The following is a 113077-nucleotide window of genomic DNA, read 5'->3' as shown; positions in this document are numbered from 1 at the left end:
GCCGGCCATGATGCAATACGCGATCCTGCGTGCCGTCGATGCGGTACCGGAGGCGACGATGCCGGTGGTGGGTGAGGGATTGCTCGTCGACATCGAGCCTGCCGGCGTGCGCCAGATCGATCTTTCCATCTTGAGCCCGCTGCTTCCCGAGGAGCGCTGGCAGCACGAGGCGCTGCCGGCCTCGTTGCTGCAGACGGCGGCGCACGCGATCGGGATGGCGTCGACCCGGTATGGCGAGTACCGGATGACCGAGAGCGCGCTTCGGGCGTCCGCGCCGATGCCGACCTTCGCCCTGCATGTCGATCTCTGCCTGCCGACCGGGACTGTCGTCAGGGCACCCTTTGCCGGCCGACCCGAATGGCATGACGGGCGGATGGTCCTGAACGGTGGGGCGGTCGTTCTCCATCTCTCCGGTCTCGAACCGTCCGAGGATACGGAAGAGACGGTTGCTGCCGGCACGCCGATCGGCACGGTGGTCGAGGCCGGCCATGGGCTTGGCCTGATCCGGGTGCAGCTCTGCCGCGAACCGGGACTGAACCCGCCGCTGTTTGTCCCGGCCCATCAGGCGGATGCGTGGCGCATGCTCTGCCCGTCACCATCAGGCATCCTCGGTTTCGACTGCGATGCGCCGAGACCGCATTCGACCGACCTGCTTGACCGCCGCAAGCGGCACTTCGCCAGGCAGCAGAAAAACTACTATCGCAATCCACCGCAGATCGAACGCGGCTGGAAGGAACATCTGTTCGACGTCGAGGGCAGGGCCTATCTCGACATGGTCAACAACGTCACCATCCTCGGCCACGGACATCCGCGGCTGGCGGCAGCGGTCGGCCGGCAATGGTCGCTGCTCAATACGAATTCGCGTTTCCATTATGCTTCGGTCGCCGAGTTTTCCGCGCGGCTTGCAGCACTCGCGCCCGATGGCCTCGACACGGTGTTCCTGGTCAACAGCGGCTCGGAAGCGAACGATCTCGCCTTGCGGCTCGCCTGGGCCTTTTCCGGCCAGCGCAACATCGTCAGTCTGCTCGAGGCCTATCACGGCTGGACGGTGGCGAGCGACGCGGTCTCGACCTCGATCGCTGACAACCCGCAGGCGCTTGAGACCCGCCCTGACTGGGTGCATGCCGTGGTGGCGCCAAACACCTATCGAGGCCCGTTCCGCGGCGCCGGCACGACCGACAATTACGTCCGGTCGGTTGCGACCAAGCTGCGCGAACTGGAGGACGGGGGGCAAGGCCTTGCCGGCTTCATCTGTGAGCCGGTCTATGGCAACGCCGGCGGCATTCCCTTGCCGAAAGGCTATCTCGACGCCGTCTATGCCATGGTTCGCCAGCGCGGTGGTGTCTGCATCGCAGACGAGGTGCAGGTCGGTTACGGCAGGCTCGGGGACTATTTCTGGGGTTTCGAGGAACAGGGCGTCGTGCCCGATATCATCACCATCGCCAAGGGCATGGGCAACGGCCATCCGCTCGGCGCCGTCATCACGCGGCGTGAGATTGCCGACGCCCTGGAGAAGGAAGGTTATTTCTTCTCGTCATCAGGCGGCAGTCCGGTGAGTTCCATCGTCGGTCAGACGGTGCTCGATCTTCTCGAAGAGGAGAAATTGCAGGACAACGCGCGCGTCGTCGGCGGCTACCTCAAGACGAGGCTCGAAGCGCTGGAGCAGCGGTTTCCGCTGGTCGGCGCCGTGCACGGCATGGGGCTTTATCTCGGTGTCGAGTTCGTCCGCGATCGCGAAACGCTGGAGCCCGCGACAGAAGAGACCGCGGCCATCTGCGATCGCCTTCTTGAGTTTGGCGTCATCATGCAGCCGACCGGCGACCACCTGAACGTCTTGAAGATCAAGCCGCCGCTCTGCCTCAGCCGGGAAAGCGCCGACTTTTTTGCCGACATGCTCACGCGTGTTCTTGACGAGGGTTGGTAGACGCGGGTCCCACCGACGGCAGACGCCGGTAGGACTGCCTCACCAGCCGGCGAATTCTGAAAGCACCGCGTCTGAAACCCGGCCGGCTACGACATCGCCAAAGGCGCGGTCGAGAATGTCGAGCGCCTGGTCGATGTCCGCGTCCGAGATCGTCAGCGGCGGGGTCATCTCCAAAACGTTCGAATTCATGCCGACATAATAGACGACGAGGCCGAGCTCATAGGCGCGGTAGATCAGCTTGGCCGTTTCTCTTGCTGCCGGTGAACGGCTGTCGCGGTCGGCAATCAGCTCCACGCCGCAGGCAAGGCCGCGTCCGCGCACATCGCCGATCAGCGTGTGACGCCCGGAAAGCTGCCGCAGGCCCTGGCGCAAACGTTCGCCCTTTCGGTGGGCAGCTTCGGCCAGTCCCTCGCGCTCGATGGTTTCGAGCACGGCAAGGCCGGCAGCTGTCGACACCGGGTTGCCATGTAGCGTCTGCATCGCAAAGGCCGTGGCGCAATCCATGATCTCGGCCGGGCCGATCGCTGCCGAAAGCGGCAGGCCGCCGCCGAGCCCTTTGCCGACCGTCAGGATATCGGGCACAAAATCCTCATGCTCGAAGCAGTGCATCCTGCCGCTGCGGCCGAGCCCGACCTTGACTTCGTCGCAGACGACGAGGATGCCGTGCCGTTGGCAGAGATCGGCAAATTTTTCGAAGAACCCCATCGGCGGCACGATCAGCCCGCCGTCGGACTGGATCGGCTCGATGAAGGCGCAGCCGATCCGCTCCGGCGGTGCCGAGGTCGCAAACTGCTGTTTCAGGAGGTCGAGGATTGCCTCGCCTGTAACGTCGCCTTGATAAGGCCGGTAGGGATCGGGGTAGGGCAGCAGGATCAGCCCCTCCGCCTTGGTCGCACCCGCCTGGACGCTGTGGCCGGAAAAGGCCATCGAGCCGGTGGTGCAGCCGTGATAGGCGCCAATGAAAGAGATGACGCCGGTGCGGCCGGTGGTTTTGGCGATCGCCCGGAAGACTGCTTCGTTGGCGTCGGAGCCGGAATGGCCGAACCACACCTTGTTGCGTCCCTTGCCGGGGAAAAGGCCGAGCAGTTTTTCCGCAAGGGCGGTCGCCGGTGCGTTGGCGGCGGAGAGAACGCTTGCGCCCGCCGGGTTGGCAACAGCCCGCGACACGGCCTCGACCAGGGCGGGATGGCCATAACCAAGGCTTGCAGCTCCCCAGGCGCCGGAAAGGTCGATCAGCTCGCGGCCGTTCTCCTCGACGAGACGTACACCCTTGCCGCCGGCGATGGCGAGCGGAAAGAAGCGCAGCTTCTGCAGGTTGGCAATCGCGTGTCCGTCCCTGGCGTAAAGGCCTTCGGTCACGGGCGGCACTCCCTGAGGCTCGTCTGGAGACAACGGGTCAGCCGCTCACCCCACGCCTTTACGCCCGCGTCGGTATCGATCAGGTCATGCCTGACTTCGATCAGCACGCCCGGCAGCTGGCGCGCGTCGGCATGCACCGGCACCGTATAATCCTCGTCCGGGTGGATGTTGTAGGGCTCGTTGTCGCCGATCGTCAGTTGCTCTTCCGAACTCAGGTCCCGGATCAGCGACTGCGCGAAAGCCTCGGCATCGCGATAGAGAATGCCCGCCTGCCACGGGCGCTGATTGCCGAAATAGACGGGGGTGAAACTGTGCACGCCAACGACAAACGGCCGTTCACCCCTTGTCTGCAGTAGATCAAGGCGCCGGGAAACGGCATCGGCGAAGGGCCTGAACAGCGTATCGATCCGCTGCTGTCGCTCCATCTCGCTCAGATCCCGGTTGGCCGGGATCTCCGTCGTTTCGCTCACTTCCGGAATGAAGGACGGCGCCGAAAGCGGACGGTTGCAGTCGATCACCAACCTTGAATAGTTGGTGAAGAACAACGGCGCGTCGAGGCTGAGGCTTAGATGCTGGGCGAGTGCCAAGGCCCCGATGTCCCAGGCGATATGGCGCTGGCGCTCGTGTTCGGGCAATCCCATGTCACCGAGTGCACGCGGCATGCGGTTGGACGCATGCTCGCACAAAAGCAGGAACGGCGATTTGCCGTCCGGGTTAAACACCGCATAGGGCGGCGGCTCGTCGATCGCCAGAAGCGGCTGGCGGGCGTCGTGCCTGCCGCGTCGGTCGTCGGGGCTCTTGATGGCCGTTGTCGAAGTCATGGGAGCCTATCCGTATCAGTAGACGGCCGCGTAGCGGGCGCAGAGTTCGTCGGGGGAGAGGCCGTCGACGATCTCGATTTCCTTGCGCTTCATCGCGACGTAGCAACCGAGGAAGTCCTTGGCGAACCAGCCGGTCACCACCTTGTCTTCGGCAAGCGTTTCGAGCGCTTCCGGCAGGCTTGCAGGCAGGCGGCGGATGCCGAGCTTCTTCTGGTCCGCGTCGGAAAAATCGGACGGGTCCGAGTTGATCAGCGGCGGCTGTTCGAGGCCAGCCCGGATACCTTCGAGGCCGGCCTTGAGCAGGACGGCCAGCGACAGATGCGGGCTCGCGCAGGCGTCGGCGGCGCGGTACTCCATGTTGAACTGCTTGGCCGGATTGCTGCCGGGCAGATCCAGCGTCGGGCAGATGCGGAGCGTCGCCTCGCGGTTCTTTTCGCCAAGGCAGGTATAGGCAGCGCTCCAATGGTGCGGAACGAGCCGCATGTAGGAGAGCACCGACGGGGCGGTGAAGGCGGTCAGCGCCGGGAGGTGGCGGATAACGCCGGCGGCGAAAGACCCGGCGACCTTCGACAGGCGACCCGGGCGCGACGCGTCGAAGGTGACAGGATTGCCGTCAAGATCGGTGAAGCTGACATGTAGGTGCACGCCGTTGCCCACGCCGTTGGCGCTCGTCTTCGGTGCGAAGCTTGCGTTCCAGCCGAAGAGGGCGGCCACTTCCTTGGTGATGGCGCGGATCGTGGCGCCACGGTCGGCAGCGGTCAGCGCATCCGCCGGGCGGCAGGTGATCTCGAACTGGTCCTTGCCATATTCGGGCAGGAACATTTCCGGCTCGGCGCCCGCCTCCTGCAGTGCCGTCATCAACAGCGGGCCGAAGGGTTCGGCACGGCGTTGCGCGCGCAGGCCGAAGGACGGCGCGTCGGGCCAGTCGACGCCGAGAAGCTGGAACTCCTGCTCGACGGCGGAGATGACTTTCAGCCCGGCCTCGCGCTCGAATTCCTCAAGCGTGCGCTTGAGCAAGCTGCGAACGCAGCACTCCCACGGGTCGCCTTTGAGGTCGGTGATATCGGAGTGATAGAAATGCAGCGGGGTGACGTCGGGCAGGCAGGTGACGCGCGCCTTGCTGGCGGGGTCGGCCATCAGCCTGAGGTCGCCGGCCGAGCCCCAGGGATTGTTTTCGGCGATCTGGTCGAAGGGTGTCAGCGCCAGATTGGCAGGCACCCAGCCGACGCCCTTGCGCAGATAGTCGTCGATCTGTGCAGCGGCAAAGCTGCGGCCGCGGGTGATGCCGGCGATGTCGGTGGTGACGAAGGTCGCGAGTTCCGTCAGTGCGGAATGAGCCTTGCCGTTGTTGGTCTCGGTCATGAATTCCCCTCTTGTCTCAAGATCTTCGGCAGCGGCTCAGGCTTGGCGCAGGCCCTGAAGGCGGTTGACGACGGTGTCGGTATCGGTGGTCCAGCAGTAGCCGGAATAGGCGCGAAGGGCGCCTTCGTGGCGCTCGGGGCTGTAGGTCGCACAGGCGTCGCTGACGACGGTGACGAGATAGCCGCGGTCGGCGGCGTCGCGCACCGCCATGTCGACGCACTGGTCGGTGATGACGCCGGCGATGATCAGATAGCGGGTGTTGAGGTTGCGCAGGATGTAGTCGATGTTGGTCGAGTTGAAGACGCCGGAAGAGGTTTTCGGCAGCACGATCTCGTTGTCGACAGGCGCCAGTTCGGGAATGACCTGGCCCTCGGGCGAGCCCTTCGGCACATGCATGTCGGAAAGCTTGTGGTCGAGCGAGCGGTCGCGGCCGTCAAGCGTCAGGCTCTCGATGATGGTGTGCAGCACTTCGCAGCCGGAACTGCGGGCCGCCTCGAGGATGCGGACCTGGTTGGGGATCACCGTCTGGCGCAGCCGCTTGTGATAGTAGCTGTCGGCGTCCTGCGGGTGGGTCGGATCGAGATTGGGTTCGCACCAGATGCGCTGCATGTCGACGAACAGCACGGACGTGCGGCCGCGCTCGTAGTCGCTGTCGCGCCTCAGCATGTCGTCACCGACCTTCACTGTAACGGCACTCATTCGGATTCTCCTCGGTTGTGGTCCTGGCCTTTCGGCAGATAGTCAGCGGCCGTCGTCGACGTTCGGGTTGAGAGCGTCTTCGGTGATGGCGTAGCCGCGGCGCAGCTCCTCCATCTTCTCGATGCGGGCGCGCGATTGGGTGGCGAGACGGGCCGTCAGCGCGGCGATCAGCGCTTCCGTCTGGGCGATCGCCGGCACCATCGTGTCGTAGGGCGAGACCGTATCGACCGGCGCCGTCAGCGTGACGGTGGCGAATTCGGCGATCGGCGAAAGCCACCGGTCGGTGAACAGCACGATCCGTGCGCCTTGTGCGGCCGCCTGCTTGGCGAAGCGAATGGTGTCGTTCTGGTAGCGGCGGTAATCGTAGACGAACAGCACGTCGCGTTTGCCGAGATCGACGAGCTGGTCGACCTGGTCGGCCTGGCTGCCGTTGATCCAGCGGGTGTCGCCGCGCAGCTGCTTCATATGCGACCAGAGCAGGCCGGCGAGAAAACCGCTGAACCGACCGCCGAGGCAATGCGCTCGTGCGCTCGTGTCTGCCGCCGCATCGACCGCCGCCTCGAAATCCTCCGACGGCAGCATCTGCATCGAAGCTTCGAGCGCATGGATGCTGGCGCGCAGGAAGTACTGGTAGAAGTTCTCCTGTTCCAGCGACGGCCGCCGCTCGTCGAGCATCGACAGCGGCGAACTCATGCGTTCCTGCACTTCGCCGAGCAGCGCCTTCTGAAACTCCGGATAGCCCTCGAAGCCAAGCTTGTTGGCGAAGCGCACCACGGTCGGATTGCTGACCCCCGCCGACGAAGCCAGATAGGCAACGGTATTCAATCCCGCTGCCGGATAGTTCGACAGGAGCTGCCGCACGATCTTCAGTTCCGATCGTGTGAAAGTAATAGCCCCGTCTGTCAGTCGATCCCGGATTGCCACGATTTCCGCCTCCCAAAAATGATGGCTTGAACCCCGATTTCTAATTTTTGTTACATAATTGCTAGCAGAGAATGTTTTTTGAAACAAGATTGACATTTGATCGCGATGGGATAACTTTCATTACGGGAACTGGCCCGAGCCAAAAACAAAGGCGGGCCGACAATTCGGGGGAATGCAGATGGTCCGCGTCAGGCGAGAAACCGTCGTCGGTATCCTTTTAACGTCGTTGCCGCTGCTGGTGGCCGCTGCCGTCGCTTCGCTGGTTTTTCCGGGGAGCGGTGAGCGCCTCGTGACGCTGTTCATGATCAACGTGATCGCAGTGCTCGGCATCGGCATGTATGCTGGCAATTCGGGCATCGTTTCCTTCGGCCATGTCGGCTTCATGGCGATCGGCGCCTATGCGTCCGGCCTTCTCACCATCAACCCGATCGTCCAGAAGACGGCGCTGCCGCACCTGCCGGAATGGCTCGCCGGCATCGGCATGTCGTTCCTGCCGGCGCTTGCCGTGGCGCTGGTGGTCGTGGCGCTAGTCGCGGTGCTGATCGGAATACCCGTCGCGCGCCTTGCCGGTTCATCGGCTTCGATCGCGACGCTCGGCTTTCTCGTGATCGTCCATGTCGTGTTGGTCGCCTCGACCGATATCACCCGCGGCAGCCAGACCTTCTTCGGCATCCCGCGCGCGGTCAATCTGTGGGTGGCGTTGCCTTTTGCGGTGGCCGCCATCGCCATCGCCCGTCTCTACCGGGATTCGAGCGCGGGGCTGAAGTTGAGGGCCTCACGTGAGGACGAGATCGCCTCGACCGCCGTCGGCGTCAATGTCAGGCTTCATCGGTTTGTCGGCTGGGTCCTCGGCGCCATTCTGGCAGGGGCGGCGGGCGCGTTGCTGGCGCATTTCCTCGGCGCCTTCTCGCCCAAGGACTTCTATTTCAACCTGACCTTCGTGCTGCTCGCCATGCTGATCCTCGGTGGCGTCACCACCGTTTCGGGTGCGGTCGGCGGAACGGCCGTGATCATGCTGATCGTCGAGCTTCTGCGCAAACTCGAAGGCGGTGTCGACCTCGGCTTCGTCACGCTTCCGACCGTCTTCGGTCTCACGGATATCGGCATCGGCGTTGCGATCCTGGTGGTGATGTATCGGCTCCAGGACGGGATCTTCGGGGTCCGCGAGCTGGATGAGCGTCTTGCCTGGTTGAAGCGCTTTGCCGCAAAGCCTGCGACAGCCTCCGACAGCGCGCAAAAAATTGCTCCGGTCCCACCGGGCGGAACACTCAAGGTCGAAAATCTCGGCAAGAAATTCGCCGGACTTGTGGCGCTGGAAAACGCCAATTTCGAGATCAAGCCGGGTCTCGTGACCGGTCTCATCGGCCCGAATGGGGCCGGCAAGTCGACGCTGATCAACAGCGTCTCCGGCGTCGTTCCGCCGTCGAGTGGCCGCGTGCTGATCGACGGCAAAGATATCGCATCGCTGTCGGTTCACGCGGTTCCTGTCGCCGGCCTCGCGCGCACCTTCCAGAACATCCGCCTGTTCAAGAACCTGACCGTGCTCGAAAACGTCACGGTGGCGGCGAGTGCTTTGAAGGGCAATGGCGAGGACCCGATGGAAAGCGCCCGGCTGGTGCTTTCAGAGGTTGGGCTCGACGGCTTTTCCGACCAGCTTGCCGGAACACTTTCCTATGGCGCGCAACGCCGTCTCGAGATCGCCCGCGCACTGGCCTTGAGGCCGCGCTACCTGCTGCTCGACGAGCCGGCGGCCGGCATGAACCCTGCCGAAACGCAGGAACTGATGCACGTGCTCGACCGCATCCGCACGAAGTACCGCCTCGGCCTGCTCGTCGTCGAGCATGACCTGAAGCTGATCATGCGGCTCTGCGATATCGTCGTCGTCCTCAACAAGGGCCAGCAGATCGCCATCGGCACACCGGCGGAGATCCAGGCCAACCCGGCTGTGATCGAAGCCTATATCGGCCGTCGCCGTTCGTCAGCGCAGGCGCAGCATGAGGTTGTCGAGGCCACCGGTCTCCGGCCGGGCACAGGCAGCCTTCACAATCCAGCTTGATCAGCAAACGAAATCAGAAAGAGGGAGCTTACCGATGAAATCGAATCTCAGGGCACTGTGCCTCACCACCATCCTTAGCGGCTTCGCGCTGTCGCCGCTGCCGGCATTTGCCGAAGATTTGGTCATCGGTCTTGCCACCGCCCAAACCGGCGGCCTTGCTCCCTATGACCAGCCGTCGCTGAAGGGCCTGGAAATGGCCGTCGAGGAAATCAACGCGGCTGGCGGCGCTGCCGGCAAGTTCCCGATCAAGCTGGTGGCCAAGGACACGCGCTCGGACGCTGCCCAGACGGCACTGGTGGCGCAGGAACTGGTTGATCAGGGCGTCAAGATCATGATCACGCCTTGCGATGCCGATCCGTCGATCGCCGCCGGCCAGGTGACGCAGGCGGCGCAAATCCCTGCCTTCTCGTTCTGTGCGACCACCCCGACCATGCCGCTTGCTGTCGGCGACTACATGTTCGGCAACTATCCCGCCGACAACGTCCAGGCCGCAGTGCTCGCAGCCTACGCCGTCGAGAAGGGCTACAAGAAGGCTTACATCCTCAAGTCTCCCGATAGCGCCTATACGCTGAAGCTTCCGGAATATTTCGGCGAAGCCTTCAAGGCCAAGGGCGGCGAGCTTCTGGGCGAAGGCACCTTCAGCATGGGCCAGCAGGATTTCGGCGCCGAAGTCACCAAGATCAAGGCGATGAATCCGGCACCCGACGTCATCATGACGGCTGCCTACGAGCCCGATTTTCCGGCCTTCATCCGCCAGCTGCGCGGCGCCGGCGTCACCATTCCGATCCTCGGCAGCGACGGCATCGATTCGCCGACGACATTCGGACTTGGCGCCACCGTCGACGGCGTGGTCTTCACCACGGCCGGGTTTGCCAGTGAGGGCAGCCCGCTCGCCGACTTCAACGTGAAGTACAAGGAGAAGTTCGGTCAGGTGCCGGATACGGTCTACATTGCCAACGGCTACGACCTCGGCAAGGTCATCGACGCTGCCGTGACCGAAGCCAACAGCATCGACCCGGTCGCCATCCGCAACGCCATCGCCTCGCTCGAAAACGTCCAGGGTGTCACCGGCCCGATCAGCTACGCCGGCACGCAAGGCATGCCATTGCGTTCGGTCTCGCTGGTTCGCATCGGAGGTGGCAACCGCGAGCTGATCAGCCAGGGCGTTCCCGCCGCGGCCGACATTCCGGCCCCCTGAGCCGCCACCACTTGCGATCTTCGGCGTCGCGCCGGAGATCGTTCGGCCGCCTGCAGGGCCGTCTCGCAATCCATGGCAAGGACTTTGCCCCGATGATGCACAGTGAAATTCCCGCTCAGAAGCCCCTGCTCGAAGTGAGCGGCCTCAAGGTTGCCTATGGTGCCGTCGAGGCGCTGAAGGGGGTCGATCTCACCGTCAACAAAGGGCAGATCGTCACGCTGCTCGGCGCCAACGGCGCCGGCAAGAGCTCGACGCTGAATGCGCTGATGGGCCTGGCGGCAAAGAAGGCGGGGCGGGTGTCGTTCAATGGCCAGGACATTTCCGGCCTGCCGCCGGAACAGATCGTCAGGCTCGGCATGACGCTGACGCCGGAAGGCCGGCGCATCTTTCCAAGCCTGACGGTGGACGAACACCTGCTGCTTGGCGGCGCCATGCACAAGGCGCGCGGGGTGATATCCGACGTGCGCGAGGACATGCTGTCGCGTTTCCCGATCCTGAAAGAACGTCTTAGCCAGAAAGCCGGTTCGCTGTCCGGTGGCGAGCAGCAGATGCTGGCGATCGCCCGTTCGATGATGTCGTCGCCCGACCTTTTGCTGCTCGACGAGCCTTCGCTCGGGCTGGCGCCGCAGGTGGTCGACCTGATCTTCGACCTGATCGCCGGTCTGCGCCAGAAGGGCCTGACGATCCTGCTCGTCGAGCAGAACGTAGCACTTTCGCTCGAAATCGCCGACGCGGGCTATGTCATGGCGAACGGGCGCATCGTGCTCTCCGGCACTGCCGCCGAACTTCGCAATTCAACTGAAATCCAGGGTGCCTATCTCGGCGCTTGAGGCCGGGGGCAAAGAGGTCACAACGATGGACATGTTCCTGCAGCAGCTGGTCAACGCGCTGAGCCTCGGCGGCACCTATGCGCTTCTCGCGCTTGGGCTCGCGGTCGTCTTCTCGATCATGGGGCTGATCAATTTCGCCCATGGCGAACTGATGACGGCGGCGGGCTACGGGCTGTGCTTCGCCCTTCTGCTGGGCGTGCCCTTTCCGCTCGCCATCTTCGGCGCGCTGATGATCGCGGTGGCGCTTGCCATGTTGATGGAGCGCATCGCCTTTCGGCCGGTGCGGGGCGCGAGCGGCACGACGCTGCTTCTCACCAGCTTTGCCGTCAGCGCCATCCTGCGCGTCATCTTCCAGAACTTCATTTCGGCGCGGCCGAAGCCGGTGCCGATGCCGGAGAGCTTTTCCGGGACGATCGAGATCGGTGGCCTTCACCTCGGCCTGATCCAAGGCACATCGATCCTGGTCACGGTCATCATGCTCGTCGGGCTCAACCTCTTCCTGCGCACCACCGTTCTCGGCCGGGCGATGCGTGCGGCTTCGGAGGATTTCGCCATCGTCCGGCTGATGGGTATTCGCGCCAATGCCGTGGTTGCGACCGCCTTTGCCATTTCGGGACTGCTCGCGGGCGTCGCGGGCATTCTCTGGGTGGCGCAGCGCGGCAGCGTCGATCCGCTGATGGGCTTCCTGCCGGTCTTGAAGGCCTTCATCGCCGCGATCATTGGCGGGCTCGGCAGCCTCTCCGGCGCCGTTGCCGGCGGCTTCCTGCTCGGCTTCATCGAGGTGTTCCTGCAGGCCTATCTGCCGGAAAGCCTGCTCAGCTACCGCGATGCCTTCACCATCCTGCTCGTCATCGGCGTGCTTCTCTTCGCGCCGCAGGGGCTGCTTGCGCGCAAGACGATCGTCAAACTCTGAAGGGTTGCGCCCCACCTGTCGGTTGACCAGAAAAAACGCTCCGGCGTCGGAAATGTCAGACGGTGACAGATCCTGCTGTTTGACGAAAGGGGCATCCCCACGCCCTCTTTCCGGCCTTGTGCCGGAATCCAGCGATCCGACGTCGGTCGGGTCAGAGGACTTTTCAGCCCAAGGACTTGGGCTGGCTGGATCCCTGTGACAGGCACAGGGATGAGGGAAGTCTTCGCTGGTGTCGGGATTTCCCGATCTGCTATGACGAGGCCTGACTTGTCGACTGTCCGCTGTCCATCATCGCCGTACGTTTTGTCGGAACCTCCAGATCCCCCTTGGGAAAGCTGCCACAAGCGGCGTTGCGCAACGCCTCGCTCCGAGCAGACAGACAGAATGCAACCGCCCCTTGTCAAACGCCAGAAGCGAAAAACGCCGCGGTGAGGGCCGCGGCGCATGGTTGGTTGGTCTATTTATTGGCGCAATTCCGGAGGGAAGACCTTCTCCGGATTTGCCTGCGATCAGCGCGCCGGCGGCGCGTACATCAGGCCGCCCTGGCTCCACAGCTTGTTGAGGCCGCGGTCGATCTTGAGCGCACTGTCCTTGCCCAGGTGCTTTTCGAAGACCTCGCCATAGTTGCCGACGGCGGAGATCGCCTGGAAGGCCCATGTCGGGCCGAGGCCCAGCGCCTTGCCGGCTTCGTTGTCGATGCCCAGGAACCGCTTCTGGCCGACCGTGCCGCTTTCCTGCATCTTGGCCGCGTTCTCCTTGGTGATACCAAGTTCTTCGGCCTCGATCATCGCGAACAATGTCCAGCGAACGACCTTGAACCACTGCTCGTCGCCCTGGCGCACGGCCGGTCCGAGCGGCTCCTTGGAGATGACTTCCGGCAACACGACGAAGCGGTCCGGGTCGTTCAGCGTCAGGCGCTGGGCGTAGAGCGCCGAGGCGTCGGTCGAATAGACGTCGCAGCGCGCCGTGTTGAAGGCCTGGATCGTCTGGTCGGGCTTTTCGAAAGCGATGACCTGGTACTGGATGTTGTTGGAGCTGAAGTAGTCGGCCATGTTCTGCTCGGTGGTCGTGCCGGTTTCCGTGCAGACGGAGGCGCCCGAGAGTTCCTTGACGCTCTTCACGCCGAGGTCGTTGCGCACCATGAAGGCCTGGCCGTCATAGTAGTTGACGCCGACGAAGCTCATGCCGAGATCGCTGTCGCGCGACAGCGTCCAGGTGGTCTGGCGCGAAAGCAGATCGACTTCGCCCGACTGCAGCGCGGTGAAGCGCTCCTTGGTCGAGAGCGGCACGTATTTCACCTTGTCCGGGTTGCCGAGCGTGGCCGCAGCGACCGCGCGGCAGAAGTCGATGTCGAAGCCGCTCCACTCGCCCTTGTCGTTCGGCGCGGAAAAGCCGAGCACGCCCTGGCTGACGCCGCAGCGAAGTTCGCCGCGTTCCTTGACGACATCAAGCGTGGCGGCGCTGGCTGCCGTTCCGGCGAGAAACGCCGCACTCGCAAGTGCTAGAATTCCAAGTTTCATTGTCCTGTTCTCCTCTTGTTATGCAGTTTTAAAGGCACGCGTCTTCGCTGCCGGGGCACGTGCGCGTCCCGGCCAACTGGCTATCGTTTCGGCGGTATCGAGCCCGGTCTTAACCGAGCTTCCTGCTCACATCCGCAAAGGTCTCTTCGAGGACGGCGAGCAGATGATCGGCGTCGCGTTTCGAGAAGATCATCGGCGGACGCATCTTCAAGACGTTGTCATGTGGCCCTTCGGTGCCCATCAACACGCCGCGCTGGCGGGCGCCGTTGGAAACGGCCCGGGCAAATTCGGTGGCGGGTGCCTTGGTATTGCGGTCGCTGACCAGTTCGATGCCAAGGAACAGCCCCATGCCGCGGACGTCGCCGATCACCTCGTAACGCGCCTGCATCGCCCGGAAGGAGCCGATGAGGTAGTTGCCGATAGCAAGTGCGTTGCCGCGCAGGTCCTGCCCCTCGATGACGTCGAGCACGGCAAGGCCGACGGCGCAGGAAACCGGGTTTCCGCCGAAGGTGTTGAAGTACTCCATGCCGTTGTTGAAGCTGTCGGTGACCTCGCGGGTGGTGACGACGGCGGCCAGCGGATGGCCGTCGCCGATCGGCTTGCCCATGGTGACGATGTCGGGAACGATCCCTTGAGTCTCGAACGCCCACCAGTGGCTGCCGACACGGCCGAAGCCGACCTGAACCTCATCGGCGACGCAGACGCCGCCGGCTTCGCGCACCAGGCGATAGACTTCCTTCAAGTAGCCTTCGGGCAGGAACACCTGGCCGGCAACGCTCGGGATCGATTCCGCGATGAAGAAGCCGAGGCCTTCGCCCTTTGCCTGCATGGCCGCGATCTGCTCTGCGACGCTTTCGGCAAAGCGCTTGCCGTGTTCTTCTGCCGGCCAATCGGCGGGCGCGCGATAGCTGTCGGGAACGGCAGCGACATGGACATGCGGTTTCGGGCCCTTGCCGCCTTTGCGACGGAATTTGTAGGGGCTGATGTCGATCAGCTCCTGCGTGGTGCCGTGATAGGACCAGTCGAGCGTGATGGCGTTTTCACGGCCCGTATGCGCGCGCATCATGCGCAGCGCCAGGCTGTTTGCCTCCGAGCCGCTGTTGACGAAACCGGCGACTGTCAGTTCTTTCGGCAGCGTCGCGGTCAGCCGTTCCGCATAGGCGACAATATTGTCGTGCAGATAGCGCGTGTTGGTGTTGAGGATCGCCGCCTGCTTCGTCATCGCCTCGACGACCGCGGGATGGGCGTGGCCGATGTGGCAGACATTGTTGAAGCAGTCGAGATAGGCGCGGCCACTGTCGTCGATCAGCCAGACGCCTTCGCCGCGCACGAACTTGATCGGCTTTTCGTAGGAGATCGACAGGTTCGGCAGCAGCAGTTCCTTGCGCAGCTTGACGATCTCGTCATGCGCACGACCGCTCTTTGCGTAAAACTCCTCGGCAATGCCGGCGAAGGTGCGCGCATCGGGGAAGAGCTCGGCCCAGACGTCGAGATATTGCGGTTCGCCGACGCCGAGGATTTCGGTCGCCGAAAGGTTTGCGTCGATGGAAAGCTGCAAATGCAGGTGCGGCGCCCAGCCGCCGTTTTCCATCGGAGCACCCATTTCGCCGACGAGCGCACCGGCTTCGAGCCGGTCGCCAGCCTTGATCCGGCCCATTGTCTCGTGCGCCAGATGACCCCAGAGCGACACGAAGGGCGGGCAGCCCTCGGGTTCGTGGCGAAGCGCAATCAGGCAGCCGTAACCAAGCGGGTCCGCCTCGATCTCGACGCTGACGACGGTGGCGGCGATCGGTGTGAACACCTTGGTGCCGGCTGCCATGAACAGGTCGAGCCCGAGATGGCAGGTGCGGCGGGTGTTCTCGACCAGCCGTGAGACGAACATTTCGCCGGCATAGACGGTGCGCGCCTCACCCCAGGGGCCGATGCCGAGATCGACGCCGTTTTCGCGGCAATAGTCTTCCCAGATCGCCTGGGCCTCATCCGGCTGTTCACCGGCGGATTTCACCGTCATCGGATGATCAGGGTCGCCGTAGGGCACGAGCGCTGCTGGGTAGGTCGCGGCCGGGCGTTCGAGCAGCGGCGCGAGCGCCTTGCGGTTTTCGCTAATCCAGGCGGTAACGCCGCGCGTTCCCGGAGCTGCCTCGAAGCCGCAGGCCTTGCGCAGGATCGCGGTGGCAAAGCGCGGGTTCATCCGGTCGAGTTTGCGCAAGAGCGTCCAGGCTGGCCTTTCGCTGATGGCAAGGTAAGGATTGTCGGTCGTGTGGGCGCGGCGCGAGGCCGAGATCGTCACCGAGGTGACGAGCCGCATGGCGATGAGGTCGAAGAGAAGATCGACTTCCTCTTCGAGCAGCGGATATTCCGCGTGGAAGCCGCGGGCGATGGCGGCGGTGGCGCCGATCGGGTCGGGATGGTCGAGACCGGCATAGGCGGCGGCAATGGCGACTTCGGCAATGACGGGCGCATAGAGTGCGTCGCCGAAATCGATCAGCCCGGAGATGCGGTCATGATCTGATTTGTCGACCAGTACGTTCCAGTCGTTGGCGTCGTTGTGGATGACAGCCGACCGCAGTGTCGCCAGCCTCGGCTCCACCGACTTTGCAAAGCGGACAAGGAAACGCTCCAGCAATGCGCGGTCATCCGGCTCGGTTACATGGTTCAGCCTGTCCCTGGAACGGCCGGCCTTGCGAATGTCCCAGTCGAGGTCGCGCAACGCACCCGGATGCATGAAGCCTTTCAGCGAGGCGTCGAAGCGGCCGAGCATCTGGCCGAGCGACTGGAGCGCACTGGTGCTGCGGCCGGTTTCGGCGAGCGGGTTGCCCGAGACCCAGCTGACGAGGCGCAGCCTGTGGCTGACGCCGTGCTGGCTGGTGGTTCCGGCAAGGCTGGTGCCGGCCAATGTCGGCTTGATGTGCGGCACCGGCAATTCGGCGGCAAAGGTTCCGACATGGCTGAGCAGCGCCGTCTGGAAGTCGCTCTCGACCTCGGGCTCGGCGGCATTGACGACCTTCAGGATATAGGTGGCGCCGTCGGCGGCCTCGACCTTGAAGTTCTGGTCGCGTTCGCTGGCCAGCAGCGACAGCGTGCCGGAAAGGCCGTAATGCTGCTTCAGCAGTGCTGACGCAGCGTCGATAGAAAAGTCTGGTGTCGTCTTCAGCATGTCGTTCATGGGAACCCTCGTCTTGAGAGGCAGAGTTGCACGAGCGGCCGACGCATGCATCCGGCATTATGCCGGTTGCACCGACATTATGTTTATAATAACCGTCATCTTGTCGGCGCGCTCGGAGGCGGAAATCATGCAGGACATCGACGCGATCGACCGGACGATCCTCAGCATCCTGTCGCGGGAGGCGCGCATCCCGATGAAGTCGCTGGCGGGCAGGATCGGGCTTTCCCGAAGTGCGACGACGGAGCGCGTCACCCGCCTGGAAAAGGCGGGCATCATTCGCGGCTACCGCGCCGATATCGGCCAGCTGGAGGAGGGGCAGATCCAGGCCTTCCTGCTCGTCACGCTGCAGCGTACGCCGTCGATCGGCGTGCTTGACCGGCTCGCCGGCTTTTCTTCCGTGCGCAAGGTTTCCTCCGTCAGCGGCCAGCTCGATCTGGTCGTCGAGGTCGAGGTCGGCTCCATCAACGCGCTGAATGAACTGCGCAACGAAGTGGCGACCATGGACAACGTCGAGGATCTGACGACGTCGATCGTGCTCAGGCGGGATATCGAGCGTAGCTGATATTCCCGGGGATATCGAAAGAACCTGAGGCGTATCACCCCTCGCTCAGCATCTCCGCCTCGCCGGAGAAGCGCTCGACCAACGTACGGCGCACGCGGCCGATGTCGCGCAACGGCGGCTCGCCGAAGTGGCGGGCATATTCGCGACTGAATTGCGACTGGCTCTCGTAGCCGACCTGATGGCCGGCATCTCCGGCATCGAGACTTTCTTCCAGCATCAGCCGCCGCGCCTCCTGCAGCCGCAACTGCTTCTGGTACTGCAGCGGGCTCATTGCGGTGATCGCCTTGAAATGGTGGTGCAGCGACGAAACGCTCATCGAGACCCGGCTCGCTAGGTCGTCGATGCGCAGCGGCCGGGAATAGTGCTCCTTCAGCCAGGCGACGGCGCGGCCGACCTGATGCGGCTGGCTTTCGACTGTTGCCATCTGGCGAAGCCGGTGGCCGTGCGGGCCGGTCACCAGGCGATACAGAATTTCCTGCTCGACCAGCGGCAGCAGTGCGGGAATATCGTCGGGCCGGTCGAGTAGCCGCAAGAGCCTGAGTGCTGCATCTTCGAGGTCAGGTGTGATCTTGCTGACCGTCATGCCGCGCGGCGAGGCGGAGGCCGGCATATGCCCCTGCGCCAGAAAGTCGAGCAATGCCGGAATCTTGGCCGTATCGATCTGGAAGGCGAAGCTGAGATAAGGCTCGTCGGCCGAAGCCTTGCAGACCTGCGACAACACCGGCAGGTCGATCGACGTCAGCAGATAATCGGAAGCGCCATAGATCAGCGTCTCGTCGCCGAGTACCACGCGCTTGGCGCCCTGGACGATGATCGCAAGGCTCGGCTTGTAGGCCGCGCAATTGACGGGTGCGTCGCCGGAATGGCGATGAATGCTCAAACCTGGGATTGCGGTCTGGTGGTCGCCGTCCTTCCCGGTGATCCGGGCAATGACGTCGATCATGTCCTGTCTGGCAGTCTGTCGCGTGGCTGTCATATTCTGTGGTCTTTCCAGCGGCTTAGCATTGTGTGCGGCAATGCTCAGATAAGGCTTCGAAGCGCTATTGCCATCATATATTTTTCATTCTTGCAGGATCGGGCAAAAACTTTGCAGGATCGCGATAACGCTTTTGCCGATCGCGAACGCATAGTCCCTGCCTGCGATCTGCCGGTAACGCTCCGGTCATTTCGCATCTCCCAAAATTGAAGGACAGACTGATGGCCATTGCAAGAGGATATGCGGCGACCGACGCGTCGAAACCGCTGACGCCCTTCACCTTCGAACGTCGCGAGCCGCGCGACAACGACGTGGTGATCGACATCAAATATTGCGGCGTCTGCCACTCCGACATTCACCAGGCACGCAACGAATGGGGCAACTCGGCCTTCCCGATGGTCCCCGGCCACGAGATCGTCGGCATCGTCACCGCCGTCGGCTCCAAGGTCACCAAATTCAAGGTGGGTGACCGCGCCGGCGTCGGCTGCTTCGTCGATTCGTGCACCACCTGCGCGACACGCGACGTCGATCTGGAGCATTACATGCCAGGTCTGGTGGTGACCTATAACGGCGTCGAGGCCGACGGCAAGACAGCGACGCAGGGTGGCTACTCCGACAGCATCGTCGTCAAGGAAGGCTATGTCCTGTCGATCCCGGAAAACCTGCCGCTCGACGCGGCGGCACCGCTTTTGTGTGCCGGCATCACGCTCTATTCGCCGCTTCGTCACTGGAAGGCCGGTCCCGGCAAGAAGGTCGCGATCGTCGGCATGGGCGGTCTCGGCCATATGGGCGTCAAGATCGCCCACGCCATGGGCGCGGAGGTGACGGTGCTCAGCCAAAGCCTGTCGAAGAAGGAAGACGGGCTGAAGCTCGGTGCCGACCACTACTTCGCCACCAACGATCCGGAAACCTTCAAGACGCTTCAGGGCCAGTTCGACCTGATCATCTGCACGGTCGCAGCCGAGATCGACTGGAACGCCTATCTCAACCTGTTGAAGGTCGACGGCGATTTCGTGCTGGTCGGTATTCCGGAAAATGCCGTGCCGGTCCATGCCTTCGCGCTGGTTCCGGCCCGCCGCAGCATTTCCGGCTCGATGATCGGTTCGATCAAGGAAACCCAGGAAATGCTCGACTTCTGCGGCGCCCACAACATCGTCTCGGAGATCGAAACGATCAAGATCCAGGAGATCAACGAAGCCTACGAGCGTGTCGTCAAGAGCGACGTCCGCTACCGCTTCGTCATCGACATGGCGTCGCTCGACGCGGCGTAAGCGCGGGTTCAGGGGTGCCGTACTAAAGTGCTTGCCCCGGGATCCCATCGGCTCCCGGGGTCATTCTTATTTGGTCTCAGACGAGCGGCAGTGGCCCGTCGTTCTTGATCTCTTCCATGACAGCATAGGTGCGGGTTTCCTTGACGCCCGGCAGCGTCCACAGCACCTGGCCAAGGAAATTGCGGTAGGCCGCCATGTCCTCGAAGCGGGTCTTGACGAGATAGTCGAAGCCGCCGGCGACCATGTGACATTCGAGAACCGCCGGCGCCTGCTTGATCGCGATCGCGAACTGATCGAACACGTCGGGCGTCGTCTTGTCGAGCATGACCTCGATGAAGACGAGCAGGCCGAAGCCGAGCTTCTGCGGATCGAGACGGGCGCCGAAGCCCGAAACATACCCTTCCTTCAACAGCCGGCGCAGTCTTTCGCTTGTTGCCGTCGGTGACAGGCCGATGCGATCGGCAAGCTCCAGATTGGTGATCCGGCCATCCGCCTGCAGGATGTTGAGAATTCTACGGTCTATCTTGTCGATCTGATGCATCGTGCCGCCTCCCGCTCGCGCCTCAGGCGGCAAGTCGCGTTTCCGCGAGTTTCACCCAATAGGAAATCCCGTGCGGGATCGCTTCGTCGTTGAAGTCATAGCCCGGGTGGTGCAGCCCGGCGGTGTCGCCGTTGCCCATGAAAATGAAGGCCCCCGGGCGGGCGAGCAGCATGTAGGAGAAATCCTCGCCGCCCATCATCGGATCGAGCGACGGCCTGATATTGCCTTCGCCGGCAATTTCCGCCGCTGCCTTCAGCGCGTAGCCCGTCTCGTCCTCATGGTTGACGGTCACCGGATAGTTGCGGCTGTACCAGACATCGACGGTTGCGCCATAGACGTCGGCGATGCCTTCGGCGATCAGCCGGATGCGGGTCTCGCCGATATCGCGCACTTCGGGCTTCAGGGTGCGCACGGTGCCGCCGAGCACCGCCTCCTCCGGGATGACGTTGTGGGCAAAGCCGGCGTTGAATTTGGTGACCGAGACCACGACGGAAGCGAGCGGATCGACCGTTCTCGACGCGATTGTCTGCAATGCAGTGACGATCTGCGTGCCGATGACGATCGGGTCGATCGTCTTGTGCGGCTGGGCCGCATGGCCGCCACGGCCCTTGATGGTGATGGTGAACTCGTCGGTCGAGGCCATGATCGCGCCGACGCGGCTGCCGAAATGCCCGACGGGCATGCCAGGCATATTGTGCATGCCGTAGACTTCGGCGATGTCGAAGCGCTCCATCATGCCGTCCTTGACCATCTCGTTGCCGCCGCCGCCGCCTTCTTCTGCCGGCTGGAAGATGACCGCGACGCTGCCAGCGAAGTTGCGGGTCTCGGCCAGATATTTGGCCGCGCCGAGCAGCATGGCGGTGTGGCCGTCATGGCCGCAGGCGTGCATCTTGCCGGAAGTTTCCGACGCCCAGGACTTGCCTGATGTCTCGGTGATCGGCAGCGCATCCATGTCGGCGCGCAGGCCGATGGTGCGGCCAGCACCGAGATTGCCCTTGATCAGGCCGACGACGCCGGTCCGACCAAGGCCGGTCACGATTTCGTCAACGCCGAACTCCTTCAGTTTCATTTCGACGAAGGCTGCCGTATTTTCCACCGCGAACAGGAGCTCGGGGTTCTTGTGCAGATGACGCCGCCATTCGGTGACTTCGTTTTGCAGTTCGGCGGCGCGGTTGAGAATCGGCATGAGTTGAGTCCTGTCGGTCTGTTCGATCACATCTATCTGCGGTGGATTGGCGCAGCAGCCAACGAATGGGCTTTGCCATCTCCTCGCCATATAGGCTAAATAGCCGGACGAGACGAGGCAACAGCGGAATTTCGAGGACTATGGTGGTGACAGCAGGATTTTTCATGCGAGGCAAGGCAAGAGCAGTGGGTATCGTGGCCGGTGCCTGCGCGAGCCTTCTCATGGCTATGCCGGCGGTTGCCAATCCGCGGCTCGTCGTCGACGTCAATACGTTGAAGGTTTACGAGCATCAGGACATCTTCCAGAAATGGTATCCGGCGTCGCTGACCAAGCTGATGACGGCCTATACCACCTTCCGGGCGATCAAGTCGGGACAGTTGGCGCTGACAAGCCCTGTGGTGATGACCAAGAACGCCGCTTCGGAGCCGCCGAGCAAGATGTTCTACAAGCCCGGCCAGGCGATGACGCTCGACAGCGCGCTGAAGATGATGCTGGTGAAGTCGGCGAACGACGTGGCCGTGGCGATCGCCGAAACCGTTGGCGGTTCCGAGCCCGCCTTCATCGACAGGATGAATTCCGAAGCGCGCCGCATCGGCATGACGTCGTCGCATTTCATCAATGCCAACGGCCTGCCGGGGCCCGGCCAGTACACCACCGCGCGCGACCTTGCCGTGCTGGCGATCACGCTGAAGCGCGAGTTTCCCGAATACGCGTCCTATTTCTCGCTGGAAGGGTTCACCACCGGCAAGAAGGACTATGCGAACTACAACATGCTGATCGGCCGGTTCGAAGGCGCTGACGGCATGAAGACCGGTTTCATCTGCGCGTCCGGTTTCAACCAGGTCTCCTCGGCGACGCGTGATGGCCGCAGCGTCGTTTCCGTCGTGCTTGGCGAAGACAGCCTCGGCGCCCGTGCCGACGAATCCGCGCGCCTGCTGCAGACGGCGCTGACGACATCGGGAACAGCCAAGCCGTCGCTGGTACAGATCGCGCCTTATGGTGAAACGCGCGACCTGGTTGCCGATGTCAGCAAGCAGATCTGCTCGAAAGCGGCAGCCAAGGTGCGCAGCGAAGGGCGTGACGAAGCCGGGCGGCAGAAGCTGCTCTCGCCGTTCATCCACGAGATCGGCCGTCCGCTGAAGCTGGCCTTTGCCGGCCTCATCCCCGGCAGCGGCGACAAGCTGGCCAAGGTGGGCGCCGATCCGGCTGGCCAGGGCGATGTCGCCAATGTGCCGATCCCGGTGCCGCGGCCGAGCCTCTGATCGGAGTTTCCAATGGTTAGCCCACTGCCGGCCGTGCCGGTTTCGATCCTGACCGGTTTTCTCGGTGCGGGCAAAACGACGCTGCTGAACCGGCTTCTGAAGGACCCGGATCTCTCGGATACGGCCGTCATCATCAACGAATTCGGCGATGTCTCCATCGACCACCTGTTGGTGGAAGCCTCAAGCGACGGCGTCATCGAGCTTTCCGACGGCTGCCTGTGCTGCACGGTGCGCGGCGAGCTGGTGGATACGCTTGCCGACCTCATGGACCGGATGCAGACCGGCCGGATCAAGCCGCTGAAGCGCGTCGTCATCGAGACGACCGGACTTGCCGACCCGGCGCCGGTGCTGCAATCGGTGATCGGCAACCCGGTGATTGCCCAGAGTTTTCGTCTCGATGGCGTGGTGACTGTGGTGGATGCGGTCAACGGGCTGCAGACGCTTGCCAACCACGAGGAAGCTCTGAAGCAGGTCGCGGTCGCCGATCGCATCGTCATCAGCAAGGCGGACCTTGCCGACCAGGCACAATTGGACGAGTTACGGTTGCGACTGCGGGCGCTCAATCCGCGCGCGCCGTTCATTGATGGCGACAGTCCCGAAGCAGGGCGGGGCGCGCTCTTTGCCTGCGGCCTTTACGACCCGGCGTCGAAGATCGCCGATGTCGGCCGCTGGCTGCAGGACGAAGCCGATCATGGGCATCATCTCCACGATCAGCATCATCATGACGGCGACCACGGCCACCATCGCGATCATGATCACCACCACCACCACCACCACCACCATCATCACGATGCGACGCGCCACGGGGCGGACATCCGTTCGTTCAGCATCGTGCATGACAGGCCGATCGAGCCGATGGCGCTCGACATGTTCATCGATCTATTGCGCTCGGCCCATGGCGAGAAGCTGTTGCGGATGAAGGCGATTGTCGCAGTCTCCGACAATCCGGAGCGGCCGTTGGTCCTGCATGGCGTGCAGAATGTCTTTCACACGCCGGAGCGGCTGTCCGTCTGGCCGGATCCGGCTGATCGGCGCACGCGTATGGTGCTGATCACCAAGGGGTTGAGCGAAGCATTCGTGCGCGACCTTTTCGATGCCTTTACGGGCAAGCCACGCATTGATCGTCCCGACGCGCAGGCGCTTTCCGATAATCCTCTCGTGGTGCCTGGAATGAAATTCTAGAATTGTTTGCGTGACGCCGGCCGTCTTTTGCTGCAAATGGCGCGGGAAACGGTTAAAATCTGTAGTACTTTCGGGTGATGTTTCAGCAGGCGCATAAACATTTTTGGGCTAATATTTTGGCTTTACTTCTAACTTGCCGAAACCGCTCTGAGAATGGCGATGTTTGTGCCATGGACGCGTGGATTCACCAATCAACACGCGGTGTCAGATCTATAACTGCCTGTAAAGATTGAAGTCAACGAACCTTTGTCCGGTTTTTCCCATACGGTGCTTGTCGGCCTCTTAAATCAAAAAGGGCGAGTATTTGCGCGGTATTGTCGATGTTTAGTCCGCGGCTTTCGCCACGTCGGACCGATATTTCTGTGCTTGCCAAATTAACTAGAAGTTAGTGTCTTCTTTAAAACACTGATCTGATGAACTAGCATGTTTGTTGCGGAGGGAGAGCAACGACCATGTCGATATCAGTTGCATTTGTTGACGACCATCCGATCCTCCTGGAAGGACTGGTCAGCTTATATTCTGGAAAAAGTGACCTCGAGATCGTCGCGAAGGGCGAAAACGCGGTCGATGCTTTGAAAATAGTTGAAGAATTTTCACCTGAAGTTCTCGTGCTCGATTTGAGCATGCCCGGCGATGCCATTGCGGCTATCGAGCTGGTTACGCAAAAATACAAAGACACGCGGATCATCGTCTTCACCGCAAATTCAAGCATTGAAACCGCGATACAAGTCCTGAACTACGGGGTCTCTGGCTATGTGCTGAAGGGCAGCAGCGCCAGCGACCTGCACGAGGCCATACGCACGGTCTATGACGGTGAAACGTTCATCACGGCGGGGTTCGCGACCAAGGTCATCATGGCCATGAAGACAGCGGAAATCCGTCGGCGATCCCAGGCACAACGACGCCTGAGCCTGCGCGAAGAGCAGATCGTTCGCCATCTCATGCGTGGTAGCACCAACCGCGAAATAGCGGCCTGCCTCGATATCAGCGAAAAGACCGTCAAGCATTACATGACGGTGTTGATGCAGAAACTCGACGTCAGGAACCGTGTGGAAGTGGTGCTGGCGGCGCAGCGCCTGGATGTGTTGCCGGACGGCTCTGCCGAACGCAGCGCATCACGGCGCATCAACTAGCGCATGTCGCGCAAAGCGGTTTTGCGGTGACGACATGCTCTAGTGACGATCGAACGAGCCGCCGCTGTGATCGAGTGGCAGAACCGCTGTTACCACCGTTCCGCTCGCCCGGCGGATGGTACGCATGCGACCGCCAAATGCGCGAATGCGGCGCTTCTGCGTGATGGTGCCGAGCCCTGTGCGGCCGGTGCTGCGCACGGACACAGTCGTCGATGGTGCGGTGCCCACATCGGCCACGGTGATGAAGAGGCGGTTATGGCGCGTGCCGTAGCGCAGGTGCTGGCGGTTGCCCGGCGCATGTCGCTCGCTGTTCATCAGGGCTTCCTGGATGAAACGATAGACGCAGATGTTGAGGTGTGGATCGACCGTCTGCGAGGCGATCAGTCCGACAACATCGATCTCGCGGCCGATGACATCCACGTGCCGCCTTACCGCAAGCTGGATCGTGTCGCTGAGCGACATGTCGTCGAGCTCCGGCAGCACGAGATCGGTCGAAATGTTCCTCAGCTCCTCAAGTGCCGTCGTAACCGTACTGACCAGCTTGTCGATATCCTGCCGCCTTACCGGATCCGCTGACTGGCCGCCGATCGGTTGCGTGGCCATATCGCTCAGCCTCAGCTTCAGCAAGGTCAACAGCTGGACCGGACCATCGTGCAGATCCGTACCGATCTGGTCGAGGATCATCTCATTGAGCTTGCCGGCCTCGAGCCGCGCCGTTTCCGCAGCCCCACGCAGCCGTCGGTTCTGGTTGGAGAGTTCCAGCGCGCGTCGCAGGCTGTGGCGGATGGCGGCGTGTTGGCGATCGATGAGCAGGCTGCCGCTACGAACGATCAGGAAGAGGAGCGCCAGCATCGGGACCGAGACGAGAAGCACGATGCTGATCGTCTCCCGCCAGGCCGTCGACAGTTCGCCCACCAGGAAATCGGGGCGCTCGTAGAATTCACCGACCAACAGCACCTTGCCGGCTTCGTTTCGCACGAGCGGGGCGTAGACCTCGATGTACATGCCGCGCTGCTCGTCACCGGTGTATTCGTGTTTCTCGATCATCGTACGCGAAACGACGATCTCGCCCGCCAAGGCGCGCTGTAGCTCTTCGAAGACAACCTCCTCGTCGATCTCCTTGCCCGAAGTCGAATACATCAGGCTTCCGTCTGGCCCCCAGATCTTCAGCTCGTGGACATGCTGGCCGAGCGCGCTGGTGCCCAGCAGCTGCTTGAGTTTGTCTTCGACGAATGGCGGCAGCACGCCGCGTTTGATGTCCTCCTCGGAGATCAGCGGCGCAACAAATGTCTGGAGATAGGCAGCGCCGAGCGAGCCGACGCTATTGAAGACGGTCTTTTCCAGACGGTTCGTCGTCCAGACCGCGAGTGCGATCATCAACGCCACAACGACGAAGGAGGCAATGATGATGAACTGCACCTCAAGCCGCAGTCGCTGGAATGTCGACAGCAGGTTTCTCAAGGTTGCTGCCTGGCGCAGGTTCAGCAGGAAGGTTTGCTTGGCGGTTTCTGTGTCGTTCCCAACGGAGTCCATGAAATTTGCCCGATCACCTGCTAGTGTTTTTATGTTCCCTGTTCTTTAAAAATGCGACCGCCAATTCCGGCATCACAGGCAAAAAACGCGATAAATCGGATTTCGCACGCTGGTTGTCAGTTTGGCAGACATTCACTCTGTACGATCCTGCAAAATCTAGCGGCGACTAAGGTCCGACTCTAGGGGACCTTAGTCGGTGGTCGAACGGGCCTTTGGTCGCGAAAATCACACGACGTTATTCGTCGCGCTGACGACGGCTTCGCTGCGCGTCCAATTCTTCCACCATGGTCTCACCTGATCACCGGGGGTGGCGATAGCACCGTTCCGCTCGAGAATGACGATCCGTTGCTCATAGGGGTGGCTGGCCAGTTCGCAACCGCGGACGATATTCCGATCCATTTTGCGCTTCATCGCCCTCATCCGCTCCACTGAGGACCGCGACGACGATTGCCCTATCAACACGGCCACGCCTTTCGTCAAGGAAACCCGACCCACGGGCGCATGCGTCGCATCAGTCGCGAACGCATTACACAAGGGACGCGGTGCGGACGGTTCAAGACCAAGGACGCTGCTGTTTGGCTTCAAGCGCCCTTGCGGATCAGAAAGCGATAACCGCCGTCGGCCGGCGAGGCCGCTTCGAGGCTGTGGCCGTCTTCCCGGCAGAAATGCGGGATATCGATCACCGCCATCGGATCGGTCGTCTCGATCTCGAGCAGCGCGCCTGCAGCCATGGAGGCGATGCGTTTGCGCGCCTTCAAAACGGGAAGGGGGCACTTAAGCCCCCTGAGGTCGTAAATCGTCTTCTCTTCGCCAGGCATCAATTGCCCCAGATCTTCCAGAACGGCCGCTTCTTCGGTGGCTGCTCCACGGCAACAGGCGCTTCGGCTGCAGGCTCGACGGCGCCTTCGGCATTTGCCGATGCCACGGCGGTCGTCTCGGGCTGAACCTTTTGCTGGGCTCCAGCCGACCGTGTCTGCTTTGCCGCTGTGCCTGCCGGTTGTGTCTGCGGCTGAACGGCAGCCTGTTGCTCCGGAGCTTCGGCGACGGGTGCCGGTGCCTGTTCTGCGGGTTCGCTCCTGGAGAACAGGCTCCAGAAGGATTTCTTGGCCGGCTGCTCGACGGCTGCCTGCAGCACGGGCTGGGGGATCGGGTTGGCGGCCGGAACCGGCACATGGGTGCCACCCTGTGTCGCCTTTTCCAGTTCCTTCTTCTGGATCTCGACAGCCAGCTTGGTTTCTTCGGCTTCCTTCTGCGCGGCTAGCTTCTTTTCGAGGTCGCTTGCCTTCATCAGCTTGCCGGCATCGATCGAATTGCCGGTCGGCGCGTAGGCAAGCTCGCGGCCGGTGCGCTGCTTGGCGACGATCGCCTTGCGCTCGGCCTCGCTCGGCTCATACCAGACCATGCCGTCATACTTCTTCATGGCCTTGTCGTAGTCGAGCTTATAGCCCTTTTCGAAAGTCGACATGGCCATCTGCAAGGCAGGTGGGGTCGACATCGCCGGGCACGTGCCGCCCGGGTTGAAGGCGGCGCTGCCCTGCTGGTTGAAGACGTATTTCTTCTCGCAGACATTGATTTCCGGAGGACGCTTGGTGACTTCGAACTGATCGTAGCCGACCTTCAACATGTTCCAGAAATCGATGTTGGGATTGTTGCGATGACGCGCCATGTTCTCGGCGGTCATGCGGAAAGGAAATGCCTGCAGCTGGACGCTCTGCTGTCCGCCCTTGAAGGCGTCGCGCGCCATGGCGAAAATCTCGATCATCTGCTCGTCGGTCATCGAGTAGCAGCCGGATGACGAACAGGCGCCGTGGATCATCAGATGCGTACCCTGACGGCCGTTGGCGCGGTCATAGGTGTTGGGGTAGCCGGTGTTGATCGCCAGATAGTATTTCGAGTTGGGATTCAGCTGCTGCGGGAACAGCGGATAGAAGCCCTCCGGCGCCTGACGGTCGCCTTCTTTCACCTTCGGACCAAGTTTGCCCGACCAGGCGCAAATCTTGTAGCTCTTCAAGAGCTGGAAGCGGTTGGACGTGTTGGCCTTCCAGACTTCGAGCGTGCCTTCTTCCTTGAAGATGCGCAGCGCGATCGGGGATGTCTTCTGCATCCCGAGCTCGCTCATCTTGGCGCTCATCTTGCTCGAGAGCTGATATTCGGTCTTGTTCTTGACAGTCGAAAGATCGACCGTCGCCGTATCCAGGGCATCGTTGGTGCAGCCGGCAAGCAGCGCGGCGACAGCGGCGGTGGCTACAAGGTTTCTCAAGCGCATCGGCGAAAGCCCGTTCAAACCAAAATTCGTCAGTGAGAGCCGCGTTCGCAGAAGGGCCCTTAGGGAATCAGTAAGCCATTATACTTCACGAATTCTTAACCCTGCAGGGCACGCTGCGCACGCCGTTGTTCATGACCGTACGAATATGGCCAAGATTTGGCCACAGTCCGATTTGTGGTTGCGAATTTTCGGCGAACAATCGCGTCGGATCAGAGGTTCCGGCCGATATTCAGGTACTTCTGTCGGCGATCGGTGCGCAATTCGTCGCCGTTGCGTCCGGACAATTCCTTCAGAGCGTCGGCAATCACCGTTCCGGTGCGGGCGATCACCGATTGCGGATCGCGGTGCGCGCCACCGACAGGCTCGGGAATGATGCCGTCGATCACGCCGAGCGCCTTCAGGTCCTCTGAGGTGATCTTCATGTTGCTGGCGGCTTCCTTGGCGCGGGTCGAATCGCGCCAGAGGATCGAGGCTGCGCCTTCCGGCGAGATGACGCTGTAGATCGCATGCTCGAGCATATAGACGCGGTTGCCGGTGGCGATCGCGATTGCGCCGCCGGAGCCGCCTTCGCCGATGACGACGGTGACGATCGGCACGCGCACGTTCAGGCACATTTCCGTCGAGCGGGCGATGGCTTCCGCCTGGCCGCGTTCTTCCGCGCCGACGCCGGGATAGGCACCGGCGGTGTCGATCAGCGTGATCAGCGGCAGGCCGAAGCGGTCGGCCATTTCCATGACCCGGATCGCCTTGCGGTAGCCTTCAGGGCGCGGGCTGCCGAAGTTGTGCTTGATGCGCGACTTGGTATCGCTGCCTTTTTCCTGACCGAGGACGGCGACAGGCATGCCGCGAAAACGCGCAAGCCCGGCCTGGATGGCCTCGTCATTGCCATAGTTGCGGTCGCCGGCAAGCGACGTGAACTCGGTGAACAGTTCCGAGGCGTAATCGAGGAAATGCGGACGCGAGGGGTGGCGGGCGACCTGGGTCTTCTGCCACGGCGTCAGCTTCGAATAGATCTCGGCCATCGCATCGCGGACCCGTGTCTCGAGCCGTTCGACCTCATCCGAAGTGTTCACACTCTCGTCTTCGCCAGCGAGCTTCTTCAGTTCGAGAATCTTGCCTTCGAGGTCGGAGATAGGTTTTTCGAAATCGAGATAGTTGTGCATGAGATGCGTTTCCGATCGTTTTGCCACAAGGATCTGCCGGCCGAAACCAGCCTGCCCGGCGGTCCTAATCCTGTTTTTTCGCCTGTTTGGCAAGAGGGTGATGGTTTTGCACGAGGTCGTGCAGCCGTTCTTCCAGAACATGTGTATAGATTTGTGTCGTCGAAATGTCCGAGTGACCCAACAGTTCCTGGACGGCACGAAGGTCGGCGCCGTTGGCAAGCAGGTGGCTGGCGAAGGCATGACGCAGCACATGCGGCGAGATCGTCGCCACGCGGATGCCGGCACGCGCCGCCAGTGATTTCAGGTCGCGGGCAAAGACCTGGCGGGGGAGAAAACCTGCCTTTGCCGTTGACGGAAACAGCCACGGGCTTTCGCGCTCGCCCCTGTCGGCTTTTGCCGTTTCTTCTTCGAGGGCTGCCCCATAAAGACGCATCGCGCGGATCGCGGCCTGGGAGAGCGGCACCAGCCGCTCCTTGTTGCCCTTGCCACGGACGACGAGAAAGCGCCCGTTCTGGGCGAGCACGCTTGCGGGCAGCGACACCAGTTCGCTGACACGCATGCCGGTGGCATAAAGAAGCTCCATCAAAGCGTGCATGCGCAGCTTGGAAAGCCGCTCCGGTCCGCCTGCCGTCGCCTCGGCTTCGGTCTCGGCCCGGCCGATCAGTCGTGACACGTCGTCGATGCTCAGCGTCTTCGGCAGGCTTCTACCCTTTTTGGGCGCATCGAGTATGCCTGTCGGGTCGTCGGTGCGCAGGCCTTCTGCATAGAGGAATTTGTAGAACTGCCTGAGCGCCGACAGCCTGCGCGCCTGCGAGGACGGCTTGAAGCCTTGGCCCGCCAGATGGGCGAGATAATGCCGGAGATCGTCGGTCGCCGCACTCGTCAGCCCCGTTCCGCGGCCGCGCATGTGGGACAAGGCGTCTTCCAGATCGCGCTCGTAGGATTGCAGCGTATTGACGGCGGCGCCGCGTTCGGCGCTCATCATTTCGAGGAAGGCCTCGACGTGTGCCGCGGAAAGATCGCTCATTGTGTCTTGTTGACCCGTTCGGATGGGATCTTCACGGTCACGTTGCGCTCGACCGGCTCGACGAAGGTGACGAGCGCGATCATCGTGCCGTAGATCAGCCCGGCGATGACGCCGCAGAAGAACAGGAACCGGAAGAGGGTGGGCATTTCAGTTTCCTCCGCAGGATCCCTTAAACCGGAACGAATTTAAGGATAAAATCATGCAGCCGTTGAATGTGCTGGGGCAACCGTGTGCGCGCTGGACCGGACGCGCCGCACTTTGGTAGATGCCCGATCTATATGAACGCCCCTTTCGCCAAGTTCAAGAAGCATGCACGGACGCGCGCGACGGCTTGACGCTCCACCCCGATTTGTCGATACCGGAAGGGAATGGGGAATAAGAAGTCCAATGAACGACGTGATCGAACCGGTTTCCGCGACGCTTGCCGAACGGGCGAAGCTTGCGCTCGGTAAACGCAATCTCGTTTTCATCGGCCTGATGGGCGCCGGAAAATCCGCGATCGGCCGGTTGGCGGCGCAGGCGCTCGGCATTCCCTTCGTCGATTCCGACCACGAGATCGAGCGCGTCTCGCGCATGACGATCAGCGATCTCTTTGCCCGCTACGGCGAGGACGAATTTCGGGCGCTGGAAGCACGTGTGTTGAAACGCCTGCTGCGCACCGGCCCCCGTGTCGTTTCCACCGGCGGCGGCGCCTATATCAACGAGCGATCGCGCCGCCAGATCAAGCGCGGCGGCTTGACGATCTGGCTCAATGCCGAATTGGACGTGCTCTGGGAGCGGGTCAACAAGCGCGACACACGTCCTCTGTTGAAGACCGAGAACCCCAAGCAGACGCTCGAAAACCTGATGCGCGCCCGCTACCCGATCTACGCCGAAGCCGATCTGACGGTGATGTCGCGCGATGTGAGCAAGGAGACGATGGTGGAGGACGTTCTCACCGCCGTCATAGATTTCCGGAAAGTGCCAAATGATGAATAGCCATGTGATGCCTGCTGCCGAGCGCAAGGTTCGCGTCGATCTCGGTGATCGTTCCTATGACATTCTGATCGGTCCGGGGCTGATCGCTGCTGCCGGCAACGAGATCGCCTCGCGCCTCAAGGGGCGCAAGGTGGCCGTCATCACCGACGAAAACGTCGGTCCGCGCTATCTCGAACCGCTGATGGCGAGCCTGAAGCAGAGAGACATCGAAGCCGTGTCGCTGGTGTTGCCGGCGGGCGAAAAGACCAAGAGTTTCGAGCATCTCATTCCCGCCTGCGAAGCCATACTCGGTGCACGGATCGAGCGCAACGACGCGGTGATCGCGCTTGGCGGCGGTGTCATCGGCGACCTGACCGGCTTTGCGGCCGGTATCGTGCGTCGCGGCTCGCGCTTCATCCAGATCCCGACATCGCTGCTGGCGCAGGTCGATTCCTCGGTCGGCGGCAAGACCGGTATCAATTCGCCGCACGGCAAGAACCTGATCGGCGTTTTCCACCAGCCGGATCTGGTGCTTGCCGACACGGATGTGCTCGACACGCTGAGCCCGCGCGAATTCCGCGCCGGCTATGCCGAGGTTGCGAAATACGGGCTGATCGACAAGCCGGACTTCTTCGCCTGGCTGGAGAAAAACTGGCAGGCGGTGTTTTCCGGCGGGGCTGCGCGCATCGAGGCAATCGCAGTGAGCTGCCAGGCCAAGGCCGATGTCGTGGCGGCGGACGAGCGCGAGAACGGTTTGCGTGCACTGCTCAACCTCGGCCACACCTTCGGCCACGCGCTGGAAGCCGCCACCGAATACGACAGCGCCCGCCTGGTGCATGGCGAGGGCGTGGCGATCGGCATGGTGCTGGCGCATCAATTCTCGACGCGCATGAACCTTGCGAGCGCCGATGATGCGAGCCGGGTCGAAACGCACTTGAGAGCCGTCGGCCTGCCGACGCGCATGACCGAAATCCCCGGTAGCCTGCCGCCGGCTGAAAAGCTGATGGACGCGATTGCCCAGGACAAGAAGGTCAAGGGCGGCAAGCTCACCTTCATCCTGACCCGGGGCATCGGCCAGTCCTTCGTCGCCGACGATGTGCCGGCCTCCGAGGTCCTGAGCTTCCTGAGGGAAAAGCACCCGCAATGACCGGCGAAGCATTCCTGGCATTTCTCGGCGAATACTGGCTGTCGATTGCCGCGGTCTTCTGCCTGCTATTGTTTTCCGCTTTCTTTTCGGGCTCCGAAACGGCTCTGACTGCGGCTTCGCGCTCGCGCATGCATTCGCTTGAGAACAATGGCGACGAGCGGGCGGGTATCGTCAATCGCCTGATCGAGCGCCGCGATCGGCTGATCGGCGCGCTTTTGATCGGCAACAACCTCGTCAACATTCTCGCCTCGTCCTTGACGACGAGCCTGTTGATCGGCCTGCTCGGCAATTCGGGCGTGGCGATCGCCACGGTCGTCATGACCGTGCTGTTGGTAATTTTTTCCGAAGTGCTGCCGAAGAGTTGGGCGATTGCGTCGCCGGATCGCTTTGCACTTGCCGTCGCGCCGCTGGTTCGCCCCTTCGTCGCCGTGGCCGGGCCGCTGTCGAGCCTTGTCAACGGCATCGTGCGGCGCATCCTGTTTCTCTTCGGCGTCAACCTTTCGTCCGACATGTCGATGCTTTCGGCGCATGACGAGCTGCGCGGCGCAGTCGACCTGCTGCACCGCGAAGGCTCGGTCATCAAGGCCGACCGGGATCGGCTCGGCGGCGTGCTCGATCTCGGGGAACTCGAGATTTCCGACATCATGATCCACCGCACCAATATGCGGGCGATCAACGCCGACGATCCGCCTGAAATCTGCGTGCGCGATATCCTGCAGAGCCCGTTCACGCGCCTGCCGCTGTGGCGGAGCTCCACCGACAACATCATCGGGGTGGTGCATTCGAAAGATCTGCTGCGCGCGCTTGCCGAGCCGGATGTCGAGCCGGAAAACCTCGACATCGTCAAGATCGCGCAGAAACCCTGGTTCGTCCCCGACACGACCAACCTCAAGGACCAGCTCAACGCCTTCCTGCGCCGCAAGCTGCATCTTGCTATCGTCGTCGACGAATACGGTCAGGTTCAGGGACTGGTGACGCTGGAGGATATTCTGGAGGAGATCGTCGGTGATATCGCCGACGAGCACGATCTCGATATCCAGGGTGTTCGCCAGGAGGCAGACGGGTCCATCGTGGTCGACGGCTCGGTGCCGATCCGTGACCTCAACCGTGCGCTCGACTGGTCACTGCCGGATGAGGAAGCGACGACGGTCGCCGGTTTGGTGATCCACGAGTCGAAAAGCATCCCGGAGGAGCGCCAGGCCTTCACCTTCCATGGCAAGCGCTTCATCGTGATGAAGCGGGTGAAGAACCGGATCACGAAACTCAGGATCCGCCCGGCCGAGGACCAGACGCCGATCGGCTGATGCCTACCAGCGCGTCGGCTCACCGGGGGCTGCAGGCTCGACGGCCAGCGCGTGCAGGCCGGCGTCGAGTTCGGGCTTCAACAGGTCGTTGATGGCGCGATGGCGCGCCACTCGGCTCATGCCGGCAAAGGCGTCGGCAACGATGCGGACCCGCATGTGGGTTTCGCCGCCGCCGTCGAAATCAGGTTGATGACCCGCATGCAGGTGGCTCTCGTTGATCACGGCCAGCCGTTCGGGGTGGAAGGCTTCGGTCAATTTCTGTTCGATCGTGTCCCGCAGCGACATTCTTCCGTCCCATTTCCTTGGTTGCTGGATGCCCTTATGTTGGTCGGGTCCGGCAGCGCGGCCTAGGCGGCGCAAAATGCCCGCACAAAGCCAGCAACATTCCGCTTTGTCAATTCTTGTTGTGGCCCCGGCCAACCCCCATAATGAGCGCCATGAGACTCGATTCAAAATACTTCGATCGCATTCGGACACGGCGCAAGGTCGAGCCGCGCGCAGAGCCGGCCGCCCCCACCTGTCAGTGGGACGGCTGCGACAAGAAGGGCGTTCATCGCGCACCCGTCGGCCGCAACGCCGAGGGGCAGTATTTCATGTTCTGCTTCGAGCATGTGAAGGAATACAACAAGGGCTACAACTACTTCTCCGGTCTGTCCGACAGCGAAGTCGCGCGCTATCAGAAGGAAGCGGTGACCGGGCATCGTCCGACTTGGACGGTCGGCGTCAACAAGAATGCCAAGAATAGTCCGACCCAATCGCAGACCCGTTCGGGCTCTGCCGGGGCGCAGGCGCGCATGCGCGATCCCTTCGGGTTCGTCAGTGAGGCAAAAGCGCGCGCCGGCCGTCCTGAGCCGCGCCAGCGCAAGCTGAAGACGCTCGAAGCCAAGGCCTATGAAACGCTCGGCCTTAGCGCTTCGGCGACAGCCAGCGATATCAAGGCGGCCTACAAGGATCTGGTCAAGAAACACCACCCTGATGCCAATGGCGGGGACAGGGGATCGGAGGAGCGTTTTCGCGCAGTAATTCAAGCCTACCAATTGTTAAAACAGGCTGGTTTCTGCTAACAACGCGGATTATTACAGAAGCACTTTTGCAGGCGAATGCGCGGGTGCCGTCCGGTGGCCGCTCTGGAGACATGATGAGCAAGATTGACCTCGACATTTCCAACCTTCCCGACACAACCGTCTCGGTTCGGGACGTTTTCGGCATTGACACGGATTTGCGCGTTCCCGCCTACTCGAAGGCCGACGCCTACGTGCCGGATCTCGATCCGGACTACCTCTTCGACCGCGAAACCACGCTCGCCATTCTCGCAGGCTTTGCCCATAACCGACGCGTGATGGTCTCGGGTTATCACGGAACCGGTAAGTCCACCCACATCGAGCAGGTCGCAGCGCGCCTCAACTGGCCGTGCGTGCGCGTCAACCTCGACAGCCATGTCAGCCGTATCGACCTCGTCGGCAAGGACGCGATCGTCGTCAAGGACGGCCTGCAGGTCACCGAGTTCAAGGACGGCATCCTTCCCTGGGCCTACCAGCACAACGTCGCGCTCGTCTTCGACGAATACGATGCCGGCCGCCCGGACGTGATGTTCGTCATTCAGCGCGTGCTGGAATCCTCCGGCCGCCTGACGCTGCTCGACCAGAGCCGCGTCATTCGTCCGCACCCGGCATTCCGCCTGTTTGCAACCGCCAACACGGTCGGTCTCGGCGATACCACCGGCCTCTACCATGGCACGCAGCAGATCAACCAGGCGCAGATGGACCGTTGGTCGATCGTGACGACGCTCAACTACCTGCCGCATGACAAGGAAGTCGATATCGTCGCCGCCAAGGTCAAGGGCTTTACCGCCGACAAGGGCCGCGAGACGGTATCGAAGATGGTGCGCGTTGCCGATCTTACCCGCGCCGCCTTCATCAATGGCGACCTGTCGACGGTCATGAGCCCGCGTACGGTCATCACCTGGGCCGAGAACGCCTATATCTTCGGCGATATCGCCTTTGCCTTCCGCGTGACCTTCCTCAACAAGTGCGACGAGCTGGAGCGGGCGCTTGTCGCCGAGCATTATCAGCGCGCTTTCGGCATCGAGCTGAAGGAAAGCGCTGCCAACATCGTGCTTGAAGCCACCGCCTGATCCATCGTCCGTCTTTCCCCGGGAAAGGCGGACTTGTGACCCTGTGGCAAACTCGATGATGCCCCACCAGGCATCATCGCATCTGGCTGAAGAAGGAACTGTCGTGAGCTCGAACTCCAAGGCAAAGCCGACCACGCGCGAAAATGCAGCCGAACCGTTCAAGCGGGCGCTTTCCGGCTGCATCCGATCGATCGCGGGCGATGCCGAGGTCGAGGTGGCTTTTGCCAACGAGCGACCGGGCATAACAGGCGAACGCATCCGTCTGCCCGAAATCTCCAAGCGGCCGACGCGGCAGGAACTTGCCGTGACGCGCGGTCTCGGCGACAGCATGGCGCTGCGCAAGGCCTGTCATGACGCACGCGTCCACGCGACGATGTCGCCGCAGGGCGCCGACGCGCGGGTGATCTTCGATGCCGTCGAGCAAGCTCGTGTCGAGGCGATCGGCTCGCTGCGCATGGAAGGCGTTGCCAAGAACCTGAGCTCGATGCTCGAAGAGAAATATTCCAAGGCCAATTTCGGCGCGATCAGCAAGCAGGCCGATGCACCGCTCGGCGAGGCTGTTGCTTTGCTGGTGCGCGAGAAGCTGACCGGCGAGAAGCCGCCGGCATCCGCCGGTAAGGTGCTCGATCTCTGGCGCGACTTCATCGAGGAGAAGGCTGCCGGCGACATCAAGAATCTGTCGTCGACGCTCAACGACCAGCAGGCTTTCGCCCGCGTCGTGCGCGATATGCTGACATCGATGGATGTTGCCGAGAAATACGGCGACGACGACATCGAGCCGGACGAGCAGGAAAGCGAGACCGACGAGGATCAGCCGCGCAGCCAGGAGCAGGACGAAAACGCCAGCGACGAGGAAGCCGGCGACGATGCGGCCCCTGCCGACGAAAACCAGGCTGCTGAAGAGCAGATGGAAGAAGGCGAGATGGACGGCGCGGAGATCTCCGACGACGACCTGCAGGACGAGGGTGACGAGGACAGCGAGACGCCCGGCGAGGTCAAGCGCCCGAACCAGCCGTTTGCCGACTTCAACGAGAAAGTCGACTACACCGTCTTCACCCGCGAGTTCGACGAGACCATCGCCTCGGAAGAGCTCTGCGACGAGGCGGAACTCGACCGGCTGCGCGCGTTCCTCGACAAGCAGCTCTCGCACCTTCAAGGTGCCGTCGGGCGGCTTGCAAACCGGCTACAGCGCCGCCTGATGGCGCAGCAGAACCGCTCTTGGGAGTTCGACCTGGAAGAGGGCTATCTCGACACTGCGCGCCTGCAGCGCATCGTCATCGATCCGATGCAGCCGCTGTCGTTCAAGCGCGAGAAGGATACCAATTTCCGCGATACGGTCGTGACCCTCCTGATCGACAATTCCGGCTCCATGCGCGGCCGGCCGATCACGGTTGCCGCGACCTGCGCCGACATCCTTGCGCGCACGCTGGAGCGCTGCGGCGTCAAGGTCGAGATCCTTGGCTTTACCACCAAGGCGTGGAAGGGCGGGCAATCGCGTGAGAAGTGGCTGGCCGGTGGCAAGCCACAATCGCCGGGCCGCCTCAACGATCTGCGCCATATCATCTACAAGTCGGCCGATGCGCCGTGGCGGCGTGCACGCCGCAATCTCGGCCTGATGATGCGCGAGGGCTTGCTCAAGGAAAACATCGACGGCGAGGCGCTGATCTGGGCGCATGAGCGCCTGATGGCGCGGCGCGAGCAGCGCCGCATCCTGATGATGATTTCCGATGGCGCGCCGGTCGACGACTCGACGCTGTCGGTCAATCCGGGCAACTATCTCGAACGGCACCTGCGTGCCGTGATCGAGCAGATCGAGACGCGCTCGCCGGTCGAGCTTTTGGCAATCGGCATCGGTCACGACGTAACGCGCTATTATCGCCGCGCCGTGACCATCGTCGATGCGGATGAACTGGCCGGCGCGATGACCGAGCAGCTCGCCGATCTGTTCGAAGACGAAAGCATGCGCCGCCGTCCGGGGCGCATGCGCCGCGCTAGCTAATCTTTCGCGAAACCGGGGCGACCGTCTGTCGCCCCGTTCATCCCCTAGGCCGCTGCCGCGGTTGCCATCTCCTCCCCGCCTATTCTGCCCGCCCGAAGGAACTCCCCCAGATGCTTGGCCGCGGTCTCCTCGTTCTTTCCCTGTTGGCCTCGACCGGCGTGGCTTTGGCCGCCGGCGGCAGCGAGACGCTGCCCATTCGCAGCCGGCAGATAGACCCATTCAAGGTCGGCTCCAACCAGACGCGGTTCGGTCAGCTGGAATTCATCGGCGGCCTGGAGATGACGTCTTCCAATGCGCTGTTCGGCGCCGTATCCGCGATCCGATTCCGGCCGGATGGCACCTCCTTCGTCGCCGTCATGGATACGGGGCATTGGCTCGAAGGGGCGGTGATCCGTGATGCGAACGGCAGGCTTTCCGGTCTCACGGACCTGACGGCAACACCGATGGCGGACAGGAGCGGCGCGGTCGGGCTGGAGAAATGGAAGGTGGATTCCGAAGGTCTGGCACTGCGCGAGGGCGAGGTGATCGTCAGCTACGAGCAGGCCCACCGCATCGATATCTACCCGGATCCGGGTTTCTCGACTTCGGGGCCGGTCGGCAGCATGCCGCTGCCATTTCCAACAACCGAGCTGCGCAACAATGGCGGGCTTGAGACCGTGGCGATTTCGCCGAAGGATGGCCCGCTCGGCGGCGCTGCCGTCACCGTGTCCGAGCGCAGCGTCGACAAGGCGGACAATCTTCTGGCAGGCATTCTCGATGGCCCGATGAAGGGCGCCTTTGCCGTTACCCGTACCGATCCCTACGCCGTTACCGACGGCGCTTTCCTGCCCGATGGCGACCTTCTGCTGCTGGAACGTCGGTTCAACTTCGCCTCCGGTCTCGGCATGCGCATCCGCCGCATTCCGGGAGCCAGCATTCGGCCTGGCGCCGTGGTCGACGGCGACGTCATTCTCGAAGCCGACATGGGCTATCAGATCGACAACATGGAGGGCCTCGACGTGGTCGCTGGCGCCAGTGGCGATGTCCGCGTCATCGTCATCTCCGATGACAACCACTCGATCCTCGAGCGCAATCTGATGCTGGAATTCCGCCTGATCAAATGAAAACGGGGCCATTCGGCCCCGTCATCAATCACTTGTTCTGCTGCTGCATGTTTCCTGAAATCGTATTCGATTTAAGGATCAAAACATGCAGCAATTCAAAGTGCTACAGCGACCTTTGCGCGTCTATAAGACGCGCGGCGCTGTAGTATCAGGCTGTCGCCTTGCCTGATGGCATCGGCTTGATCACGCTCATCAGCGCGCCGTAGGGCAAAAGCATGATGATGCCGCAGAGGATCTTCACCGTCAGGTCGCCGAGCGCCCAGGAGATCCAGCGCGGAGCCTCGGTCGCAAGGATGCCGAGCAGCGGTGCTGTCTCCAGCGCAAAGCTGTCATTCGGCCCAAAGAACACGAAGAACGGCGCAAAGGCGAAGGAGAAGAACATGGCCGTGTCGAGCGCCGAGCCGATCAGCGAGCCTGCCAGCGGCGCATGCCACCAGCTCTGGCGGCGGAGCTTGTTGAACACGGAGATATCAAGCAGCTGGCCGAACAGGAAGGCGGAGCCGGAAGCGATGGCGATGCGCGGCGTCGCTGCGAAGAAGGACAGAACGATCGCCACGAGGAAGCCGACAACGACGACACGACGCGCAATGCGCGGGCCGAAATGGCGGTTGGTCAGGTCGGTGACGAGGAACGCGAAGGGATAGCTGAAGGCACCCCAGGTCAGGAGGTCGCCGAGCTGCATGCCGGCGATCGAGCCCGGCAGCGGATACTGAACGAGGAAGTTTGAGGCCACGACCACCAAGGTCATGAACGCGACATAGATGAAGAACGTGCGGTTGATCAGCATTTTTTTATCCTGGGAGATGCCACCAGTTGAGCGGAAGCCAGGCTTGAACGCCGGGCCGATGAAAATCTGCAAATTAAACACGAGAAAAAGGCTTGCCGGATAAACCCGCAAGCCTTTTTAAAGTCGTGTCGAAGACAGACGCTGGCGCTGATTAAGCGGCAGCGGCTTCAGCGTTCTTCTTGACGATCTGACGGCGCAGCAGGCGAGCGCGCATGCTCAGCTCGTTCTCGTCGGCCTTCACGAGGAAAGCGTCAAGACCACCGCGGTGTTCAACCGAGCGGAGAGCCGCTGCGGAAACGCGCAGGCGGAAGCGCTGGCCGAGAGCATCGGAAATCAGCGTGACGTTGCACAGGTTCGGAAGGAACTTGCGCTTGGTCTTGTTGTTGGCGTGGCTGACATTGTTGCCCGACTGGACGCCCTTGCCGGTCAATTCGCAACTACGGGACATGGTACACCTATTCTCTTTATCGCCGCCGGACGATGCGGTAGCGGGCCCAGAGCCCAGGCCGCGTTCCTGTTGGCCATTATTGGAAAGTTGCGGTTCTATAGTCAGAGACAGCCCGCCCGTCAAGCCAAACCTCTTGCATTCTCGGAAAACCGCCGTTTCTCCCGGCTGTTTCTGCATCAGGCAAGCTCGATCGCGGCCACAATAATGCTTCACGCGAGTCATTCCAAGCTGATTTACGATGCGCTATCTGTTGTCCTGCGGATGCAGCAGAGGTCCATGATGCGGTAGCGTTCCGGCCGCCGGATCTGTCGGAAAAGGCGTAGAAAAGCCGTAAACGACCTGCATTCCAAGGCATGGCGACGGCATTCGAGTAATGGATCTCTCAGGGCATGAAGTTGCGCATCGGTTCTCGCGCGGTAGCGCTGTTGTCAGTGGCAATGTTTTCCACAGCATCGCTTGCTGCAGATATCGAACATCAGACGGATTACAGCATCTCGCTTGCCGGTTTGCCGCTCGCGAGAGCGTCGTTCCATACGGCGCTTGTAAAGAATCGCTACACGATATCAGGAACGCTGCATTCGGCCGGCCTCGTCGACATTTTCAGCCGGACTTCGGGGCAGACCCGTGTTTCCGGCGTCATCGGCCGCGACTATCTGCGCGCAAACGAATATTCGATGTCCTATCGCAGCGGCAAGAAGGGCCGGGCGATCAGCGTCACCTACAGCAACGGCAACGTCGTGCATGCCAGCATGAATCCGAAGCGCACGCCGCTGCCGAAGAACTGGGTGCCGGTGACCTCGCGCGACATGCGCAACGTGCTCGATCCCTTGTCCGGCCTTATCATTCCCGGTAATGCCCGCGTCTGCCCCAATACCCTTCCGATCTTCGACGGCGAATCGCGTCTCGACATCAAGCTGTCGGCGAGGGGGACCAGGCCGTTCAAGACCAAGGGATTCGAAGGCGAGGTGATCGTCTGCGGCATCCGCTTTGTTCCGAAGGCGGGCTACAAGAAGGGGCGCGAAGACGTCGAATATCTCAGGCAGCTGCAGACCATGGAAATCTGGTTTGCCAAATCTGATGTCGTCGATGTCTATGCGCCCGTCTATGTGCGCATCCCGACCAAGCTTGGCCCCGTGACGGTTTCCGCGACGCGATTCGGCGGTTGATCCACCGAATGGTGGAGATTATCACTAACATTTCACGCCGAGTACTAACATTTCGCGCCGAGTCGTGATTTTATCCGCGCCGGTTTCCGCTACAGCGCAGCGCGTCAAACGTGACGTGCTGCGCTGTAGCGCTTGAAGCTTGCTGCATAATTTTCTCCTTAAATCGATTCCGATCTAAGGAATTATGCAGTTGGAGGCTGCACGAGGGGATAAGACATGAAATTCAAGGCAACGTTGATCGGTGCAACCGCCATTTTGATGTGGTCGCTCCTGGCGCTGTTTACCGCTGCATCCGGCAAGATGCCGCCGTTCCAGTTGTCAGCCATCTGTTTCCTCATCGGCAGCATTCCGGGGGTCGTCGTTCTCGCGCTGAAGCCGGAGCGGCTGGCGCTGTTGAAGCAGCCGGCGAAGGTCTGGATCACCGGCATCGCCGGTCTTTTCGGTTATCACTTTCTCTACTTTACCGCACTTCGCAACGCGCCGGCTGTCGAAGCCGGTCTGATCGCCTATCTCTGGCCGCTGCTGATCGTCGTCGGCTCTGCCCTATTGCCGGGCGAGCGGCTGCGCTGGTACCACGTTGCCGGCGCTTTTGCCGGCCTGATGGGAACGATCATGATCATCGCCCGCAACGGTATCGCCTTTGACGACGCCTATCTGATGGGGTACGGCGCAGCCCTGCTGTGCGCCTTCACCTGGTCCGGTTATTCGCTGCTGACGCGCCGCTTCGAGGCGGTCTCGACCGACGTCGTCACCGGCTTCTGCCTGGCGACATCGCTTCTCTCGTTCGTCTGCCATCTTGGTCTCGAGACGACCGTCTGGCCGGAAACGACGTTCGAGTGGCTGGCGGTTGCGGGCCTCGGCCTGCTGCCGGTCGGTGCCGCCTTCTATGCCTGGGACTTCGGCGTCAAGAACGGCAATATCCAGCTGCTCGGCGTTGCCAGCTACGCCGCACCGGTTCTGTCGACGCTGATCCTCATCCTGTTCGGTTTTGCCGAGCCGTCATGGCGTATCGCCGCCGCATGCCTTTTCGTGACGGGCGGCGCGGTGCTGGCGGCCAAGGACATGATCTTTCGTAAGGCGCGCACGGCGGTGCAGCCGGCAGAGTAACCTTCCGGGCGGAAAACCGCTTCACACTTTTCCTGAAAATGCTCTATTTCTCAGGCGGCGCCCAGTCGGGGGCCGCCATCTCGAAGACTGAGAAATCGAAGCCCGGCGCCACCGTGCAGCCGACAAGCGTCCAGTCGCCGAGCGAGACGGCGGATTGCCACCAGTTGGGCGGCACGAGCCCCTGTGGGCGCTCGCCGCCGAGAATGCCGGGGCCGAGGCGCAGAACCGTTGCAGGCTCGCTGTCGGCGGCAATGCTGAGCTCCAGCGGCGCGCCAGCATAGTGATGCCAGACCTCGGCGGCGTCACGTACCCGATGCCAGTGCGAGCGCTCGCCGCGCTCCAGCAGATAGTAGATCGCCGTCGAGTGGCCGCGCGGCCCGCCGTTGGCGTCGCGGAAGGTCTGCACATACCAGCCCCCTTCGGGGTGGCGCGTCAGCCCAAGGATCTCGATGATGGCGCCCGGCGTCAGTTCCTGATCGGCCGTCATCAGAAATTATCCTTGCGCTTGCGGATTTCGGCAAAGACAGCCGCATCGGTCGCCCCTTCCATGCCGAGATGCGCGCGGATCTTCGGGTCGGCGGCGCGCAGGAACGGGTTGGTGCGCCTTTCGAGGCCGATGGTCGTCGGCGCCGTAAAGCCGCCATCGCAGCGGGTTTCTTCGATCTCGGCCGCACGCTCCCTCAATGCATCATTGTCCGGGTCGATCGTCACGGCGAAATGGGCGTTCGACAGCGTGTATTCGTGGCCGAAATAAACAGTAGTGTCGTCGGGCAGGGCGAGAAGTCGGCTGAGCGACTGCCACATCGTTTCCGGCGTTCCCTCGAACAGGCGGCCGCAGCCGAGCGCAAACAGGGTGTCGGCGGCAAAGAGCAGCTTATCCTCAGGAAGGTGGAAACAGATATGGCCGGCGGTGTGGCCGGGCGTCTCGATGACGTCGACCGGGTGGCCGGCAAAATCGAAGCGTTCAGCGTGACGCACGCTCCTGTCGATGCCGGGGATATTGGCCGCCTCTGCCGCCGGCCCGATGATGGTGGCGCCGAAACGATCCTTGAGCGCGACGTTGGCCGCGACATGGTCTCCGTGGTGATGGGTGGTGAGGATATGGGTGAGCGTCCAGCCACGCCGCTCCAGGGCCTCCAGGATCGGCTGCTCCTCGGGCGCGTCGATCGAGGCGGTGGCGCCGCTTACCGGATCGTGCAGCAGCACGCCGAAATTGTCGGTGCGGCAAAGAAAGAGGTCAAGTTCGAGCGCGGCCATGGCGTGTCTTCCGATCGGGCTTCTGCTGCAGGCGCCTTCGATCGCGGTCGATCAAAGGACAAATCATGCGGCGAGTTTAACGCTACAGCGCCCCTTTGCACGCTCTATGAGCATGCGGTGCTGTGGTGACTGCCGCCGAATGTAGCGAGGCTTGCCTTGAAGTCTACCGCTTCAAGGCTAACATGTTGCGCATGCACACCGATATCGTCGACCTCCGAGAATTCTATCACTCCGAACTGGGCCGCATGGCCGAACAGTCCGTCACCATTGCGCTGTCTTCGGTCTGGGCGCGCCTGCCCGAGGAGCGGCTTGTCGGGCTCGGCTATGCCGTGCCCTATCTCGAGCGTTTCCGGAAGGACACGGAGCGGACCTTTGCTTTCATGCCGGCGGGGCAGGGGGCGGTGAACTGGCCGGTTGCCGAGTTGTCGTCGACCGCGCTGGTGTTCGACGAGGAATTGCCGCTGCCCGATTCTTCCATCGACCGGGTTTTGATGGTGCATTCGCTGGAATTTGCCGAAAGCCCGCGCGAGACGATGAAGGAGATCTGGCGGGTGCTGGCGCCGGGCGGCCGGCTGGTGATCGTCGTGCCCAATCGTCGTGGTGTCTGGGCGCGCATGGAGCATACGCCGTTCGGCTCGGGGCGGCCCTATTCGCGCGGTCAGCTGACGGCGCTTCTGCGCGAGACGAACTTCACACCCGGCGCCTCGTCGGAGGCACTGTTCTTCCCGCCGTCGAAGCTGAAGATGATCCTGCGCCTGCGCCGGGGCTTCGAGCGGCTTGGCCGCTCGCTCTGGCCGGTCTTCTCGGGCGTGATCGTGGTGGAGGCGCAGAAGCGGCTTTATCAGGGCCTGCCGGTTGCCGCGCGTGCGTCGCGGCGCGTGTTCGTGCCGGTGCTGGCGCCACAGGGTATCCCGAGCACCCGGGAGCGCCCGCGCGCCCAGCCTTGATCGCCACTCTGCCGGGCTTGCCGACCCTCGACAAATGCCGATTGCGCCGGTATTGGCTTGGCCTCATTTCCTGCCTTGAAAGCTGATCCGATGAGCCTTGCCTCGAAGAGCCCGCAGCCGCGTCCCGGCATTCTGGACATTGCCGCCTATGTGCCCGGCAAGGAGCATGCCCCCGGTGTCGCCAAGGTCCACAAGCTCTCGTCCAACGAGACGCCACTCGGCGCCAGCCCCAGGGCGATCGAGGCCTTCCAGGCCGCGGCCTTCAACCTGGAGCGCTACCCCGACGGCCAGGCCCAGGCGCTGCGCGCGGCGATCGGTGCTGTGCACGGGCTCAACCCGGCAAACATCCTGTGCGGCAACGGCTCGGACGAACTGCTCGGTCTCCTGTGCCACACCTATCTGGCGCCCGGCGACGAAGGCATCATCACGGAGCACGGGTTCGTGGTCTACAAGATCCAGATCATGGCCGCCGGCGGTACGCCGGTCATGGTCAAGGAGCGCAACGCGACCGTCGACGTCGATGCCATTCTCGCGGCGGTCACCGAGCGCACGAAGATCGTCTTCATCGCCAATCCGGCGAACCCGACTGGAACCTATATTCCCGTCGACGAAGTTCGCCGTCTGCATGCGGGCCTGCCCGAGGGCGTGCTTCTGGTGCTCGATGCCGCCTATGCCGAATATGTTCGGCGCAACGATTATGCGGCCGGGCTCGAACTGGTGTCGGCCAACCGCAACGTCGTCATGACCCGGACGTTCTCCAAGATCTACGGTCTTGCCGGTCTGCGTATCGGCTGGATGTACGCTCCGCCGCAAGTGATCGACGCGGTCGATCGCGTGCGCGGGCCGTTCAACCTCAGTGCGGCGGCGATTGCAGCCGGTGCCGCGGCCGTGCGCGATCAGGCCTTCGTCGCTGAGGCGGTCGACCATAACCTCGTCTGGCTGGAGCGTGTCAGCCGCGCGGTGGAATCGATCGGTCTCACGATCACGCTATCGGTTACCAACTTCGTGCTCATCCATTTCCCGGACGAGGACGGCATGCGTGCGAACGACGCGGATACGTTCCTCACTCATCGCGGCTACATCCTGCGTGCGATTGCGGCCTACGGCTTTCCCAATGCCCTGCGCATGACCATCGGCTCGCAGGAAGCCAATGAGGGCGTGATCGCGGCACTGACAGAATTCATGGGACGGAAATGATGACACAGCAGTTTGAAACGATCGCACTTATCGGCATCGGCCTCATCGGCTCATCGATCGCCCGGGAAATCCGAGACAAGCAGCTCGCCCAAACCCTGGTGATCTCGACCCGCAGCGAAGCGACGCTTTCGCGCGCCGAGGAGCTTGGCCTTGGCGATCGCTATACGCTGTCGGCTGCCGATGCGGTGCGCGGTGCCGATCTCGTCATCGTGTCGGTGCCTGTCGGTGCGTCCGGTGCGGTGGCCGCGGAAATCGCCGCCCACCTGAAGCCTGGCGCGATCGTCACCGATGTCGGCTCGACCAAGGGCTCGGTCATCGCCCAGATGGCGCCGCATCTGCCCGCCACGGTTCATTTCGTGCCAGGGCATCCGATCGCCGGTACCGAGCATTCCGGTCCGGACGCCGGCTTCGTCGGCCTCTTCCGCGGTCGCTGGTGCATCCTGACGCCGCCGGACGGCCAGGACGAGGAAGCGATCGCGCGGCTGCGGCTGTTCTGGGAAACGCTTGGTTCTATGGTCGAGCAAATGGATGCCGAGCATCACGACAAGGTGCTGGCGATCGTCTCGCACCTACCGCACATCATCGCCTACAACATCGTCGGCACGGCGGACGATCTGGAAGCGGTGACCGAATCCGAAGTCATCAAATATTCCGCGTCCGGTTTCCGCGACTTCACCCGCCTGGCCGCGTCCGACCCAACCATGTGGCGCGACGTCTGCCTGCACAACAAGGACGCGATCCTCGAAATGCTGTCGCGGTTTTCCGAGGACCTCGCCTATCTGCAGCGGGCAATCCGCTGGGGCGACGGCGACAAGCTGTTCGATCTCTTCACCCGCACCCGCGCGATCCGGCGGTCGATCATCCAGGCAGGTCAGGACACGGCCATGCCGGACTTCGGCCGTCACGCGATGGATCAGAAGTAGCCGATAAACGAAAGAGCCCGGGGCGTGGATCATCCACGCCCCGGGCTCTTTGTATTCTCGCGAAGGCCGCCAGAGCGAGCGGCTTTTCGCTGCACCGGGATCAGAGCGTCGGCAGCACGCCGATCGGGATGAAGGCGAGGAAGGCGGTGCCGTCGCGCACGTTGAGCTTGACTGTCGCCTCGTTCTTGCCGTTGGCCAGCGCCTTCAGCATGTTGGCCGTGTTGTTGACCAGGTTCGCATCGTCGGGGATCAGCGTGACCAGGTTTGTGCGCCAGGCGTCGATATTGGTCATCGTCAGCGAAAACTCGCCGGAGATCAGCCCCTGGTCGTTGACCGAGAAGGGGCCCGACAGCTTGGCGTTCATGCCCGAGCCAAGGTCGACTGTCATCTGGCGCAGTTCGCCCTTGCTCCCGCGCAGCATCGCCGGCGTCGGGATGCCGGAGCCCATCCAGCTCGCCTTGTCGACAAAGGTGAGGTCGGCGGCAAGATTGGCGGGTGGCGCGAAGCTTGCGCCGTTCTCAGGACGAAGATCGAGCTTGTCGACGCTCAAGGCCGCATCGAGATCGTTGCCGTTCTGACGCAGGTGCATTTCGCCGTGGCTGGCGCCGAAGCCGAAGCTGTCGCCGGTCAGCGGCAGGCGCACGGTGCCGGTCAGGTTGTCATAGGTCAGCGAACTGCGGTCGAGCCCGGAAAGGGTCGCCCTGACGCTTGCATGCAGCAGCGTCCAGTCGGCCGAGACATTGAGGTCGGGCGAAACGCGCAGTTCGGCCGGACCATCGAGCTCGATGATCGCATGGCTGGGCTGGTAGACTTGTGCCGCGGTCCGAAGCGCGCCGAAGGAGGCGGAGGCACCGCGGCGGGTGTCGTCGAGATTGACCTTGTCGCAGAACAGGCCGATGCGGAACGGGAAGCCGCGCACGTCCATGTTCGTGCACTCGCCGCCGAGCCCGTTTGCCCGGCCGTCCGCGAGCTGGGTCGTCAGGCGCTTCTCGACCTGGTCGGCGACGGCATACCAGCCGGCCGAATAGGCGGCACAGACGATCACTATACCGGCGATAAGCCAGCGAAACTTCCGGCTGACCGGCGAGGGATTGGCGACTGCGGTTGCGGTCATGGTAACGCGTACTCCACCAAACTCAGATCGCGGCCGCCTTTCGGGTGGCGCCGCCGATCCTGCTTATTATCTTTCATTCTATGCACGGGAACGACTTGTCTCTTCCGTGCCGAGATGCTGTGCCGTAGAAAAACCGACATGGCTGGCCACCGATGAGCCGACGATTCGGCGATGAGCAGACAGCGCGGATTGAATGACAGTGGATATGGACGAATTTTGGGTCTTTGGCTACGGGTCGCTGATGTGGAACCCGGGCTTCCGGTTCGAGGAAAGATCGACGGCGCGGGCATTTGGCTATCATCGGTCGCTTTGCGTGCGCTCTTGGGTGCATCGCGGTACTCAGCAGCGGCCGGGCCTGGTGCTCGGGCTCGACTATGGCGGCTCGTGCATCGGCGCGGCTTTTCGCATCGACAACGGCGAGAGGGCGGCGGTGATCGACTATTTGCGGGAACGCGAGCTTGTCACGCATGTCTACAAGGAAAAGACGATGCCGGTGCAGCTTGCCGACGGGCGGCGGGTTCCGGCGCTGACCTATGTGATCGACCGCGCCCATGTGCAGTATGCCGGAGCGCTGAGCGCTCCGGAGGCTGCGGCGATCGTCGCCGTCTCGTCGGGAAAGTCGGGTCCGAACAGCGAATACGTGTTCAACACGCTTGCCCACCTCAAGGAGATGGGCATTCGCGACCATTGGCTGGAAGAGGTCGTGGCGACCCTTAACGCATAATGTCCGGGATCAGGCTCGGTTTAGCCGCGGCCCATCGCCTTCAGTTCGGCAAGGCGCTGCTTTGCCGTCGGCGGCAGCGGCAGATGCGGGTTGTTTCTGACCGTCTCGATCAGAAGCTCGTCGCTTGCCGTCTCGGTCACCTCGATCAGCCTGGCGAGGAACTCGTCCGGATCGAGGCCCGCCTCGATCGGCGGCAGCACGCGAACCTTGAAATGGCCGGGGAAACGCAGAAACTTGCGGCGCGGCCAGAACAGGCCTGGATGCATGGCGACGGGCACAACAGGCACGTTGAGGTCACGGTAAAGTCGGGCGATGCCATATTTATAGTGCGGCGGTGCGCCGGGCGGCCTGCGGGTGCCTTCGGGATAGATGATCAGTTCTCGGCCGGACGCCATTTCCTGCTTGGTCCGATCCATGACTTCGGTCATGGCCCGGCCACGCGCGGCACGGTTCACCGGCACCATGCGCTGCTTGCGGACGTACCAGCCGAAGAGCGGGATCCAGGTCAGTTCGCGCTTGAGAATGAAGAAGGGATCGTTGAGCCAGGGCAGGAGCGCATAGACATCCCAGAACGACTGGTGCTTGGGCGCGAAGATGTAGCCGCTCTTGGGGATGTTCTCCAAGCCCTCGATCTCGAAGGTCGTGCCGACAATCTTTTTGAACAGCCAATGATTGCTGCGCGCCCAGTTCTTCGGAACGAACCAGGCCTTCTTCCGCGACACCAGAAAATAGGCCGGCGTGAAGACAATCATCTGCAGGATCAGATTGACGTAGAAGACCAGATTGAAAAGGACCGAACGCAGGACGATCATCAGCAGGCTCTCGAGGCGAGTTCAGGGATATCCAGCCCGTGGGCCGATGGATCGCTGCGTACACGAATAAACGCCGAAGGAAAACCGCCCGTCGTCACTTTGCTGATTAAGGGGTGGCAGCGATTATTCTTCGGCCGGTGTCGCACGCGAGGGAACGGTGCGCAATCCGCTCGCCGGGCGGGCACCGGCCATATCGCGCACGGAGGCGACGGAATACTTGCCGAACTCCAGCAGGATCGATTTCAGCACCATCGGATTGCGCAGCCAGTTCGTCGTCTTGAGGTCGGAGTTGACGACAGGATAGGCGATGAATTCGGTCTCCGGGCGGGCGCGACGCAACTCGAGCAGGCTTCGCGGCATATGGTAGTTGTTGGTCACAACAAGTACGCGCTTGTAGCCGTGATCGCTGATCCATTGGCTCGCCTCGGTCGCATTGCCGATCGTGTCGATCGCCTCGTGGCCGATGTCGACGCAGCATTTGAAGAGATCGGCCGAGCTTTGGGTGTTGCGCCGGATCTGGCTGCCGGTGGTCGCCGGGTGGACGCCCGAAATCAGCAGCCTTTTGCCGGCCCCGGATTTCAAGAGGTCGACCGCCTGATCGATGCGCTGGAAGCCGCCGGTCAAGACGACGATCGCTTCCGCCTTCGGGTCTTCCGGCGGTTGCATGGACGCGACGGTATCGGCGAAATTGAGGAAGGCCGCGACCACGATCGCGAACGGCACAAGCAGAATGAAAAAGGTCCGGCGGAGAATTTTGCGCAAGGGACTACGGGGTCGGCGTTCCTGCTCGGCCCCGCCTTGCCATTTGCCTCCTCCGGCCATCCCGCTCCCGCGAAGTCCTTGCGCCATCATGATTCTCTTCAGATAGCGCCAGATTGCGGCAAGGAATGGATCGAATAAAGGTGAAACATCTGGGCGTCAGCTTTGGTAGGTATCCGTACGTCCGGGATCAGAGCGGATCAGGTCGATCTCGTAGATCGTGCGCGTTACCGTGAGCCGAGCCGTCAGCGTCGTCAACACCGCAATGACGATCATGATGGCAAGAATACCGAGATAACCACTGTAACCGATGGTGAACGTGCCGAAGAGGGCGGTGGCCTGGTCCGTTTCCGGCGTCGCCAATGTGCGCGATTGCCAGTAGCCAGCAAGCGCGAAGAACAGCGCCGCCAGCAGCCCGCCGGCGCCGGCCCCCTTGAGGCTTATTCTGAGGAAATGCTTCTGGAACTCCGATGCCACGAATCCTGCCTCGGCGCCGACGAAATGCAGCACTTCGACGATATGGCGGTTTCCGGACAGTGCGCCGCGCGTGGCGAAGATGACGGTCAGCACCATGGTCGAGAAAACGAGGATCAGCACGCCGGTCCCGATCATTGCCGTGGTGTTTGCCATCGCCACCAGGCGGTCGACCCAGGTACGGTGATCGTCGAGGAAGGCCTGCGGGATGATCTCGGTCAGCGCCTTGCGCATGGCTGCGAAATCGGGCGGATTGTTTTCATCGATGGTGATGATGACGAGGCGGGGAACGGGCAATTCGTCGAGATCGAGGCCTTCGCCGAGCCAGGGCTCAAGCAGGCGGGCCGTTGCTGCGCGGTCGACGATGTTGCCACCTGTCGCTCCGCTGAAGGTCAGGGCCAGATCTCGCGCATCGGCAAGCGCCTTTTCCATATCGAGACCGTCGTCCGGTTTGATCTGGATGGTGATCTCGCGGGAAATCTGGCTCTGCCAGCTTTGGGCCGTGGCGCGCACCATGCTGACACCGCCGAGCGTGAGGCAGGCGAGGAACGACATGATCGCGATCACGCACATCAGCGCGTGACCGGACACGTTCGTCGACGGCACGATCGGCCCCATCGGGCGCACGCGCATCTCCGTGCGGCGCGGCTGCTGCTGCGGTTCCGGTTGCTGCTCCGGCACCTCATGGGTGCGTTTGGTGCGGCCCTCACTCATAGATATCGAGCCGCCCTTGCGAAAGGATCATGCGCCGCGCCTCGACCTGATCCATCAGCGACAGATCGTGGGTGGCAATGACGACGGCGGTGCCGAGCCGGTTGAGTTCGAGGAAGAGGTTCAGCAAGCGGCGGGCCATCGGCGGGTCGACGTTGCCGGTCGGCTCGTCCGCAAGCAGGATTTCGGGGCGGTCAATCAGCGCGCGGGCGATTGCCGCGCGTTGCTTCTCGCCGCCGGAAAGTACGGGCGGCAGCACATTGATGCGCTCGCCAAGCCCAACCCATTTCAACAGTTCGAGCACGTCGGCGCGGTAGCTCGATTCGTCCTTGCCGCGCACGCGCAGCGGAAGCGCAACGTTCTCATAGGTGGTCAGATGATCGAGCAGGCGGAAGTCCTGGAAAACGATGCCGACGCGCCGGCGCAGCATGGGGAACTCTTCGCGCGGGATCGACGAAATGTTGCGGTCGAACATGCGGATCAGACCGCGCGTCGGCTGCAGCGAGAGGAAGAGCAGGCGCAACAGCGTCGTCTTGCCGGCGCCGGAGGGGCCGGTGAGGAATTGGAACGACCGGCGCGGAATGTCGAAGGTCAGGTCCCGGAGAATTTCCGGCCCCATGCCATAACGCAATCCGACGTTCTCAAAATGAATCAATGGGTACCCATCTCTCTCACGACCCGTGCGGTTCTGCTTGGGGACGGCTATCTGCGCATAGGACGCCAAGCGCCGAAAGGCAAAACCGCCAGCGGAATCATGGTTAAGCAGCGGTTAATTTTTCATGAAAAGACGCCGCTTTCACGGCCTCTTTCCGAAGCATTAACCATTTCGGTTTACGTGTCGGAAAGATTTGATGCAATGCCCTGATTCTTGCACCGCCAGGGATCGGCGCATTGCCCGATGGTTTCGCATGGATGGCAGGTCCGTCCGCGATCCAGGAGGAAAAGGCGATGCAGGCATTCCGCACGAAATCGGCTGGAGCCGCGGCCTATGCCGATCTGCTGCCACCGGACCGCGGTCCACGCGAAGCTGCACCCGCGCCGCGCCGCGTCGACTATGTCGACGCCGAATTCGAGACCGTTTCGGCGACGGCCCGCCGCAATCCCTATCCCGTTTTCAATGACAATCGGCGGCACACTCGACGCCACGGCCCGACATTGACGGTCGTTCGCGACGAGAAGGCCGCCCTCAGGCGCCTGTTGTCTCTCGCCGAGACTTGGTTGCGCGCCATGCCGGCACGTCGGTTCGCCGCGCTTGTCGCAGCTTTCGCCCTTGCGGCGTTTGCGGCTATCATCGTCCTTTCGACCGGTGACGGGGTCGAAAGCGAGCCATTGGCGATCACCGACGTCACTGCGTCGCTCGATTATTCCGGCGGCATGCGGGTACTTTCGGTCTACGGCTCCATCGACAATTCCTCTTCCGCCCTGCAGCGACTGCCGTTGGTCGTGGTGGATGTGGTCAGCAATGGCCGCAAGGTTACGGCGACGCGATTGATGCCGGAGGGTGCCGCCATCGCACCCGGCGAGAGCCGCCGCTTCGTGACCAGGCTCCCATATGCAGGTGGAAAAATGCCCGAGGTGAAGGTTTCCTTCGCCGAAAACGGTGTCTCCGTGCGCTGATTGTGCTAAGCGGGCGCAAAAGGGAAGGCGTTTGTCTTCCGGATGAAACGCTGGAGAAACCGCATGCCCGTCGTTCGCGGAAAGAATATCGAGCCCCTTTATACGGCAGAGACGATCGCCGCACGCAACACCGAGCTTGCCGACATGATCGTCGAGGGTCCGCACAAGGACCTTCTGGTGATCGCGGTGCTCAAGGGCTCGTTCATCTTTGCCGCGGACCTGATCCGCGCCATGCACAACACCGGCCTGGCACCGGAAGTCGAGTTCATCACGCTGTCGAGCTACGGGCTCGGCACGGTCTCCCAGGGCGTAAAGATCATCAAGGACATCGATAGCGACGTGCATGGCCGCGACGTGCTCCTGATCGACGATATCCTGGAATCCGGGCGCACCCTGCGTTTTGCGAAGGAACTGATGTACGAGCGCGGCGCGCGCAACGTCACCATTGCGGTGCTGCTCGACAAGCGCGTCAAGCGCAAGGTCGAGCTCGAGGCCGACTATGTTGGCTTCGAATGCCCTGATCATTTCGTCGTCGGCTACGGCATGGACGTGGCTTACGCGTTCCGAGAACTGCCCTTCGTTGGCGTCGTCACCGGCGACGCCGAGTAGAGACGAGAATGTGCAGCGCTGCGGCGTTTGAGATCGCGGCGCTGTAATGACCTCCAGGCCGCGTTCAGCGCTCGAAGCAGGGCCGCTGTAAAACGCGCATTCCGAAATCCAGCCGCCCGGCGTTTACCGAACACAAAGAAAAAGCTGGTTGTTTGGGGTCGTGTCGCGTTTCGCCCCCTGGGATGCCACGTGCCGCTGCGGACTGCCTCACGATTCTTGTGAGTGTTGCCGTATCCATTGGAATGGGCCGGCCTCTTCGCGAGAGAGCCGTGCCGTTGCAGCGAACGCGGGAGGCCATGATGGCGAAGATCCTGATTACCGAGGACGAGGATGCATTGCGCTCCTTCGTCGCCCGGGCCTTGAGGCTCGATGGACATGAGACCGTGGAGGCTGGAGACGGCGCAGATGGGCTTGCCTGCCTGCAGACCGAGAATTTCGATCTGCTGCTGTCAGATATCCGCATGCCCGTCATGGACGGCATCGAATTGACGCATCAGGCGTCCGCAGCCTTTCCGGCGATGAAGATCCTGCTGATGACCGGTTACGCCGAACAGCGCGAGCGGGCCGACGATCTCGCCGACAAGATCGTCGACGTCATCTCCAAGCCCTTTTCCCTGCCTGACATCCGCAAGGCGGTGGCCCTGGCGCTCGCTGCCTGACGGGTCCCCCTCCATCGCCCGATCGTGGGCGAGGCATTGATTGTTTGGCGATCTGACAAATTGAATACGGCCCTGGCGCGTTTCCGCTCCAGGGCCGTCGTCGTTTCCGGCTCTTTTGGCCGAGGGTCAGCGCATGTCGAGCAGGCGTTCGAGATACTGGCGCTCGGCCTCGGGCGACAGCGTGTTGCCAAGGCGGCGGCGGATTTCGTCGAGAATCTCACGCGCCCGCTGGGTGTCGATTTCATCGGGAACTTTCACCTGGTCGCCGAAGTCCGGACCGGCATTCTGCTGGCGTCGACCGAGCGGGTCGCGACCATTCTGGCCGTATTGCGGGACGCCCTGACCGGGTCCTTGTCCCTGGGCCTGCATCTGGTTCATCATGTCCTGGGCGCCGTCACGCAGCGCCTGCAGTGCGCGGCCCTGGCTGCCGACGGCCGGTTCGCCCTGGCCCTTGCCAAGGGAGCCGGAGGCGCCTTCCATTTCGCGCTTGGCGTCGCCGAACCCCTTGCCGGGCTTGATGCCAAGGCTCTCCAGACCCTTCTGCAGTTCGCCGAGTTGCTTGCCCAACGCATCCTGCTGCTGCTTCAGCTGCTTCAGCGCTTCCTTCAGTTGCTCGGCGGTCATGTCGTCGAGCGGGCCGTTCTCGTCACCACGCTGGCCCGGATCCTGCGGCATGTCCTGACCATAAAGCTCGTTGTCCTCGCCCTGCAGCGGGTCGCCGCGCTGCATGCGGTCTCGCTGCGCCTGGTCGAGCTTGAACGTCTCGTCCATCAGCTTTTGCTGCTCCTGCATCAGCTGGCCGAGCTTGTCCATCTGCTCGCGCATGGCGTTGTTCTGTTCGCCCATCTGTTGCTGGCCGCGGTTGGCCTGCAGGTTGTTCATCAGACGCTGAAGCTCCGACAGCATCTGACGGGCCTGGTCGCGCGCACCCGATCGCGCCAGGTTCTCGATCTGGTTCATCATCCTGTCCAGATCCTGTTGGCGCAGAACATTGTTCTGATCCGGATTGGCGGCCATGCGCGGGTTTTTCGCGGCCTCCTTGGCCAGCGCCTGCATATATTCCTGCATGGCCTCGCGCAGTTCCTTCATCAGCTTGGCGATTTCCTCGTCGGGCGCATTGCGATCAAGCGCATCCGACAACGCCTGTTGCGCATCGCGCAGACGTCGGTCGGCGAGCGACAGATCGCCATCCTCGATGCCTAGCGCGATTTCCCAGAGATGCTTGGCGGCGTCGCGCAGCATGTCGTCGTTGCGCGCCAGCGCCATGCGCGAACGTGCCGATTTCAGGAGCAGGAAATGGGTGAGGTTGGGGATCGTTTCCTCGGCGAAGCTGGCGATCGCGTCATTGAGGTCGATCGCCCGCGGCAGGTCGTTGGCGTTGAGTGCAAAGACCTGTCGCTGTTCGGCAACGGCGCCCGCCAGCGGATTGAAGAATTGCCGCGCCGGAAGGATCATGTCCTGCGGCACGCTTCTCCCCTCCTGACCGGCGGCATCGCGGGCAACGAGGGTGACGCGAACGCGCTTGCCGGCCAGCGGATGTTCGCTGAGGTTGCGGCTGGTCGTGCCCTTGGCCTCGCGGGCGTTGCGGCGCGGCAGGTCGAGACGATACTCGGGAAGCGGATAGAGCGGCCGTGCGTCCTTCGCCTGTTCGTCCAAAGGCTTGATCTCAGCCCAGGCCTGAGCGATGCCGTAGTCGTCGCTCGCCAGGAAGGCGATGTCGAGCGAGGCATTTGGGGTGGGCTTTGGCAGGCCGTCAAAGGCGATCTGAGGCACGCTGTCGGGGGTGATCTTGAACGTCCACTTCTGGCCACCGACGGAGAGTTCGCCGTCCTTTACGATCTTGTAGAGGTGATTGCGCACGGCATTGTCGGGCGCCTTCTGGGCGGCCGGTTCCGCTGACGCAGTCTTTTCGTCCGGCTTTTCCCCGGCGGTCGGGATGACGATCGCGTCGGCCGATCCGTGTTCCGAATAGCGGACGGCTTCTTCCGTGCCGGCGCCAGTGACGCGCACGGTCAGATCGCTGAACTGCGGAATGGTAATCGCCGCCGTTTCGTCAGATGGGGACGCGACGCCCTGGCGGCCCGTGAGGAAGACGGGCGCACGCCCGGTATAGGCGGGCGGTGTCACCCAGGCATCGACCCGGATGTCGGCGACTTCGCTTGCTGGCTGCGGCAGGTGGAAGGCGTCCGAGAGAAGCCCCGCCCGGTTGGAATAGGAATAGGCGAAAGCGACGCAGGCGATCAGAACCGGCAGCGCCCGCAGCGCGAAAGGGTCGTGGCGGGCAATGTCGGGACGCGGCAGGCCCGTGTCGAGGGCACGGATCATCCCCGCCATGCGCGTCTGATGTTCGCGCCACAGCGCCTCGCCGAAGGCGCCGCCGGTTGCCGGAATGTCGTCCTGAACACGGATCGCCTGGTGGGGAAGGGCGTTGCGCTCTTCCAGCATCCGATCGGCATCGACGTTCCCAGGTAATCTCAACCGGGTCAGCGGAACGAGGGAGGCGATGAAGGCGACGAGAAAGCCCAGAAGCAGGGCGGCATGCAGCCAAAGCGGAGCAATGCGGAAGAGGCCGAGCCAGGCGGCCGACAGAAACAGGAGCACGATCGAAGCGGGAACGAGGGCGCGCGGCAAAACCTGCTCGGCGATCAACACCGCCCGCGCGACAAACCTTTTCAGCGCCAGCGTTCTGGCAAACGACTTCGGTTGTGGCGTTTCATCCTGCCGGAATTGCGTCATCCGCCCAAGTTCCCTTTCGGTCGCTCATGACCGCTCGTGACCGACCTATTGAATGATCAGGATAACATCGTTTGTGGCGAAGACGAGGGCGACAACAAAATCGTGATCGCCCGCGCGGGCGATCCACAGATCATCGTCCGATCCGAAAGACTGCTCAGTCGAGCCAGTCCGGAACCGAATCAAGCCCGATCAGGTCATCGTAGCTTTGGCGCGGCCGGATCACGTGGAAGCGATCGCCCTTGACCAGCACTTCCGGGATCAGCAGCCGGCTGTTGTAGGTGCTCGCCTGGACAGCGCCATAGGCGCCGGCAGAACTGATGGCGAAGAGATCGCCCGGCTTCGGCATGGCCATTTCGCGGTCAAGCGCCAGATAGTCGCCGGTCTCGCACACCGGGCCGACGACGTCGGCCTTGATGCGGGGCGCATTGGCGGCTGAAATGCGAACCGGCCTGATCTCGTGATAGGCCTCGTAGAGCGTCGGGCGGATCAGGTCGTTCATGGCGCCGTCGACAATGACGAAGGTCTTGTCGCCGCCATCCTTGACGTAGATGACCTCGGTCACGAGGATGCCGGCGTTGCCGACGATCAGCCGGCCCGGCTCGGTGACGATCTTGCAGCCGAGCGACTGCAGCTGGCTCTTGACGATTTCGGCATAGGCATCGGGCAGCGGCGGCGGATTGTTGTCTTCCTTGTAGGGAATGCCGAGACCGCCGCCGATATCGACGTGATCGATCGCGTGGCCGTCGCTGCGTAGCGTGTCGACCAGTTCGCGCAGCAGCTTGAAAGCGTCGTCGAAGGGCTGCAGCTCGGTGATCTGGCTGCCGATATGCATATCGATGCCGGTGACCTGGATGCCGGGCAGTGTCGCGGCATGGGCGTAGACGGCGCGGGCACGCTCCCACGAAATGCCGAACTTGTTTTCCTTCTTGCCGGTCGAGATCTTCGAGTGGGTGCGCGCGTCGACATCCGGGTTGATGCGGAAGGAGACGTGAGCACGCTTGCCGGCGCGAACGGCGCGCTGGTTCAGGACCTCGAGTTCCGGTTCGGACTCGACGTTGAAGCAGTAGATGCCGGCCTCGAGCGCCAGGTCCATTTCCTGCGGGGTCTTGCCGACGCCGGAGAACATGATGCGGCTTGCCGGAATGCCGGCGGCCAGCGCGCGGCGCAACTCACCGCCCGACACCACATCGACGCCGGCGCCAAGGCGCGCAAGCGTCTTCAGCACGGCCTGGTTCGAATTGGCCTTCATGGCGTAGCAGACCATCGCATCGACGTCGGCAAAGGCCTTGGAGAAGACCTTGTAGTGCCGCTCGAGCGTCGCCGTCGAGTAACAGTAGAAGGGCGTTCCGACGGCGCGGGCGATGTCGGTCACCGGCACGTCTTCGGCGTAGAGAATTCCGTCGCGGTATTCGAAATGGTTCACGGGGCGTGGCTCGGCTTAGAGGAGGGGATCGAGCAGGAAAGGGCGGTCGTCAGCCTGTTCTTTCTTTTCGACAGTTCCGGCAGGGGCCAGGGTGTTGATCGGCGCCGTCGAGCCGGGTCGGTCGAGGTCGCCCTTGCGTCCACAACCGACAAGAACCAGCCCGGGGATCGCCAGAAGAAGCGCAAACCGGGCCGCCTTCGTGAATGTCATCGTGATTTTCCTTCGCGGGGACTGATGCTGGTGCGATGTCTTATCGATTTTTCCGGCGCTTGTGCACCCTGATTCTGCGACGGGATTCAGCCCCTTGCGCTCAGGCACGTCGTTGCCCCGAAACCGCAACGCGGTCTCGGGGGACAAGCATCAGTTGCGCGCGCGCCACCAGGCGATCTGCTTGCGAACCTCGTTCGGTGCGGTGCCGCCGAAGGACGTGCGACTGGCGACCGAGGCCTCGACGGTCAGCACGTCGAACACCTTGGCGGTGATCGAAGGATGGATCGACTGCAGGTCTTCAAGCGAGAGGTCGGCGAGGTCGCAGGCCTTCTGTTCCGCAAGGGCGACGGCGCGGCCGGTGACATGGTGGGCGTCGCGGAAGGGCAGGCCGGCCTCGCGTACCAGCCAGTCAGCAAGGTCGGTCGCTGTCGAATAGCCGGAACCGGCAGCCGCCTTCATCCGGTCGGCCCGAATGGTCATGTCGCGCACCATGCCGGTCATCGCGGCAACGGCGAGTTCGAGGCTCTCGGCCGCGTCGAAGACCTGTTCCTTGTCTTCCTGCATGTCCTTGGAATAGGCGAGCGGCAGGCCCTTCATGACGGTCAGAAGCGCGATCAGCGAGCCGTTGATGCGGCCGGTCTTGGCGCGCACCAGCTCGGCGGCATCGGGGTTCTTCTTCTGCGGCATGATCGAGGAGCCGGTCGAAAACGCGTCGGACAGACGAATGAAGCCGAACTGCGGCGTCGACCAGATGACGATCTCTTCGGCAAGGCGCGACATGTGCGTGGCGGCGATTGCGGCAATCGACAGGAATTCGAGCGCGAAGTCGCGGTCCGAAACTGTGTCGATCGAATTGCGGGTGGGGCCGGCAAAGCCGAGTGCGCTCGCGGTCATGTGCCGATCGATCGGGAAGCCGGTGCCGGCAAGGGCGGCCGCGCCGATCGGGCTTTCATCCATGTGCTCGATGGCGTGGCGCACGCGCGAGCGGTCGCGGCCGAACATCTCGACATAGGCCATGCAGTGATGGCCGAAGGTGACGGGCTGGGCCGTCTGCAGATGGGTGAAGCCGGGCATGACGGTCTCGGCATGTTCCTCGGCGCGGTCGAGGAAGGCGGCGATCAGGCCGGTCAGCGCCTTTTCGGTCCTCTGCAGCTCTTCCTTGACCCACAGACGGAAATCGAGCGCCACCTGGTCGTTACGCGAGCGGGCCGTGTGCAGCCGGCCGGCGGCCGGGCCGATCAGGGTCGCAAGCCGGGCCTCGATGTTCATGTGGATGTCTTCGAGGCGGCGAGAGAATTCGAACTGGCCGCTTTCGATCTCTGACAGGATCGTGTTGAGACCGTGAACGATCTTGTCTTTGTCCTCGGCCGAAATGATGCCTTGATGCGCCAGCATGGTCGCATGCGCTATTGAGCCGCGGATGTCCTGAGCATAGAGCTTCTTGTCGAAGCCGATCGAGGCATTTATCTCCTCCATGATCGCGTCCGGACCCGAGGCGAAGCGACCGCCCCACATCTGGTTGGAGGTTTTTGTCTCGGAATTGCCGTCAGCCATGAAGAATGCCCGCCTTGGAGAATGAAATGCCCGACCAGAAGAAATCCCCCCCGGCCGTGAAATTGTTCGCGCTCGCCGCCTTGTTCGGCGTGATCATCGGTGCGGCTGCGGTATACGTGAAGGAGACGGGGTCTGGCAATGCCGAGCCGACCGAAACGGCAGCTGCCGTCTGCCCGTTGACGGGCGAAAAGGTCGCCTCGCTGACGCCGTTCATGAAGGGCCAGGTGGCGGCGATGTCGCCGGCCGCCTCGCCACGCCCGATCGCACTCGATTTCAACGACCCGGACGGCAAGCCGACGACGGTTGCCGCCTTTGCCGGCAAGACGATGCTTGTCAATCTCTGGGCCACCTGGTGTGGCCCCTGCCGCGAGGAAATGCCTGCCCTCAACGCGCTGCAGAAGTCCCTCGGCAGCGACAAGTTCGAGGTGGTCGCGATCAACATCGACGTCGGCGACGACGAGAAGCCGAAGGCCTTCCTCGACGAGACCGCCGTGCACGACCTGCGCTACTATCGCGATGCGTCAATGGGCGTCTTCAACAATCTGAAGAAGGAAGGCCTTGCCTTCGGCCTGCCGGCAACCTTGCTGCTCGACGACAAGGGATGCCTGATCGGCTCGATGAATGGCCCGGCGGCCTGGGACAGCGACGATGCCAAAGCGCTGATCAAAGCGGCCACGGGCGGGTAGGCGTCACTCTCCGTGGGTTGTGGTGCGGTTGTCGCGCAACAGGTGCCACTGCACCTTGTGGGGGGTGAAATGCTCTGCCGCTGCACGTTCCCACAACGGCGTGGGATGGTCACCAACGATGAAGATGTCGGTCGGCGGCAGGTTCGGGTCTGTGGCAATAGACGCGACGCCGTCAAAAACGTCAGCCCACAGCTCGGTCAGCTCGCAGACTTTCGTATTGGCAATTTCAGCTGCGTCACTGCCGCATTTGAAATTGCCTCCCTGCTTAGGCACGTAAGGTATATGGGAATTTAGTGTCAGCCAGTATAGGAGTTTCCGCTCAGCCGGGTTTGTCGTCAGCCGGTCGCGGACGGCACTTGCAATGTCGTTGTCGCACAGACCCGTGAAAACGCTGCCGCAGCGCTGGTGAAACCTATTGCTGTCGGTCGCAAGGCCTTCAAGGAAGTGCGATTCGAGAAAACCGATTCTTGGATACCACTTGTCCCGTTCGAACATCCTCTGCGAAAAGCCGTGATAGGAGATTGTTCGATAGCCCCGATCAGCCATGGCGGCCGGAAAGCAGTCGTAGCTGGTCCGGCGAAGATAATCGGTGTGATCGCCCCATTGTCCGCAGAGTTCGCGGGATTCAGCGCCCGTAGTCGAACCCTCGAAGTTGCTGAGGCCACTTGAAAGTTCATAGCGCCCGGTATCCAGTGCTGGCTGCAGACGCCGTGAAAGAATTGCAGTGTGCTCAGGGCTGGAGAATGCGCCAAGCCCTTCCACCATTACGAACAACAAGTTGCGACCACCATTCGCTACAGCGGCGGCGTCGATACCATTGATCGAGAGTGCGCTTTCAAATGAGTCAGCAGGTTGCTTCAGGAAAGGGCGATTGATATGGCGCTCCAACATCACCACGCTGAAAGCGACGAGAGCCCCTGGCAGTAGCGATGCGCCTCGCAATACCTGTCGATTGTGATTCACGAGGCAGGCGATTGCAACGCCATTCGCGATAAAGAGGCTGATCACGACGACGTAAAATACGGAAGAGGTGAGATCCAGCGATGCCATGTAGCGCACCGACTGGATTGCAGCGCCGAGCGGCAGGTGGAACGCTACCATAACCACGAGGCCGAAATCGATGAGGGCAATGAGCGGGAATAGCAGGTAGGCCAACGTAGGTTTGGCGCGCAGCGCGAATAGGCCTCCAATCAAGTAAAGGAATGGCGAAAGCGGTCGTGCGGCCACATAGAACGGCAAGACCAGCAGCATCATCAGATTAGGCGCTAGGCCGAGGATGAGCGCCAAGCGCCACGCCCTCGCACTCCAAAGTGAGGGGAATGACCGTGCCGCCATTGAGGATATCGCTTGCGAAATCATATTCTCTCCCACGTGACTAGGAGAGGGCGTAACAGAACTGTCTTTAAGCTAAGTTACCAGTATGGCGAGCAAATTCCTTGTCGCGCAAGATGTAGGGTTGTGGATCCCGCGGAGATTGGACGTTCTTACTTGAACAGAATCCTATGTTCGAGACCTAGCGGGTCGGCACCGGCACGTCGCCGCGGTAGTCGTAGAAGCCGCGGCCGGACTTGCGGCCGAGCCAACCAGCTTCGACGTATTTTACCAGGAGCGGGCAGGGGCGGTATTTCGAGTCCGCCAAGCCGTCGTGCAGGACCTGCATGATCGACAGGCAGGTGTCGAGACCGATGAAGTCGGCGAGCTGCAGCGGACCCATCGGGTGGTTGGCGCCGAGCTTCATGGCGGTGTCGATCGCCTCGACCGTGCCGACGCCCTCATAGAGGGTGTAGATCGCCTCGTTGATCATCGGCAGCAGGATGCGGTTGACGATGAAGGCCGGGAAGTCTTCGGCGACCGTGACGGTCTTGTCGAGCGTGCCGACAAATTCCTTGGCGGCCTTGAACGTGCCTTCGTCCGTGGCGATGCCGCGCACGAGCTCGACCAGCTTCATCACCGGAACCGGGTTCATGAAGTGGATGCCCATGAACTTTTCCGGACGGTCGGTCGCAGATGCAAGGCGGGTGATCGACAGCGAAGAGGTGTTGGTCGCAAGCAGCGCTTCCGGCTTCATGATCGGGCATACCTGGCCGTAGATCTTGCGCTTGATGGTTTCGTCCTCGGTGACGGCCTCGATGACGAGGTCCACCTGCGACAGGTCGTTGATGTCGGACGAGCCCTTGATCAGCGCCAGCGCGCTCTTGCGAGCCTCGTCGGTCATCTTGCCTGATGACACCTGGCGGGCAAGGTTGCCGTTGACGGTGGCGAGGCCCGCCTCGATGCGATCAGCGGCAAGATCGTAGATCTGCACCTTGTATCCGGCCATCGCCGAAACATGCGCAATGCCGCAGCCCATTTGCCCGGCACCAATAACTCCGACCGTCTTGATCATCGCGGCGAACATCCATCTTCAAGAATTTTGGCGGCCGTGCCGCCGTCACATACGAAAATACCGGGCCGGTCTGGCCGGCCCGGTAGATTGTTAATGCCAAGTCCGCGCTTTTGCCAGCCCTTTTCCTTGAGGCTCGGGAAGTGCGGTTGGCGAATGGTTACAGCGCCTTTTCGAGCTCCGGCAGGGCTTCGAACAGGTCGGCGACGAGGCCGTAGTCGGCAACCTGGAAGATCGGCGCCTCCTCGTCCTTGTTGATGGCGACGATCACCTTTGAGTCCTTCATGCCGGCCAGATGCTGGATCGCACCGGAGATGCCGCAGGCAATGTAGAGATCGGGGGCGACCACCTTGCCGGTCTGGCCGACCTGCCAGTCGTTTGGGGCATATCCGGCGTCGACCGCCGCGCGCGATGCACCGACGGCTGCACCGAGCTTGTCGGCAACCGGCAGGATCACTTCCTTGAATTTTTCCGACGAGCCGAGTGCACGGCCACCCGAGATGATGATCTTGGCCGAGGTCAGCTCCGGACGATCCGACGACGACAGCGCGTCGGCAACGAAGGTCGACAGACCCGGATTGGCCGCAGCCGCGATCGTCTCGAGCGAAGCCGAGCCACCTTCGGCAGCGGAGGCGAACGAGGCGGTGCGCACGGTGATGACCTTTTTCGCTTCCGTCGTCTGCACCGTCTGGATGGCGTTGCCGGCATAGATCGGACGCTTGAAGGTATCGGACGAGACCACCTCGGTGATTTCGGAAACCTGGGCAACATCGAGAAGCGCTGCAACCCGCGGCAGGACGTTCTTGCCGACCGAAGTGGCAGCAGCAAGGATGGTGTCGTAATTGCCCGACAGCGAAACGATCAGCGCCGCCAAGGGTTCGGCCAGATTGTTGGCAAGGCTTGCATCCTCGGCCACCAGCACCTTGGCAACGCCGGAAAGCTTGGCGGCCTGGTCGGCAGCCGCCTTGGCACCGGCACCGGCCACCAGCACATGCACGTCGCCGCCGATTTTGGCGGCCGCCGTCAGCGCCTTTGCGGTCTGGTCGGAAAGGTGGCTGCCGTCGTGGTCAGCCAGAAGCAGAATAGCCATGGTTTTGTTCTCCCTTTCGGTTCGAGCTCAACGATCCCTTGGCGATCGGAGCTCAACGGTTCTGACGTGGTTCATGCGTTTGTCCGCAAACCGGTTCCCACTTTGCGGAAGCATGAACTAGAGCACGCCGGCTTCGGTCTTGAGCTTTTCGACCAGTTCGGCCACCGACTTGACCTTGATGCCGGCCTTGCGGCCTTCCGGCTCCTCGGTCTTCAGCACCTTCAGCCGCGCGGTCGTGTCGACACCGAAGTCGGCAGGGGTCTTTTTGTCGAGCGGCTTCTTCTTCGCCTTCATGATGTTGGGAAGCGAGGCATAACGCGGCTCGTTCAGGCGCAGGTCGGTGGTCACCACCGCCGGCAGCTTGATGTCGATCGTCTGCAGGCCGCCGTCGACCTCGCGCGTCACCCTTGCTGTGCCCTCTGGTGCCTTGCCGTCACCGATCTCGACCTTGGAGGCAAAGGTGCCCTGGGCCCAGCCCAGAAGCGCCGACAGCATCTGGCCGGTCTGGTTCGAATCGTCATCGATCGCCTGCTTGCCGACGATGATCAGCCCCGGCTGTTCGGCCTCGGCCACACCCTTGACGATCTTGGCAACAGTGAGCGGCTCGACCTGGTCGTCGGTCTCGACCAGGATCGCCCGATCGGCGCCCATGGCGAGCGCCGTCCGCAGCGTTTCCTCGGCCTTGGCCGGACCGACCGAGACGACCACGACCTCGTCGGCCTTGCCGGCTTCCTTCAGCCGCAGCGCCTCTTCCACCGAGATCTCGTCGAACGGGTTCATCGACATCTTCACGTTGGCAAGCTCGACACCCGAGCCGTCAGCCTTCACCCGGATCTTGACGTTGTAGTCAACCACCCGCTTGACCGTCACAAGTATTTTCATGGATTCTTCCCTCCAAGAGCTTTCGCAGGAAAATGCGCCTTAACGGAGCCGCCTGATTGTCGGTTGGCGACATCGATACGCGTTTTTTCTCCAATTACAATCACTGTGCATGACGCTAAATCGATATAATCCCGAGAATTGGAATAACGTTTACGTACACGTAAGAAAGTGAGCTGACAAGACCTCTTCGCAGATGCGGCATGACGGTTCTTTCGCGATCATGCGGCGACGATCAAGCCTTTGAAATGGTGACGAAACCGGGGCGCTGGAAATGCCAAGCCGGCGGTTTCAAACGGTTGGTCGACCCCAGGGTGTCGGCGGCTTCCGCGTTTCCGGCGTGGGTTGCGGCGTGACGACGACGGACTCCACCTTATGCTCGACGGCGCGCGGCGTGACGATCGTCCGGTCGAAGAGCGGCACGCCGCGGCGTCGCAAAATGACCACGAGGACAAGCCCGGCAACGATGCCGCCGACATGGGCGCTCCACGAGACGCCGCTGCCCGGATCGACCACCAGCATGAAGAATTGCTGCCCGATCCAGAAGGCGAGCGGAATGGCCGCCGGCAGGGGCAGGGGGATGCGGAAAAACACCAGCACCCAGACGCGCACCTTCGGATGCAACAGGAAATAGGCGGCGACCACGCCGGAGATCGCACCCGATGCGCCGATTAGAGGCGCTTCCGATGCCGGGTCGAACAGGCCATGGGCCAAGGCCCCGGCAGCGGCACAGGCAAGGTAGAACAGCAGAAAGCGAAAGTGCCCGAGCGCATCTTCGACATTGTCGCCGAACACCCAGAGAAACAGCATGTTCATCGCCAGATGCATGAAGCCGCCATGCAGGAAGGAATAGGTGATGAAGGTGAAACCGTCGGGCACGATGATCAGCGACGGATCGAGCTGGGCATAATCGAAGATGAGCGCCGGGATATAGCCGAAGCCCAGAAGCGTCGCGTTGGCGAACTCTTCCGTGGCGATCGGCCCGGTTATCAGCCAAACAACGATGTTGATGACAATCAGGCTGATCGTCACATACTGAACCTTGATGTGCTTCAGGGTGTTCTTATCGTGAAGCGGTATGAACATGCGGTCTCCCGAAGCGTGATTCTACGGCGCCGCGCCTGTCCAGACGCGCAATGGTCGCCGTAACACTTTGTTTTACTGCACAGTCTCACCTTTTAATCGAGCCCGACTTAAGGGTGAGATTGTGCAGTGGGGAAACGTTATCTGTTTTTGCCGGGAATCCAAAGGACGTCGGCATGGCCCTTGTCGTTTGCCCAACGGGCGGCGACGAACAGGAAATCCGACAGCCGGTTGATATATGCGATCGCCTCGCGGCTGACGATTTCGGCTTCGAGCTGGGCAAGTGCCACCATCTGCCGTTCGGCACGCCGGGCGACGGTTCGCGCCACATGCAGTGCGGCCGATGCGGCGCTGCCGGCCGGCAGAACGAAGGAGCGCAGGGGTTCGAGATCGGCGTTCAGCCGATCGATTTCGGTTTCGAGCCAGGTGACTTGGCTTGCGACGATGCGAAGCGGCTCGTATTCCGGCTTCTCGCCGGTGTCGGGTGTCGCGAGATCGGCGCCGAGATCGAAGAGATCGTTCTGGATCCGCATCAAGGTGGCATCGAGATCGGCGACATCGGCGGTGTGTTGCCGGGCAAGCCCGACAAAGGCGTTGGTCTCGTCGACTGCGCCATAGGCATCGACCCTGAGATCGCTCTTCAGGCGGCGCGGACCGGAGACGAGCCCGGTGGTGCCGTTGTCGCCCGTCCGGGTGTAGATCTTGTTGAGCTTGACCATGGTGTCGTCACGTTCCTTAGGCGGGGCGGCCGCCGCCGGTGATCCATAGCGTCAGCATGATCAATACGATCGCGACTGCCTGCAGCAGTACACGGGCCTGCATCAGCTTGTTGGATTTGCTGCTGCTGCCACCCCTCATCATGTTCAAGAGGCCGCGGATCAGAACGATGACGACCAGCCCCATGACGAACAGGGTCAGGCCGGTGACGAAACTGGACATCGAATGCTCCCTTGCGTTTTCACTCAGCCGAGTCGGCCGATAATGCGGTAAAACAATGCTGCCGGCAGGAGCTTCTTCAGGAACGCGCCCTGCTTGGCGGGCCTTGTTACAATATAGTGCGGTTTCGGTCTCTTTGCCGCCAGCGCGTGCTTTAGGACTGCATATACGGCATCCGGTCCAAGCTTGCCCGCGACCGGTTTGCTCTCGCCTTTCAGGCGACGCATCTGCCGCTCGTACTCGGCGCGGTGGACCGAATTCTTCAGGTCGATGAAGCGCTCGATATAGGTCACGGCATTGGCGGTGAATTTCGAGGCGATCGGCCCCGGCTCGATCAGGCTGACCTTGATGCCACTTCCGGCGAGTTCCATTCTCAGGGTCAGCGACAGCGCCTCGATCGCAAACTTCGATGCGTTATAGGCGCCGCGCCAGCGGTAGGGCACAATGCCGAGGATGGAGGAGCATTGCACGATGCGGCCGCTTCCGCGCGCCCGCATGGCGGGGATCACCCGGCGCGTCAGGTCGTGCCAGCCGATGACATTGGTTTCGAGCTGCAGCCGGAGCGCCTCGGTCGGCAGGTCCTCGACCGCGCCGGCTTGGCCGTAGGCGCCGTTGTTGAACAGCGCATCGATGCGCCCGCCCGAGCGCGCCATCACCGCTTCGACCAGGGCGGCGATCGTTTCCGGCTTGGTATAGTCCATCAGGAAGGTCTCGATGCCTTGGCTTTCAAGGGCGCCTCGATCTTCGTCACGGCGCACGGTCGCAAACACCCGCCAGCCGTCCGCATGCAGCGCGTGGGCGCAATGGGCGCCGATCCCGGATGAACAACCGGTGACAATGATTGTGGGACGATCGGACATCCTGTCGATTCCTGTAGCAATCCTGCCCCCGTTTCCCATATTCATCGGCGGGATACAATTGAATTGCGCGAGCCGAAACCCGTGTACGCTGTCGCGGTCGGACGAGCGTCAATGCCATGGAACGGCGCCGCAGGATCCGCATGCGAAGGCACGCGACCGCGGCGCCACTGGGCCGGAGTGGAAATGCCAGCGTTTATTCGCATCACCTGGAAAGTCGTGTTCGATGCGCTATGGCACTTCAGTCTGGACGACGGCTGGGCCATGGCGAGCCATGTGGCGCTTTCGTCCCTGCTTGCTGTCTTCCCCTTCCTGATTTTCGGCACGGCGCTCGGCAGCTTCCTTGGTGCCGATCAGTTTGCCGAGACTGCGGTCCATCTCATTTTCGACGCCTGGCCGGAATCGATCGCTACCCCGATCGCCAACGAGATCGTCCAGGTGTTGACCATTCCGCGTGGCGGCCTGTTGACCGTTTCGGTGCTCGCGGCCGCCTATTTCGCCTCGAATGGGGTCGAGGCCTTGCGGGTCTCGCTCAACCGCGCCTACCGGGTGACGGAAAGCCGCTACTGGTATGTGACGCGCCTTGCCAGCCTCGGGTTTGTGATTGCCGGGGTGCTGATCCTGGCGGCGCTGAGCATCCTGCTCGTCGCCGTGCCGCTGGCGCTTCGTTATGCCGGCGAATGGCTGCCCTGGCTCGACGGCGTGCTGGCAACCGTCGACAACTGGAGTCTGCCACTGGCCCTGGTCGTGGTGACGGGCGGGCTCCTGGTGTCGCATCTCTGGCTACCGGACGGTCACCGCAAAGTGATTGACGTGCTGCCCGGTATTTTCTTGACGCTGCTCTGCTGGACGATCGGCGGCTACACCTTCGCCTATTATCTTTCGACCTTTGCGACCTATGTCTCGACCTATGCCGGTCTCGCTTCGATCATGATCGTACTGGTGTTCCTCTATATGGTCGCGGCGATCTTCATCATCGGCGCAGAGATCAATGCGGCGATCCTCAAATACCGGGTCAAGCGCATGGTGCGGCGCAGCTTCCAGAGCCCCCGCACTACCGAGGACTGAATTCCATCAGAGGACCAAAGCACGGATGTCGGCCGGCGAGCGGCCGGCCTCGCGGAAGGCCGAGATGCCAGTGTCACGATTGCTCTTGGAAAGCTTGCGGCCGTCGGCGCCGAGCAGCAGGCGGTGATGGTGGTAGACCGGCTCCGGCAGGTCCAGCAGCCGCTGCAGCAGGCGGTGCACCGCGGTTGCATGATAAAGGTCGCGGCCGCGCACCACGTGCGTTATGCCTTGCAGTGCATCGTCGACGATAACAGACAGATGGTAGCTCGACGGCGCATCGGAGCGCGACAGGATGATGTCGCCCCAGGCCGCCGGATCCGCCGTTATGAGGCCCGTCTCTCCATCTGGCCCGCTGCCGGTTTCCTGCCAGGTCAGCGGCGGTGCGCCCGCCGCAAGCACCGCCTTTTTCATGTCCAGCCGCCAGGCATGGGGCTTGTCGCCGGCAACGATGGCATTGCGCGCATCGGCCCCCAGATCGCGCTCGCGCTCTGGGTAGAGCGGCGCGCCGTCCGGATCGCGCGGCCAGGCATTGCCGCGGGCTTCGGCATCGGCAACCGCCGCCTTGATCTCGCCGCGTGACAGGACCGAGGGATAGACGAGGCCCATGTCGTTCAGCCGCTGGAGTGCGGACGCATATAGGTCGAGGTGGTCCGATTGCCGGCGCACCGGCTGTTCCCATTCAAGCCCGAGCCAGGCGAGATCGCTAGAGATCGCGGCCTCGAATTGCGGATGGCAGCGCGTCCGGTCGATATCCTCGATGCGCAACAGGAACCGTCCGCCCGACGCTTTTGCCATATCGTGGTTGAGGATTGCCGACAGCGCGTGGCCCAGATGCAAAAGGCCGTTCGGGCTCGGTGCGAAACGGAAAACGGGTTGCGTGGATGACGTGTCTGCCATCGTTTCCCTTTGGCATGGAAGCGGTATAAAAATCATCCGCTTTTTGGAGGCGCCATGCGGATCATCCGAACACATGAGGACATCGAGGCGGGGCTTGCCGGCCTGATGATGCTCGACGCCCGTCTCGAACATGTCGTGGCCAGGGCCGGGCCGGTGCCGCTCAGGCGAACCGACCCAGGCTATCGTGGTATCGCCAGCATCATCGTGTCGCAGATGGTATCGAAGGCAAGCGCTGCGGCGATCTGGAAACGCATGGAAGCCTCGCTCGGCGAGATTACCGCACCTGCCGCCCTGACGCTCAGCGACGAGGATTGCCGGGCGATCGGGCTTTCCCGCGCCAAGGCCGATGCGCTGAGGCGGGTTGCGCAGGTGGTCGTTGCCGGCGAAATCGACCTCGACGCGATCTGCAATGTCGAAGCCCCGGAGGCGATCCGCGAGCTGACGACCATCAAGGGCGTCGGCCGCTGGACGGCGGAGGTCTATCTCTTGTTTTGTGCCGGGCATCCGGATGTCTTTCCATCCGGCGATGTCGCGCTTCAGAACGCGATCGGCCACGGGCTCGGTCTCGAACTGCGCCCGACCGCCCGCGAGATTGATTCGCTGGCCGCGTCCTGGGCGCCTTGGCGCAGCGTCGCGGCACGTCTGTTCTGGGCCTATTACGCCCAAGAAATGCGGCGGGATGCTGTTCCTGTGACACCTTGAAGGAAAAAGCGAATCCGTTGTTCGCTTTTTTCTTTCCGGCTTCACAATCCTGTTGCAACGGGCCTAATATAGAAGGTGCAGATGCCGAATCGATCAGGAGAATACGCTTGACGATTGCAGTCTCACCGCAGGCCTTACCAGCGCTCGTCTTGAACGCTGACTATCGGCCGCTGAGTTATTACCCCTTGTCGCTCTGGTCCTGGCAGGACGCGATCAAGGCCGTCTTCCTTGACCGTGTGATTATCCTTGCGGAATACGAGCATTCGGTCTCCTCGCCCAGCTTCTCGATGCGGTTGCCGAGCGTGGTTTGCCTCAAGAGCTACGTGCAGCCGTCGCGTCATCCGGCGTTCACCCGGTTCAACGTCTTCCTGCGCGACAAGTTCGAATGCCAGTATTGCGGCACGCCCGACGACCTGACCTTCGACCACGTGGTGCCCCGCGCCCATGGTGGCCAGACGACCTGGGAAAACGTCGTTGCGGCCTGCTCGCCCTGCAATTTGCGCAAGGGCAGCAAGCTGCCGAAGCAGGCCGGCATGTTCCCGCACCAGAGGCCCTACCAGCCAACGGTGCAGGACCTGCACAACAATGGCCGGCTTTTCCCGCCGAACCACCTGCATGAAAGCTGGATGGACTATCTCTACTGGGATGTCGAACTGCAGCCCTGAGGCATTTGGACCATTGCTTTCTGGACGAAGTCCGGCCCTGAGCTGGGGCATGGAGCACGCCGCGTGATCCTTCATCATGCGGCGTTACTTTTGGGTCGGCCGTTCCGGCCTCGCAGATCAGGCCTTTGCGGCGCCGCGCAAGGCGATCGCTGCAAAGATCAGGCTGGCAATCACGTTCCAACCGGCAAAGGACAAGCCGAGCACCCGAAGCGCCGCCTCGGTGCAGGACGGGCCGTGCTTGGAATCGAGGTCGCCCAGGAGATCGCCGACATTGGACGATACGCCCTGCGCTGTCGTGGCGCAGGTCGACGGACCTTCCCAGAAGCCCCATTCGGCGCCCGAGTGATAGACGCCCATGCCGGCGCCGACGAGCATCAGGATGCCGATCGCCAGAAGCAGGGTGCGCGTCGTCCAGGTCGGCAGCTTCAAGGCGCTGGTGATAACAGCCAGAATGCCGAGCGGAATGCCGTAGTAGTAGGGATCGCGCTGCAGCAGGCAGAGCGCACAGGGGATATATCCGCCGATATGCTCGAAACCGAGCGCACCGCCGACGGTCGCCGCCATGCCGAGCGTCAGGAGAACGGCGATGAACAGGTGGTGGCGGGTAGCGGTGGAAGCGTCGATCATGCGTACCTCATGCTGGAAAGCATAACGGATCAGTATCCGGCATATGCTGCATTGCAACTGAATAAGGCCTTCTTAGGTGCGACGGCGCGTGCTGTAAATCGCGTCCTCTGCGTCATGTTTGCACGCTTTCGTGATTGTCGCTCCGCCAAGCCGTGTCGCGATCTCTTGGGATCGCTTGCCGCACGTTTGCGTTCCTGCTTTTGTGCATGCCGTAGTCGCAAAACCGGTGCACACTTTTGGGCGACGTGCTTTCGTTGAAATTGATGGTTGACCACGGCAAAAACCTTCGTGTAAATCCCAGCCGCTGATATCTTATATCCCTGAGCCCCATTGGCGGAATTGGTAGACGCGCTCGACTCAAAATCGAGTTCCGAAAGGAGTGCTGGTTCGACCCCGGCATGGGGCACCATCACTCAGTTTTTCCCGCACCGGTCGATCCCGCATCCCATCTTTGACGTCCGTGAGTGGCGAATCTGTCTACTGCCCGCTTGATGCGAGCCACTGCAACAGGGGCGCCATCGGCAACATCCTGCTGACCATCCTCGGGCCTGCAATCGTGGCGCTGACATAGACAGTGAGGTCGCCCTCGTCATGCCGGGTCATTGAACAGAGGCGGGCGAAGATGTTAGGTGCAGTGCAGCAGAAGTCTGTTGCGGCGGGGCCATGTTACCGACAATCGAGAATTACGACGAACTCTACGGCGCTTTCCAGTGGCAGATCCCCGAGAAGTTCAACATCGGCGTTGCGGTGAGCGATGCCTGGGCGGCAAAAGAGCCGGAGCGCATCTGCCTTCAGCATTTCAACCCGGATGGCGGCCATCGAACGCTGACTTACGGCGCCTTCTCCCAGCAATCCTCGGCCTTCGCGCGCGGGCTTGAACGCCAGGGGATCAGGCCGGGGGACCGGGTGGCGATATTGCTGCCACAAGGGTTCGAGGCTGCCATCGCGCACGCCGCCATCTACAAGCTCGGCGCGATCGCCCTGCCGCTGGCCCTGCTGTTTGGAGTAGAGGCGTTGGAGTACCGCCTGCTGGACGCAGGTGCTGCGGCAATCGTCACCAATGCTTTCGGTCATGAGCGGGTCGCGGCCATCCGTGACCGGCTGCCGGATCTACGGCTGGTCGTGCTGGCCGGCGCCGAACGCGTTCCCGGCACGCTCGACTTCACCGACCTTGCCTCAGGCGATGCCGATGGTTTTGTTGCCGCCGATACCACGCCCGACGATGCGGCATTGATGATCTACACCTCAGGGACGACAGGGCCGCCCAAGGGCGCGCTGCATGGCCACCGGGTGCTGCTCGGCCATCTGCCGGGGTTTCAGTTTCACCATCATTTCCTGCCGCAACCGGGTGATCGGATGTGGACGCCTGCGGACTGGGCCTGGGCGGGCGGATTGCTGAACGCGCTCTTGCCTTCGCTGCTGCTCGGCGTCCCCGTCGTCTCGTCACCGGCGCAGAAGTTCGATCCGGACACCGCCTTTCGCATTCTGGAAGAGATGGATGTCCGCAACGCCTTCATTCCGCCGACGGCGCTGCGGCTGATGAAGGCGATCGAAATGCCACGCGAGCGATATCGTCTCAACCTCAGAACCATCGGCTCGGCCGGCGAGGCGCTCGGGCGCGAAACCTTCGAATGGGCCAGGGCCGCGCTCGGCCTCGATGTCAGCGAGTTCTATGGCCAGACGGAGTGCAACATCGTCATTTCGTCCGCCGCTGATCTCGGTGTGGTAAAGCCTGGCTCGATGGGCAAGGCGGCGCCGGGGCATCGCGTGGCGATCATCGATGCCGACGGCCGGGAGTTGCCGGCGGGAGCCGTCGGCCAGGTGGCGATCCGACGGCCGGATCCGGTGATGTTTCTCGGCTACTGGAAGAACGACAAGGCCACCGAAGCAAAGTTCATCGGCGACTGGATGACAACCGGCGACCAGGGCGTGATGGACGGCGAAGGTTATTTCACCTTCTTCGGGCGCGATGACGACGTGATCACCTCTTCGGGCTATCGCATCGGTCCTGGAGAGATCGAGGACTGCCTTGCCGGCCATCCGGATGTGCAGCTGGCCGCGGCCGTCGGAAAGCCCGACGCGCTGCGCACGGAAATCGTCAAGGCCTATGTCGTTCTGAGACCGGGTGTGGCTGGCGACGAAAAGACGGCCCAGTCCGTCCGCGACTGGGTGAAGACGCGGCTGTCGATGCACGAATATCCGCGCGAGATCGCCTTCGTAGACAGCCTGCCGCTGACGACATCGGGCAAGGTCATTCGCCGGTTCCTGCGCGAGCGGGCAGCGGCGGAGCCGCCGCACTCACCCTCGGCCTGAACGAGGTCACCGCCCGGCGAGCGCCTTGATCTTTTCGCGCAGCATCCGCGCCATGTTGCGGGTGTTGCGGTAGAGGTGCAGCTGGGCAGCGACCTGGCGGACGTCGCGGTCGCGCGTCTGCTGCAGGCCGATGACGAGTGTTCCCATCTCTTCGCGTTCCTGCCAGAAGCGGCTCATGATCGGGTGGTCGGGAACGGCGCAGGAATCCGAGCGGGCGATGTTGGCGTCATCGAGGTGCCATTCGGTCAGCTCCGCCAGCAGCAGCTTGCCGGGCGAAAACTTCGCGTAACGTTCGTCGTAGGCCGTCTTCCATGTATAGGCCTCGCCCGACATCAGGAACACCACCATCGAGGCGATCGCCTTGCCGTCGAGATCGAGCGTGTGGATGCGGACGCTGTCTGCTTCGGCGAGGTTGGTGATTGCCTCGCGGGCAAAGGCTGCGCGGAACCGGTCCAGCACCATGGCGCTCCGCTCGCGACCCTTCCAGCCGGACGCTTCCAGCGCAAGGAACTCCTCCATGCGAATGCGGATCTCGCTCGGCTGGCGCGCGACCGAATAGGCAAGCTGCCCGCGTTTTTCCAGCTGATTCCATTGGCGTCGCAATTCGCGGAAATGTGCCGGGCTGATCGATTTCTTCAGATAAGTCGGACCGTCGAGCAGGCTTTCGAGCATCGGCCGGCTGAACGTGTCGGTTACCGTCAGCGGCAGGTTCCGGCCGATGGCGACGGCGCGCGCCAGCTGCGCGAACTTGCCCTTGAGGCGTAGATCCGGCAGCACGAGAACCGGGGGGAGGCTTGCCGACGGATTGGTCAGGGCCTCGAACAGGTTGTCGATGGTTTCGGCGGCGTCTTCGGCATCGAGCAGCGGCACGCCAAGCGGACCGAAGGGATTGGACCAGGCGCGGATGATCGAGGCGCCAATCGAAAAACCGGGCTTCTCGATCGAATACGGCATCAGGAAGCGCATGCGGCTGCGGCGCTCGTCATTGTCCCTTATGATGGCCAGCCGGATCACGCGTTCCTCGAGCCTGGGCATCGCCGGCGCCAGGAAATGGCCGGTGAAGAACACGTTCGGCTCAAGCGCCCGGTTCGACAGGAAGTCGAGCTCACGCTGCAATTCGTAGCCGGCCTTGGCCGGGTAGATCGAAAGATGCCGTCCGGGGCGCCCGACCTCGAGCATGTGCTCGGCCTGCGGATGGGAGTGGCCCATCGGTGCCAGCCCGCCAAGAATGCGAGCAGCCCTATCGTCTGCGTCAGCGGGAAGATTGGTATTGCCGATCATGGATGGATCGCCCCGTTGTTGTCATGGCTCGAACGCCCGCTTGCGAAAGCGAAGAGTGCGAAGCCAAAGGTGCGCCTTACGGCGAAATGAAGCAGCATAGCCTCGACGAACATAGCACCGGCGGTTGCAAATGCAGCACCGGTTAGTCCGAAAAGTGGAATGAGGCACAAGTTTAGCGTGATGTTGGCCACCAGTGCGCCGGCGTAAAGGATCACGCAGAGCATCTGCTGGCCGGCCATCGTCAGCAGGATTTCGGCAGGTCCGATGAAGGCCTTGGCCATGATGCCGGCAAAGAGGATGGCCATCAGCGGCAGCCCGCCGAGGAAAGCGGGACCGAAGAGCGAGAGCAGGAAGGGGCCGGCAAGCAGGACCGCTGCGCCGACCATGAGCGACGGCCAGAATGCCCAGCGCGCGCTTTCGACGGCGATGCCTGCCAATTGCCTGCGGTCGCGTGCGGCCATGGCGCCTGCAATCCGTGGGCCGGCGGCCGCCTTGACTGCGAACATGACGAAGTGCACCAGCGCCATCGTCTTGGCGGCGGCGAAATAGACCGCGACATCGTCGGGCTTGAGATAGACGCCGACGATGACGACGTCGGAATTGGTGAGCAGGAAGCCAAAGCCGTCGATCAGGAAGATCGGCACCGCGACCTTGAGCCATCGTCCCATTTCGATGCGAAGCGGGCCGCTGACATAGCGCGAACGCAGGCGCCAGGTGAGGGCGAGGAATTGGCTGACGGTCGTGACATAGGCGGCGGCCATGGCTGCCGCGATGGCGGTCGGCGCCGTATGCGGCTCGCCCATCGTTGTTGCCAGCACCATGAAACCGAGCACAAGCAGCGGGCGAATGATGAATGTCGGGCTCATTGCCGAAAGCGGCCAGCCATGGGCGCGGGCGGTGCCGTCCATCACATCGCCAAGCGCGATCATCGGCAATGTGAACAGGCCGAGATAGAGCGGAACGAGATAGTAGTCCTCGATCCGGTCGGCGAAGAGCCACAACCCCAGGAAGCCGACGATGGCCAGTGTGCTTGCCGACATCAGCGCAAAGATCCGGGCGGTGGTCGTCAGCCCGCGAATTTCAGCGAGCGCGGAGGTTGCCTGATACTCAGGCAGGAAGCGGATGACGGCGGAATGGAAGCCGACGCAGGACAGGTTGCCGAACAGGATCACCAACACCCAGACGAAGACGAAGATGCCGTATTCGAACTCGCCCATCAGGCGTGCAAGAATGATCTGGGAGAGGAATGCGATTGCGGCGCTGAGGATGCGGATGACGAAGGCGACAAGCGCCATACGTCGCGCCGTATTCTTCGGGTCCTGTTCGGTCAGGGCGGCGACCAGCACGCCGATGAGCGGAGACAGGCGGTGTCGCAGCGCCGACGGCAGCATTCGTCCGGCTGTTTGACATACCGCCATGAACACGAGAACACCCTGAGATTACGCAATACAGGGTTTGGTTGTGCCAGATCAGCGTTAACAAACGGTTCAGTCGGGGTCCTTGCCTCAGGGAAAGGGGCCGATCGGATGCTGCTGGATCGCCGGCCGTGAGCACGATGGTCGAACGGCAAAGCGGGCAACTCTGTGCCTGGCGACAGGGCGGTCTGCGCGCTTTGCGGCCCCACAAACAAAAATGCCGCCCGGAGGCGGCATCTTCAGATCAGGCTTCGTAAATTCCGTGGCAATGCTTGTACTTCTTGCCGGAACCGCACGGGCAGGCTTCGTTGCGCGAGACCTTGCCCCAGGTCGACGGATCGGCCGGGTTGCGGTTTGCCGGTGCGACCGCCAGCAGCGAGTCGGAGCCGCGACCGAAATCGTCTTCGCCGGTCAGAGGGTCGATATGGTGACCTTCCATCAGCGGCGGCGCCGGCTGCGGCGCCTCGGCCGCTTCGCGGACCAATTCGACGCGCATGAGCTGGGCCGTCACGGCCTGGCGCAGGTTGCCGAGCAGGGCCTGGAACAGTTCGAAGGCCTCGGACTTGTATTCCTGCAGCGGGTCGCGCTGGGCATAGCCGCGGAAACCGATGACCGAACGCAGATGGTCGAGATTGACGATGTGTTCGCGCCAGAGGTGGTCGAGTGTCTGCAGGATGACCGAGCGCTCGACATATTGCATGATCTCGGGACCGAAACGCTCGGCACGGTCGGCAACCGCCTTGTCGGTGGCCGCCGTCACACGCTCGAGGATGTCCGCCTCGTCGATGCCTTCTTCGGCTGCCCATTCGGCGATCGGCAGGTCGAGGTTGAGGTACTGCTGCACGTCGGCCTTGAGGCCTTCGACGTCCCACTGCTCGGCATAGGCCCGCTCGGGGATGCGCTTGGAAACGATGTCCTCAATGACTTCGGTGCGCATGTCGGTGACGGTTTCGGTGACGCTCTCGGCATCCATCAGCTCGATGCGCTGCTCGAAGATCACCTTGCGCTGGTCGTTGAGCACGTCGTCGTACTTCAGAAGGTTTTTGCGGATGTCGAAGTTGCGGGCTTCGACCTTCTTCTGCGCACGCTCGAGCGCCTTGTTGATCCAGGGGTGGACGATCGACTCGCCTTCCTTGAGGCCGAGCTTCTGTAGCATGCCGTCCATGCGGTCGGAGCCGAAGATGCGCATCAGGTCGTCCTGAAGCGACAGGTAGAACTTGGACCGGCCGGGGTCGCCCTGACGGCCGGAACGGCCGCGCAGCTGATTGTCGATACGGCGGCTTTCGTGGCGTTCGGTGGCGAGAACATAAAGTCCGCCGGCTGCCAGCGCCTTTTCCTTCAGCTGCTGCACCTCGGCGCGGATCGCCTGTTCGCGGTCGTTGCGCTCGGGGCCGGGCTCGACCTCTGCGAGTTCCTGCTGGATGCGCATGTCGACGTTGCCGCCGAGCTGGATGTCGGTACCGCGACCGGCCATGTTGGTGGCGATCGTCACCGCACCCGGTACACCGGCCTGGGCCACGATGAAGGCTTCCTGCTCGTGATAGCGCGCGTTCAGCACCTGGAAGTTGTCGAACCCGGACTTCTTGAGCAGATCGGCAAGCTGTTCGGACTTCTCGATCGACGTGGTGCCGACCAGCATCGGCTGGCCGCGCTCGTGCGCCGACTTGATCTCGTCGATGATCGCCTTGAGCTTCTCGCCCTGCGTACGATAGACTTCGTCGTCCTCGTCGATACGCTTGATCGGCAGGTTGGTCGGAACTTCAATGACTTCCAGGCCGTAGATGTTGCCGAATTCTTCTGCTTCGGTGGAGGCCGTACCGGTCATGCCGCCGAGCTTGGAATACATGCGGAAATAGTTCTGGAAGGTGATCGAGGCGAGCGTCTGGTTCTCGGGCTGGATCTGCACCTTTTCCTTGGCTTCGAGCGCCTGGTGCTGGCCTTCGGAATAGCGGCGGCCCGGCATCATGCGGCCGGTGAACTCGTCGATGATGACGATCTCGTCGTTGCGTACGATGTAGTCCTTGTCGCGCTGGAACAGCTTGTGGGCCTTGAGCGCGTTGTTGACGTGGTGGACGATCGCAACGTTTTCGATGTCGTAGAGCGATTCACCCTTGAGCAGGCCGGCCTGCTTCAAGAGGTTTTCAAGCTTCTCGGTGCCTTCTTCGGAGAAGTTGGCTGAGCGCTGCTTCTCGTCGATCTCGTAGTCTTCCGGCGAGAGCATCGGAATGAACTCGTTGATCGTGTTGTAGAGATCGGAGCGGTCGTCGAGCGGGCCGGAAATGATCAGCGGCGTGCGCGCTTCGTCGACGAGAATCGAGTCCACTTCGTCGACGATGGCGAAGAAGTGGCCGCGCTGGACCATCTGCGCGCGCTCATACTTCATGTTGTCGCGCAGATAGTCGAAGCCGAGCTCGTTATTGGTTGCGTAGGTGATGTCGCAGGCGTAGGCCGCGTGGCGCTGGTCGTCGGTGAGGCCGTGGACGATCACGCCGGTCGACAGGCCGAGGAAGCTGTAGACGCGGCCCATGGTGGCGGCGTCGCGCTGGGCCAGGTAGTCGTTGACGGTGACAACGTGCACGCCCTTGCTGGCAAGCGCGTTGAGATAGACGGGCAGGGTCGCGACGAGTGTCTTGCCTTCGCCGGTCTTCATTTCGGCAATGGCGCGCTCATGCAGGATCATGCCGCCGACCAGCTGCACATCGAAGGGGCGCAGGCCGAGGACGCGGCGGGCCGCCTCGCGGGCAACGGCAAAAGCCGGTACCAGCAGATCGTCGAGCGTCTTGCCGTCTGCGAACTCTTGGCGGAACTCCACGGTCTTGGCGGCGAGTGCCTCATCCGACAAAGCCTTCATATCGGCTTCAAGAGCGTTGATGGCATCCACTCTGGCCTTGTAGCCACGCACACGGCGTTCGTTGGAGGAGCCAAACAACTTGCGGGCTAGGCCGCCGAGACTGACCATATGAATGGTCCTTTCTTTTTTGTTGCCTTGGGTTCCACTGGCCGCACCGTCAAAACCGCGCAATGCCGTGAAACGCCCGGAAACTGTTCTGGACGCGAGGTTGCGTGACAGATAAGAGGGGGGTCGAATTATGTCAACGCACTTGCGTGGCTGGACGGCTACAGAACCGCCACATTCTGGTGGTGTTCAGCCGCTACGAGCCCAATGCAATCGCGTTGACGGCCAAAGGTGAAAGGTTACGAGCATGTCGAAGTTTAAGACCCTGGCCGCTGCGGCCCTGGTTGCGGCGATCGCCGTTCATGGTGTCGCGCGCGCCGAAGATGCGGACCCTGTCATCGCCACGGTCGGTGGCGAAGAAGTGCGCCAGTCCGAGCTCAACCTCGCCCTTGGTGGTCTCGACCCGCAGCTGCAGCAGATGCCGGAAGACCAGAAGCGCGCCGCAGCACTTTCGGCTGTCATCGACGTCAAGCTTCTGTCGAAGACGGCCGAGAAGGAAGGCCTTCAGGACGACGCGGCCTTCAAGCAGCGTCTGGCCTACCTGACCGAGCGCGAACTGCACAACGCCTTCTTCAAGAAGCACGTCGTCGACGCGATCACCAAGGAAGAGGTGAAGGCACGCTACGACAAGGAAATCGCCGCGGTTCCGGTGCAGGAAGAAATCAAGGCACGTCATATCCTCGTCAAGACCGAGGAAGAGGCCAAGGAAATCATCAAGGAACTCGACGCCGGCAAGAGCTTCGTCGAGCTGGCCAAGGCCAAGTCCTCCGATCCGAACAAGGATGACGGCGGTGACCTCGGCTACTTCACCAAGGGCCGCATGGTTCCTGAATTCGACGCCGTCGTGTTCACGCTCGATAAGGGCGCCTACACCAAGACGCCGGTGAAGACGCAATTCGGCTTCCATGTCATCCTGGTCGAGGACAAGCGTCCGCAGGCCCCGCCGGCGCTGGAGCAGGTCGAGCCGCAGGTTCGTCAGCTTGTCATGCGCGACAAATACGTTGAGCTTCTTACTGCTGCCAAGAAGGACGCCGGTGTCGAGATTTCCGATCCGGCTCTGAAGAAGGCCTACGACGAGGCCAACAAGGCGCAGGAAGCCAAGTAATTTCGACCGGCGGGTTGTGCTTTAGGCAAGGCTCGCCGATCTACGTTTCTTGTCGATGCCCGACGGCCCGAAAGCCGCTCGGGCATTTGTCGCAACGCCACCTTGACCCCACGTTCTTCACGCAGGTTTCCCATGTCCGGTTCCGTCTCTCCGCTCGCTCCGAAAACCTTTGCCGAAATGCCCGCCTTGCGCGGTGTTCGCATGGCAACTGCCGCCGCCGGCATCAAGTACAAGAACCGTACCGACGTGCTGATGATGGTTTTCGACAAGCCTGCGGCTGTTGCCGGCGTGTTCACCCGCTCCAAGTGCCCGTCAGCGCCTGTCGACTTCTGCCGCCAGAGCCTTGGCGGCGGCGTTGCGCGTGCGGTTGTCGTCAATTCCGGCAATGCCAATGCCTTCACCGGCAAGAAGGGCCGCGACGCGACGGAACTGACCGCGAAATCGGCGGCGAAGGCTGCCGGTTGCGCCGAGAGTGAGGTGTTTCTGGCCTCGACCGGCGTCATCGGCGAACCGCTGGACGCGACGAAGTTCGCAGGCGTGCTCGACGATCTCGCCGCTGCCGGCCGCGAAGACTTCTGGTTCGAGGCCGCCAAGGCGATCATGACCACGGACACCTATCCGAAGGTCGCCACCCGCAGCGCAGAGATCGACGGCGTGAAGGTGACGATCAATGGCATCGCCAAGGGTGCTGGCATGATTGCGCCTGACATGGCGACGATGCTCTCCTTCGTCGTTACCGACGCCGACATCGCGCCAGCGGCGCTGCAGGCGCTGCTTTCGGCCGGAGTCGGCCCGACGTTCAATTCGGTTACCGTTGATAGCGACACGTCGACGTCCGACACCCTGATGCTGTTTGCGACCGGTGCTGCTGCCGGCGATGGCCAGCGGAAAGTGACGGATGCTTCCGATGCGAAGCTCGACGCCTTCCGGGCGGCCCTCAACGATCTGTTGCGCGATCTGGCTCTCCAGGTCGTTCGCGACGGCGAAGGTGCGCGCAAGATGGTTGCCGTTACGGTGGAGGGTGCCGAGAACGACGCGGCCGCGAAGCGCATCGCGCTTTCGATCGCCAATTCGCCGCTGGTCAAGACCGCGGTTGCGGGTGAGGACGCCAATTGGGGACGCGTTGTCATGGCCGTCGGCAAGTCCGGCGAGATGGCCGAGCGCGACCGGCTGGCCATCTGGTTCGGCGATGTGCGGGTCGCCGTCGAGGGCGAGCGCGATCCTACCTATTCGGAAGCCGCCGCCACGGCGGTCATGAAGGCGCAGGATATCCCGATCCGCGTCGATATCGGGCTTGGTGCCGGACGTGCGACGGTCTTTACCTGCGACCTCACCAAGGAATATGTCGAGATCAACGGCGACTACAGAAGCTGACGTCTTCGCGCGCAGTCTTTTCCCCGGGGCTTGCAGCTCCCCCGGGGCTTGCAGCTCCCAAAGCTGCTCGCATTGTCGGTAATTGGTTTGGCCTGTTGGGGGTAAGCAGATGACATCGATCGAGACCCAGCCGTCCGCAGGCGATGCCGCGGCTGAAGGCAAGGACAAGCGGATGGTTGATCTTCCGAGCGTACGGCGGCTTGAGGCCGTCGGCTTTCGCGCCTGGCCGGCGGCGTCGGTCCATTATGACGGCAGCTGGCTGATCCGGCTGAATGCTGGCCACGATTCCAAGCGTCTCAATTCGGTCAACCCGCTCGATCCCTCCGATTACCGCGACATCCCTGTTCGATTGGAAAAGGCTGCCAGGCGCTTTGCCGACTACGACCGGCCACTGACCGTGCGACAGACGCCGCTGACGCCGCCGCAACTGATCGCCCACATGGATGCCGAAGGCTGGACCGCCTTCTCCCATAGCACCGTGATGATGGCTGATATCGCCGAGCGCGACTTTGGTGATGGCATTGACCATCTGCCGATCAAGGACGTCGGCCGCTTCGTCGACGCACGCATCCGCATCGGCAAGGAAGACCCCAAGACCAAGGCGGCACTGGCCGAGATCATCAATTCGATCAAGCCGGAGAGCGGGCTGTTCCTGTTCGAGGACGTGGAAAGCGGGCCGACGGCGGTATCGCTCGTCGTTCAGGACAACGATCTCGCGGGCATCATGCTGTTTGCCGTTGATGAGCATTTCCGTCGACAGGGGCTGGGCAAAGCCATGCTCGACGTTTCGTTGCGCTGGGCGCGCCTGCGCGGCGCCAAGAAGGCATGGCTACAGGTCGAGGCAACCAGCGAGGCGGCGTTGGCGCTTTATCGCAGCGCCGGTTTCCGCGATGTCTACAGCTATCTCTACCGCACGCCGAAAGCTTGAATGATGGACGCTATCGGAAAGAAGATCGTTCTCGTCGCGGCTTGCGCCTTGGTGGATTCTGATGGCCGCATCCTGCTGGCGCAGCGTCCTGAGGGCAAATCGCTTGCCGGCCTCTGGGAATTTCCCGGCGGCAAGGTGGAGCCCGGCGAGACGCCGGAGGAAACGCTGATCCGCGAACTGGACGAAGAACTCGGCATCCAGACCAAGGTTGCCTGCCTGGCGCCGCTGACCTTTGCCAGCCATACCTACGACGATTTTCACCTGCTGATGCCGCTCTATGTCTGCCGTCGCTATGAAGGCGTGGCGATTGGGCGGGAGGGCCAGGCGATCAAATGGGTGCGCTCCAAGGCACTGCGCGACTACCCGATGCCTCCTGCCGATGAGCCGCTCATCCCATTTCTTATGGATTTGCTCTGAACCTACCCAAAAACCGACCGATTATTAATCGATCGTTTATCTCCCTCCCGCAAAGATAACTTCAATTCAGTTTCGGTGCGTAACGTTCAGCGAGCGGCGTATCGGTTTCGGACAATGTGGCAAACGAAGCTTGGGAAGGATGCTCCCGTTCGCCGCACCTTCTGCGTTTGTGAGGCTTGGATGGTAGACGACGATTTCTGGAGGACGGTTCAGGAGAAGGACATGGCGACGAGCCAGTCCCGCCGGACAGGCGTGCTCAATCTGTCGCTGCTGTTTGGAACAGCGGTGATTGCACTGACGTTGATCCTGACACCGATGCTGTCCTCGAAGACGGACAAGCGCATGCTGGCGAACACGCCGGTGGACTACGACAATATTTCGACCGGCTCTATCCCCTCGAACGGCACCACCAAGCGCTATACCGTGCGCCGCAGCGTGCTTCAGGAAATGCCGGGTGCGGTCTGCATCATCGATGCCGACGGCAGCAAGAGTGGCTGCTGATCCGGGCGGCGCGTCGGACTGGTTCCTTGCGTGTCTGCCGGTCGGGAAGTGAGTTCCAACCGGGCTGGGGACCTATGGACACGTTGAAGCGCCTTATTCGCGATAGAAGCGCGGCCACAGCGATCGAGTACGGTCTCATCGCAGCGATCATTTCTGTCAGCCTGCTTCTCGGAATGGAGCAGATACAGGCAGCGCTTACGGCCATCTTCGAGCTGTTGACAACGACATTCCAGAACGCAATGAGTTGACGTTGATCGGACCGGACGCTTAGCGCGTTTCCGCTTTGGACGAGGTCGCAGAGCGCGCCACCTCTTTGTTTTTACGCATTTCCTGGCGGAAAACCGCTGGCACTTTTCCTGGAAATGCTCCTAGACCGGTCTTTCCTTCGTCCCAAGAGCCTCCGACAGCCGCTGTTTGGCAGAGCCCGGCTTCAGCGGTTTCTGCTGGCTTTCGTGCGGTGCCCAGCCTGAGAGGTAGACGACGGAGAAGGTCGCGCGGATGCGGCCGTCCGGGTCGGAGAAGCGCTCGGCATAGATTTCCGCAGCCCTCAGGAAAAAGCGCCGGGACACGGGTGTCCGGCTGCGCGCTGTAAGCGGGCTGGTCATGCCCATCGCCCGCAAATCCCGGATCAGCGCGAAGAGCGAATCGTAGCGCACCGTATAGGTCTCTGCGTCCGCCACCGGCAGGGCAAAGCCCGCCCGCTGCAGCAATGCGCCCATGTCGCGAACGTCGGCGAAGGGAACGACGCGCGGGCTTGCGCCCCCGGTCAGCTCGGCCTCGGCGGCAAGCAACGCCTCGCGCAACTCGTTCAGCGTTCCATTGCCGGGAATAGCTGCCAGGAACAACCCGTCCGGCTTCAGCGATCGGCGCGCCTGGATGAAGGCGCCGGGCGTGTCGTTGGTGAGATGCAGCGACAGCGGGGAGACGAGAAGATTGAGTGTCTCGGGCTCGGCCGGGATGCGCTCGAGTGGCGCAATCGCGACCGGCATGGCGGTCGTGCCGAAGCCTGGATCCGTTTCCACCCGCTCGACCGTTCCGACCTTGCCGGTTTCCAGAAGCCGAAGGGCTGTTGCGCCAGTGTAGCCGTGCAATTCCATAGCCCTGTCGAACTGTCGCTCGACGACGCTGACACGGTCGGCCAGCTCCTGTGCGACGATATCGAGGAGGAAGGCTGCCTTGGGGTCGGCATTGCGCAGCGCCCGGCGACGGTGGGCCTCGACAAGGCTCTGGTCAAAGATGATTTCCACGGTACTCTGCTCCGGCAGCATGATTGCTTCCCCGGATCGAAACCGATTAAGGGAGTAAACATGCAGAATTTCAAAGTGCTACAGCGTCCTGCAAAGAAACCCACACGACGGCAAAGTCAACCTCATGAACTGGGAAGAGCGGCAATTTGGCCTGGCGGATTGCCTGGCCTTTCTGCGGCGGATCGGCGTTGATCTCATCGACGTCGTATACCCGCCCGTCTGCTGCGGTTGTGGACGCCTGATGGGTCGTCACCGGGCCGTCTGTGCGCCCTGCTGGTCGACGCTTCAACTGCTCGAGCGGCCCTACTGCGAAATCCTCGGCCTGCCGTTTGCCCATGATCACGGCGAGGGAACGGTGTCGCCCGAGGCGATCGCCGATCCGCCGGTGTTCGACCGCCTGCGCTCCGTTGCGATCCACGAAGGCATCGCGCGTGAACTCGTGCATGGGCTGAAATATCGGGACCGCACCGATCTTGCTCCGATGATGGCGGAATGGATGGTCCGGGCGAGCGATGGTGCCGTCGCCTCCGCGGATGCGATCATCCCGGTGCCGCTGCATGCCTTCAGGCTCTGGGGGCGCAAATACAACCTGGCGGCAGAGCTTGCCCGTTCCGTCGCCGCACTGTCCGGGCGGCCCTACCTGCCGACAACGCTTCGCCGGATCAGGCGCACGACCAAGCAGGTCGGGCTCGGCGCCAAGGCGCGTGAAGACAATGTTCGCGGCGCCTTTGCCGTCACCGAAAGCGGCAAGCAAGGTCTCGTCGGAAAACGCATCGTTCTCGTCGATGATGTCTATACCACCGGCGCCACCGTTTCGGCCGCGACCCGCGCGCTGAAGCGGGCGGGGGCCGGCCACGTCACGGTTTTAACCTTTGCAAGAGCCATGTCCGGTCTTATATGACAAATGGAAGTCCGGCATCGTTGCCGGTGAAGGAGCGGTTAGGAAACATGGCTTCGGTCGTTATTTATACGCGTCAGTTCTGCGGCTATTGCTCGGCTGCCAAAAAGCTTCTGGAAACCAAGGGCGTCTCGTTCCTCGAGCATGATGCAACCTACGATCCGCAGGTGCGCCAGAAGATGATCGAGAAATCGCATGGCGGAACCACATTTCCGCAGATCTTCATCAACGATATCCATGTCGGCGGCTGCGACGATCTGCACGCGCTCGAGCGCGCCGGAAAGCTCGACGAAATGCTCGTCGCCTAGACCGTTGCCGCTTTGGATGGAGTGGCGAAGCGCTCCATCTCATAAGCTTTGCGCATTTCCGACGGAGAGCTGCTTCGTGCCTTTCCGGGAAATGCCCTGAGGAGCCAGACTGCGATGACATTCAAGGCTGCCGCCATCCAGATGTGTTCTGGCGTCGATCCGGCACGAAACGCCGAGACGATGGCACGGCTGGTGCGCGAGGCGGCTGGTCACGGGGCGATCTATGTCCAGACGCCGGAGATGACGGGTGCGCTCCAGCGCGATCGTGCCGGCTTGCGGGCCGTACTCAAGGACGAGGCAAACGATATTATCGTTCGCGAAGCGGCAGCGCTTGCTGGCGAACTCGGCATTCATCTGCATGTGGGCTCGACCGCCATTGCCCTTGCCGACGGCAAGATCGCCAATCGCGGTTTCCTCTTCGGTCCGGATGGGGTGAAAATCTGTGACTACGACAAGATCCACATGTTCGACGTCGATCTCGACAATGGCGAAAGCTGGCGCGAGAGCGCTGCTTACACCCCGGGCAGCACGGCACGCCTTGCCGACCTCGATTTCGGCAAATTGGGCTTTGCCATCTGCTACGATGTTCGCTTCCCCGAGCTGTTCCGCCAGCAGGCGGTTGCAGGCGCAGAGGTGATGTCGGTACCGGCCGCCTTCACCCGGCAGACGGGCGAAGCGCATTGGGAAATCCTGCTGCGCGCCCGTGCCATCGAAAACGGCTTCTTCGTCATCGCCGCTGCACAGGGCGGCGTGCATGAGGACGGGCGTGAGACCTTTGGCCATTCGATGATCGTCGACCCCTGGGGCAAGGTGCTCGCCGCAGCGGGTGCTGCCGGCGAGGGGATCGTGCTGGCTGAAATAGACGTGGCCGCCGTGCATGTGGCCCGCGCCAAGATCCCGAACCTCAGGAATGCCCGCAGCTTTGGGCTGGATCATGTCCTGCCGACCGGAAAAGGAGGCGTTGCCGCTTGATTCGCTACACGCTTTCCTGCGATCAGGGCCACGCTTTCGAGGGCTGGTTCTCGTCGAGTGACGATTTCGACCGCCAGATGGAGCGCAAGCTCGTCTCCTGTCCCACCTGCAATTCCACGTCGGTTGCCAAGCAACTGATGGCACCGTCGGTCGCGACCGCCCGCAAGAAGGAAGCGACGCGGGCATTGGTCATGGACCAGGCGCAGAAGGAAACCGTCGCGAAAATCCGCGAACTCGTCAAGGCGGTGCGCGACAATGCCGAGGATGTCGGTGACCGCTTTCCCGAAGAGGCCCGCAAGATCCACTATGGCGAGACGGATGGACGCGGCCTGATCGGCAAGGCGACCGTGGAAGAGGCTGTCGCGCTTCTCGAAGAGGGCATCGCGATCGCGCCACTGCCGGTGTTGCCCGACGAGGTCAACTGACCTGCAGAGCGCAATGCCTGCTCGCGCCACCGACTTTCAGCGCTCTCAGGCGAAATCTAGCAAACACCCTTTAAAAACAGATCGTTGGTTCCCATTTCCGGATCTTTGTAATCCGGGATTTTGAGCGCTATGGATCTTTCCGACCTTCGCATTTCCACCGACCGCCTGACGATCAGGCATTTTGCGCCTGAGGATTTCGACGGGTTCCATGCCTATCACCGGCTGCCGGAGGTTTACCGCTATCTCTATGCCAATCCGCTTGACGAGGACGGCGCGCGCGCAAAATTCGCCAAGGCGAGCGACCCGCGTCTCGATGCGGATGGCGATGTCGCGGTTTTTGCGGTCGAACGGAGGCAGGATGGCGCGCTTGTCGGCGAGGTGCTGTTGAAGCTCGCCAGCAAGGCGGCGCGGCAGGCTGAAGCCGGCTACATCTTCAATCCGGCATTTTCGGGCAAGGGCTATGCCACCGAAGCGATGCGGGCAGTGCTCGACCTGGGTTTCTTCCAATTGAACTTCCACCGGATCTTTGCCCGTCTCGACCCGCTCAACGCCGGTTCCGTCGGGGTCGTCGAGCGGCTCGGCATGCGCCGTGAGGCGCATCTGATCCAGAACGACCTGTTCAACGGCCAATGGGGGGACGAGTTCATCTACGCGCTGCTTCAGCATGAGTGGCAGGCGCGGCCGAAGGTGGCTTGAGGCGCTACAGCGCCGTGCGTCAAATATGACGCACAAAGGACGCTGTAGCGTTTTAAACTTGCTGCATAATTTTGTCCTTAAAATCGGATCCGATTTAAGGAACTATGCAGTAGCGCTAAAAGCAAAGCCCCCCGGCGAACGGCGTCGGCGGAGGGCTTTGCATAGGATTTGATGCGGATGCGAAGGGCCGGCTGCGTTAGAGCGGGCGCTTGGCGACAATCATGTAATTGACGTCCATGTCCTTCGACAGGTTCCACTGGTTGGACAGCGGATTGAAGAATACGCCGGTGCGTTCGGTCAGTTCCAGGCCGCTTGCCACCAGCGGTTTTTCCAATTCCTCGGGGCGCACGAGCTTTTCATATTGATGCGTGCCGCGCGGCAGCCAGCGCAGAACGTTTTCGGCGGCGAAGATGGCCAATGCCGCCGCCTTCATCGTGCGGTTGATGGTGGCGACGAACATCAGGCCGCCGGGGCGAACCATATGGGCGCAGGTGGTCATGAAGAAATCGACATCGGCGACGTGCTCGACCACTTCCATGTTGAGAACGATGTCGAAGCTTTCGCCCGCTTCCGTGAGGGCTTCGGCCGTCACGGCCCGATAATCGACGTTAACGCCGCTGCCGGCCGCATGGGTCTTGGCAATGCCGATATTCTTTTCCGAAGCGTCCGCGCCGACGACGTCAGCGCCCATGCGGGCCATCGGCTCCGACAGCAGCCCGCCACCGCAACCGATATCGAGCAGGCGCAGGCCCTTCAGCGGCTGCGGGCTCTTCGGATCGCGGCCGAAATGCTCGGCAACCCTGTCGCGGATATAGGCAAGGCGCACCGGATTGAACTTGTGCAGCGGCCGGAACTTTCCCGTCGGATCCCACCACTCGGCGGCCATGGCCGAAAAGCGGTCTACTTCGCTCTGGTCGATCGTCGTGCGCGCTGTCTCGCTCATGCTGCCGTCTCCTTCATTCTGCCTGATGAAGTCGGACGATCGGGCAGGGATGTCAAGAGGCGGACCCTGGCCGCAACAGCGCATCGGGAGCGGCCGCGGGGCGAGCGCCCCGATCAGACATCCGGCTGCGGCTGGTAATGCAGGATGACGACGCCGGACTTGAGCGGTCGCGTGTGGGTGAGCTTGAGGGTGGTGCGCGTCGGCAACGATTTGAACAGAGGCACGCCGCCGCCGAGCAGTACCGGATTGATGCCAAGCCGGTATTCGTCGACAAGGCCCTTTTCCACCAGGCCTGCGGCAAAATCGGCGCTGCCGAAAATGAAGATGGTACCACCCCCAAGCGCCTTCAGGTGTTCGACTTCGGCGACCGCGTCGCCGGTAACGAGCGTGGTGTTGTGCCAGTCGGTGCTTTTGAGGGAGCGGGAGAAGACGTATTTCTCGACGCCGTTCATGAAGGTGGCGATATCGCCTTCGGCTTCGGGCCAGTAAGACGCCATCATCTCATAGGTCACCCGGCCGAAGAGCAGCGTATCGGCCTCAAGCTGGGTCTCGCCGATATAGGCTGCGAGTTCGTCCTCGAAGACGAACCAGCTGATGTCATGGCCTGGTGCTTCGAAGAAGCCGTCGACACTGACCATGTCCCACATGATGACCTTGCGCATAGTCGTTCCTCCCATTCTCCCTTGCCGCTATTTGCGGCACGGTTCGTTGATGAGCGGATCATCGCAAAACTGATTTTATATTGCAAGTGGTTTTATTTTGATATCGGAAAGTCCCGGACGACCATCAAGCCGATCATGGTATCGTCCCGCACTCGACGGCGGGCTTGCGTGAGGAGGGGACATGCACGCGGAAGGCAGAATCGGTTGGGCAGTAGAAATGATCGCACCGCAACCATCGGACTGGCTGCTTGAGATCGGCTGCGGTCACGGTGTCGCAGTTACGGGCGTTTGCGAGAAACTGGCCGATGGGCGGATCGTTGCGATCGATCGCTCTGCGAAGATGATCGCGGCGGCGAAACAACGAAACGCCAGCTATGTCGCGGTCGGCAGGGCAGACTTTGAGGCTATTGAGCTGGCGCGAGCGGATTTTGGCGACGCGCGTTTCGATGCTGCTTTCGCCATCCGTGTCTGTGTCTTTGCAAGGGGCGATCCATCGCGCGAACTGGCGGTACTTGCGCAGGTTCTCAAGCCGGACGGGCGGTTGCTGATCTTTGACGACGAGCCGTCGGGCAGTGCCGAAGACATTTCCAGCCGGATCGAAGCCCGCCTTGCCGATAGCCGATGGAGCGTGGCAAACGTCAGGACCCATCGGGTCGACCGCAGCGACGTCGTTTGCGTGATCGCACGACCGGGTCAATCCGAAAACGGTCGCCTCGGATGAAAGTACTGGACGGCATGGGCAAAGCCCGGGTGCGGTTCCGGCCCGGGCTTCTGTCTGCCCTACCGCTGGGCGTCGACGATCAAAATCATCGGCCGTTCCATCTCTTCGGCGAGATCCGGATTGGCGTCGATCTGCGCCGGCGTCGGGCGCCACTCCTCGACGTGACGGATGGCGAAACCGCCGCGCATCAAGGCGTTGAGCGTGGTGCCGATCGTGCGGTGGTACTTGACCACGCCCTTGGCCAGCCAATCCGTCGTGCGCTGGCCCTCGATGGAATAGTGATCGACCGGCCAGCGCTTCTGCCCGTTTTCCCCGACCTGCCAGCCAGGGTTCAGCGAGGCCATGTAGATCGGGTGCTCGATGGTGAACACCAGGTGCGCGCCCGGCACCAGCGCATCGTAGATTGCCTGGACCAGGCGGTCGAAATTCTCGACATAGTGAAACGCGAGCGAGCTGTAGGCGACGTCAAAGGTGCCGGTTTCGAGCGCAAGATGATCGAGATCGGCGATGCCGTATTCGATCGCCGGATCGGGCGTGTCGCGCCGGGCGCGGGCGATCATGTTTTCCGACAGGTCGAGCCCGAGCACGCGGGCCGCACCCTGCTCGCGCGCGAAACGCGAGAACCAGCCGAAGCCGCAGCCGAGATCGACCACGCGCTTGCCCTGCAAATCCGGCAAGGCGGCGCGGATTGCCGGCCATTCGGCGGCGCCGTCGAGGCCATGGACCGATCGTCCGAGCTGGCTGTAGCCTTCGAAAAATTCCGGTTTGTCGTAGATGTTCTGTGCCATTTCATTCTCCATCAAAAATGCCGATGGACGGCGCACCCGTCAAAAGAAGAACCCCGTCCGTTTCCGGCGAGGCTGCAGGTGCGCGAACGCTCTTTCGTTAGCGTGCTTTATCACCCTGCATCCCGCCTATTGGGATGCCGGCCGAACGCGCAACGATATGGACGTCATGTTCGCACATGGGTCCGATATCGCCCGATCGGGCCGCCTAGTCAAGGTTCTCAAGCAATGCAAAGACCTTAGCGCTGGAGACGGGTTATCAATCGAGATATTCCAACGGATATAACGCTGTGCCATAGTCGCGCCGAACCATCGTCCGCACCTCCATCCCGAGGCTTCACCATGATCAGATCTATCGCCGGTGCCTTCGGCGCCCTTCTTACCCTGATGCCGCTTGCGGTTCAGGCGAAACCCTTCACGGATGCGGCCGGTCGCACGGTCGAGCTTCCCGACCATATTGGCAAGGTGCTGGCGGCCGGTCCGCCGGCCTCGGTGCTGGTCTATGCCATCGCGCCGGAGAAGCTGGCCGGCTGGGTGCGCGAGCCGAAGGAAGACGAAAAGCCCTACCTAATGGAGGCCGTACGCGGTTTACCGACCTATGGCCGCCTGACCGGCAAGGGCGGGACGGCGAATATCGAGGCGGTGCTTGCGGCCAAGCCTGACGTCATCATCGATGTCGGCACGGTGGACGCGACCTATGCCTCGCTTGCCGACAAGGTGCAGAGCCAGACCGGCATTCCCTATGTGCTGATCGACGGTTCGTTCGGCAAAAGTGCCGAGACCTTGCGCAGCCTCGGCGCGATGCTCGGAGCCGAAGAGCGTGCCGGCAAACTTGCCGACTATGCCGACGAAACGCTGAAGGAACTCGGCGAGACGATAGCGGCAGTACCGGCCGACGAGCGGCCCAGGGTCTATTACGGACGTGGCCCCGATGGTCTGGAGACGGGCCTGGCAGGCTCGATCAATCTTGAGATCCTCGAAGCCGCAGGTGCAGTCAATGTCGCGGCCGTTGCCGGCAAGAGCAGTCTCACTCAGGTTTCGCCGGAGCAGCTGCTCGCCTGGAACCCGGAGATGATCATCGCCGCGAGCCCGAAGTTCGCCTCAGCGGTCGCGACAGATCCGGCGTGGAGCAGGGTGCAGGCGGTCGAGAAGGGACAGGTGTTCATCGCGCCGTCGATGCCATTCGGCTGGTTCGATTCGCCGCCCGGCATCAACCGCCTGATCGGGGTCCGCTGGCTTGAGGCACTGCTTTATGGCGGCTTCTACGAGGGTGACCTGAAAGCCGAGACGCGGGAATTCTACAAACTCTTCTACCAAGTGGATCTTGATGACGCGCAGCTCACGAGGCTTGTCAAAGGTGCCCTGCCGGAAACGCAATGACAAAGCAGATCGTTCTGAGGCGAGGGTGGGTCGGTGCACGGTCGCTGGTTGCGATCGCAGGCCTCCTGTCGCTTTCCGCCCTGTCGATGACTGTCGGCAAATTCGACGCGGGCCTGTCCGATCTGATCGGTCAAATCTGGGCAATGGTCGGCGGTACCCCCAGTGATGAGACGGTGGCCACGGTCTTCTGGAACATCCGCTTGCCGCGTGTGCTGGCCGGTCTTGCCGTCGGCGCGGCGCTTGCGGCAGCCGGCGCCACCTACCAAGGCCTGTTCCGCAACCCGCTGGTTTCGCCCGATATTCTCGGGGTTTCCGCCGGCGCCAGCTTCGGCGCCGTTGTCGGCATCTTCCTGTCGTTGCCGGTCGGCGTCATCCAGCTGATGAGTTTTGTCGGCGGGCTGATCGCCGTGCTGTCTGTCTATGCGGTTGCAACAGTGATCCGCAACCGGGATCCGGTGCTCGTTCTCGTTCTGGCAGGCATCGCGGTCGGTGCGCACGTGGGTGCCGGCATCTCGCTGATCAAGATCCTTGCCGATCCCTATGATCAGTTGCCGGCGATCACCTATTGGCTGCTCGGCAGCCTAGCCTCGGTGACATCAGGCGACGTCGTCTCCATTCTTCCCGCGCTTGTCGTCGGCATCATCCCGCTCTTTCTCCTGCGCTGGCGCATGAACGTCATGACGCTTGGCGAGGAAGAAGCGCGTGCGCTCGGCATCGACACCGGCCGGCTGCGCGTCGTGCTGGTGCTGGCGGCAACGCTGATCACCTCGGCTTCCGTCTCGGTCACCGGCATCATCGGCTGGATTGGGCTTGTCATCCCGCATGTGGCGCGCCTCCTCGTCGGACCGGATTTCGTCCGGTTGCTGCCGGTGTCGATGGCGCTCGGCGCCGCCTATCTGCTCGTCGCCGATATGCTGGCGCGCAGCATTGCGATGATCGAGGTACCGCTCGGCATCCTGACGGCGACCGTCGGCGCGCCGTTCTTTCTCTGGCTGCTCGCATCAGGGCGAAAGGGCTGGCAATGAGGCTCGAGGTCGACCAGATCGCCTTTGGCTACGGCAGCCGCCTTGTCGGCCAGGACATCAGCTTCACGCTTGATGAAAACGAGGTACTCGTGCTGTTCGGGCCGAATGGCGCCGGCAAGACGACGCTGTTCAAGACGTTGCTCGGGCTCGTTCCGCTGAGGGCAGGCACGATCCGGCTGGATGGCCAGCCGATCGGCTCCTGGTCCGGCCGCGACCGTGCCTCGCGCATCGCTTATGTGCCGCAGGCGCATGCCGCGCTCTTCCCATTCACGGTCGAGGAACTGGTGCTGATGGGCCGTGCGCCGCATGTGGGCCTGTTTGCAACGCCCGGCCGCCATGACCGCGAGGTGGCCGCCGCCACGCTGGAGCGGCTCGGCATCGACCATCTGGCGAACCGTGCCTATACCGAGATCAGCGGCGGTGAGCGCCTGATCGCCCTGATCGCGCGCGCGCTCGCGCAGGAGCCTTCGATCCTGGTGATGGACGAACCGACGGCAAGCCTCGACTACGGTCATCAGATGCGGGTGCTCGATCGGGTGCGGGAGCTTGCCGGCGAAGGCGTTTCGATCGTTCTGTCTACCCACAATCCCGACCACGCGTTTCGGGTGGCTGACCGCGTGGCGTTGGTGTTCCAATCGCGGATCGTCGCGCTTGGAACACCCGATGCGGTGCTGACCGTGACCGCGCTCAAGCAGCTCTACGACATCGATGTGGTGATCGGCACGCTTGCGGGCAGCGACGCCCGCCTCTGCGCACCACGAAACAACGCCTGAGGAAGGAATACGAGATGGTTCGCGAAAACGAAATCCGGGAAAACGAAGTCTCGATCACGCCGCCGGAGGCAACCGATGCAGGGCTGACCTTCATCGGGCGCATTTCGACGCCCTGGGCGTCAAGGCTCGGCTGCCCGCGACAGGGGCGCCATGACGGGCCGATCTGCCGGATCGAGATCTTTTCGCCCTGGGTCGAGGCGCTGAAGGGCATCGAGCGGTTCGAGCGACTGGAGATCCTCTATTGGCTCGATCGATCGCGCCGCGACCTCGTGTTGCAGAGCCCCGCCAACAATGGCGAGACGCATGGCACCTTCGCCTTGCGCTCGCCAGTGCGGCCGAACCCGATCGGCACATCGATCGTGGCGCTCGAGGCGGTCGAAGACAATGTGCTTCTGGTGCGCGGCCTCGATTGCCTCGCTCATCGACCTGAAGCCCGATCGCACGCTGTTCAAGCCGATTGCACCGCCGCAGCCTGGTGATTTTGAAACCGGCGATGCCGGCACGACCCATTACTGCAAGAAGGCGTGATTGCTCAGTCGATCGCAACCATCACGTCGGAAGCCTTGATGACCCCGTAGGCGTCGCCGCCGACCTTGAGGCCGAGTTCGTCGACGGCTTCGTTGGTGATCGATGCCGTCAGATGGCTCCGCCGCCGAGATCGATGCGCACATGCGCGGTCGTCGCCCCTTTGACGACATCGACGATCTTGCCCTTGAAGCGGTTGCGTGCGCTGATTTTCATGGGTGGCTCCTCCGGTTCGACACGGAGATTAAGGGGGTAAGCACGCCCGTCAAACGGCGACGCGCCACAGCAGTCGCGCGTCGCCTGTCGATCAGGCCACATCGCCTTGTGCGGCCGCGGCGAAGAACGCCTCGGGATCTTCCACTTCGACGAGCCGCCGCTTCTCGATCAACCAGAAACGATTGCCGATGTTGCGCACGAAGCTGCGGTCGTGGGACACCAGCAGGCAGCTGACCTCGTTTTTCATCAACTCGTCTTCCAGCGCTTCCTGGCCCTCGATATCGAGATGGTTCGTCGGCTCGTCGAGCAGGTAGAAGTTGGGCTCGCGCAGGCGGAGCAGCAGCATCGCCAGACGCGCCTTCTGGCCGCCGGAGAGCCGGCCGACCGGTTTGTCCTGCATGTCGATGCCGACACCGGCGCCCGCCAGCAGCGAACGCACCTTCTGATCGCCGAGCGAGAACCGGCGGGAGAGGGCGACAAGCGGCGTTTCCTTGTCCGAAAGACCCGCGAGCGCCTGATCGCTGTAGCCGAGCACCAGGGAAGGCGTGGCTTTCAGCGTTTCGGGTCCGCGCTCCGGCTCCTCGATCGCAGTGCGGATGAGGTTGACCAGCCTTGTCTTGCCGGCGCCGTTTTCGCCGAGCAGGACAATACGGTCGCCCTGGCAGATCCAGCGTTTTCCCGTGCGAAACAGCGGAGTGCCATCGGGCGTTTCCACCTGGATATCATCGAGCGTCACCAGGATTTTTGCGTGGGTGCCGCGATTGGCGAGCCGGATTACACCGGCCGAACGCTCCTGGTGGGCGGGCTTGGCCGCATCCTCCAGCCGGTCGGCGCGCTGACGCAGCTGTTTGGTCTTTATCGTCAGCAGGTCGCTACCGGAGTTGATGCCGATGTTGTTGAGCTTGGCCGCCTGGCGACGCAATTGCTGCGCCACCTTCATGTCGCGCTGGTAGCGCCGCTCTTCCGAGGCGTCGAATTCATCGACGGCCGCACGCGCCTGCGAATAGGGGAGTGTAAAGACGGGCGATTGGTCTGGACGCAGAAACAGCGTGCGGTTGGTGGTAGCGTCGAGAAAGGCGCGGTCGTGGCTGGCGATCAGCACCGGCACGTCGCGCGGAAGCGCGTTCAACCAGGATTCGAGCCGGGCGATCTTGGCAAGGTCGAGATGGTTGGTCGGCTCGTCGAGGAGCAGCGCGTCGGGATCCGTGACCCAGACGCGGGCAAGGAGGGCCAGCCGCTGCCAGCCGCCGCTCAAGTCCGCGACGGCGCGCTCACGAAGGGCTTCGGGCACCTCGAGCGAATCGAGCACGATATCGACGCGCCAGCTTTCGCTGTCCGCCTGCTCGCTCGACAATGCCGAAAGAACCGCCGCATGGAACGACAACGGCAGCAGCTGCGCCGGCACGTTCTGCTCGACATGGCCGATGGTCAGGCCGCGTGAGCGGGTGATCTCGCCAGCCGTCGGCTCGAAGCTGCCGCCGATCGATCGGAGCAGAGTGGACTTGCCGCGCCCGTTGGCGGCGACGATGCCGAGGCGATCGCCGGCCGCGATCGAAAGGTTGAGATTGGAAAACAGCGACGTGCTGAGGGTGACGGCGAGGTTGCGGATATTGATCAAGGCCATGTTCGTTCGTTCTCTGGACTGCGCGAGCGACGGCAAACATCCGCGGGCGGCAATACATCTGCCGGGTTGGGCGGAGTGTCGGACCCGATGCACGATCGTGCAGTGTTCGGGCCGCTTCGGCTCGGTATGGAAAACGGCGCGGGCGTTCAAACCGAAACGGTTTTCAGCCGCACCACACTGGGGCAGACCAGGAGTAAGATTCGCGAGGACGCGAAGCGATTGTACCGGTCAGCCCTGCAAACGCATCTGCAGGGCGTTGACGGGGCCACGCTGGCGGTGGTGCCGGAAAAAAGTCATCACAACGCAGCCCTCCTTTCACAATCGAGTTGCGCGGAGTGTTTACCATCGACGCGAGCAGTTTTCAACGGGGTGACGGCGGCGGAGTGCGATCCAACACGGCTGTCCGCCCTAGATGCAAAGCTGCAACGCTTTTGGTGGGGCCTTCGTTGCGCCAGGCGACGTCGTTCAGCAATATTGTTGCCAGGCGTGCGGTCAGCTCGCTGGAACGGAGGCCTTATTCCTACCTTCTTGCCATTGCGCCTCGCCCCCCGATCCGCTAAGAGACGCCGCGACTTTCCGCTCCCCGAAGCGGTGATTGGCCGATGTCCGAGAAGTCTCCCAAGCTTTTTGATCGTCGGGCGCCGACGGGAGCGCTTTCCTGTCACGCGCGCTCGCGCGCAAACATCGGTACCGGTAGAGGCGAAATGGCACGCATCGTGATGAAATTCGGCGGAACTTCCGTCGCTGATTTGGACCGCATTCACAACGTTGCCCGCCATGTGAAACGTGAAGTCGACGCCGGCCACGAGGTCGCGGTCGTCGTTTCCGCCATGTCCGGCAAGACCAACGAACTGGTCGGCTGGGTACAGAACATGCCCAAGGTCGCCGGCAGCAATGCGCCGTTCTACGACGCGCGCGAATATGACGCCATCGTAGCGTCCGGCGAGCAGGTGACCTCGGGCCTGTTGGCGATCGCGCTGCAGTCGATGGGCATCAATGCGCGCTCCTGGCAGGGCTGGCAGATCCCGATCCGCACCGACAACGCCCATGGCGCCGCCCGCATCCTCGACATCGAGGGCGCCGACATCATCCGCCGCATGGGTGAGGGGCAGGTGGCCGTGGTCGCCGGTTTCCAGGGCCTTGGCCCGGACAACCGCCTGGCGACACTCGGTCGCGGCGGCTCCGACACGTCGGCCGTTGCGATTGCCGCCGCCGTCAAGGCCGACCGTTGCGATATCTATACCGACGTCGATGGCGTCTACACCACCGACCCGCGCATCGAGCCGAAGGCGCGGCGTCTGAAAAAGATCGCGTTCGAGGAAATGCTGGAAATGGCATCGCTCGGCGCCAAGGTGCTGCAGGTGCGCTCCGTCGAGCTCGCCATGGTGCACAAGGTCCGTACCTTCGTGCGCTCGTCTTTCGAGGATCCCGATGCGCCGGGCATGGGTGACCTTCTCAATCCGCCCGGCACGCTGATTTGTGATGAGGAAGAAATCGTGGAACAGGAAGTCGTAACCGGCATTGCCTATGCCAAGGATGAAGCCCAGATTTCGCTGCGCCGTCTTGCCGACCGGCCGGGCGTTTCCGCCGCGATCTTCGGGCCATTGGCCGAAGCCCATATCAATGTCGACATGATCGTCCAGAACATCTCGGAAGATGGTTCGAAGACCGACATGACCTTCACCGTTCCGTCCGGCGATGTCGACAAGGCGCTGAGGGTGCTCGGCGACAACAAGGAAAAGATCGGCTACGACGTGATCCAGTCGGAAGCTGGCCTGGTCAAGGTCTCTGTCATCGGCATCGGCATGCGCAGCCACGCCGGCGTTGCCGCATCGGCATTCCGTGCGCTCGCCGACAAGGGCATCAACATCAAGGCGATCACGACCTCCGAAATCAAGATCTCGATCCTGATCGACGGACCCTATGCCGAATTGGCAGTTCGCACTTTGCATTCCGCCTACGGTCTCGATAAGAGTTAACCCACAGGTGACTGATTTGGGATTCGCGGCCGTTTCGGCTGCGAATTCGTCCGCCGCCGTCGTCTACTCTTTTTCGGGGGACCCCACGCGATGAGAGACCTTTCCGCAGGTCCGCGCGTTCTCCTCAAGCGGTTGCGCGAACTGATGGCGGAACCGCTCGAGCCACAGGAGCGCCTTGACCGGATCGTGCGCCAGATCGCACAGAACATGGTCGCGGAAGTGTGTTCGGTCTATGTGCTGCGTTCCGACGGCGTGCTCGAACTCTACGCGACCGAAGGTCTGAACAAGACCGCCGTCCACCTGGCGCAGTTGAAGATGGGGCAGGGCCTCGTCGGCACGATTGCCGCGTCCGCACGTCCGCTCAACCTGTCCGACGCCCAGGCGCATCCGGCCTTTACCTACCTGCCGGAAACCGGCGAAGAGATCTATCACTCGTTCCTCGGCGTGCCGATCCTGCGCACGGGTCGGGCGCTCGGCGTTCTCGTCGTGCAGAACAAGGCGATGCGCAACTACCGCGAAGACGAGGTCGAGGCGCTGGAAACCACCGCCATGGTTCTCGCCGAGATGGTGGCGACCGGCGAGTTGAAGAAAATCACCAAGCCCGGCCTCGAACTCGATCTGTCCCGGCCGGTCTCGATCGACGGCAACAGCTATGGCGAAGGCATCGGCCTCGGTTATGTCGTGCTGCACGAGCCGAGGATCGTCGTCACCAATCTTCTGAACGAGGATACTGACCAGGAATTGCAGCGGCTTGCCGAGGCTCTGGGGTCATTGCGTATCTCGATCGACGACATGCTATCGCGTCGCGAAGTGTCGATGGAGGGCGAGCACCGAGCGGTGCTTGAGACCTATCGCATGTTTGCCCATGACCGCGGCTGGGTGCGGAAGCTGGAAGAGGCGATCCGCAACGGCCTGACGGCGGAAGCTGCCGTCGAACGGGTGCAGAGCGAGACCAAGGCGCGGATGATCCGGCTGACCGATCCCTATTTGCGCGAGCGCATGCATGATTTCGACGATCTCGCCAACCGGCTGCTGCGCCAGCTTTCGGGCTATGGCGCCAAGCTTTCGGCGAGCGACTTCCCGACCGATGCGGTGATCGTTGCCCGGGCCATGGGTGCCGCCGAACTTCTCGACTATCCGCGCGAAAACGTCCGCGGCCTGGTCCTTGAGGAAGGGGCCGTCACCAGCCACGTGGTCATCGTCGCCCGCGCCATGGGCATTCCGGTCGTCGGACAGGCGGCGGGTGCTGTCGCGCTTGCGGAAAACCGCGATGCCGTCATCATCGATGGCGACGATGCCAAGGTGCATCTGCGGCCGTTGGCCGACCTGCAGCGCGCCTACGAGGAAAAGGTACGGTTCCGCGCCCGCCGGCAGGCTCAGTTCCGCGCGCTCAAGGATGTCGAACCGCTGACCAAGGACGGCAAGCGCATCACCTTGCAGATGAACGCTGGCCTTTTGGTCGACCTGCCGCATCTGAACGAAGCGGGTGCCGAGGGCATCGGCCTTTTCCGCACCGAACTGCAGTTCATGATCGCCTCGACGATGCCGAAGGCGGAAGAGCAGGAAGCCTTCTACCGCAGCGTTCTGAAGCAGACCGGCGGCAAGCCGGTGACTTTCCGCACGCTCGATATTGGCGGCGACAAGGTGGTTCCCTATTTCCGCGCGGCGGAAGAGGAAAATCCGGCACTCGGATGGCGGGCGATCCGCCTTTCGCTGGATCGGCCCGGCCTGCTGCGCACTCAGCTGCGCGCCATGCTGCGTGCGGCTGCCGGTCTCGAGCTGAAATTGATGCTGCCGATGGTGACCGAGGTCTCGGAGCTGAAGGAAGCGCGCGAGCTTTTGCAAAAGGAAATCGAGCGTCAGTCGAAGCTCGGCGAACAGCTGCCGCGCAAGCTGCAGTTCGGCGCCATGCTGGAAGTGCCGGCGCTGCTGTGGCAGCTGGACGAACTGATGAGCGAGGTGGACTTCGTCTCGGTCGGCTCGAACGATCTGTTCCAGTTCGCCATGGCAGTCGATCGCGGCAACGCCCGCGTTTCCGATCGCTTCGACGTGCTTGGCCGGCCCTTCCTCAGGATCCTGCGCGATATCGTGCGCGGCGGCGAGCGACATCAGACGCCGGTGACGCTGTGCGGTGAGATGGCGAGCAAGCCACTGTCCGCCATGGCGCTGCTCGGTCTCGGCTACCGCTCGGTGTCGATGTCGCCGACGGCGGTCGGTCCGATCAAGGCGATGCTCCTGGCCCTCGATGCCGACAAGCTCGGCGAGGTACTGAACGCGGCGCTCGACGACACCCGCGACCCGACGCCTGTTCGCCAGATCCTCATCGACTTCGCCGCGGCAAACGGCATCCCGGTTTAGATAGATTTGAAGCGCTTTTGTCCTCGTCCGGGCTATGATCCGGGCGAGGCGTAGCGCATTTGGAGTGACACTTGGCAAAGCTTCCCATTGAGAAAATGCGCGAACTGGAACGGCGGTTCGGCGAGATCGAGGCCCGCATGTCGGCGGGGCCAGCGGCCGACGTCTATGTGAAGCTGGCGTCGGAATATTCCGAACTGCAGCCGGTGGTGACCAAGATCCGCGCCTATGAGAAGGCGACGGCCGAGCTTGCCGATATCAATGCCATGTTGGCCGACAGGACGACTGACAAGGACATGCGCGACCTGGCCGAGATGGAAAAGCCTGAGGTCGTCGAGGCAATCGAGCAGCTGGAGCAGGAAATCCAGATCCTGCTCTTGCCGAAGGATGCAGCCGACGAAAAGAGCGCTATCCTCGAAATCCGCGCCGGAACCGGCGGTTCGGAGGCAGCGCTGTTTGCCGGCGATCTTTTCCGGATGTACGAGCGTTACGCTGCGGCCAAGGGCTGGCGGGTCGAAGTGCTTTCGGCGAGCGAGGGTGAAGCCGGCGGATTCAAGGAAATCATCGCCACCGTCTCCGGCCGCGGCGTGTTTGCGCGGCTGAAGTTCGAGTCGGGTGTGCACCGCGTTCAGCGCGTGCCGGATACCGAGGCGAGCGGACGCATCCACACCTCGGCGGCAACCGTCGCCGTACTGCCGGAAGCCGAGGAAATCGACATCGAGGTTCGGCCCGAGGACATCCGCATCGACACCATGCGCTCGTCAGGTGCTGGCGGACAGCACGTCAACACGACGGACTCCGCCGTGCGCATCACCCACCTTCCGACCGGCCTCGTCGTCACAAGTTCGGAAAAGTCGCAGCACCAGAACCGCGCCAAGGCGATGCAGGTGCTGCGTTCGCGGCTCTATGACATGGAACGCCAGCGCGCCGACAGCGAGCGTTCGGCCGATCGCAAGAGCCAGGTCGGCTCCGGCGACCGCTCTGAGCGCATTCGCACCTACAATTTTCCGCAGGGGCGCATTACGGATCACCGCATCAACCTGACGCTCTATAAGCTCGACCGGATGATGATGGGCGAAATCGACGAAGTGGTCGATGCGCTGCTGGCCGATTACCAGGCGAGCCAGTTGGCTCTTCTGGGCGAGCAGCGGGGCTGATGGCGATGACGGCCACGCTCGCGCGCCTCGTGGTGGAAAGCCGGGATCGCCTGACGGCCGCCGGCATCGAACACGCTGCGCTCGACGCGCGTCATCTGGTTTCGGGCGTGCTCGGGCTTTCGTTGACCGATGTCGTGACGCGCGGCAGGGACCTGGTCACGGAGGCCGACGTTGCCAGGGTGAGGGCTGCCGTCGAGCGGCGGAGCGCGCGCGAACCCGTCTACCGCATTCTCGGCGAGCGGGAGTTCTTTGGCCTGCCGCTCAAGCTGTCGCGTGAAACGCTGGAGCCGAGGCCGGATACGGAAACGCTCGTCGATCGCATGATCCCGTATCTGCGCCGCACCGTTGCAACGAAGGGCAGCTGCCGGCTCGTCGATCTCGGCACGGGCACCGGGGCGATCTGCCTGGCGTTGCTTGCCACGGTTCTTGAAGCGCGCGGAACGGCTACCGATATATCTGAGGACGCGTTGGCGACGGCGAGCGCAAATGCCGAGGCGCTTGGCCTTTCGGGTCGTTTCGAGGCTGTGCGCAGCAACTGGTTCGACAAGGTGGAGGGTCGCTTCGACGCCATCGTCTCAAATCCGCCTTATATACCGTCCAATGTCGTCGCAGAGCTTGAGCCGGAGGTGCGATTGCACGATCCTGCCGCAGCGCTCGATGGCGGAGACGACGGCCTTGATGCCTATCGTGCCATCGCCCTTCAGGCCGGTCATCATCTTGAGACAAACGGCGTGATAGGCTTGGAAATCGGTTTCGATCAGAAAGAGGCGGTTGCGGCATTGTTTAGTGCCGAGAACTTCCGTTTGCGCGAAGAAGCCAAGGATTTGGGCGGCAACGACCGGGTTCTGATCTTTGAGCGTAGCTTCGACCGTTGAAAAAATGCTGCACTGGCGCATCTTCTTTCTTGCTGACGCAAAGAAAGGGCTTGGAATCCCAGAGGAAGCGGGCTAGTTTGCCCGCGCACTGGGCAGATGGTCATGGACCTAAGATTCGTTCCGGTATGACCTGGCCACGGGGATTGCTCTCAAGAAAGAGTTGCTAGGGTTCAACAGTGCCTTGTGCAGGTACCTGTTAATTTGACGCCAGTCGGCGCCGAAGCCGCCAATGTGCGGGCTCACCGGCGCACGCTCTGTCGGGCGCGGACAGATCCGGCCGGAAGACGAAACCACATGATCATCATTATCAAGAGAATTCGGGTGAATGTACTATGAGGCCAGGACAGCAAAACAAGCGCGGCCGCGGGCGGAATAACAACAATAACAACAACAATAACAACAGTGGAAATAACAACAATCATAACCGCAAGGGATCAAATCCCCTGACGCGGACCTATGATAGTTCTGGTCCGGACGTGAAGATTCGCGGTACCGCGCAGCATATCGCCGAGAAATACTCGGCACTTGCTCGTGATGCGCAGAGCTCCGGCGACCGTGTCATCGCTGAAAACTACCTTCAGCATGCCGAGCATTACAACCGCATCATTGCAGCCGCACAGGCGCAGATGCAGGATCGCTTCCAGCGCGAAGAACGCCAGGATTTCCGCGGGCAGGACGCCAACGACCAGGATCAGGATCAGGATCAGGACGATCTGGATCAGGGCTACGCCGACGAAGCGCCGGTCCACGTTGTAGCCGCTCCCGCTCCTGTCGTTATCGAGCAGCAGCCGGTGATCGACGGTTCGGGCCCGCAGCCCGTCATCGAAGGCACGCCGGCCGAAGTGGCTATGGAAGAAGAAACGCCAGCGGCTTCCGGCCGTGCGGCCTCGCGTCGCCGCAGCGCGCCGCGCCCGCGCCGTCCGCGCCGCACTGCAGCCGATGAAGGCGAAGCGTCAGGCGACGCGCCTCCGGAAGCGCCGGCACTGGCTGAGTCCGAGTAAGTCTTCCTACAGCGCCGCGCGTCTTATTGGATGCGCAAAGGTCGCTGTAGCACTTTGAATGGCTGCATGTTTTGATCGTTAAATCGAATAGGATTTAAGGAAACATGCAGTTGGGCGGCGTATGCGGCGCGGCAGAAGCGAACATCAAAAGCCCGGTCCGCTCTGCGGCCGGGTTTTTTGTTGCCGGAATTTTGCTCGGAAGACTGCGGACGCTGAAGCGCACCATAATCGCTAGGGCTGGCGATCGTCCCGTGCCGCACGCTCCATTGATCGCCGGCTTCTGGCGTTGTCCATCAGCCGACAGCTTTGACAATCAAGGCTGCGAGATTGGTGGCCGCATCGTCCTCGGTCGTTCGCCCCCGGACGAACTCCCGGGCAATCGCCTCCGCAGCACCGGCAATGCCCGCGCAACGCAGGCGCAGATCATCTTCGGTGAGGGTGGAGAAAGGTGCGATGGCTGCGCCGATGAGCGCGACATAGTCATCGGCGAGTTCCTGCTGCACGCGGTCCATCTCGGCATTGCCACGCAGGGCGCCTGACATCGCCTGCCATTCCGAACCGCTTTCGACGGCACATCCGATGTAGACGGCGCTGATGATGCCGGCGACGGATGCAAGATCGGCCGGGGCGTCCAGCAGCGCTTTCTTCAGCTTATCGGTATGGCGCTCCTCGATCTCGCGCGAAAGCGCGATCAGCAGCCCCTCGCGGGTTCCGAAGTGCTCATAGGCGATCGGCTTGCTGACGCCGGCGCGCTCGGCCAGGTGGCCGAGGGTGAGGGCGTCCGCGCCGCATTCCCGCAAAATTTCCTTGGAGGTTTCGATGAGCTGGGCACGCCGTTCGGGCTTGGCTAGTTTCCTGATCGCCGTTTTCTCCATCGGCTGCTCTCCTCGGGTCGTCCACACTGCCGCATGTTTCCTTAAATCCTATTCGATTTAAGGATCAAAGCATGCAGCCATTCAAAGTGCTACAGCGACCTTTGCGCGTCTAATAAGACGCGCGGCGCTCTAGGCGATAAAATATCCCAATCCCTTGACGGGGCGCGTTTGCTACTTATCTACCGATGGTAACTTACTAATCGTAGGTTGGCAAAATGCCACCTTCTTTCCGTCTAGGAGATATGAACATGTCGAGCAAGTTCTCACCCGTGCTGATCATCGGCGGCTCGGGCGTCGTCGGGTCGCAGGCGGCGAAGGCGATCCGCAGGCTGCATCCCGATCTGCCGCTGGCAATCGGCGGTCGTGATCTTTCCCGGGCGCAGGCCGTCGCGAGCGAGGTCGGTGGAGCGACCGGTGTGCGTGTTGATCTCGACCGCGCCGATCTCGGTCTTGACGACAAGGACGCCTTCAGCGCCGTGGTGATCTTCGTCAAGGACGAAAGGCTGACCTCAATGCGATATGCGCAGGGCAGGGGAATACCGTATATCAGCCTCTCCAGCGGAACGTTCGAGATCGGGCCCGAGGTTGCCCAGTATATCCATGCACCGGACAAGGCGCCGATCCTGCTCGCCAGCCATTGGCTTGCCGGGGCTGCGATCTTCCCGGTGCTCGAAGCGCTTTCGTCCTACGAGACCGTTGACGCGATCCGTATCGGCGTCCTGCTCGATGAGGAGGACATGGGCGGGCCAGCGGCACTTGCCGATTACAACCGCATCACCGGCAACGCGCCGGCATCGCTGACGGTCAAGGACGGCAAGCTGCATTGGGCGAGCGGGCAGGAAGCAAGCGCGCGCTACAAAAGTGTCGATGGTGTCGAGCTTGATGCTGCCGCCTATTCGCCCTTCGACGTCATGGCGCTGGCCACACGTACCGGCGCCAGGGAGATCCGGCTGGATCTTGCCTACAGCGTCTCTGCCAGTCGGCGGCGCGGCGAGCCATTTTCGACGGAGATCACGCTCGAGATCGAGGGGCAGTCGAAAGACGGAGAGTGGGTCTCGCGCCGGCATGAGATCGTGCATCCGCAGGGCCAGGCCCCGCTGACAGCGCTCGGCGTCGCGCTTGCGGTCGAGCGCATGCTCGGTCTGTCCGGGGGCGAAGCGCCAAAGGCCGGTCTCTACCTGCCGGAAGTTTTGATCGAGCCCGCTTACTACGTCTCCCGCATGAAGGAGTTCGGCACGTCGTTTGCCGATCGCTGATCTCAGGGCCGCAGCCGCAGCGCGTTCGCCCGACGCGGCACGGCAATGCCCTGCATCCAAAAGCCGACGGCCGCGCATCGTAAAGACGCGTGGCCGTTTTCGTCCTTCGCAAGATTTCCTAATTGCGACATGCAATCAGCCCTTTAATTTCGAAATTCGCTGCCCCATATTCGCTTCGGACGTGTTGATCCCGCGCAAGGTGTGGATCGACGCCCGATGACAGGTTCGCCGAATGCGGGAACCTGATCCTGAAACACCAGCGGGTGCCGCGTGACGGGCCTGGTGGGCTATGGAGGTAAAGTATGAATATCGAGAAATATTCCGAACGCGTGCGCGGTTTCCTGCAATCGGCGCAGACCTATGCGCTGGCGCAGGGACATCAGCAGTTCACGCCCGAGCATGTGCTGAAAGTGCTGCTCGACGACGACCAGGGCATGGCCGCTTCGCTGATCGAGCGGGCTGGCGGCGACGCGCGCGAAGCGCGCGCCGGCAATGATGCTGCACTCGCCAAACTGCCGAAGGTTTCCGGCGGCAACGGTTCCGTCTATCTGTCGCAGCCGCTCGCTCGCGTCTTTTCGAGTGCGGAAGAAGCGGCCAAGAAAGCCGGCGACAGCTTCGTCACCGTTGAACGCCTGCTGGTGGCCTTGGCGATCGAAAGCTCTGCTGCCACGGCCGACGTCCTGAAGAAGGCCGGCGTGACGCCGACCAAGCTCAACCAAGTCATCAACGATATTCGCAAGGGCCGCACCGCCGACAGTTCCAATGCCGAGCAGGGGTTCGACAGCCTGAAGAAATATGCCCGTGACCTGACGGCCGATGCGCGCGAAGGCAAGCTCGACCCGGTGATCGGCCGTGACGACGAAATCCGTCGCACGATTCAGGTGCTGTCGCGCCGGACCAAGAACAATCCGGTCCTGATCGGTGAGCCCGGCGTCGGCAAGACGGCGATTGCCGAGGGCCTCGCCCTGCGCATCGTCAATGGCGACGTCCCGGAGAGCCTGAAGGACAAGCGGCTGATGGCGCTCGACATGGGCGCGTTGATCGCAGGCGCGAAGTTCCGCGGCGAGTTCGAAGAGCGGCTGAAGGCCGTGCTCAACGAAGTGCAGGCGGAAAACGGCGAGATCATCCTGTTCATCGACGAAATGCACACGCTGGTCGGTGCCGGCAAGGCGGAAGGGGCGATGGATGCCTCCAACTTGCTGAAGCCTGCGCTTGCGCGCGGCGAGCTGCATTGCGTCGGCGCGACCACGCTCGACGAATACCGCAAGCACGTCGAGAAGGACGCAGCCCTTGCCCGCCGCTTCCAGCCAGTGATGGTCGAGGAGCCGACAGTCGAGGACACGATCTCGATCCTGCGTGGCCTGAAGGAAAAATACGAGCAGCACCACAAGGTGCGGATTTCCGATTCCGCGCTGGTTGCCGCCGCTACGCTGTCCAACCGCTACATCACCGACCGGTTTCTGCCGGACAAGGCGATCGACCTGATGGACGAGGCGGCCTCGCGTCTGCGCATGCAGGTGGATTCCAAGCCTGAAGAGCTCGACGAACTCGATCGCCGCATCATGCAGCTGAAGATCGAGCGCGAAGCGCTGAAGAAGGAAACCGACACCTCGTCGAAGGACCGGCTGGAAAAGCTCGAGCTCGATCTGGTCTCGCTCGAAGAGCAGGCATCGGCGCTGACGGCCCGTTGGCAGGCGGAAAAGCAGAAGCTTGGCCGCGCCGCCGACCTTAAGAAGCAGCTCGATGAAGCCCGTAACGAACTGGCGATCGTCCAGCGCAAGGGTGAGTTCCAGCGCGCCGGAGAGCTGACCTATGGCGTCATCCCCAAGCTCGAGAAAGAGCTTTCCGACGCCGAAAGCCAGGAGAACGCCAACGCCAATCCGATGGTGCAGGAGGTCGTCACCCCCGACAACATCGCCCATGTGGTTTCGCGTTGGACCGGTATCCCGGTTGACAAGATGCTGGAAGGCGAACGCGACAAGCTGCTGCGGATGGAAGACGAACTGGCGAAATGGGTCGTCGGCCAGGGCGATGCCGTCCAGGCGGTATCGCGTGCCGTTCGCCGTGCCCGTGCCGGCCTGCAGGATCCGAACCGGCCGATCGGCTCGTTCATCTTCCTCGGCCCGACCGGGGTGGGCAAGACCGAGCTGACCAAGGCGCTCGCCCGCTTTCTGTTCGACGACGAGAGCGCGCTGCTGCGTGTCGACATGTCGGAATACATGGAGAAGCACTCCGTTGCCCGGCTGATCGGCGCACCTCCCGGCTATGTCGGTTACGAGGAAGGCGGAGCGCTGACCGAATCCGTCCGCCGCCGGCCCTATCAGGTCGTGCTGTTCGACGAAATTGAGAAGGCGCATCCGGATGTCTTCAACGTGCTGCTGCAGGTGCTCGACGACGGCCGCCTGACCGATGGTCAGGGTCGCACCGTCGACTTCCGCAACACGATGATCATCATGACCTCGAACCTGGGTGCGGAATATCTGACCGGCCTTGGCGAAGACGAGGACAGCGATGTCGTTCGCGACCAGGTGATGGACGTCGTCAAGTCGGCCTTCCGGCCGGAGTTCCTGAACCGCGTCGACGAGATCATCCTGTTCCACAGGCTGCGTCGCTCGGAAATGGGCGCGATCGTCGATATCCAGCTCGCACGGCTGCTCAAGCTGCTTGCCGAGCGCAAGATCACGCTGGAACTGGAAGATGACGCCCGGACGTTCCTGGCCGAAAAGGGCTACGATCCCGCCTATGGCGCTCGGCCCCTGAAGCGGACGATCCAGAGGTATCTTCAGGATCCGCTGGCCGAGAAGATCCTTCAGGGCGAGTTCCCGGATGGATCCACTATCAAGGTTCTTGCCGGCTCCGACCGCCTGAACTTCAAGCGTGGCGCCGGCTCGGAAAGAGAAGCCGCCTAAACCGCAGAAACTTGAAAAGGCCGCCCTTCGGGGCGGCCTTTTTCGTTCATGCCTAGGAATTCTGTTGCTGTGGGGATCGCGGTGACCGCCTCTCGAAGCGTTAGCCGTCGACGAAGGGGGGATCTCACTGGCTACTTGCTGGCCACTTCGCTGCCGTTGCCGTCCTTGTTCAGCAACTCGTCGATGCGGTCGCGTTCCTTCTCGAACTTCGCAAGCGCGTCACCACCCAGTGATTTGCCGCCCGGCAGGCGGATGCGCAGCGGATCGACCTTGTTGCCGTTGACGATCAGCTCGTAGTGCAGATGCGGACCGGTCGAAAGACCTGTCGTGCCGACCCAGCCGATCACCTGGCCCTGAACCACTTTCGCCCCGGCCTTGACGGTCTTGGCGATCGCGCTCTGGTGATTGTAGGAGGAGACGTAACCGTTGGCGTGGCGGATCAGCGTTTGGTTGCCGTATCCGCCGGAATCCCAGCCAGCCTTCTCCACCGTGCCGTTGCCGGCGGCGATGATCGGCGTGCCGCGGGGGGCCGCCCAATCGACGCCGGTGTGCATACGCGAGAAGCCGAGGATCGGGTGGCGGCGCATGCCGAAGCCGGAGCGGAAGTGGCCGTTCGGCACGGGGTTGCGCAGCAGGAACTGGCGGATGCTCTTGCCTTCGCCGTTGAAGTAGTCGATCGAATTGTCGTCCGGATCCTGGAAACGGTAGAAGGTCGTCTCGGCATCGCCGAACTTCGCCTTGACGTAAAGCAGTTCGGAATCCGCCGTCGCCAAGCCGCGATCGTCGGTGACCGAGAAGAAGGCTTCGAGCGAATCCGTCGGCTTCAGCTGCGCCTGGAAGTCGACATTGCTGGCGAGCAGCTTGACGACGAGCCCGACCATGTCGGCGTTCATGCCGTAGGAGAGCGCGGCGCGATAGATACCGTCATAGACGCGCGGCAAATCGTGGGTGCTGGTGATCGTCGGCGTGCCGTTGTCGTCGAAGGCGGTCGCGACCGCGTCGAGCTTGGGCGGTTCGGCGCCGGGAACGAAGCGGCCGTTGTCGTCGACGGCCATCGTCAGCACATGGCGGTTGCGCGAATAGATGGTGGCGCGGACGATGCGGGCTTCTTCGCCCTTCTGGATGATGCCGATGCGCAGGACGTCGCCGTCGTTGAGTTCCTTGGCGCCGAGCGCTTCGCCGATATAGCCGGCAGCATCTTCGGCCTGCGCCTTGGCGTAGCCGGCATTGACCATGGCGGTCGCGATGTCGGTCTTGCGGCGCACCGGAATGATGTCGTCGGCATACTCAGTGCTTTGTTCGTTGATGCTCTCGTAAGCCGCATCGCTCTTGTTTTGCTCGACGATGCGTGCGGTCAGGCCCTGGAGAAGATCGAGACCGTCGCTATCGGAGGCGAAACGCTGCGGGTCAACATAGAAGAGCGAAGCGACCTGGGTGCTGCCCTCGGTCAGGACCGAACCGTTGGTGCGAACATTCTCCTCGACCTCGTCGAGAGACATCGAGTTGTCGAAGGTCAGGCTGGAGCCTTTGATCGGAAAATCGACCGTTTTCAGCGCCACTTCGGAATCGACGTTGGAGCCGTAGAGCGTGCCGGTACGCGCGACCTGCGGTTCGGCATCGGCGTCGTCGGTGGAGAAGATCGCCAGCGGATCGAAGTCCGGATAGCTGTCGGAAACCTGGTGGTTGGCGGCAAGCGCCATCTTGACGTGAACGAAGGGCTGTTTGCGCACCACTTCCTTCTCGCCGTCATGGATCATCGTCGAGACTTCCATGACGGTCTTGTCAGCCGGCTTGGCAACGATGTTGGGCGAAAGGATGCGGCTGCCGCGCTTGGCATTGACTGGGGCGTTGCCGCCGTTCGATGCGTCGAGTGCTGCGTAGGCTTCGGCCGGGATTGCCAGCTGCTGGCGACCGTCAAGCGCTGCAAAAAGCGCGACGCCCATAAGAAGGCTGGAGGTGATGCCGGTCAGGAAGGTGCCGGAAAGCCAGCGCAACGAAATCTCGCGTCTGTCCGGTGCGCGCCGGCCGTCCGCAAGGATCGGCGGTTGGTCGCCGAGCGACCGGACCATTTTCTTGTCGGTGATCATTCCGAGCTGGGGGCCCCTGATTTGTCTTGCCGTATTCTTGCAGGCGATACGTTGCGCGAAGATGTGCATCTTTCGCACACGGGAGTCAAATCCATGAGGGGAGGACAGGTGAGGGGGTGCACACCCTATAATATGTGCATCCGCGTTCCCCAGGCGCCCCCGCGTGACGCACCGATAATTTCGCTTAGATCGGTGGATTGTGAAGAAGTAAGGGCCAAAATGTGTCTCCACAGGCCGTTCGGAGGCGTCCGAAAGTTTTTTCGGAGTGAAAAGCCCGCATTTCCGGGCTTTGTCAGAAAACTGTCATTTATTTTGAAATTGCCTGTTGACGTGTTCGATGTGTGGGGTCTATAAGCCCGATCACTGAACGAGGGCGGCGGCGCTGCTGGCGACGATGTCCTTCGTTTTAAGGTTTCCTTGATTGGCGGATGCTGATTGGTCGGGACGCGAGTTTCGGCGGGAAGTTTT

The 113077-nt window shown here is 62.3% G+C and carries 104 protein-coding genes, 1 tRNA gene and 2 pseudogenes (1 of these 107 cut by a window edge); 55 read left to right on the top strand and 52 right to left on the bottom strand.

Annotated features, from left to right (window positions below; genetic code table 11):
* On the top strand, positions 1 to 1924 hold the 3' portion of the coding sequence (locus C6558_RS29275) for an aminotransferase (RefSeq protein ID WP_038575667.1). The gene continues 1004 nt to the left of window position 1, outside the view; only the last 1924 of its 2928 coding nucleotides appear in the window; the start codon falls outside the window, past its left edge; its stop codon occupies positions 1922 to 1924.
* A gap of 39 nt (positions 1925 to 1963) precedes the next feature.
* On the opposite strand, the gene C6558_RS29270 is transcribed toward C6558_RS29275, so the two are convergent.
* From C6558_RS29270 to C6558_RS29250, 5 genes are read right to left on the bottom strand one after another with little or no spacing between them, the layout of a single operon-like run.
* Positions 1964 to 3283: an aspartate aminotransferase family protein gene (locus C6558_RS29270; RefSeq protein ID WP_025424688.1), complete on the bottom strand. Its 1320-nt coding sequence runs from the start codon at positions 3281 to 3283 to the stop codon at positions 1964 to 1966.
* Positions 3280 to 4104 (bottom strand): N-formylglutamate amidohydrolase, encoded by an 825-nt coding sequence (locus C6558_RS29265; protein WP_082557443.1) that lies wholly within the window; start codon positions 4102 to 4104, stop codon positions 3280 to 3282. The genes C6558_RS29270 and C6558_RS29265 overlap by 4 nt, the downstream gene beginning before the upstream one ends.
* A gap of 15 nt (positions 4105 to 4119) precedes the next feature.
* Positions 4120 to 5466 carry a glutamine synthetase family protein gene (locus C6558_RS29260; RefSeq protein ID WP_057217897.1) on the bottom strand — a complete coding sequence of 449 codons (1347 nt, stop codon included), beginning with the start codon at positions 5464 to 5466 and terminating at the stop codon, positions 4120 to 4122.
* A 36-nt stretch (positions 5467 to 5502) separates the two neighbouring features.
* Positions 5503 to 6165 (bottom strand): isochorismatase family cysteine hydrolase, encoded by a 663-nt coding sequence (locus tag C6558_RS29255; RefSeq protein WP_025424685.1) that lies wholly within the window; start codon positions 6163 to 6165, stop codon positions 5503 to 5505.
* A gap of 42 nt (positions 6166 to 6207) precedes the next feature.
* Positions 6208 to 7089 (bottom strand): MurR/RpiR family transcriptional regulator, encoded by an 882-nt coding sequence (locus C6558_RS29250; RefSeq protein WP_025424684.1) that lies wholly within the window; start codon positions 7087 to 7089, stop codon positions 6208 to 6210.
* 178 nt (positions 7090 to 7267) lie between these two features.
* Here C6558_RS29250 and C6558_RS29245 point away from each other — a divergent pair, with 178 nt between their 5' ends.
* The 4 genes from C6558_RS29245 (at position 7268) to C6558_RS29230 (ending at position 12086) form a co-directional block, all read left to right on the top strand.
* Positions 7268 to 9145: an ATP-binding cassette domain-containing protein gene (locus C6558_RS29245; protein WP_025424683.1), complete on the top strand. Its 1878-nt coding sequence runs from the start codon at positions 7268 to 7270 to the stop codon at positions 9143 to 9145.
* Between the two features lie 34 nt (positions 9146 to 9179).
* Positions 9180 to 10343, top strand: a complete 1164-nt coding sequence (locus C6558_RS29240) for an ABC transporter substrate-binding protein (protein WP_025424682.1) — start codon at positions 9180 to 9182, stop codon at positions 10341 to 10343.
* Between the two features lie 92 nt (positions 10344 to 10435).
* Positions 10436 to 11173 carry an ABC transporter ATP-binding protein gene (locus C6558_RS29235; RefSeq protein ID WP_107028043.1) on the top strand — a complete coding sequence of 246 codons (738 nt, stop codon included), beginning with the start codon at positions 10436 to 10438 and terminating at the stop codon, positions 11171 to 11173.
* Positions 11174 to 11198: 25 nt separating this feature from the next.
* Complete coding sequence (locus C6558_RS29230) at positions 11199 to 12086, top strand: branched-chain amino acid ABC transporter permease (RefSeq protein ID WP_025424680.1); 888 nt, start codon at positions 11199 to 11201, stop codon at positions 12084 to 12086.
* A 509-nt stretch (positions 12087 to 12595) separates the two neighbouring features.
* Here the strand turns inward: C6558_RS29230 and C6558_RS29225 are convergent.
* Positions 12596 to 13606: an amino acid ABC transporter substrate-binding protein gene (locus tag C6558_RS29225; RefSeq protein WP_025424679.1), complete on the bottom strand. Its 1011-nt coding sequence runs from the start codon at positions 13604 to 13606 to the stop codon at positions 12596 to 12598.
* A 109-nt stretch (positions 13607 to 13715) separates the two neighbouring features.
* Entirely contained in the window at positions 13716 to 16772 is a 3057-nt protein-coding gene (locus C6558_RS29220) for an aminotransferase class III-fold pyridoxal phosphate-dependent enzyme (RefSeq protein WP_057217892.1), read from the bottom strand.
* Between the two features lie 79 nt (positions 16773 to 16851).
* Between C6558_RS29220 and C6558_RS29215 the strand changes: the two genes are divergently transcribed.
* A complete protein-coding gene (locus C6558_RS29215; protein ID WP_051509126.1) occupies positions 16852 to 17334 on the top strand; it encodes an Lrp/AsnC family transcriptional regulator in 483 nt (160 codons plus the stop codon).
* A 34-nt stretch (positions 17335 to 17368) separates the two neighbouring features.
* On the opposite strand, the gene C6558_RS29210 is transcribed toward C6558_RS29215, so the two are convergent.
* Positions 17369 to 18310 carry an AraC family transcriptional regulator gene (locus C6558_RS29210; protein WP_025424676.1) on the bottom strand — a complete coding sequence of 314 codons (942 nt, stop codon included), beginning with the start codon at positions 18308 to 18310 and terminating at the stop codon, positions 17369 to 17371.
* Between the two features lie 221 nt (positions 18311 to 18531).
* Here C6558_RS29210 and C6558_RS29205 point away from each other — a divergent pair, with 221 nt between their 5' ends.
* Positions 18532 to 19581 carry an NAD(P)-dependent alcohol dehydrogenase gene (locus C6558_RS29205; RefSeq protein WP_025424675.1) on the top strand — a complete coding sequence of 350 codons (1050 nt, stop codon included), beginning with the start codon at positions 18532 to 18534 and terminating at the stop codon, positions 19579 to 19581.
* Between the two features lie 76 nt (positions 19582 to 19657).
* Here C6558_RS29205 and C6558_RS29200 read toward each other — a convergent pair whose 3' ends face one another.
* Both C6558_RS29200 and C6558_RS29195 read right to left on the bottom strand, forming a co-directional pair.
* On the bottom strand, positions 19658 to 20122 hold the full coding sequence (locus C6558_RS29200) for an Lrp/AsnC ligand binding domain-containing protein (RefSeq protein ID WP_025424674.1): 465 nt from the start codon (positions 20120 to 20122) through the stop codon (positions 19658 to 19660).
* A gap of 22 nt (positions 20123 to 20144) precedes the next feature.
* A complete protein-coding gene (locus C6558_RS29195) occupies positions 20145 to 21308 on the bottom strand; it encodes a M20 aminoacylase family protein (RefSeq protein ID WP_025424673.1) in 1164 nt (387 codons plus the stop codon).
* A gap of 191 nt (positions 21309 to 21499) precedes the next feature.
* Here C6558_RS29195 and C6558_RS29190 point away from each other — a divergent pair, with 191 nt between their 5' ends.
* The 3 genes from C6558_RS29190 (at position 21500) to C6558_RS29180 (ending at position 24885) form a co-directional block, all read left to right on the top strand.
* Positions 21500 to 22570 carry a D-alanyl-D-alanine carboxypeptidase family protein gene (locus C6558_RS29190; protein ID WP_025424672.1) on the top strand — a complete coding sequence of 357 codons (1071 nt, stop codon included), beginning with the start codon at positions 21500 to 21502 and terminating at the stop codon, positions 22568 to 22570.
* Between the two features lie 12 nt (positions 22571 to 22582).
* Positions 22583 to 23752, top strand: coding sequence for a GTP-binding protein (locus C6558_RS29185; RefSeq protein WP_057217891.1), 1170 nt, complete (start codon positions 22583 to 22585; stop codon positions 23750 to 23752).
* Positions 23753 to 24204: 452 nt separating this feature from the next.
* Positions 24205 to 24885 (top strand): response regulator transcription factor, encoded by a 681-nt coding sequence (locus C6558_RS29180; RefSeq protein ID WP_025424670.1) that lies wholly within the window; start codon positions 24205 to 24207, stop codon positions 24883 to 24885.
* Between the two features lie 39 nt (positions 24886 to 24924).
* Here C6558_RS29180 and C6558_RS29175 read toward each other — a convergent pair whose 3' ends face one another.
* The 7 genes from C6558_RS29175 to C6558_RS29145 form a co-directional block, all read right to left on the bottom strand.
* Positions 24925 to 26418 carry a sensor histidine kinase gene (locus tag C6558_RS29175; RefSeq protein WP_025424669.1) on the bottom strand — a complete coding sequence of 498 codons (1494 nt, stop codon included), beginning with the start codon at positions 26416 to 26418 and terminating at the stop codon, positions 24925 to 24927.
* A gap of 225 nt (positions 26419 to 26643) precedes the next feature.
* Positions 26644 to 26829, bottom strand: a complete 186-nt coding sequence (locus C6558_RS29170) for a hypothetical protein (protein WP_025424668.1) — start codon at positions 26827 to 26829, stop codon at positions 26644 to 26646.
* A 170-nt stretch (positions 26830 to 26999) separates the two neighbouring features.
* Entirely contained in the window at positions 27000 to 27236 is a 237-nt protein-coding gene (locus C6558_RS29165; protein ID WP_025424667.1) for a sulfurtransferase TusA family protein, read from the bottom strand.
* Positions 27236 to 28684, bottom strand: a complete 1449-nt coding sequence (locus C6558_RS29160; RefSeq protein ID WP_025424666.1) for a murein L,D-transpeptidase family protein — start codon at positions 28682 to 28684, stop codon at positions 27236 to 27238. Before C6558_RS29160 ends, C6558_RS29165 begins: the two co-directional genes overlap by 1 nt.
* Positions 28685 to 28893: 209 nt before the next feature.
* Complete coding sequence (locus C6558_RS29155) at positions 28894 to 29847, bottom strand: acetyl-CoA carboxylase carboxyltransferase subunit alpha (protein ID WP_025424665.1); 954 nt, start codon at positions 29845 to 29847, stop codon at positions 28894 to 28896.
* Between the two features lie 64 nt (positions 29848 to 29911).
* Positions 29912 to 30874 carry a site-specific tyrosine recombinase XerD gene (gene xerD / locus C6558_RS29150; protein ID WP_025424664.1) on the bottom strand — a complete coding sequence of 321 codons (963 nt, stop codon included), beginning with the start codon at positions 30872 to 30874 and terminating at the stop codon, positions 29912 to 29914.
* On the bottom strand, positions 30871 to 31020 hold the full coding sequence (locus C6558_RS29145) for a hypothetical protein (protein ID WP_025424663.1): 150 nt from the start codon (positions 31018 to 31020) through the stop codon (positions 30871 to 30873). Before C6558_RS29145 ends, xerD begins: the two co-directional genes overlap by 4 nt.
* A gap of 241 nt (positions 31021 to 31261) precedes the next feature.
* On the opposite strand from C6558_RS29145, the gene C6558_RS29140 reads away from it, so the two are divergent.
* From C6558_RS29140 to C6558_RS29130, 3 genes are read left to right on the top strand one after another with little or no spacing between them, the layout of a single operon-like run.
* Positions 31262 to 31852, top strand: coding sequence for a shikimate kinase (locus tag C6558_RS29140; protein WP_025424662.1), 591 nt, complete (start codon positions 31262 to 31264; stop codon positions 31850 to 31852).
* Positions 31845 to 32978 (top strand): 3-dehydroquinate synthase, encoded by a 1134-nt coding sequence (aroB, locus tag C6558_RS29135; protein WP_025424661.1) that lies wholly within the window; start codon positions 31845 to 31847, stop codon positions 32976 to 32978. The genes C6558_RS29140 and aroB overlap by 8 nt, the downstream gene beginning before the upstream one ends.
* Positions 32975 to 34282, top strand: a complete 1308-nt coding sequence (locus tag C6558_RS29130; RefSeq protein ID WP_025424660.1) for an HlyC/CorC family transporter — start codon at positions 32975 to 32977, stop codon at positions 34280 to 34282. The genes aroB and C6558_RS29130 overlap by 4 nt, the downstream gene beginning before the upstream one ends.
* A 3-nt stretch (positions 34283 to 34285) precedes the next feature.
* Here C6558_RS29130 and C6558_RS29125 read toward each other — a convergent pair whose 3' ends face one another.
* The gene (locus tag C6558_RS29125) at positions 34286 to 34567 is read right to left on the bottom strand and encodes a BolA family transcriptional regulator (RefSeq protein ID WP_025424659.1); all 282 of its coding nucleotides are present in this window, start codon (positions 34565 to 34567) and stop codon (positions 34286 to 34288) included.
* A gap of 143 nt (positions 34568 to 34710) precedes the next feature.
* Between C6558_RS29125 and C6558_RS29120 the strand changes: the two genes are divergently transcribed.
* The 4 genes from C6558_RS29120 (at position 34711) to C6558_RS29105 (ending at position 39518) form a co-directional block, all read left to right on the top strand.
* Positions 34711 to 35346, top strand: a complete 636-nt coding sequence (locus tag C6558_RS29120) for a J domain-containing protein (RefSeq protein ID WP_025424658.1) — start codon at positions 34711 to 34713, stop codon at positions 35344 to 35346.
* 74 nt (positions 35347 to 35420) lie between these two features.
* Positions 35421 to 36416: a cobaltochelatase subunit CobS gene (gene cobS, locus C6558_RS29115; protein ID WP_025424657.1), complete on the top strand. Its 996-nt coding sequence runs from the start codon at positions 35421 to 35423 to the stop codon at positions 36414 to 36416.
* A 103-nt stretch (positions 36417 to 36519) separates the two neighbouring features.
* The gene (cobT, locus tag C6558_RS29110) at positions 36520 to 38415 is read left to right on the top strand and encodes a cobaltochelatase subunit CobT (protein WP_025424656.1); all 1896 of its coding nucleotides are present in this window, start codon (positions 36520 to 36522) and stop codon (positions 38413 to 38415) included.
* Between the two features lie 110 nt (positions 38416 to 38525).
* Positions 38526 to 39518, top strand: coding sequence for an esterase-like activity of phytase family protein (locus C6558_RS29105; protein ID WP_025424655.1), 993 nt, complete (start codon positions 38526 to 38528; stop codon positions 39516 to 39518).
* 148 nt (positions 39519 to 39666) lie between these two features.
* Here C6558_RS29105 and C6558_RS29100 read toward each other — a convergent pair whose 3' ends face one another.
* Complete coding sequence (locus C6558_RS29100) at positions 39667 to 40305, bottom strand: queuosine precursor transporter (RefSeq protein WP_025424654.1); 639 nt, start codon at positions 40303 to 40305, stop codon at positions 39667 to 39669.
* A 151-nt stretch (positions 40306 to 40456) separates the two neighbouring features.
* Positions 40457 to 40753, bottom strand: a complete 297-nt coding sequence (gene rpmB / locus C6558_RS29095) for a 50S ribosomal protein L28 (RefSeq protein WP_025424653.1) — start codon at positions 40751 to 40753, stop codon at positions 40457 to 40459.
* A 389-nt stretch (positions 40754 to 41142) separates the two neighbouring features.
* Here rpmB and C6558_RS29090 point away from each other — a divergent pair, with 389 nt between their 5' ends.
* Together C6558_RS29090 and C6558_RS29085 are read left to right on the top strand one after the other, a co-directional pair.
* Positions 41143 to 41919, top strand: coding sequence for a DUF3108 domain-containing protein (locus C6558_RS29090; RefSeq protein ID WP_025424652.1), 777 nt, complete (start codon positions 41143 to 41145; stop codon positions 41917 to 41919).
* 216 nt (positions 41920 to 42135) lie between these two features.
* Entirely contained in the window at positions 42136 to 43026 is an 891-nt protein-coding gene (locus tag C6558_RS29085) for a DMT family transporter (protein ID WP_025424651.1), read from the top strand.
* Positions 43027 to 43069: 43 nt separating this feature from the next.
* On the opposite strand, the gene C6558_RS29080 is transcribed toward C6558_RS29085, so the two are convergent.
* Positions 43070 to 43513: a cupin domain-containing protein gene (locus C6558_RS29080; protein ID WP_057217889.1), complete on the bottom strand. Its 444-nt coding sequence runs from the start codon at positions 43511 to 43513 to the stop codon at positions 43070 to 43072.
* On the bottom strand, positions 43513 to 44283 hold the full coding sequence (gene gloB, locus C6558_RS29075; RefSeq protein ID WP_025424649.1) for a hydroxyacylglutathione hydrolase: 771 nt from the start codon (positions 44281 to 44283) through the stop codon (positions 43513 to 43515). The genes C6558_RS29080 and gloB overlap by 1 nt, the downstream gene beginning before the upstream one ends.
* A 182-nt stretch (positions 44284 to 44465) precedes the next feature.
* Between gloB and C6558_RS29070 the strand changes: the two genes are divergently transcribed.
* The 3 genes from C6558_RS29070 to C6558_RS29060 all read left to right on the top strand — a co-directional run bounded on the left by C6558_RS29070 (position 44466) and on the right by C6558_RS29060 (position 47350).
* Positions 44466 to 45230 carry a class I SAM-dependent methyltransferase gene (locus C6558_RS29070; protein WP_025424648.1) on the top strand — a complete coding sequence of 255 codons (765 nt, stop codon included), beginning with the start codon at positions 44466 to 44468 and terminating at the stop codon, positions 45228 to 45230.
* 90 nt (positions 45231 to 45320) lie between these two features.
* Entirely contained in the window at positions 45321 to 46427 is a 1107-nt protein-coding gene (hisC, locus tag C6558_RS29065; RefSeq protein WP_025424647.1) for a histidinol-phosphate transaminase, read from the top strand.
* Complete coding sequence (locus tag C6558_RS29060; RefSeq protein WP_025424646.1) at positions 46424 to 47350, top strand: prephenate/arogenate dehydrogenase family protein; 927 nt, start codon at positions 46424 to 46426, stop codon at positions 47348 to 47350. Before hisC ends, C6558_RS29060 begins: the two co-directional genes overlap by 4 nt.
* A 100-nt stretch (positions 47351 to 47450) precedes the next feature.
* On the opposite strand, the gene C6558_RS29055 is transcribed toward C6558_RS29060, so the two are convergent.
* On the bottom strand, positions 47451 to 48464 hold the full coding sequence (locus C6558_RS29055; RefSeq protein WP_025424645.1) for a DUF2125 domain-containing protein: 1014 nt from the start codon (positions 48462 to 48464) through the stop codon (positions 47451 to 47453).
* A gap of 193 nt (positions 48465 to 48657) precedes the next feature.
* Between C6558_RS29055 and C6558_RS29050 the strand changes: the two genes are divergently transcribed.
* Positions 48658 to 49188 (top strand): gamma-glutamylcyclotransferase, encoded by a 531-nt coding sequence (locus tag C6558_RS29050; RefSeq protein ID WP_107028037.1) that lies wholly within the window; start codon positions 48658 to 48660, stop codon positions 49186 to 49188.
* A 20-nt stretch (positions 49189 to 49208) separates the two neighbouring features.
* Here the strand turns inward: C6558_RS29050 and C6558_RS29045 are convergent, their stop codons facing one another.
* From C6558_RS29045 to ftsE, 4 genes are all read right to left on the bottom strand, one after another.
* Positions 49209 to 50000, bottom strand: coding sequence for a 1-acyl-sn-glycerol-3-phosphate acyltransferase (locus C6558_RS29045; RefSeq protein ID WP_057206564.1), 792 nt, complete (start codon positions 49998 to 50000; stop codon positions 49209 to 49211).
* 123 nt (positions 50001 to 50123) lie between these two features.
* Positions 50124 to 50822 (bottom strand): YdcF family protein, encoded by a 699-nt coding sequence (locus C6558_RS29040; RefSeq protein ID WP_025424643.1) that lies wholly within the window; start codon positions 50820 to 50822, stop codon positions 50124 to 50126.
* Positions 50823 to 50918: 96 nt separating this feature from the next.
* Positions 50919 to 51866 (bottom strand): ABC transporter permease, encoded by a 948-nt coding sequence (locus tag C6558_RS29035; protein WP_107028041.1) that lies wholly within the window; start codon positions 51864 to 51866, stop codon positions 50919 to 50921.
* Positions 51867 to 51939: 73 nt separating this feature from the next.
* A complete protein-coding gene (gene ftsE / locus C6558_RS29030) occupies positions 51940 to 52599 on the bottom strand; it encodes a cell division ATP-binding protein FtsE (RefSeq protein ID WP_063934108.1) in 660 nt (219 codons plus the stop codon).
* 257 nt (positions 52600 to 52856) lie between these two features.
* Here ftsE and C6558_RS29025 point away from each other — a divergent pair, with 257 nt between their 5' ends.
* From C6558_RS29025 to C6558_RS29015, 3 genes are all read left to right on the top strand, one after another.
* On the top strand, positions 52857 to 53561 hold the full coding sequence (locus C6558_RS29025; protein ID WP_225906529.1) for a hypothetical protein: 705 nt from the start codon (positions 52857 to 52859) through the stop codon (positions 53559 to 53561).
* A gap of 63 nt (positions 53562 to 53624) precedes the next feature.
* The gene (gene hpt, locus C6558_RS29020; protein ID WP_025424639.1) at positions 53625 to 54170 is read left to right on the top strand and encodes a hypoxanthine phosphoribosyltransferase; all 546 of its coding nucleotides are present in this window, start codon (positions 53625 to 53627) and stop codon (positions 54168 to 54170) included.
* 299 nt (positions 54171 to 54469) lie between these two features.
* Positions 54470 to 54829 carry a response regulator gene (locus C6558_RS29015; protein WP_025424638.1) on the top strand — a complete coding sequence of 120 codons (360 nt, stop codon included), beginning with the start codon at positions 54470 to 54472 and terminating at the stop codon, positions 54827 to 54829.
* A 126-nt stretch (positions 54830 to 54955) separates the two neighbouring features.
* Here C6558_RS29015 and C6558_RS29010 read toward each other — a convergent pair whose 3' ends face one another.
* The 4 genes from C6558_RS29010 to argH form a co-directional block, all read right to left on the bottom strand.
* The gene (locus C6558_RS29010) at positions 54956 to 57565 is read right to left on the bottom strand and encodes a TIGR02302 family protein (RefSeq protein WP_057217887.1); all 2610 of its coding nucleotides are present in this window, start codon (positions 57563 to 57565) and stop codon (positions 54956 to 54958) included.
* Positions 57566 to 57719: 154 nt separating this feature from the next.
* A complete protein-coding gene (gene lysA, locus C6558_RS29005) occupies positions 57720 to 58988 on the bottom strand; it encodes a diaminopimelate decarboxylase (protein ID WP_025424636.1) in 1269 nt (422 codons plus the stop codon).
* A 15-nt stretch (positions 58989 to 59003) separates the two neighbouring features.
* Positions 59004 to 59198: a lipoprotein gene (locus C6558_RS29000; RefSeq protein WP_038575652.1), complete on the bottom strand. Its 195-nt coding sequence runs from the start codon at positions 59196 to 59198 to the stop codon at positions 59004 to 59006.
* A gap of 150 nt (positions 59199 to 59348) precedes the next feature.
* Complete coding sequence (argH, locus tag C6558_RS28995) at positions 59349 to 60752, bottom strand: argininosuccinate lyase (protein WP_025424634.1); 1404 nt, start codon at positions 60750 to 60752, stop codon at positions 59349 to 59351.
* 26 nt (positions 60753 to 60778) lie between these two features.
* Between argH and C6558_RS28990 the strand changes: the two genes are divergently transcribed.
* Positions 60779 to 61438 carry a TlpA disulfide reductase family protein gene (locus C6558_RS28990; protein WP_025424633.1) on the top strand — a complete coding sequence of 220 codons (660 nt, stop codon included), beginning with the start codon at positions 60779 to 60781 and terminating at the stop codon, positions 61436 to 61438.
* 3 nt (positions 61439 to 61441) lie between these two features.
* On the opposite strand, the gene C6558_RS28985 is transcribed toward C6558_RS28990, so the two are convergent.
* The 8 genes from C6558_RS28985 to C6558_RS28950 form a co-directional block, all read right to left on the bottom strand.
* A complete protein-coding gene (locus C6558_RS28985; RefSeq protein WP_158071676.1) occupies positions 61442 to 62725 on the bottom strand; it encodes a sulfatase-like hydrolase/transferase in 1284 nt (427 codons plus the stop codon).
* Positions 62726 to 62951: 226 nt separating this feature from the next.
* Complete coding sequence (locus C6558_RS28980; RefSeq protein WP_038576434.1) at positions 62952 to 63824, bottom strand: 3-hydroxybutyryl-CoA dehydrogenase; 873 nt, start codon at positions 63822 to 63824, stop codon at positions 62952 to 62954.
* A gap of 157 nt (positions 63825 to 63981) precedes the next feature.
* Positions 63982 to 64911: an electron transfer flavoprotein subunit alpha/FixB family protein gene (locus C6558_RS28975; RefSeq protein WP_107028036.1), complete on the bottom strand. Its 930-nt coding sequence runs from the start codon at positions 64909 to 64911 to the stop codon at positions 63982 to 63984.
* Between the two features lie 117 nt (positions 64912 to 65028).
* Positions 65029 to 65793, bottom strand: a complete 765-nt coding sequence (locus C6558_RS28970) for an electron transfer flavoprotein subunit beta/FixA family protein (protein ID WP_107028035.1) — start codon at positions 65791 to 65793, stop codon at positions 65029 to 65031.
* A gap of 288 nt (positions 65794 to 66081) precedes the next feature.
* A complete protein-coding gene (locus C6558_RS28965) occupies positions 66082 to 66876 on the bottom strand; it encodes a rhomboid family intramembrane serine protease (protein WP_025424628.1) in 795 nt (264 codons plus the stop codon).
* Between the two features lie 137 nt (positions 66877 to 67013).
* Positions 67014 to 67592 carry a cob(I)yrinic acid a,c-diamide adenosyltransferase gene (locus tag C6558_RS28960; protein ID WP_025424627.1) on the bottom strand — a complete coding sequence of 193 codons (579 nt, stop codon included), beginning with the start codon at positions 67590 to 67592 and terminating at the stop codon, positions 67014 to 67016.
* Positions 67593 to 67608: 16 nt separating this feature from the next.
* The gene (locus C6558_RS28955) at positions 67609 to 67812 is read right to left on the bottom strand and encodes a twin transmembrane helix small protein (protein ID WP_025424626.1); all 204 of its coding nucleotides are present in this window, start codon (positions 67810 to 67812) and stop codon (positions 67609 to 67611) included.
* 23 nt (positions 67813 to 67835) lie between these two features.
* Complete coding sequence (locus C6558_RS28950; protein ID WP_025424625.1) at positions 67836 to 68669, bottom strand: SDR family oxidoreductase; 834 nt, start codon at positions 68667 to 68669, stop codon at positions 67836 to 67838.
* Positions 68670 to 68852: 183 nt separating this feature from the next.
* Between C6558_RS28950 and C6558_RS28945 the strand changes: the two genes are divergently transcribed.
* Positions 68853 to 69734 carry a YihY/virulence factor BrkB family protein gene (locus C6558_RS28945; protein ID WP_025424624.1) on the top strand — a complete coding sequence of 294 codons (882 nt, stop codon included), beginning with the start codon at positions 68853 to 68855 and terminating at the stop codon, positions 69732 to 69734.
* 6 nt (positions 69735 to 69740) lie between these two features.
* Here C6558_RS28945 and gluQRS read toward each other — a convergent pair whose 3' ends face one another.
* Positions 69741 to 70631, bottom strand: coding sequence for a tRNA glutamyl-Q(34) synthetase GluQRS (gene gluQRS, locus C6558_RS28940; protein WP_025424623.1), 891 nt, complete (start codon positions 70629 to 70631; stop codon positions 69741 to 69743).
* Positions 70632 to 70685: 54 nt separating this feature from the next.
* Between gluQRS and C6558_RS28935 the strand changes: the two genes are divergently transcribed.
* Entirely contained in the window at positions 70686 to 71333 is a 648-nt protein-coding gene (locus tag C6558_RS28935) for a DNA-3-methyladenine glycosylase (RefSeq protein ID WP_025424622.1), read from the top strand.
* A gap of 107 nt (positions 71334 to 71440) precedes the next feature.
* Positions 71441 to 71998, top strand: a complete 558-nt coding sequence (locus tag C6558_RS28930) for an HNH endonuclease (RefSeq protein ID WP_025424621.1) — start codon at positions 71441 to 71443, stop codon at positions 71996 to 71998.
* Positions 71999 to 72115: 117 nt separating this feature from the next.
* Here C6558_RS28930 and C6558_RS28925 read toward each other — a convergent pair whose 3' ends face one another.
* Positions 72116 to 72625, bottom strand: a complete 510-nt coding sequence (locus tag C6558_RS28925; protein ID WP_025424620.1) for a disulfide bond formation protein B — start codon at positions 72623 to 72625, stop codon at positions 72116 to 72118.
* 324 nt (positions 72626 to 72949) lie between these two features.
* On the opposite strand from C6558_RS28925, the gene C6558_RS28920 reads away from it, so the two are divergent.
* Positions 72950 to 73034: transfer RNA gene (locus C6558_RS28920), tRNA-Leu, on the top strand.
* A 254-nt stretch (positions 73035 to 73288) separates the two neighbouring features.
* Positions 73289 to 74938: an AMP-binding protein gene (locus C6558_RS28915; protein ID WP_057210239.1), complete on the top strand. Its 1650-nt coding sequence runs from the start codon at positions 73289 to 73291 to the stop codon at positions 74936 to 74938.
* A gap of 6 nt (positions 74939 to 74944) precedes the next feature.
* On the opposite strand, the gene C6558_RS28910 is transcribed toward C6558_RS28915, so the two are convergent.
* The 3 genes from C6558_RS28910 to secA all read right to left on the bottom strand — a co-directional run bounded on the left by C6558_RS28910 (position 74945) and on the right by secA (position 80593).
* Positions 74945 to 76219, bottom strand: coding sequence for a GNAT family N-acetyltransferase (locus C6558_RS28910; RefSeq protein ID WP_025424563.1), 1275 nt, complete (start codon positions 76217 to 76219; stop codon positions 74945 to 74947).
* Positions 76216 to 77637, bottom strand: coding sequence for a lipopolysaccharide biosynthesis protein (locus C6558_RS28905; protein ID WP_038575631.1), 1422 nt, complete (start codon positions 77635 to 77637; stop codon positions 76216 to 76218). The genes C6558_RS28910 and C6558_RS28905 overlap by 4 nt, the downstream gene beginning before the upstream one ends.
* 241 nt (positions 77638 to 77878) lie before the next feature.
* Positions 77879 to 80593, bottom strand: coding sequence for a preprotein translocase subunit SecA (gene secA / locus C6558_RS28900; RefSeq protein WP_025424561.1), 2715 nt, complete (start codon positions 80591 to 80593; stop codon positions 77879 to 77881).
* Between the two features lie 244 nt (positions 80594 to 80837).
* Between secA and C6558_RS28895 the strand changes: the two genes are divergently transcribed.
* The 6 genes from C6558_RS28895 to C6558_RS28870 all read left to right on the top strand — a co-directional run bounded on the left by C6558_RS28895 (position 80838) and on the right by C6558_RS28870 (position 85163).
* Positions 80838 to 81695 carry a peptidylprolyl isomerase gene (locus tag C6558_RS28895; protein WP_057217353.1) on the top strand — a complete coding sequence of 286 codons (858 nt, stop codon included), beginning with the start codon at positions 80838 to 80840 and terminating at the stop codon, positions 81693 to 81695.
* 132 nt (positions 81696 to 81827) lie between these two features.
* A complete protein-coding gene (gene argJ, locus C6558_RS28890; RefSeq protein WP_025424559.1) occupies positions 81828 to 83069 on the top strand; it encodes a bifunctional glutamate N-acetyltransferase/amino-acid acetyltransferase ArgJ in 1242 nt (413 codons plus the stop codon).
* Between the two features lie 109 nt (positions 83070 to 83178).
* The gene (locus tag C6558_RS28885; RefSeq protein WP_057210235.1) at positions 83179 to 83997 is read left to right on the top strand and encodes an N-acetyltransferase; all 819 of its coding nucleotides are present in this window, start codon (positions 83179 to 83181) and stop codon (positions 83995 to 83997) included.
* A gap of 3 nt (positions 83998 to 84000) precedes the next feature.
* A complete protein-coding gene (mutT, locus tag C6558_RS28880) occupies positions 84001 to 84414 on the top strand; it encodes an 8-oxo-dGTP diphosphatase MutT (protein WP_025424557.1) in 414 nt (137 codons plus the stop codon).
* A 180-nt stretch (positions 84415 to 84594) separates the two neighbouring features.
* The gene (locus C6558_RS28875; protein ID WP_057210232.1) at positions 84595 to 84915 is read left to right on the top strand and encodes a hypothetical protein; all 321 of its coding nucleotides are present in this window, start codon (positions 84595 to 84597) and stop codon (positions 84913 to 84915) included.
* 74 nt (positions 84916 to 84989) lie between these two features.
* The gene (locus C6558_RS28870; RefSeq protein ID WP_063963353.1) at positions 84990 to 85163 is read left to right on the top strand and encodes a Flp family type IVb pilin; all 174 of its coding nucleotides are present in this window, start codon (positions 84990 to 84992) and stop codon (positions 85161 to 85163) included.
* Positions 85164 to 85283: 120 nt separating this feature from the next.
* Here C6558_RS28870 and C6558_RS28865 read toward each other — a convergent pair whose 3' ends face one another.
* Complete coding sequence (locus C6558_RS28865; protein ID WP_025424555.1) at positions 85284 to 86162, bottom strand: SAM-dependent methyltransferase; 879 nt, start codon at positions 86160 to 86162, stop codon at positions 85284 to 85286.
* A 124-nt stretch (positions 86163 to 86286) separates the two neighbouring features.
* On the opposite strand from C6558_RS28865, the gene C6558_RS28860 reads away from it, so the two are divergent.
* The 5 genes from C6558_RS28860 to C6558_RS28840 all read left to right on the top strand — a co-directional run bounded on the left by C6558_RS28860 (position 86287) and on the right by C6558_RS28840 (position 89461).
* Positions 86287 to 87063, top strand: coding sequence for a ComF family protein (locus C6558_RS28860; protein WP_057217351.1), 777 nt, complete (start codon positions 86287 to 86289; stop codon positions 87061 to 87063).
* A 47-nt stretch (positions 87064 to 87110) separates the two neighbouring features.
* On the top strand, positions 87111 to 87368 hold the full coding sequence (grxC, locus tag C6558_RS28855; protein WP_038575627.1) for a glutaredoxin 3: 258 nt from the start codon (positions 87111 to 87113) through the stop codon (positions 87366 to 87368).
* 114 nt (positions 87369 to 87482) lie between these two features.
* Positions 87483 to 88340: a carbon-nitrogen hydrolase family protein gene (locus tag C6558_RS28850; protein ID WP_025424552.1), complete on the top strand. Its 858-nt coding sequence runs from the start codon at positions 87483 to 87485 to the stop codon at positions 88338 to 88340.
* Positions 88337 to 88765, top strand: coding sequence for a DUF1178 family protein (locus C6558_RS28845; protein WP_057217349.1), 429 nt, complete (start codon positions 88337 to 88339; stop codon positions 88763 to 88765). Before C6558_RS28850 ends, C6558_RS28845 begins: the two co-directional genes overlap by 4 nt.
* Positions 88766 to 88894: 129 nt before the next feature.
* Complete coding sequence (locus C6558_RS28840) at positions 88895 to 89461, top strand: GNAT family N-acetyltransferase (RefSeq protein ID WP_025424550.1); 567 nt, start codon at positions 88895 to 88897, stop codon at positions 89459 to 89461.
* A gap of 196 nt (positions 89462 to 89657) precedes the next feature.
* Here the strand turns inward: C6558_RS28840 and ubiG are convergent, their stop codons facing one another.
* Positions 89658 to 90404 (bottom strand): bifunctional 2-polyprenyl-6-hydroxyphenol methylase/3-demethylubiquinol 3-O-methyltransferase UbiG, encoded by a 747-nt coding sequence (ubiG, locus tag C6558_RS28835; protein WP_025424549.1) that lies wholly within the window; start codon positions 90402 to 90404, stop codon positions 89658 to 89660.
* Between the two features lie 113 nt (positions 90405 to 90517).
* Positions 90518 to 91066, bottom strand: a complete 549-nt coding sequence (locus C6558_RS28830; RefSeq protein ID WP_025424548.1) for a dihydrofolate reductase family protein — start codon at positions 91064 to 91066, stop codon at positions 90518 to 90520.
* A 217-nt stretch (positions 91067 to 91283) separates the two neighbouring features.
* Between C6558_RS28830 and C6558_RS28825 the strand changes: the two genes are divergently transcribed.
* Positions 91284 to 91787, top strand: a complete 504-nt coding sequence (locus tag C6558_RS28825) for a methyltransferase (RefSeq protein WP_158268966.1) — start codon at positions 91284 to 91286, stop codon at positions 91785 to 91787.
* 59 nt (positions 91788 to 91846) lie between these two features.
* Here C6558_RS28825 and C6558_RS28820 read toward each other — a convergent pair whose 3' ends face one another.
* The gene (locus tag C6558_RS28820; RefSeq protein ID WP_025424546.1) at positions 91847 to 92575 is read right to left on the bottom strand and encodes a bifunctional 2-polyprenyl-6-hydroxyphenol methylase/3-demethylubiquinol 3-O-methyltransferase UbiG; all 729 of its coding nucleotides are present in this window, start codon (positions 92573 to 92575) and stop codon (positions 91847 to 91849) included.
* A 339-nt stretch (positions 92576 to 92914) separates the two neighbouring features.
* On the opposite strand from C6558_RS28820, the gene C6558_RS28815 reads away from it, so the two are divergent.
* The 4 genes and pseudogenes from C6558_RS28815 (at position 92915) to C6558_RS28800 (ending at position 96278) form a co-directional block, all read left to right on the top strand.
* On the top strand, positions 92915 to 93952 hold the full coding sequence (locus C6558_RS28815; RefSeq protein WP_025424545.1) for an iron ABC transporter substrate-binding protein: 1038 nt from the start codon (positions 92915 to 92917) through the stop codon (positions 93950 to 93952).
* The gene (locus tag C6558_RS28810) at positions 93949 to 94977 is read left to right on the top strand and encodes an iron ABC transporter permease (protein ID WP_025424544.1); all 1029 of its coding nucleotides are present in this window, start codon (positions 93949 to 93951) and stop codon (positions 94975 to 94977) included. The genes C6558_RS28815 and C6558_RS28810 overlap by 4 nt, the downstream gene beginning before the upstream one ends.
* Entirely contained in the window at positions 94974 to 95750 is a 777-nt protein-coding gene (locus C6558_RS28805; protein WP_057217344.1) for an ABC transporter ATP-binding protein, read from the top strand. Before C6558_RS28810 ends, C6558_RS28805 begins: the two co-directional genes overlap by 4 nt.
* Positions 95751 to 95764: 14 nt before the next feature.
* A pseudogene (locus C6558_RS28800) lies at positions 95765 to 96278 on the top strand (SAM-dependent methyltransferase).
* A 4-nt stretch (positions 96279 to 96282) separates the two neighbouring features.
* Here the strand turns inward: C6558_RS28800 and C6558_RS28795 are convergent.
* Positions 96283 to 96491 (bottom strand): annotated as a pseudogene (locus tag C6558_RS28795) (molybdopterin-binding protein).
* Positions 96492 to 96582: 91 nt separating this feature from the next.
* Positions 96583 to 98115: an ABC-F family ATP-binding cassette domain-containing protein gene (locus tag C6558_RS28790; protein ID WP_025424541.1), complete on the bottom strand. Its 1533-nt coding sequence runs from the start codon at positions 98113 to 98115 to the stop codon at positions 96583 to 96585.
* A 704-nt stretch (positions 98116 to 98819) separates the two neighbouring features.
* Between C6558_RS28790 and C6558_RS28785 the strand changes: the two genes are divergently transcribed.
* The 5 genes from C6558_RS28785 (at position 98820) to C6558_RS28765 (ending at position 105482) form a co-directional block, all read left to right on the top strand.
* The gene (locus tag C6558_RS28785) at positions 98820 to 100094 is read left to right on the top strand and encodes an aspartate kinase (protein WP_025424540.1); all 1275 of its coding nucleotides are present in this window, start codon (positions 98820 to 98822) and stop codon (positions 100092 to 100094) included.
* A 90-nt stretch (positions 100095 to 100184) separates the two neighbouring features.
* Entirely contained in the window at positions 100185 to 102452 is a 2268-nt protein-coding gene (gene ptsP, locus C6558_RS28780) for a phosphoenolpyruvate--protein phosphotransferase (protein WP_025424539.1), read from the top strand.
* A gap of 71 nt (positions 102453 to 102523) precedes the next feature.
* Positions 102524 to 103606 carry a peptide chain release factor 1 gene (gene prfA, locus C6558_RS28775; RefSeq protein WP_025424538.1) on the top strand — a complete coding sequence of 361 codons (1083 nt, stop codon included), beginning with the start codon at positions 102524 to 102526 and terminating at the stop codon, positions 103604 to 103606.
* Between the two features lie 5 nt (positions 103607 to 103611).
* Complete coding sequence (gene prmC, locus C6558_RS28770; protein ID WP_025424537.1) at positions 103612 to 104481, top strand: peptide chain release factor N(5)-glutamine methyltransferase; 870 nt, start codon at positions 103612 to 103614, stop codon at positions 104479 to 104481.
* A gap of 332 nt (positions 104482 to 104813) precedes the next feature.
* Positions 104814 to 105482: a DUF4167 domain-containing protein gene (locus C6558_RS28765; RefSeq protein WP_025424536.1), complete on the top strand. Its 669-nt coding sequence runs from the start codon at positions 104814 to 104816 to the stop codon at positions 105480 to 105482.
* A 293-nt stretch (positions 105483 to 105775) separates the two neighbouring features.
* Here C6558_RS28765 and C6558_RS28760 read toward each other — a convergent pair whose 3' ends face one another.
* Entirely contained in the window at positions 105776 to 106357 is a 582-nt protein-coding gene (locus C6558_RS28760; protein ID WP_057210220.1) for a TetR/AcrR family transcriptional regulator, read from the bottom strand.
* Positions 106358 to 106605: 248 nt separating this feature from the next.
* On the opposite strand from C6558_RS28760, the gene C6558_RS28755 reads away from it, so the two are divergent.
* Together C6558_RS28755 and clpB are read left to right on the top strand one after the other, a co-directional pair.
* Positions 106606 to 107613, top strand: coding sequence for a saccharopine dehydrogenase (locus tag C6558_RS28755; protein WP_025428212.1), 1008 nt, complete (start codon positions 106606 to 106608; stop codon positions 107611 to 107613).
* A 302-nt stretch (positions 107614 to 107915) separates the two neighbouring features.
* Positions 107916 to 110522 (top strand): ATP-dependent chaperone ClpB, encoded by a 2607-nt coding sequence (clpB, locus tag C6558_RS28750; protein ID WP_025428211.1) that lies wholly within the window; start codon positions 107916 to 107918, stop codon positions 110520 to 110522.
* Positions 110523 to 110653: 131 nt separating this feature from the next.
* Here clpB and C6558_RS28745 read toward each other — a convergent pair whose 3' ends face one another.
* Complete coding sequence (locus C6558_RS28745; RefSeq protein ID WP_025428210.1) at positions 110654 to 112609, bottom strand: M23 family metallopeptidase; 1956 nt, start codon at positions 112607 to 112609, stop codon at positions 110654 to 110656.
* Between the last annotated feature and the right edge of the window lie 468 nt (positions 112610 to 113077).

The sequence above is a fragment of the Ensifer sp. NM-2 genome (assembly GCF_003024455.1).
GTDB classification, from domain to species: Bacteria; Pseudomonadota; Alphaproteobacteria; order Rhizobiales; family Rhizobiaceae; genus Ensifer; species Ensifer canadensis.
Note: the sequence above shows the minus strand (reverse complement) of the source record. Positions and strands in the feature narration are given on the sequence as shown.

Coding starts and splice junctions, on each gene's coding strand:
- C6558_RS29265 (WP_082557443.1), bottom strand. CDS start 4,104: ATGACTTCGACAACGGCCATCAAGAGCCCCGACGACCGACGCGGCAGG.
- C6558_RS29260 (WP_057217897.1), bottom strand. CDS start 5,466: ATGACCGAGACCAACAACGGCAAGGCTCATTCCGCACTGACGGAACTC.
- C6558_RS29255 (WP_025424685.1), bottom strand. CDS start 6,165: ATGAGTGCCGTTACAGTGAAGGTCGGTGACGACATGCTGAGGCGCGAC.
- C6558_RS29245 (WP_025424683.1), top strand. CDS start 7,268: ATGGTCCGCGTCAGGCGAGAAACCGTCGTCGGTATCCTTTTAACGTCG.
- C6558_RS29240 (WP_025424682.1), top strand. CDS start 9,180: ATGAAATCGAATCTCAGGGCACTGTGCCTCACCACCATCCTTAGCGGC.
- C6558_RS29235 (WP_107028043.1), top strand. CDS start 10,436: ATGATGCACAGTGAAATTCCCGCTCAGAAGCCCCTGCTCGAAGTGAGC.
- C6558_RS29230 (WP_025424680.1), top strand. CDS start 11,199: ATGGACATGTTCCTGCAGCAGCTGGTCAACGCGCTGAGCCTCGGCGGC.
- C6558_RS29225 (WP_025424679.1), bottom strand. CDS start 13,606: ATGAAACTTGGAATTCTAGCACTTGCGAGTGCGGCGTTTCTCGCCGGA.
- C6558_RS29220 (WP_057217892.1), bottom strand. CDS start 16,772: ATGAACGACATGCTGAAGACGACACCAGACTTTTCTATCGACGCTGCG.
- C6558_RS29215 (WP_051509126.1), top strand. CDS start 16,852: ATGTTTATAATAACCGTCATCTTGTCGGCGCGCTCGGAGGCGGAAATC.
- C6558_RS29210 (WP_025424676.1), bottom strand. CDS start 18,310: ATGACAGCCACGCGACAGACTGCCAGACAGGACATGATCGACGTCATT.
- C6558_RS29205 (WP_025424675.1), top strand. CDS start 18,532: ATGGCCATTGCAAGAGGATATGCGGCGACCGACGCGTCGAAACCGCTG.
- C6558_RS29200 (WP_025424674.1), bottom strand. CDS start 20,122: ATGCATCAGATCGACAAGATAGACCGTAGAATTCTCAACATCCTGCAG.
- C6558_RS29195 (WP_025424673.1), bottom strand. CDS start 21,308: ATGCCGATTCTCAACCGCGCCGCCGAACTGCAAAACGAAGTCACCGAA.
- C6558_RS29185 (WP_057217891.1), top strand. CDS start 22,583: ATGGTTAGCCCACTGCCGGCCGTGCCGGTTTCGATCCTGACCGGTTTT.
- C6558_RS29180 (WP_025424670.1), top strand. CDS start 24,205: ATGTCGATATCAGTTGCATTTGTTGACGACCATCCGATCCTCCTGGAA.
- C6558_RS29175 (WP_025424669.1), bottom strand. CDS start 26,418: ATGGACTCCGTTGGGAACGACACAGAAACCGCCAAGCAAACCTTCCTG.
- C6558_RS29170 (WP_025424668.1), bottom strand. CDS start 26,829: ATGAAGCGCAAAATGGATCGGAATATCGTCCGCGGTTGCGAACTGGCC.
- C6558_RS29165 (WP_025424667.1), bottom strand. CDS start 27,236: ATGCCTGGCGAAGAGAAGACGATTTACGACCTCAGGGGGCTTAAGTGC.
- C6558_RS29160 (WP_025424666.1), bottom strand. CDS start 28,684: ATGCGCTTGAGAAACCTTGTAGCCACCGCCGCTGTCGCCGCGCTGCTT.
- C6558_RS29155 (WP_025424665.1), bottom strand. CDS start 29,847: ATGCACAACTATCTCGATTTCGAAAAACCTATCTCCGACCTCGAAGGC.
- xerD (WP_025424664.1), bottom strand. CDS start 30,874: ATGAGCGATCTTTCCGCGGCACACGTCGAGGCCTTCCTCGAAATGATG.
- C6558_RS29145 (WP_025424663.1), bottom strand. CDS start 31,020: ATGCCCACCCTCTTCCGGTTCCTGTTCTTCTGCGGCGTCATCGCCGGG.
- C6558_RS29140 (WP_025424662.1), top strand. CDS start 31,262: ATGAACGACGTGATCGAACCGGTTTCCGCGACGCTTGCCGAACGGGCG.
- aroB (WP_025424661.1), top strand. CDS start 31,845: ATGAATAGCCATGTGATGCCTGCTGCCGAGCGCAAGGTTCGCGTCGAT.
- C6558_RS29130 (WP_025424660.1), top strand. CDS start 32,975: ATGACCGGCGAAGCATTCCTGGCATTTCTCGGCGAATACTGGCTGTCG.
- C6558_RS29125 (WP_025424659.1), bottom strand. CDS start 34,567: ATGTCGCTGCGGGACACGATCGAACAGAAATTGACCGAAGCCTTCCAC.
- C6558_RS29120 (WP_025424658.1), top strand. CDS start 34,711: ATGAGCGCCATGAGACTCGATTCAAAATACTTCGATCGCATTCGGACA.
- cobS (WP_025424657.1), top strand. CDS start 35,421: ATGAGCAAGATTGACCTCGACATTTCCAACCTTCCCGACACAACCGTC.
- C6558_RS29105 (WP_025424655.1), top strand. CDS start 38,526: ATGCTTGGCCGCGGTCTCCTCGTTCTTTCCCTGTTGGCCTCGACCGGC.
- C6558_RS29100 (WP_025424654.1), bottom strand. CDS start 40,305: ATGCTGATCAACCGCACGTTCTTCATCTATGTCGCGTTCATGACCTTG.
- rpmB (WP_025424653.1), bottom strand. CDS start 40,753: ATGTCCCGTAGTTGCGAATTGACCGGCAAGGGCGTCCAGTCGGGCAAC.
- C6558_RS29090 (WP_025424652.1), top strand. CDS start 41,143: ATGAAGTTGCGCATCGGTTCTCGCGCGGTAGCGCTGTTGTCAGTGGCA.
- C6558_RS29085 (WP_025424651.1), top strand. CDS start 42,136: ATGAAATTCAAGGCAACGTTGATCGGTGCAACCGCCATTTTGATGTGG.
- C6558_RS29080 (WP_057217889.1), bottom strand. CDS start 43,513: ATGACGGCCGATCAGGAACTGACGCCGGGCGCCATCATCGAGATCCTT.
- gloB (WP_025424649.1), bottom strand. CDS start 44,283: ATGGCCGCGCTCGAACTTGACCTCTTTCTTTGCCGCACCGACAATTTC.
- C6558_RS29070 (WP_025424648.1), top strand. CDS start 44,466: ATGTTGCGCATGCACACCGATATCGTCGACCTCCGAGAATTCTATCAC.
- hisC (WP_025424647.1), top strand. CDS start 45,321: ATGAGCCTTGCCTCGAAGAGCCCGCAGCCGCGTCCCGGCATTCTGGAC.
- C6558_RS29060 (WP_025424646.1), top strand. CDS start 46,424: ATGATGACACAGCAGTTTGAAACGATCGCACTTATCGGCATCGGCCTC.
- C6558_RS29055 (WP_025424645.1), bottom strand. CDS start 48,464: ATGACCGCAACCGCAGTCGCCAATCCCTCGCCGGTCAGCCGGAAGTTT.
- C6558_RS29050 (WP_107028037.1), top strand. CDS start 48,658: ATGACAGTGGATATGGACGAATTTTGGGTCTTTGGCTACGGGTCGCTG.
- C6558_RS29045 (WP_057206564.1), bottom strand. CDS start 50,000: ATGATCGTCCTGCGTTCGGTCCTTTTCAATCTGGTCTTCTACGTCAAT.
- C6558_RS29040 (WP_025424643.1), bottom strand. CDS start 50,822: ATGGCCGGAGGAGGCAAATGGCAAGGCGGGGCCGAGCAGGAACGCCGA.
- C6558_RS29035 (WP_107028041.1), bottom strand. CDS start 51,866: ATGCGCGTGCGCCCGATGGGGCCGATCGTGCCGTCGACGAACGTGTCC.
- C6558_RS29025 (WP_225906529.1), top strand. CDS start 52,857: ATGGCAGGTCCGTCCGCGATCCAGGAGGAAAAGGCGATGCAGGCATTC.
- hpt (WP_025424639.1), top strand. CDS start 53,625: ATGCCCGTCGTTCGCGGAAAGAATATCGAGCCCCTTTATACGGCAGAG.
- C6558_RS29015 (WP_025424638.1), top strand. CDS start 54,470: ATGGCGAAGATCCTGATTACCGAGGACGAGGATGCATTGCGCTCCTTC.
- C6558_RS29010 (WP_057217887.1), bottom strand. CDS start 57,565: ATGACGCAATTCCGGCAGGATGAAACGCCACAACCGAAGTCGTTTGCC.
- C6558_RS29000 (WP_038575652.1), bottom strand. CDS start 59,198: ATGACATTCACGAAGGCGGCCCGGTTTGCGCTTCTTCTGGCGATCCCC.
- argH (WP_025424634.1), bottom strand. CDS start 60,752: ATGGCTGACGGCAATTCCGAGACAAAAACCTCCAACCAGATGTGGGGC.
- C6558_RS28990 (WP_025424633.1), top strand. CDS start 60,779: ATGCCCGACCAGAAGAAATCCCCCCCGGCCGTGAAATTGTTCGCGCTC.
- C6558_RS28980 (WP_038576434.1), bottom strand. CDS start 63,824: ATGATCAAGACGGTCGGAGTTATTGGTGCCGGGCAAATGGGCTGCGGC.
- C6558_RS28975 (WP_107028036.1), bottom strand. CDS start 64,911: ATGGCTATTCTGCTTCTGGCTGACCACGACGGCAGCCACCTTTCCGAC.
- C6558_RS28970 (WP_107028035.1), bottom strand. CDS start 65,793: ATGAAAATACTTGTGACGGTCAAGCGGGTGGTTGACTACAACGTCAAG.
- C6558_RS28965 (WP_025424628.1), bottom strand. CDS start 66,876: ATGTTCATACCGCTTCACGATAAGAACACCCTGAAGCACATCAAGGTT.
- C6558_RS28960 (WP_025424627.1), bottom strand. CDS start 67,592: ATGGTCAAGCTCAACAAGATCTACACCCGGACGGGCGACAACGGCACC.
- C6558_RS28955 (WP_025424626.1), bottom strand. CDS start 67,812: ATGTCCAGTTTCGTCACCGGCCTGACCCTGTTCGTCATGGGGCTGGTC.
- C6558_RS28950 (WP_025424625.1), bottom strand. CDS start 68,669: ATGTCCGATCGTCCCACAATCATTGTCACCGGTTGTTCATCCGGGATC.
- C6558_RS28945 (WP_025424624.1), top strand. CDS start 68,853: ATGCCAGCGTTTATTCGCATCACCTGGAAAGTCGTGTTCGATGCGCTA.
- gluQRS (WP_025424623.1), bottom strand. CDS start 70,631: ATGGCAGACACGTCATCCACGCAACCCGTTTTCCGTTTCGCACCGAGC.
- C6558_RS28935 (WP_025424622.1), top strand. CDS start 70,686: ATGCGGATCATCCGAACACATGAGGACATCGAGGCGGGGCTTGCCGGC.
- C6558_RS28925 (WP_025424620.1), bottom strand. CDS start 72,625: ATGATCGACGCTTCCACCGCTACCCGCCACCACCTGTTCATCGCCGTT.
- C6558_RS28915 (WP_057210239.1), top strand. CDS start 73,289: ATGTTACCGACAATCGAGAATTACGACGAACTCTACGGCGCTTTCCAG.
- C6558_RS28910 (WP_025424563.1), bottom strand. CDS start 76,219: ATGATCGGCAATACCAATCTTCCCGCTGACGCAGACGATAGGGCTGCT.
- C6558_RS28905 (WP_038575631.1), bottom strand. CDS start 77,637: ATGGCGGTATGTCAAACAGCCGGACGAATGCTGCCGTCGGCGCTGCGA.
- secA (WP_025424561.1), bottom strand. CDS start 80,593: ATGGTCAGTCTCGGCGGCCTAGCCCGCAAGTTGTTTGGCTCCTCCAAC.
- C6558_RS28895 (WP_057217353.1), top strand. CDS start 80,838: ATGTCGAAGTTTAAGACCCTGGCCGCTGCGGCCCTGGTTGCGGCGATC.
- argJ (WP_025424559.1), top strand. CDS start 81,828: ATGTCCGGTTCCGTCTCTCCGCTCGCTCCGAAAACCTTTGCCGAAATG.
- C6558_RS28885 (WP_057210235.1), top strand. CDS start 83,179: ATGACATCGATCGAGACCCAGCCGTCCGCAGGCGATGCCGCGGCTGAA.
- mutT (WP_025424557.1), top strand. CDS start 84,001: ATGGACGCTATCGGAAAGAAGATCGTTCTCGTCGCGGCTTGCGCCTTG.
- C6558_RS28875 (WP_057210232.1), top strand. CDS start 84,595: ATGGTAGACGACGATTTCTGGAGGACGGTTCAGGAGAAGGACATGGCG.
- C6558_RS28870 (WP_063963353.1), top strand. CDS start 84,990: ATGGACACGTTGAAGCGCCTTATTCGCGATAGAAGCGCGGCCACAGCG.
- C6558_RS28860 (WP_057217351.1), top strand. CDS start 86,287: ATGAACTGGGAAGAGCGGCAATTTGGCCTGGCGGATTGCCTGGCCTTT.
- grxC (WP_038575627.1), top strand. CDS start 87,111: ATGGCTTCGGTCGTTATTTATACGCGTCAGTTCTGCGGCTATTGCTCG.
- C6558_RS28850 (WP_025424552.1), top strand. CDS start 87,483: ATGACATTCAAGGCTGCCGCCATCCAGATGTGTTCTGGCGTCGATCCG.
- C6558_RS28840 (WP_025424550.1), top strand. CDS start 88,895: ATGGATCTTTCCGACCTTCGCATTTCCACCGACCGCCTGACGATCAGG.
- ubiG (WP_025424549.1), bottom strand. CDS start 90,404: ATGAGCGAGACAGCGCGCACGACGATCGACCAGAGCGAAGTAGACCGC.
- C6558_RS28830 (WP_025424548.1), bottom strand. CDS start 91,066: ATGCGCAAGGTCATCATGTGGGACATGGTCAGTGTCGACGGCTTCTTC.
- C6558_RS28825 (WP_158268966.1), top strand. CDS start 91,284: ATGATCGCACCGCAACCATCGGACTGGCTGCTTGAGATCGGCTGCGGT.
- C6558_RS28820 (WP_025424546.1), bottom strand. CDS start 92,575: ATGGCACAGAACATCTACGACAAACCGGAATTTTTCGAAGGCTACAGC.
- C6558_RS28815 (WP_025424545.1), top strand. CDS start 92,915: ATGATCAGATCTATCGCCGGTGCCTTCGGCGCCCTTCTTACCCTGATG.
- C6558_RS28810 (WP_025424544.1), top strand. CDS start 93,949: ATGACAAAGCAGATCGTTCTGAGGCGAGGGTGGGTCGGTGCACGGTCG.
- C6558_RS28805 (WP_057217344.1), top strand. CDS start 94,974: ATGAGGCTCGAGGTCGACCAGATCGCCTTTGGCTACGGCAGCCGCCTT.
- C6558_RS28790 (WP_025424541.1), bottom strand. CDS start 98,115: ATGGCCTTGATCAATATCCGCAACCTCGCCGTCACCCTCAGCACGTCG.
- C6558_RS28785 (WP_025424540.1), top strand. CDS start 98,820: ATGGCACGCATCGTGATGAAATTCGGCGGAACTTCCGTCGCTGATTTG.
- ptsP (WP_025424539.1), top strand. CDS start 100,185: ATGAGAGACCTTTCCGCAGGTCCGCGCGTTCTCCTCAAGCGGTTGCGC.
- prmC (WP_025424537.1), top strand. CDS start 103,612: ATGACGGCCACGCTCGCGCGCCTCGTGGTGGAAAGCCGGGATCGCCTG.
- C6558_RS28765 (WP_025424536.1), top strand. CDS start 104,814: ATGAGGCCAGGACAGCAAAACAAGCGCGGCCGCGGGCGGAATAACAAC.
- C6558_RS28760 (WP_057210220.1), bottom strand. CDS start 106,357: ATGGAGAAAACGGCGATCAGGAAACTAGCCAAGCCCGAACGGCGTGCC.
- C6558_RS28755 (WP_025428212.1), top strand. CDS start 106,606: ATGTCGAGCAAGTTCTCACCCGTGCTGATCATCGGCGGCTCGGGCGTC.
- clpB (WP_025428211.1), top strand. CDS start 107,916: ATGAATATCGAGAAATATTCCGAACGCGTGCGCGGTTTCCTGCAATCG.
- C6558_RS28745 (WP_025428210.1), bottom strand. CDS start 112,609: ATGATCACCGACAAGAAAATGGTCCGGTCGCTCGGCGACCAACCGCCG.